This is a genomic window from Psychromonas sp. MME1, assembly GCF_041080865.1.
Classification (GTDB): Bacteria; Pseudomonadota; Gammaproteobacteria; order Enterobacterales; family Psychromonadaceae; genus Psychromonas.
Genome location: NZ_CP160906.1, coordinates 2,941,246 through 3,056,588 on the forward strand (window position 1 = coordinate 2,941,246; position 115,343 = coordinate 3,056,588).

General features: G+C 39.6%; 104 protein-coding genes and 5 pseudogenes (2 of these 109 only partly in view). 58 read left to right on the forward strand and 51 right to left on the reverse strand.

The window, feature by feature from the left end; all coding sequences use genetic code 11:
* The 4 genes from glyS to AB2N10_RS13585 all read left to right on the forward strand — a co-directional run.
* Window positions 1–927 carry the final stretch of a glycine--tRNA ligase subunit beta gene (glyS, locus tag AB2N10_RS13570; RefSeq protein WP_354622894.1) on the forward strand. The gene continues 1,140 nt to the left of window position 1, outside the view, so only the last 927 of its 2,067 coding nucleotides appear in the window; the start codon falls outside the window, past its left edge; it ends in the stop codon at window positions 925–927.
* Window positions 928–1,029: 102 nt separating this feature from the next.
* Window positions 1,030–2,289, forward strand: a complete 1,260-nt coding sequence (locus AB2N10_RS13575) for a valine--pyruvate transaminase (RefSeq protein WP_369433966.1) — start codon at window positions 1,030–1,032, stop codon at window positions 2,287–2,289.
* A 33-nt stretch (window positions 2,290–2,322) separates the two neighbouring features.
* On the forward strand, window positions 2,323–3,030 hold the full coding sequence (locus AB2N10_RS13580) for an AzlC family ABC transporter permease (RefSeq protein WP_354622895.1): 708 nt from the start codon (window positions 2,323–2,325) through the stop codon (window positions 3,028–3,030).
* A complete protein-coding gene (locus AB2N10_RS13585) occupies window positions 3,031–3,366 on the forward strand; it encodes an AzlD domain-containing protein (protein WP_354622896.1) in 336 nt (111 codons plus the stop codon). It begins immediately after the preceding gene.
* Between the two features lie 234 nt (window positions 3,367–3,600).
* Here the strand turns inward: AB2N10_RS13585 and gyrB are convergent, their stop codons facing one another.
* The 4 genes from gyrB to dnaA are packed head-to-tail and all read right to left on the reverse strand — an operon-like array spanning window position 3,601 to window position 9,662.
* Window positions 3,601–6,030: a DNA topoisomerase (ATP-hydrolyzing) subunit B gene (gene gyrB / locus AB2N10_RS13590; protein ID WP_369433967.1), complete on the reverse strand. Its 2,430-nt coding sequence runs from the start codon at window positions 6,028–6,030 to the stop codon at window positions 3,601–3,603.
* 11 nt (window positions 6,031–6,041) lie between these two features.
* Entirely contained in the window at window positions 6,042–7,124 is a 1,083-nt protein-coding gene (gene recF / locus AB2N10_RS13595; RefSeq protein WP_369433968.1) for a DNA replication/repair protein RecF, read from the reverse strand.
* Window positions 7,125–7,168: 44 nt separating this feature from the next.
* Window positions 7,169–8,272 carry a DNA polymerase III subunit beta gene (dnaN, locus tag AB2N10_RS13600; RefSeq protein WP_354622898.1) on the reverse strand — a complete coding sequence of 368 codons (1,104 nt, stop codon included), beginning with the start codon at window positions 8,270–8,272 and terminating at the stop codon, window positions 7,169–7,171.
* 22 nt (window positions 8,273–8,294) lie between these two features.
* The gene (gene dnaA / locus AB2N10_RS13605) at window positions 8,295–9,662 is read right to left on the reverse strand and encodes a chromosomal replication initiator protein DnaA (protein WP_354622899.1); all 1,368 of its coding nucleotides are present in this window, start codon (window positions 9,660–9,662) and stop codon (window positions 8,295–8,297) included.
* 519 nt (window positions 9,663–10,181) lie between these two features.
* Between dnaA and rpmH the strand changes: the two genes are divergently transcribed.
* The 5 genes and pseudogenes from rpmH (at window position 10,182) to mnmE (ending at window position 14,036) form a co-directional block, all read left to right on the forward strand.
* Window positions 10,182–10,316 carry a 50S ribosomal protein L34 gene (rpmH, locus tag AB2N10_RS13610; RefSeq protein ID WP_015466401.1) on the forward strand — a complete coding sequence of 45 codons (135 nt, stop codon included), beginning with the start codon at window positions 10,182–10,184 and terminating at the stop codon, window positions 10,314–10,316.
* Between the two features lie 10 nt (window positions 10,317–10,326).
* A complete protein-coding gene (gene rnpA, locus AB2N10_RS13615) occupies window positions 10,327–10,683 on the forward strand; it encodes a ribonuclease P protein component (protein WP_354622900.1) in 357 nt (118 codons plus the stop codon).
* Window positions 10,650–10,910, forward strand: a complete 261-nt coding sequence (yidD, locus tag AB2N10_RS13620) for a membrane protein insertion efficiency factor YidD (protein WP_354622902.1) — start codon at window positions 10,650–10,652, stop codon at window positions 10,908–10,910. The genes rnpA and yidD overlap by 34 nt, the downstream gene beginning before the upstream one ends.
* Before the next feature lie 18 nt (window positions 10,911–10,928).
* Window positions 10,929–12,589, forward strand: a pseudogene (gene yidC, locus AB2N10_RS13625) (membrane protein insertase YidC).
* A 79-nt stretch (window positions 12,590–12,668) separates the two neighbouring features.
* Window positions 12,669–14,036 carry a tRNA uridine-5-carboxymethylaminomethyl(34) synthesis GTPase MnmE gene (gene mnmE / locus AB2N10_RS13630; RefSeq protein ID WP_354622904.1) on the forward strand — a complete coding sequence of 456 codons (1,368 nt, stop codon included), beginning with the start codon at window positions 12,669–12,671 and terminating at the stop codon, window positions 14,034–14,036.
* A gap of 2,126 nt (window positions 14,037–16,162) precedes the next feature.
* Here mnmE and AB2N10_RS13635 read toward each other — a convergent pair.
* The 7 genes from AB2N10_RS13635 to AB2N10_RS13665 form a co-directional block, all read right to left on the reverse strand.
* Window positions 16,163–16,693 (reverse strand): outer membrane beta-barrel protein, encoded by a 531-nt coding sequence (locus AB2N10_RS13635; protein WP_354622906.1) that lies wholly within the window; start codon window positions 16,691–16,693, stop codon window positions 16,163–16,165.
* Between the two features lie 1,127 nt (window positions 16,694–17,820).
* A complete protein-coding gene (locus tag AB2N10_RS13640; protein ID WP_369433969.1) occupies window positions 17,821–18,720 on the reverse strand; it encodes a TIGR01777 family oxidoreductase in 900 nt (299 codons plus the stop codon).
* A gap of 429 nt (window positions 18,721–19,149) precedes the next feature.
* Window positions 19,150–21,168, reverse strand: a complete 2,019-nt coding sequence (locus tag AB2N10_RS13645) for a pyridoxamine 5'-phosphate oxidase family protein (RefSeq protein ID WP_354622908.1) — start codon at window positions 21,166–21,168, stop codon at window positions 19,150–19,152.
* A gap of 38 nt (window positions 21,169–21,206) precedes the next feature.
* Complete coding sequence (locus AB2N10_RS13650; protein ID WP_369433970.1) at window positions 21,207–21,722, reverse strand: glutathione S-transferase; 516 nt, start codon at window positions 21,720–21,722, stop codon at window positions 21,207–21,209.
* Between the two features lie 2 nt (window positions 21,723–21,724).
* On the reverse strand, window positions 21,725–21,850 hold the full coding sequence (locus AB2N10_RS13655; protein ID WP_369433971.1) for a hypothetical protein: 126 nt from the start codon (window positions 21,848–21,850) through the stop codon (window positions 21,725–21,727).
* A gap of 54 nt (window positions 21,851–21,904) precedes the next feature.
* Complete coding sequence (locus AB2N10_RS13660; RefSeq protein WP_354622910.1) at window positions 21,905–22,369, reverse strand: nuclear transport factor 2 family protein; 465 nt, start codon at window positions 22,367–22,369, stop codon at window positions 21,905–21,907.
* Between the two features lie 455 nt (window positions 22,370–22,824).
* Window positions 22,825–23,469, reverse strand: a complete 645-nt coding sequence (locus AB2N10_RS13665) for a peroxiredoxin-like family protein (RefSeq protein WP_354622912.1) — start codon at window positions 23,467–23,469, stop codon at window positions 22,825–22,827.
* A 148-nt stretch (window positions 23,470–23,617) separates the two neighbouring features.
* Between AB2N10_RS13665 and AB2N10_RS13670 the strand changes: the two genes are divergently transcribed.
* The 5 genes from AB2N10_RS13670 to glpX all read left to right on the forward strand — a co-directional run bounded on the left by AB2N10_RS13670 (window position 23,618) and on the right by glpX (window position 28,503).
* Window positions 23,618–24,193 carry a TetR/AcrR family transcriptional regulator gene (locus AB2N10_RS13670; RefSeq protein ID WP_354622913.1) on the forward strand — a complete coding sequence of 192 codons (576 nt, stop codon included), beginning with the start codon at window positions 23,618–23,620 and terminating at the stop codon, window positions 24,191–24,193.
* Between the two features lie 233 nt (window positions 24,194–24,426).
* Window positions 24,427–25,323: a LysR family transcriptional regulator gene (locus tag AB2N10_RS13675; RefSeq protein ID WP_354622915.1), complete on the forward strand. Its 897-nt coding sequence runs from the start codon at window positions 24,427–24,429 to the stop codon at window positions 25,321–25,323.
* A 122-nt stretch (window positions 25,324–25,445) separates the two neighbouring features.
* Window positions 25,446–26,030, forward strand: a complete 585-nt coding sequence (locus AB2N10_RS13680; protein ID WP_354622916.1) for an aminodeoxychorismate/anthranilate synthase component II — start codon at window positions 25,446–25,448, stop codon at window positions 26,028–26,030.
* Window positions 26,031–26,101: 71 nt separating this feature from the next.
* Window positions 26,102–27,319 (forward strand): aspartate aminotransferase family protein, encoded by a 1,218-nt coding sequence (locus AB2N10_RS13685; RefSeq protein WP_354622917.1) that lies wholly within the window; start codon window positions 26,102–26,104, stop codon window positions 27,317–27,319.
* A 173-nt stretch (window positions 27,320–27,492) separates the two neighbouring features.
* Window positions 27,493–28,503, forward strand: coding sequence for a class II fructose-bisphosphatase (gene glpX, locus AB2N10_RS13690; protein WP_354622918.1), 1,011 nt, complete (start codon window positions 27,493–27,495; stop codon window positions 28,501–28,503).
* 43 nt (window positions 28,504–28,546) lie between these two features.
* Here glpX and coaA read toward each other — a convergent pair.
* From coaA to AB2N10_RS13760, 14 genes and pseudogenes are all read right to left on the reverse strand, one after another.
* A pseudogene (gene coaA, locus AB2N10_RS13695) lies at window positions 28,547–29,508 on the reverse strand (type I pantothenate kinase).
* Window positions 29,495–30,148, reverse strand: a complete 654-nt coding sequence (locus tag AB2N10_RS13700) for a uridine kinase (RefSeq protein WP_354623464.1) — start codon at window positions 30,146–30,148, stop codon at window positions 29,495–29,497. Before AB2N10_RS13700 ends, coaA begins: the two are co-directional and overlap by 14 nt.
* 101 nt (window positions 30,149–30,249) lie before the next feature.
* A complete protein-coding gene (locus tag AB2N10_RS13705; protein ID WP_354622920.1) occupies window positions 30,250–30,858 on the reverse strand; it encodes a thiol:disulfide interchange protein DsbA/DsbL in 609 nt (202 codons plus the stop codon).
* Between the two features lie 214 nt (window positions 30,859–31,072).
* Window positions 31,073–32,065, reverse strand: a complete 993-nt coding sequence (locus tag AB2N10_RS13710; RefSeq protein WP_354622921.1) for a serine/threonine protein kinase — start codon at window positions 32,063–32,065, stop codon at window positions 31,073–31,075.
* A 58-nt stretch (window positions 32,066–32,123) separates the two neighbouring features.
* Window positions 32,124–33,524 (reverse strand): cytochrome c oxidase accessory protein CcoG, encoded by a 1,401-nt coding sequence (gene ccoG / locus AB2N10_RS13715; RefSeq protein WP_354622922.1) that lies wholly within the window; start codon window positions 33,522–33,524, stop codon window positions 32,124–32,126.
* Window positions 33,525–33,631: 107 nt separating this feature from the next.
* Window positions 33,632–34,903 carry a hypothetical protein gene (locus tag AB2N10_RS13720; RefSeq protein WP_354622923.1) on the reverse strand — a complete coding sequence of 424 codons (1,272 nt, stop codon included), beginning with the start codon at window positions 34,901–34,903 and terminating at the stop codon, window positions 33,632–33,634.
* 124 nt (window positions 34,904–35,027) lie between these two features.
* Window positions 35,028–35,291: a YihD family protein gene (locus tag AB2N10_RS13725; RefSeq protein ID WP_354622924.1), complete on the reverse strand. Its 264-nt coding sequence runs from the start codon at window positions 35,289–35,291 to the stop codon at window positions 35,028–35,030.
* 20 nt (window positions 35,292–35,311) lie between these two features.
* Complete coding sequence (gene aroE, locus AB2N10_RS13730; RefSeq protein WP_369433972.1) at window positions 35,312–36,130, reverse strand: shikimate dehydrogenase; 819 nt, start codon at window positions 36,128–36,130, stop codon at window positions 35,312–35,314.
* An 87-nt stretch (window positions 36,131–36,217) separates the two neighbouring features.
* Window positions 36,218–36,781: a Sua5/YciO/YrdC/YwlC family protein gene (locus tag AB2N10_RS13735; RefSeq protein WP_354622925.1), complete on the reverse strand. Its 564-nt coding sequence runs from the start codon at window positions 36,779–36,781 to the stop codon at window positions 36,218–36,220.
* A 13-nt stretch (window positions 36,782–36,794) separates the two neighbouring features.
* Window positions 36,795–37,304, reverse strand: a complete 510-nt coding sequence (gene purE, locus AB2N10_RS13740; RefSeq protein ID WP_354622926.1) for a 5-(carboxyamino)imidazole ribonucleotide mutase — start codon at window positions 37,302–37,304, stop codon at window positions 36,795–36,797.
* Window positions 37,305–37,360: 56 nt separating this feature from the next.
* Entirely contained in the window at window positions 37,361–37,924 is a 564-nt protein-coding gene (locus AB2N10_RS13745; protein WP_354622927.1) for a topoisomerase DNA-binding C4 zinc finger domain-containing protein, read from the reverse strand.
* Window positions 37,925–38,398: a DUF494 domain-containing protein gene (locus AB2N10_RS13750; RefSeq protein ID WP_354622928.1), complete on the reverse strand. Its 474-nt coding sequence runs from the start codon at window positions 38,396–38,398 to the stop codon at window positions 37,925–37,927.
* A gap of 34 nt (window positions 38,399–38,432) precedes the next feature.
* Window positions 38,433–39,557: a DNA-processing protein DprA gene (gene dprA, locus AB2N10_RS13755; protein WP_354622929.1), complete on the reverse strand. Its 1,125-nt coding sequence runs from the start codon at window positions 39,555–39,557 to the stop codon at window positions 38,433–38,435.
* Window positions 39,558–39,606: 49 nt separating this feature from the next.
* Window positions 39,607–40,689, reverse strand: coding sequence for a LysM peptidoglycan-binding domain-containing protein (locus tag AB2N10_RS13760; RefSeq protein ID WP_354622930.1), 1,083 nt, complete (start codon window positions 40,687–40,689; stop codon window positions 39,607–39,609).
* A gap of 110 nt (window positions 40,690–40,799) precedes the next feature.
* Here AB2N10_RS13760 and def point away from each other — a divergent pair, with 110 nt between their 5' ends.
* From def to AB2N10_RS13785, 5 genes are read left to right on the forward strand one after another with little or no spacing between them, the layout of a single operon-like run.
* On the forward strand, window positions 40,800–41,312 hold the full coding sequence (gene def, locus AB2N10_RS13765) for a peptide deformylase (RefSeq protein ID WP_354622931.1): 513 nt from the start codon (window positions 40,800–40,802) through the stop codon (window positions 41,310–41,312).
* 39 nt (window positions 41,313–41,351) lie between these two features.
* On the forward strand, window positions 41,352–42,311 hold the full coding sequence (gene fmt, locus AB2N10_RS13770) for a methionyl-tRNA formyltransferase (RefSeq protein ID WP_354622932.1): 960 nt from the start codon (window positions 41,352–41,354) through the stop codon (window positions 42,309–42,311).
* Window positions 42,312–42,316: 5 nt separating this feature from the next.
* Complete coding sequence (rsmB, locus tag AB2N10_RS13775; RefSeq protein WP_354622933.1) at window positions 42,317–43,621, forward strand: 16S rRNA (cytosine(967)-C(5))-methyltransferase RsmB; 1,305 nt, start codon at window positions 42,317–42,319, stop codon at window positions 43,619–43,621.
* Window positions 43,622–43,659: 38 nt separating this feature from the next.
* Window positions 43,660–45,036 (forward strand): Trk system potassium transporter TrkA, encoded by a 1,377-nt coding sequence (trkA, locus tag AB2N10_RS13780; protein ID WP_354622934.1) that lies wholly within the window; start codon window positions 43,660–43,662, stop codon window positions 45,034–45,036.
* 15 nt (window positions 45,037–45,051) lie between these two features.
* The gene (locus tag AB2N10_RS13785; protein WP_369433973.1) at window positions 45,052–46,497 is read left to right on the forward strand and encodes a TrkH family potassium uptake protein; all 1,446 of its coding nucleotides are present in this window, start codon (window positions 45,052–45,054) and stop codon (window positions 46,495–46,497) included.
* Here AB2N10_RS13785 and rmuC read toward each other — a convergent pair.
* Both rmuC and AB2N10_RS13795 read right to left on the reverse strand, forming a co-directional pair.
* The gene (gene rmuC, locus AB2N10_RS13790; protein WP_354622935.1) at window positions 46,472–47,833 is read right to left on the reverse strand and encodes a DNA recombination protein RmuC; all 1,362 of its coding nucleotides are present in this window, start codon (window positions 47,831–47,833) and stop codon (window positions 46,472–46,474) included. The genes AB2N10_RS13785 and rmuC overlap by 26 nt on opposite strands.
* On the reverse strand, window positions 47,833–48,087 hold the full coding sequence (locus tag AB2N10_RS13795) for a hypothetical protein (RefSeq protein WP_354622936.1): 255 nt from the start codon (window positions 48,085–48,087) through the stop codon (window positions 47,833–47,835). The genes rmuC and AB2N10_RS13795 overlap by 1 nt, the downstream gene beginning before the upstream one ends.
* A 209-nt stretch (window positions 48,088–48,296) precedes the next feature.
* On the opposite strand from AB2N10_RS13795, the pseudogene AB2N10_RS13800 reads away from it, so the two are divergent.
* The 9 genes and pseudogenes from AB2N10_RS13800 to AB2N10_RS13840 all read left to right on the forward strand — a co-directional run bounded on the left by AB2N10_RS13800 (window position 48,297) and on the right by AB2N10_RS13840 (window position 55,683).
* Window positions 48,297–49,066: pseudogene (locus AB2N10_RS13800) on the forward strand (DeoR/GlpR family DNA-binding transcription regulator).
* Between the two features lie 21 nt (window positions 49,067–49,087).
* Complete coding sequence (gene glmS, locus AB2N10_RS13805; RefSeq protein ID WP_354622937.1) at window positions 49,088–50,920, forward strand: glutamine--fructose-6-phosphate transaminase (isomerizing); 1,833 nt, start codon at window positions 49,088–49,090, stop codon at window positions 50,918–50,920.
* A gap of 282 nt (window positions 50,921–51,202) precedes the next feature.
* Window positions 51,203–51,376 (forward strand): annotated as a pseudogene (locus AB2N10_RS13810) (type I restriction-modification system subunit M N-terminal domain-containing protein); the annotation flags it as partial.
* A 113-nt stretch (window positions 51,377–51,489) separates the two neighbouring features.
* A complete protein-coding gene (locus AB2N10_RS13815) occupies window positions 51,490–51,702 on the forward strand; it encodes a hypothetical protein (RefSeq protein ID WP_354622938.1) in 213 nt (70 codons plus the stop codon).
* A gap of 104 nt (window positions 51,703–51,806) precedes the next feature.
* A complete protein-coding gene (locus AB2N10_RS13820; RefSeq protein ID WP_354622939.1) occupies window positions 51,807–52,559 on the forward strand; it encodes a hypothetical protein in 753 nt (250 codons plus the stop codon).
* Complete coding sequence (locus AB2N10_RS13825; protein ID WP_354622940.1) at window positions 52,552–52,968, forward strand: hypothetical protein; 417 nt, start codon at window positions 52,552–52,554, stop codon at window positions 52,966–52,968. The genes AB2N10_RS13820 and AB2N10_RS13825 overlap by 8 nt, the downstream gene beginning before the upstream one ends.
* Window positions 52,958–53,629: a hypothetical protein gene (locus AB2N10_RS13830; protein ID WP_354622941.1), complete on the forward strand. Its 672-nt coding sequence runs from the start codon at window positions 52,958–52,960 to the stop codon at window positions 53,627–53,629. The genes AB2N10_RS13825 and AB2N10_RS13830 overlap by 11 nt, the downstream gene beginning before the upstream one ends.
* A 93-nt stretch (window positions 53,630–53,722) precedes the next feature.
* A complete protein-coding gene (locus AB2N10_RS13835; protein ID WP_354622942.1) occupies window positions 53,723–54,328 on the forward strand; it encodes a deoxynucleoside kinase in 606 nt (201 codons plus the stop codon).
* Window positions 54,329–54,711: 383 nt separating this feature from the next.
* Window positions 54,712–55,683, forward strand: coding sequence for a viperin family antiviral radical SAM protein (locus AB2N10_RS13840; RefSeq protein WP_369433974.1), 972 nt, complete (start codon window positions 54,712–54,714; stop codon window positions 55,681–55,683).
* 56 nt (window positions 55,684–55,739) lie between these two features.
* On the opposite strand, the pseudogene AB2N10_RS13845 reads toward AB2N10_RS13840, so the two are convergent.
* Window positions 55,740–55,928 (reverse strand): annotated as a pseudogene (locus AB2N10_RS13845) (IS3 family transposase); the annotation flags it as partial.
* Between the two features lie 190 nt (window positions 55,929–56,118).
* Here AB2N10_RS13845 and AB2N10_RS13850 point away from each other — a divergent pair.
* Complete coding sequence (locus AB2N10_RS13850) at window positions 56,119–56,724, forward strand: deoxynucleoside kinase (protein ID WP_354622944.1); 606 nt, start codon at window positions 56,119–56,121, stop codon at window positions 56,722–56,724.
* Between the two features lie 194 nt (window positions 56,725–56,918).
* On the opposite strand, the gene AB2N10_RS13855 is transcribed toward AB2N10_RS13850, so the two are convergent.
* Complete coding sequence (locus tag AB2N10_RS13855) at window positions 56,919–57,965, reverse strand: HD domain-containing phosphohydrolase (RefSeq protein ID WP_354622945.1); 1,047 nt, start codon at window positions 57,963–57,965, stop codon at window positions 56,919–56,921.
* 202 nt (window positions 57,966–58,167) lie between these two features.
* Between AB2N10_RS13855 and AB2N10_RS13860 the strand changes: the two genes are divergently transcribed.
* A complete protein-coding gene (locus AB2N10_RS13860) occupies window positions 58,168–63,120 on the forward strand; it encodes a transporter substrate-binding domain-containing protein (protein ID WP_354622946.1) in 4,953 nt (1,650 codons plus the stop codon).
* A 53-nt stretch (window positions 63,121–63,173) separates the two neighbouring features.
* Here the strand turns inward: AB2N10_RS13860 and AB2N10_RS13865 are convergent, their stop codons facing one another.
* Together AB2N10_RS13865 and AB2N10_RS13870 are read right to left on the reverse strand one after the other, a co-directional pair.
* A complete protein-coding gene (locus tag AB2N10_RS13865; RefSeq protein ID WP_354622947.1) occupies window positions 63,174–64,145 on the reverse strand; it encodes a magnesium transporter CorA family protein in 972 nt (323 codons plus the stop codon).
* A 230-nt stretch (window positions 64,146–64,375) separates the two neighbouring features.
* Complete coding sequence (locus AB2N10_RS13870; RefSeq protein ID WP_369433975.1) at window positions 64,376–67,060, reverse strand: molybdopterin-dependent oxidoreductase; 2,685 nt, start codon at window positions 67,058–67,060, stop codon at window positions 64,376–64,378.
* 406 nt (window positions 67,061–67,466) lie between these two features.
* Between AB2N10_RS13870 and cobA the strand changes: the two genes are divergently transcribed.
* The 4 genes from cobA (at window position 67,467) to AB2N10_RS13890 (ending at window position 71,953) form a co-directional block, all read left to right on the forward strand.
* On the forward strand, window positions 67,467–68,327 hold the full coding sequence (cobA, locus tag AB2N10_RS13875; RefSeq protein WP_369433976.1) for a uroporphyrinogen-III C-methyltransferase: 861 nt from the start codon (window positions 67,467–67,469) through the stop codon (window positions 68,325–68,327).
* Between the two features lie 29 nt (window positions 68,328–68,356).
* Window positions 68,357–70,897 (forward strand): nitrite reductase large subunit NirB, encoded by a 2,541-nt coding sequence (gene nirB, locus AB2N10_RS13880; protein ID WP_369433977.1) that lies wholly within the window; start codon window positions 68,357–68,359, stop codon window positions 70,895–70,897.
* A gap of 12 nt (window positions 70,898–70,909) precedes the next feature.
* On the forward strand, window positions 70,910–71,257 hold the full coding sequence (gene nirD, locus AB2N10_RS13885) for a nitrite reductase small subunit NirD (RefSeq protein WP_354622951.1): 348 nt from the start codon (window positions 70,910–70,912) through the stop codon (window positions 71,255–71,257).
* 108 nt (window positions 71,258–71,365) lie between these two features.
* Window positions 71,366–71,953, forward strand: coding sequence for an ACP phosphodiesterase (locus tag AB2N10_RS13890; RefSeq protein WP_354622952.1), 588 nt, complete (start codon window positions 71,366–71,368; stop codon window positions 71,951–71,953).
* Here AB2N10_RS13890 and AB2N10_RS13895 read toward each other — a convergent pair.
* Complete coding sequence (locus AB2N10_RS13895; RefSeq protein ID WP_354622953.1) at window positions 71,950–74,511, reverse strand: PBP1A family penicillin-binding protein; 2,562 nt, start codon at window positions 74,509–74,511, stop codon at window positions 71,950–71,952. The two genes, AB2N10_RS13890 and AB2N10_RS13895, sit on opposite strands and share 4 nt — an antisense overlap.
* A 196-nt stretch (window positions 74,512–74,707) precedes the next feature.
* Between AB2N10_RS13895 and pilM the strand changes: the two genes are divergently transcribed.
* The 13 genes from pilM (at window position 74,708) to trpS (ending at window position 86,206) form a co-directional block, all read left to right on the forward strand.
* Window positions 74,708–75,766 (forward strand): type IV pilus assembly protein PilM, encoded by a 1,059-nt coding sequence (pilM, locus tag AB2N10_RS13900; RefSeq protein WP_369433978.1) that lies wholly within the window; start codon window positions 74,708–74,710, stop codon window positions 75,764–75,766.
* Entirely contained in the window at window positions 75,766–76,326 is a 561-nt protein-coding gene (locus AB2N10_RS13905; RefSeq protein WP_354622955.1) for a PilN domain-containing protein, read from the forward strand. The genes pilM and AB2N10_RS13905 overlap by 1 nt, the downstream gene beginning before the upstream one ends.
* Window positions 76,323–76,613 carry a type 4a pilus biogenesis protein PilO gene (locus AB2N10_RS13910; protein WP_369433979.1) on the forward strand — a complete coding sequence of 97 codons (291 nt, stop codon included), beginning with the start codon at window positions 76,323–76,325 and terminating at the stop codon, window positions 76,611–76,613. Before AB2N10_RS13905 ends, AB2N10_RS13910 begins: the two co-directional genes overlap by 4 nt.
* Before the next feature lie 44 nt (window positions 76,614–76,657).
* Window positions 76,658–76,897, forward strand: a complete 240-nt coding sequence (locus AB2N10_RS13915; protein WP_369433980.1) for a type 4a pilus biogenesis protein PilO — start codon at window positions 76,658–76,660, stop codon at window positions 76,895–76,897.
* Window positions 76,894–77,412, forward strand: coding sequence for a pilus assembly protein PilP (locus AB2N10_RS13920; protein WP_354622957.1), 519 nt, complete (start codon window positions 76,894–76,896; stop codon window positions 77,410–77,412). Before AB2N10_RS13915 ends, AB2N10_RS13920 begins: the two co-directional genes overlap by 4 nt.
* A 27-nt stretch (window positions 77,413–77,439) precedes the next feature.
* Entirely contained in the window at window positions 77,440–79,563 is a 2,124-nt protein-coding gene (locus AB2N10_RS13925) for a type IV pilus secretin PilQ family protein (RefSeq protein ID WP_354622958.1), read from the forward strand.
* Between the two features lie 156 nt (window positions 79,564–79,719).
* Window positions 79,720–80,235, forward strand: a complete 516-nt coding sequence (gene aroK / locus AB2N10_RS13930) for a shikimate kinase AroK (RefSeq protein ID WP_354622959.1) — start codon at window positions 79,720–79,722, stop codon at window positions 80,233–80,235.
* On the forward strand, window positions 80,235–81,305 hold the full coding sequence (aroB, locus tag AB2N10_RS13935; protein ID WP_369433981.1) for a 3-dehydroquinate synthase: 1,071 nt from the start codon (window positions 80,235–80,237) through the stop codon (window positions 81,303–81,305). The genes aroK and aroB overlap by 1 nt, the downstream gene beginning before the upstream one ends.
* Before the next feature lie 17 nt (window positions 81,306–81,322).
* Window positions 81,323–82,948: an AAA family ATPase gene (locus tag AB2N10_RS13940; protein ID WP_369433982.1), complete on the forward strand. Its 1,626-nt coding sequence runs from the start codon at window positions 81,323–81,325 to the stop codon at window positions 82,946–82,948.
* Window positions 82,941–83,762 (forward strand): Dam family site-specific DNA-(adenine-N6)-methyltransferase, encoded by an 822-nt coding sequence (locus AB2N10_RS13945; protein WP_354622961.1) that lies wholly within the window; start codon window positions 82,941–82,943, stop codon window positions 83,760–83,762. The genes AB2N10_RS13940 and AB2N10_RS13945 overlap by 8 nt, the downstream gene beginning before the upstream one ends.
* A 72-nt stretch (window positions 83,763–83,834) precedes the next feature.
* Window positions 83,835–84,509: a ribulose-phosphate 3-epimerase gene (gene rpe / locus AB2N10_RS13950; RefSeq protein ID WP_354622962.1), complete on the forward strand. Its 675-nt coding sequence runs from the start codon at window positions 83,835–83,837 to the stop codon at window positions 84,507–84,509.
* Window positions 84,510–84,514: 5 nt separating this feature from the next.
* Window positions 84,515–85,186: a phosphoglycolate phosphatase gene (locus AB2N10_RS13955; protein ID WP_354622963.1), complete on the forward strand. Its 672-nt coding sequence runs from the start codon at window positions 84,515–84,517 to the stop codon at window positions 85,184–85,186.
* 18 nt (window positions 85,187–85,204) lie between these two features.
* Window positions 85,205–86,206: a tryptophan--tRNA ligase gene (gene trpS / locus AB2N10_RS13960; protein ID WP_354622964.1), complete on the forward strand. Its 1,002-nt coding sequence runs from the start codon at window positions 85,205–85,207 to the stop codon at window positions 86,204–86,206.
* A gap of 107 nt (window positions 86,207–86,313) precedes the next feature.
* Here the strand turns inward: trpS and gloA are convergent, their stop codons facing one another.
* From gloA to plsY, 3 genes are all read right to left on the reverse strand, one after another.
* Entirely contained in the window at window positions 86,314–86,721 is a 408-nt protein-coding gene (gene gloA / locus AB2N10_RS13965; protein WP_369433983.1) for a lactoylglutathione lyase, read from the reverse strand.
* Between the two features lie 86 nt (window positions 86,722–86,807).
* Window positions 86,808–87,233, reverse strand: a complete 426-nt coding sequence (locus tag AB2N10_RS13970) for a c-type cytochrome (protein ID WP_354622966.1) — start codon at window positions 87,231–87,233, stop codon at window positions 86,808–86,810.
* Window positions 87,234–87,315: 82 nt separating this feature from the next.
* Window positions 87,316–87,912 carry a glycerol-3-phosphate 1-O-acyltransferase PlsY gene (gene plsY / locus AB2N10_RS13975; RefSeq protein ID WP_354622967.1) on the reverse strand — a complete coding sequence of 199 codons (597 nt, stop codon included), beginning with the start codon at window positions 87,910–87,912 and terminating at the stop codon, window positions 87,316–87,318.
* Between the two features lie 106 nt (window positions 87,913–88,018).
* Here plsY and folB point away from each other — a divergent pair, with 106 nt between their 5' ends.
* The 3 genes from folB to AB2N10_RS13990 are packed head-to-tail and all read left to right on the forward strand — an operon-like array spanning window position 88,019 to window position 89,692.
* Window positions 88,019–88,372 (forward strand): dihydroneopterin aldolase, encoded by a 354-nt coding sequence (gene folB, locus AB2N10_RS13980; protein WP_369433984.1) that lies wholly within the window; start codon window positions 88,019–88,021, stop codon window positions 88,370–88,372.
* Window positions 88,372–88,854 (forward strand): 2-amino-4-hydroxy-6-hydroxymethyldihydropteridine diphosphokinase, encoded by a 483-nt coding sequence (gene folK / locus AB2N10_RS13985; protein ID WP_354622968.1) that lies wholly within the window; start codon window positions 88,372–88,374, stop codon window positions 88,852–88,854. Before folB ends, folK begins: the two co-directional genes overlap by 1 nt.
* A 34-nt stretch (window positions 88,855–88,888) precedes the next feature.
* Window positions 88,889–89,692, forward strand: coding sequence for an undecaprenyl-diphosphate phosphatase (locus tag AB2N10_RS13990; RefSeq protein WP_369433985.1), 804 nt, complete (start codon window positions 88,889–88,891; stop codon window positions 89,690–89,692).
* Here the strand turns inward: AB2N10_RS13990 and AB2N10_RS13995 are convergent.
* On the reverse strand, window positions 89,682–90,398 hold the full coding sequence (locus tag AB2N10_RS13995; RefSeq protein ID WP_354622969.1) for an ABC transporter permease: 717 nt from the start codon (window positions 90,396–90,398) through the stop codon (window positions 89,682–89,684). The two genes, AB2N10_RS13990 and AB2N10_RS13995, sit on opposite strands and share 11 nt — an antisense overlap.
* Window positions 90,395–91,630: a multifunctional CCA addition/repair protein gene (locus tag AB2N10_RS14000; RefSeq protein ID WP_369433986.1), complete on the reverse strand. Its 1,236-nt coding sequence runs from the start codon at window positions 91,628–91,630 to the stop codon at window positions 90,395–90,397. The genes AB2N10_RS13995 and AB2N10_RS14000 overlap by 4 nt, the downstream gene beginning before the upstream one ends.
* 211 nt (window positions 91,631–91,841) lie before the next feature.
* Between AB2N10_RS14000 and AB2N10_RS14005 the strand changes: the two genes are divergently transcribed.
* The 3 genes from AB2N10_RS14005 to AB2N10_RS14015 all read left to right on the forward strand — a co-directional run bounded on the left by AB2N10_RS14005 (window position 91,842) and on the right by AB2N10_RS14015 (window position 95,045).
* Window positions 91,842–93,491: an AAA family ATPase gene (locus AB2N10_RS14005; protein WP_369433987.1), complete on the forward strand. Its 1,650-nt coding sequence runs from the start codon at window positions 91,842–91,844 to the stop codon at window positions 93,489–93,491.
* Window positions 93,491–94,288: a general secretion pathway protein GspB gene (locus AB2N10_RS14010; protein WP_354622971.1), complete on the forward strand. Its 798-nt coding sequence runs from the start codon at window positions 93,491–93,493 to the stop codon at window positions 94,286–94,288. The genes AB2N10_RS14005 and AB2N10_RS14010 overlap by 1 nt, the downstream gene beginning before the upstream one ends.
* A gap of 199 nt (window positions 94,289–94,487) precedes the next feature.
* Window positions 94,488–95,045: a flavodoxin family protein gene (locus tag AB2N10_RS14015; protein WP_354622972.1), complete on the forward strand. Its 558-nt coding sequence runs from the start codon at window positions 94,488–94,490 to the stop codon at window positions 95,043–95,045.
* Window positions 95,046–95,287: 242 nt separating this feature from the next.
* Here the strand turns inward: AB2N10_RS14015 and AB2N10_RS14020 are convergent, their stop codons facing one another.
* From AB2N10_RS14020 to AB2N10_RS14030, 3 genes are all read right to left on the reverse strand, one after another.
* Entirely contained in the window at window positions 95,288–95,896 is a 609-nt protein-coding gene (locus AB2N10_RS14020; RefSeq protein WP_354622973.1) for a TIGR04211 family SH3 domain-containing protein, read from the reverse strand.
* Between the two features lie 164 nt (window positions 95,897–96,060).
* On the reverse strand, window positions 96,061–97,326 hold the full coding sequence (locus AB2N10_RS14025) for an inorganic phosphate transporter (RefSeq protein ID WP_369433988.1): 1,266 nt from the start codon (window positions 97,324–97,326) through the stop codon (window positions 96,061–96,063).
* A gap of 18 nt (window positions 97,327–97,344) precedes the next feature.
* Window positions 97,345–98,022: a TIGR00153 family protein gene (locus tag AB2N10_RS14030; protein ID WP_354622975.1), complete on the reverse strand. Its 678-nt coding sequence runs from the start codon at window positions 98,020–98,022 to the stop codon at window positions 97,345–97,347.
* A gap of 186 nt (window positions 98,023–98,208) precedes the next feature.
* Here AB2N10_RS14030 and AB2N10_RS14035 point away from each other — a divergent pair, with 186 nt between their 5' ends.
* The 3 genes from AB2N10_RS14035 to AB2N10_RS14045 all read left to right on the forward strand — a co-directional run bounded on the left by AB2N10_RS14035 (window position 98,209) and on the right by AB2N10_RS14045 (window position 101,231).
* The gene (locus AB2N10_RS14035; RefSeq protein ID WP_369433989.1) at window positions 98,209–99,108 is read left to right on the forward strand and encodes an inorganic triphosphatase; all 900 of its coding nucleotides are present in this window, start codon (window positions 98,209–98,211) and stop codon (window positions 99,106–99,108) included.
* A gap of 94 nt (window positions 99,109–99,202) precedes the next feature.
* Window positions 99,203–99,715 (forward strand): hypothetical protein, encoded by a 513-nt coding sequence (locus AB2N10_RS14040; protein ID WP_369433990.1) that lies wholly within the window; start codon window positions 99,203–99,205, stop codon window positions 99,713–99,715.
* Window positions 99,716–100,025: 310 nt separating this feature from the next.
* Entirely contained in the window at window positions 100,026–101,231 is a 1,206-nt protein-coding gene (locus AB2N10_RS14045; RefSeq protein ID WP_354622977.1) for a methyl-accepting chemotaxis protein, read from the forward strand.
* Window positions 101,232–101,294: 63 nt separating this feature from the next.
* Here AB2N10_RS14045 and AB2N10_RS14050 read toward each other — a convergent pair whose 3' ends face one another.
* The 4 genes from AB2N10_RS14050 to AB2N10_RS14065 form a co-directional block, all read right to left on the reverse strand.
* The gene (locus AB2N10_RS14050; protein WP_354622979.1) at window positions 101,295–101,633 is read right to left on the reverse strand and encodes a hypothetical protein; all 339 of its coding nucleotides are present in this window, start codon (window positions 101,631–101,633) and stop codon (window positions 101,295–101,297) included.
* Between the two features lie 4 nt (window positions 101,634–101,637).
* Complete coding sequence (locus AB2N10_RS14055; RefSeq protein ID WP_369433991.1) at window positions 101,638–102,285, reverse strand: hypothetical protein; 648 nt, start codon at window positions 102,283–102,285, stop codon at window positions 101,638–101,640.
* A 79-nt stretch (window positions 102,286–102,364) separates the two neighbouring features.
* Window positions 102,365–103,048 carry a PspA/IM30 family protein gene (locus tag AB2N10_RS14060; protein WP_369433992.1) on the reverse strand — a complete coding sequence of 228 codons (684 nt, stop codon included), beginning with the start codon at window positions 103,046–103,048 and terminating at the stop codon, window positions 102,365–102,367.
* 14 nt (window positions 103,049–103,062) lie between these two features.
* Window positions 103,063–103,476 carry a DUF2170 family protein gene (locus AB2N10_RS14065; RefSeq protein WP_354622983.1) on the reverse strand — a complete coding sequence of 138 codons (414 nt, stop codon included), beginning with the start codon at window positions 103,474–103,476 and terminating at the stop codon, window positions 103,063–103,065.
* Window positions 103,477–103,705: 229 nt separating this feature from the next.
* Here AB2N10_RS14065 and glnE point away from each other — a divergent pair, with 229 nt between their 5' ends.
* Complete coding sequence (gene glnE, locus AB2N10_RS14070; RefSeq protein ID WP_354622984.1) at window positions 103,706–106,540, forward strand: bifunctional [glutamate--ammonia ligase]-adenylyl-L-tyrosine phosphorylase/[glutamate--ammonia-ligase] adenylyltransferase; 2,835 nt, start codon at window positions 103,706–103,708, stop codon at window positions 106,538–106,540.
* Between the two features lie 252 nt (window positions 106,541–106,792).
* Here the strand turns inward: glnE and lpxL are convergent, their stop codons facing one another.
* From lpxL to AB2N10_RS14105, 7 genes are all read right to left on the reverse strand, one after another.
* Complete coding sequence (gene lpxL / locus AB2N10_RS14075; protein ID WP_369433993.1) at window positions 106,793–107,716, reverse strand: LpxL/LpxP family Kdo(2)-lipid IV(A) lauroyl/palmitoleoyl acyltransferase; 924 nt, start codon at window positions 107,714–107,716, stop codon at window positions 106,793–106,795.
* A 69-nt stretch (window positions 107,717–107,785) separates the two neighbouring features.
* On the reverse strand, window positions 107,786–109,186 hold the full coding sequence (locus AB2N10_RS14080; protein ID WP_369433994.1) for an AMP-binding protein: 1,401 nt from the start codon (window positions 109,184–109,186) through the stop codon (window positions 107,786–107,788).
* Window positions 109,171–110,139, reverse strand: coding sequence for an o-succinylbenzoate synthase (gene menC / locus AB2N10_RS14085; protein ID WP_354622990.1), 969 nt, complete (start codon window positions 110,137–110,139; stop codon window positions 109,171–109,173). Before menC ends, AB2N10_RS14080 begins: the two co-directional genes overlap by 16 nt.
* Before the next feature lie 12 nt (window positions 110,140–110,151).
* On the reverse strand, window positions 110,152–111,240 hold the full coding sequence (alr, locus tag AB2N10_RS14090; RefSeq protein WP_354622991.1) for an alanine racemase: 1,089 nt from the start codon (window positions 111,238–111,240) through the stop codon (window positions 110,152–110,154).
* Window positions 111,241–111,270: 30 nt separating this feature from the next.
* Window positions 111,271–112,671, reverse strand: coding sequence for a replicative DNA helicase (dnaB, locus tag AB2N10_RS14095; protein WP_354622993.1), 1,401 nt, complete (start codon window positions 112,669–112,671; stop codon window positions 111,271–111,273).
* 28 nt (window positions 112,672–112,699) lie between these two features.
* Window positions 112,700–113,059 (reverse strand): diacylglycerol kinase, encoded by a 360-nt coding sequence (locus tag AB2N10_RS14100; RefSeq protein ID WP_354622994.1) that lies wholly within the window; start codon window positions 113,057–113,059, stop codon window positions 112,700–112,702.
* Between the two features lie 128 nt (window positions 113,060–113,187).
* On the reverse strand, window positions 113,188–114,507 hold the full coding sequence (locus tag AB2N10_RS14105) for a ferric reductase-like transmembrane domain-containing protein (RefSeq protein ID WP_369433995.1): 1,320 nt from the start codon (window positions 114,505–114,507) through the stop codon (window positions 113,188–113,190).
* A 216-nt stretch (window positions 114,508–114,723) separates the two neighbouring features.
* Here AB2N10_RS14105 and plsB point away from each other — a divergent pair, with 216 nt between their 5' ends.
* A protein-coding gene (plsB, locus tag AB2N10_RS14110; protein WP_369433996.1) for a glycerol-3-phosphate 1-O-acyltransferase PlsB crosses the window boundary here: on the forward strand, window positions 114,724–115,343 show its 5' portion. Its footprint extends 1,777 nt past the window's final position; the window shows 620 of its 2,397 coding nt (coding positions 1–620); the start codon lies at window positions 114,724–114,726; its stop codon lies off the right edge, out of view.

The following is a 115,343-nucleotide window of genomic DNA, read 5'->3' on the forward strand; positions in this document are numbered from 1 at the left end:
GCGGACACTAAACATGCGCAACGCGCGGGGTTATTATCTAAAACCGATTTAATGACTGAAATGGTGATGGAATTCCCCGATGTCCAAGGCGTGATGGGAATGTATTATGCCCGACATGATTGTGAAGACGATGAAGTTGCTATTGCTTTAAATGAACAATATTTACCACGTTTTTCTGGTGATGAATTACCAACCTCTTTAGTTGCTTGCGCAGTATCTTTGGCTGATAAGCTCGATACGCTAGTAGGTATATTCGGCATTGGCCAAGCACCTAAGGGTGATAAAGACCCATTTGCACTTCGTCGCGCAGCTATCGGATTATTACGTATCATTACGGATAAAAATTTAGATTTGGATATGGTTGAATTGGTTGAAATTGCCAAAGCACAATATGGCTCAAAACTCACAAACAATAATGTTTCTAATGATGTTGTTGATTTCTTATTTGCACGCCTCCCTTCTATTTATCAAGCAAGTGGTTATTCACTTGAGTTGATTCAATCAGTATTGGATCGTCGTCCGACTAAGCCTGTTGATTTTGAAAAACGTATTCAAGCAGTTGCTAAATTCCAAGAGCTACCTGAAGCATCTCCTATCGCAGCCGCCAATAAACGTATTGGTAATATTTTAGCGAAAGTGACTGGTGTTATCAGTAGTGATATTGATAAGTCTTTGCTTGAAGCTGATGCAGAAAAAGCGTTGTACGCGATTTTAACCGCCCTAGAAAGCAAATTAAGCCCTCTTTTTGCATCAGGAGACTACGAGTCAGCATTGTTTGAACTTGCATCTCTACAAGCGCCTGTAGACCTGTTCTTCGACAATGTCATGGTGATGGATGAAAATGAGTCAGTTAAACAAAATCGTTTAGCGCTATTAGCCCGTTTACGTCAATTATTTTTAAATGTAGCTGATGTCTCTGTTTTATAGAGATGATTAACTAACAATATTATTTGTATTGCTAATTTCAAAGCTCAGTAATTACTGAGCTTTTTTGTTTCACGTGAAACATATAAATTTATAGAGGAAAAAATGCCCTATTCTATTTTTGGAAATAAATTTACTCGTCATTCTGGTATTACAGAATTAATGGATGATCTTAACCAAGGTGTTCAAGGTGGTGATGACTTGTTAATGTTGGGAGGAGGAAACCCAGCCACTATTCCTGAAATAGAAATAACAATACAAGGTCTATTACAAAAATTACTTGATCAAGGTAAGTTGTTAAAAACACTGGCAAATTATGATGGACCACAGGGGAAAAATAGTTTTATTGATGCCCTCGTTGAACTTTTCAATGAGCTGTATGATTGGGGCTTAACCGCAGACAATATTATGTTGACGAATGGGAGTCAAAGTGCATTTTTCTACCTGTTTAATTTATTAGCTGGTGATTTTAAAGCAGGAAAAAAACGTAAAATTTTATTTCCACTTGCACCAGAATATATAGGCTATGCAGATGCCTGTGTCAGTGAAGATGTTTTTGTTGCTGTTAAACCGAAAATATCAGAACTTGAAAATAGACACTTTAAATACCATGTTGATTTTGATGCATTAAAAATTGACGATGATATCGCTGCCATTTGTGTTTCTCGCCCCACTAATCCAACGGGGAACGTTTTAACGGATGATGAAATTGAAAAATTAGATAAATTAGCGCATGAAAATAATATTCCCCTGATTATTGATAATGCCTATGGTGTGCCATTTCCTAATATGATTTTTGCGGATGTAACCCCTTTTTGGAATGAAAACACAATCATTTGTTTGAGTTTATCTAAATTTGGTTTACCTGGTGCTCGTTGTGGTATTGTTATCGCAAACCCTAAAATAGTTAAGGCAATGTCTAACTTGTCGGGAATAATGGCTTTATCACCCGGTTCTATTGGGCCTGAGATTGCATTGCCATTAGTTAAAAGCAGAGATATTTTAAAATTAAGTGATCAGGTCATTAAACCCTTTTATCAAAATAAATCGCAACGCGCCATACAACTATTACAAGATAAAATTAAAAGCCCTAATTTTAGAATCCATGAAGCAGAAGGTGCACTCTTCTTGTGGTTATGGTTTAAAGATTTGCCAATCAGCTCTGATTCATTATATAAAATACTCAAAAAGAAAGGCGTCATCGTTGTCTCTGGTCATTATTTTTTTCCTGGTTTATCTCAACAATGGCCGCATACGAATGAATGTATTCGTTTAAACTATGCACAATCTGAAACGGTATTAGTGCGAGCTATTGATATTATTGCTGATACAATTAATGCTTTGTATGAAACTGGGAGCGTTTAATCTGTTCCACGTGAAACAAATTAAATGATATTAATGAATAAATCACTCCTATTAGAAGCGTTAAAAAACACATTCCCCGTATTGTGTGGTTATATTCCGATGGGCATGGCATTTGGTATACTCTTTAATGAACTTGGCTTTCATTGGATATATGCCACATTGATGGCGACTATTATTTACGCTGGTGCAGCACAATTTATTGCTGTTGGTTTGTTAGCAAATCATGCTAATTTGATTGAAGTCGCTATTGCTACATTGCTTTTAAATTCCCGCCATATGTTTTATGGTATCACACTACTTAATAAATTTAAGACCAGTTGGCTACGAAAAATGTATCTAATTTTTGGACTTACCGATGAGACCTATTCTTTGTTAACGGGTACGCGTCCTGTGGAAGAACAAGGGAAAACTAATTTATACCTATTAATTACGTTTCTGAATCATAGTTATTGGATAATCGGTTGTACTTTTGGTGCTATTATCGGCGCGAATATCAATGTAAATACTTCCGGATTAGAGTTTACCCTTCCTGCATTATTTATGGTATTAGTGATCGAGCAATATAAATCGATTCGAGAGCCATGGCCATTTTTGATGGCTGCAGTTATCGCATTTATATCAATCTGGCTTTTTAGCCGCGATAATATGTTACTAATGTCTATTTTAGTTTCCATTATAGCCTTGCTAATTTCACAGCGAAAACAAATCGCAAATGATGAGATCGAGCAGAGGAACCTATAAATGCAAGATAGCTATTACCTTTTATTATTTGTTAGCGTTATGGCTATTGTTACTTTTATTACCCGTGCATTACCGTTTGTTGTACTTTATAAAGTAAGTGAACACCCTGTATTGATTTATTTAGGGCGTTACTTACCACCGGTTGTGATGGTTTTATTATTGATTTATTGTTTTCGCGATCTACGTTTTAATGAATTTACAGATGGTCCAGCAGAAATATTAGCACTACTTTTAGTTATCACTCTGCATTTATGGCGTGGTAATGCTCTGTTTAGCATTATGGGAGGTACTGCTCTTTATATGTATATCTGTCAGAATTCAATACTATTTAGTTAACAAAATCAGTTCGAATAAAATGAAAAAATCAGTTTAGTTTCACGTGGAACATGTGGTGTTAAATTGTTATTTTAGATAGTCGGTTCTTTGTTAGGGTATTATTACTAAATAGTTAGTAGCGGCAACAGCTTTCTATATTTTCATAGCATTCAATTATGCATATTTCCTAAAAGATAATAAAAAAGCCAGCTTGAGAAGCTGGCTTTTTATTAGTATAAACTTACTTTAAAGTTATTAAATATCTAAATTTTCTACACGTAGTGCATTTTCTTCGATAAATTGACGACGCGGCTCTACATTATCACCCATTAGAGTCGAGAATAGTTGATCTGCACCCACAGCATCTTCTATTGTCACTTGTAACATATGGCGTGTATTTGGATCCATCGTTGTATCACATAGCTGGTCTGGATTCATTTCACCTAGTCCTTTATATCGTTGGATGTATAAACCACGCTTAGACTCATTCATGAGCCAGTTAACAGCATCAATAAAATTACTAACTTCTTTTGTACGCTCGCCACGCTTGATATAAGCGCCCTCTTCAAGAACATCTGTTATTTCATTCCCGATAGAGACTAAAGAGCTATAACCGTCTGAGCCAAAATATTCTTCATCAAAGGTAAATTTAGTATCTACACCATGTTTACGTACAGTGATGATCACTTTATTTGTTAATTCATCTTCAGAAAGAACAACATCAGCACTATAAATAGTCCCTTGTAAATCTTCACTATTTAACGTTTCAATTAAGTCATTAGCCCAATTAGTTGTATGGGTCTTATCGGAAAGATTATCTACCGTTAATTCTGGTTTATAGATAAGTTTATCTAGAATTTGTACCGGGAAACGACGTTTTAAACGTTCAATCGTATCTTGTACCGCACGGTAACGTTGTATTAAACCTTCAAGTGCGATCCCTGATATTCCTGGTGCTTCAGCATTTACGTGTAAAGAAGAGTTTTCCATTGCTAATGTGGTTAAATATTTTTGTAACTCAAATTCATCTTTAACGTAAGTTTCTTGCTTACCTCTTTTGACTTTATAGAGAGGCGGTTGTGCAATATAGATATAACCATGTTCGATAAGTTCTGGCATTTGACGATAAAAGAAAGTCAGTAGCAATGTACGAATATGCGAACCATCAACATCGGCATCGGTCATAATTATTATGCGATGGTAACGTGTTTTTTCTGGATTATATTCGTCACGGCCAATTCCACAACCTAGCGCAGTAATTAGCGTTGCAACTTCCTGTGAAGATAGCATCTTATCAAAGCGCGCTTTTTCTACATTTAGAATTTTACCTTTAAGCGGTAAAATAGCTTGGTTTTTACGATTTCTTCCCTGCTTAGCGCTGCCGCCAGCAGAATCCCCTTCCACTATGTATAGTTCAGAAAGCGCTGGATCTTTTTCCTGACAATCTGCTAGTTTACCTGGTAAACCAGCTAAATCGAGAGCACCTTTACGACGTGTCATATCACGCGCTTTACGAGCGGCTTCTCGTGCTCTAGCTGCATCAATAATTTTAGCTGTAATTATTTTTGCTTCAGCAGGATTTTCTAGTAAGAATTCTTGTAATTTCTCACTCATTGTACTTTCAACTATCGGACGTACTTCCGATGAAACTAAGCGATCTTTCGTTTGTGATGAGAATTTTGGGTCGGGCACTTTAACAGATATTACTGCTGTTAGGCCTTCGCGTGAGTCACCGCCTTCCGTTGATGTTTTGTTTTTGTTGTTTTTTACTTTAGCAAACTCATTTTCCATGTAATTATTTAGAGTACGAGTTAAGCCTCCACGGAAACCTGTTAAATGAGAACCACCATCACGCTGGGGAATATTATTAGTAAAGCAGTAGATGTTTTCTTGGAAACCATCATTCCACTGCATTGCTACTTCAACGCTTATATTGTCTTCACCTTCAACGGCAAAGTGAAATATTTTTTGGTGAACAGGGGTTTTATTTTTATTTAAAAATTCGATGAAAGATTTAATACCACCTTCGTAACAAAAGTGATCCGATTTATCTTCTTCGCGTTTATCAATTAATTTAATTGAAACTCCCGAGTTTAAAAAAGAGAGTTCGCGCAATTTTTTAGCTAGAATATCATAGTGAAAAAGAACATCTGAAAAAGTCTCTTTACTTGGCCAAAAACGAATTTCAGTCCCCGTTTGTTCAGAGTCACCAATGATGGCCAATGGTGCTTCTGGTACGCCATTGTTATATGTTTGTTGATGTATTTTGCCACTTCGTTTTACTGTCAAACGTAGTTTGCTAGAAAGTGCGTTTACAACAGAGACACCAACACCATGTAAACCACCCGATACTTTATAAGAATTATCGTCAAACTTACCGCCAGCATGCAATACCGTCATGATCACTTCGGCTGCAGAAACCCCCTCTTCTTTATGGATATCTACTGGTATTCCACGACCATTATCACGCACAGAAACACTGCCGTCAGTATGGATAGTTGTAATGATGTCACTACAATGGCCAGCTAACGCTTCATCTATAGAGTTATCCAGTATTTCAAATACCATGTGGTGTAAACCAGTACCATCATCAGTATCGCCAATATACATACCAGGACGCTTTCGTACCGCATCTAACCCTTTTAGTACTTTTATATTTGACGAATCATAACTATTTTCAGCCATAATACTTTCACCTATTTTACTGTAATCTTGCCATGTTCCACGTGAAACATGGTGCGTTGATGTCCAAACAAAGTCTCAATGTTATCTTTTTCTATAACAGAAACAAAGAGTTGAGCATCGGAATTGCTAATGTGTTTTGCTAATATAGATTGTTTGGCCTGATCTAACTCAGAACTAAAATCATCGATTAAAAAAACACACTGTTTATTATTCATTGAGTTTAAAAATAATCCTTGTGCAAGGCGCAAGGCGTAAACAAATAGTTTTAGCTGCCCTCTTGATAAAACATCACTAACGGGTAGCTTATTTATTTTAAATCTTAAATCAGCCTTTTGCGGACCAGCTGTTGTATAGCCAAGCTGTTTGTCGCGCATAAAATTATCTGCTAAATAATTTTGCAGTGACTTATTGTTTTTATCCCACCCACAAAAGAATTGGCTGCTAATAGTAAAGTCAGGCAAAAAGTCTTTAAGGGTTGTTTCCACTAGTGGCATCAACAGATTAAAATAAGCTTCTCTCTGTACTGTCAGCAGCTCACTTAAATGACAAAGCTCATTATCCCATACTTGTAGCTCTTTGTAAGTCTTACATTGCTTTAAAGCGGCATTACGCTGCTTTAATAGTCGCTTTATGCGAGCCCAGTTATGGTAAAAGTGCTGATCATGATAAAAAACGCCCCAGTCTAAGTAAGCTCGTCTATTTTTGGGACTTCCCGATAACAAAGTATGACTTTCTGGTGTGATTAATTGTATGGGTAAATATTGCGTTAACATGGCTAAATTCTTAGCATATATACCATTTATTTTAACGATACTATCGCCATTATGTGATTTTTTTAGCCCTATCGGGGTTAATATATTTTGTTGCTGATTAATTTCACCATATAGGGTAAATTCAGTGGACTCATAATTAATAACACGGTTATTAAGATGAGTGCGAAAAGAACGCCCAAGGCCAAGAAAGTAGATTGCTTCAAGTAGTGATGTTTTACCACTACCATTAGCACCAACAATAATATTAATTTTGTGATTAAAAGTCAGGTTAGCTGAGTGAATATTACGAAACTGATTTATTATCAATTTGTCTAAAGGCATTAACCAAGACTCTTAATTAGTAAATAATATAGGATATTAATAGACTATAAACGCATTGGCATTAGAACATAGAGAGAGTCTTCACTATCAATAGATTCAATTAATGCGCTATGATCAGATGAGCTAAAAGTTATTTTTACCTGATCACTTTTAATTGTATTTAAAACATCCAATACATAACTTACATTAAAGCCAATTTCTAGTTCTGCAGAGTGGTAATTCACATCAATATACTCTTCAGCTTCTTCGCGCTCTGGATTATTTGCGGTTATCTGTAAAAGATTTTCTGAGAGTGTTAAGCGCACGCCTCTAAACTTTTCATTGGACAAAATAGCAGCGCGTGAAAAAGCTTGTTTAAGTGTTTCTCTGCTCGAAATTAACTCTTTATCACCGTTGCGTGGAATAACGCGACGATAATCAGGAAAGCGACCATCTACTAATTTAGTCGTAAAAATAAAGCCATCAATAATTGCACGTAGGTTATTGTGACCAATTTGAATGGTCACATTTGCTTGTTCATCATCCAGCAGCTTAACTAATTCAATCACCCCTTTTCTAGGTACTATTACCGATTGCTCACTAATGGCTTCAGAGAGTGAAATTGAACACGAGGCGAGTCGATGTCCATCCGTTGCAACACTACGTAAAGCTTGACCAGAAGCCTCAAAATACATGCCATTTAGGTAATAACGAACATCTTGGCTAGCCATGGCAAATTGGGTTAGTTCTATCAGTTTTTTAAATTCCGCCTGTGCAACGGTAAACTCTAGCAAACTTTGCCATGATTCTATATTTGGAAAATCGGCTGCAGGTAATGATGATAGTAAGTAACGACTACGTCCAGAGCGTATGGTTACTTTGTTTTCTTTTACTTCAAACGTTATTTCACAAGGGCCTGATAATCCTCTGCAAATATCTAACAATTTACGTGCAGGGACAGTTATTTCACCTTCTTTAGATGGGTGCTCTAGGGGGATTTGTGTAATTAGCTCTACTTCAAGGTCAGTACCCGTAAGACTTAATATATTGTCTTTTACAACAATAAGTATATTACCCATTATAGGTAAAGCCGGACGCCCTCCTGCAACTGAACTAACGACTAACTGTAATGGGCGGAGAAATGCGTCTCTAGAAATGGTAAACAGCATAATATAAATAACCTTGTAGCAATTACATTGAAAGTGTACGGATCAGGATTTTATAATCTTCTTGAATATCATTATTTTCACGGCGTAATTCAGCTACCTTACGACAAGCATGTAAAACCGTAGTGTGATCACGTCCACCAAATGCTTCGCCAATTTCAGGCAAGCTATGTTGGGTTAATTCTTTAGCTAAAGCCATCGCTATTTGTCTAGGACGAGCAACGGTTCGAGTGCGTCTTTTTGATGACATATCTGAGGTTTTTATGCGGTAATGTTCTGCGACGACCTTTTGAATATTATCAATAGTTGTCTGTTTGGTGTGTACCGCTAACATATCACGCAGCGCATCCTGTACTAAAGATATCGTAATATCTTGTCCTGTAAATTGTGCTTTTGCTGAAATATTTGCAATCGCCCCTTCTAATACGCGAACATCGGTAATGGTTAGACGTTTGGCAATAAAGAAAGCAACATCATCGGGTAATTTTAAGCCGCGCTCTTCTGCTTTAGTTATTAATATCGCAACACGGGTTTCTAATTCCGGTGGATCGATGGGGATAGATAATCCCCAACCAAAACGAGTACGCAGTCGTTCATCAATGCCTTCAATCTCTTTTGGAAAACGGTCACTGGTTAATATAACTTGCTGATGTGCATCGAGCATCGAATTGAAAGTTTGAAATAGTACTTCTTGAGAACGATCTTTACCGGCAAAAAAATGAATATCATCAATTAATAGTGCATCAAGTGATGCGTAGTATTCTTTGAACTGTTCGATAGTATTGTTGCGGATTGCATTGATCATATCCTGCACAAAACGTTCTGAGCGAATATAGACCACTTTGCTTTCTGGATTTTCTGCCAGAATCGCATTACCTACAGCATGTAAAAGATGGGTTTTCCCTAATCCTGGATGGGCATATAAGAACAGAGGATTGTAAACATCACCGGGATTTTCTGCTATTTGCTTTGTTGTTGCGAGGGCAAAGTTATTCGATTTACCCTCAACAAAATTTTCAAAAGTATATTTTTTAATTAAATTACTTTTGTGCGCGACACTGTTCGCTTTACTTTCACCTTCCCACGGCTGGTTGTCATTATTGACAACGGCGCTACTTTTTTGTGGTTCATCTGCATTTGCTGTACCGACCAGTAAGCGAATTTTAATTGTTTGCTTTGGATTTTCTTGATGAGCAAGTTGTTGAACTTTGCTTTCAATAATATCCATGTATTTATTACGTACCCATTCACTTGTGTATTTGTTGGGAGAGTAGAGAGAAAGCGTTGAATCTTTGAAATTTGCTTGTAACGGTCGCAACCAAGTACTGAAGTCACCCATTGACAGTTCGTCTTTTAATTGTGCTAAGCACTCTTGCCAAATTTCGAGGGACATCGTTCACTCCAGTAATTTATTTTCGGGCGCATAATTCTACCGATAAGATCGCTTTTTCGCCACAAGATCTAGTAATAAATAAATAAAAAAGATCCTTGTATTTATACTCGTTAGGTGCAACTAAATTCAATTTAGCAATATTAAGCCTAGATGAGAGAAGGATATAGGTATTAAGTCGTTCATGATCCCAGGCACAATAAATAAAATAAGCAAAGATCATTGATAGATCCTTGCTTATTAATCACGCTTCTATATAATCCCCACACCCTGACTTTTGAGTCTGGATCACAGTTTAAATTAATCGATATTAAGCTAACGCTTTTATGGAAAACGATTTAATCTGCTTGAAAGAAGCATCTCTGATTGACTTTTGGTCGATCAATACATAGAATTCGCTCTCTTTTTAATCGGCTAACTCTTTTTCTTTATTATTTATGATTTGCTCATTGAGCGATTTACCAATAATAAGCTAAAAATAGTGGCTACTGTACAGTACTTAACTAATAAGTGGAAAAGAGCATGAAACGTACTTTTCAACCTAGCAACATTAAGCGTAAGCGTTCACACGGCTTCAGAACTCGTATGGCGACTAAAAATGGTCGTAACGTACTAGCTCGTCGTCGTGCTAAAGGCCGCGCAAGCTTAAGCGCATAATCTACCAGACGTGGTAAATTATTCGTTTTCTCGGGAGTTACGTCTGTTAACTCCCGATGATTTTCAACCTGTATTTAAAAATGCTATCCCAGCAGTTTCACCGCACCTCACTCTTCTTGCCCGAAAAAATACATTAGATCACCCTCGTATAGGAATGGCTATTCCTAAAAAGCATATTAAACGTGCTGTAGGCCGTAATCGTATTCGTCGCATTATAAGAGAACAATTCCGTCATCAACAACAGCAACTGCCTGCAATTGATATTGTGGTTATTGCTAAAGCGGGTATTGCTGATTTATCAAATCAAGAAATTAATAAAATTTTGGATAAATTATGGCGAAAATTAGTACAGCGTTGCAGTGGATAATTATTAAATTTATTCGATTTTATCAAATAGCAATCAGTCCGATGATTGGGCCCCGTTGCCGTTTTACGCCAAGTTGCTCTCATTATGCGATCGAAGCGATAAAATTGCATGGAATAATAAAAGGATGTTGGCTAGCTGCTTCGCGTCTTATAAAATGTCAGCCTTTAAGTGAAGGTGGTTACGATCCTGTGCCTACTTGTTGTGTTAATAAAAATAAACCTAAATAAAAGAGATTAATAAACGTTATGGAATCCCAACGCAATTTACTTTTACTCGCTTTGCTATTCGTGAGCTTTTTGCTTTATCAGGCATGGGAAATTAAAAGAACCCACCTGTTGCACAAACTCAAACAGTAGAACAGGCAAATAATAACGCCTCTTCAGTGCCATCAAGTAATAATTTTAGCGCAGATGTTCCAGCATCGGCTCAATTATCAACTGATAGCGAAGTGCCTAGCGAAGATATGAGCAGCCAAACGGTCGTTATCGAAAATGATACGTTACGTTTAGATATCTCTCTACGTGGGGGGGATATTACCTCTGCAGATTTGTTAGATTATAATGCACAACTTCATTCGATTGAGCCGTTTCGTTTACTTGAAGATAGCAATGATTTCACCTACATTGCACAAAGTGGGTTGATTGGGCAAGGTCCCGATGCAAGCAAAAAAGGGCGACCAGTTTATCGAGCTGAAAAGCCTCAAGCTACCCTTGCTGATGGTGCGGATAGCGTATCGACAGCATTAAGCTTTGTCGATGAAAATGGTAACAAGTTTACTAAAATATTCACGCTAAAACGTGGCGAATATGTGGTTAATGTTACCTACAAAATAGAAAACAATACTGCTGAGCCATTAAATGTTCAATTATATGGACAATTAAAAGAGAGCCTTCACGATTCAGGTACCAATTTAATGATGCCTGTGTACCGAGGTGGCGCTTATTCGACAGCAGAAACACGTTATAAAAAATATAGTTTTGATGACATGAAAGACGTCGCGCTTAGTCAAACTACACAAGGTGGTTGGGTTGGCATGTTACAACACTATTTTGTAGCGGCTTGGATCCCCTCTCCGACAGATAGCAACCAACTATACAGTGCCATTATTCAGAATAAAGATGCAGCAATCGGTTTTAAAGCGCCACTGAAAACGATTGATGCAAATAGTGTTGCTGAGATTAAAGCAAACCTATGGGTTGGTCCAAAATTACAAAAAGAGATGGCTAAAACAGCAGAAAATCTTGATTTAAGTGTTGATTATGGTTGGTTATGGTTTATTGCCCAACCGTTATTTAAACTGCTACTTTTCTTCCAAAGCATTGTTGGTAACTGGGGTATTGCCATTATATTAATTACCTTTACGGTAAAAGGCGCACTTTATCCACTAACTAAAGCGCAATATACTTCAATGGCTAAAATGCGTCTTTTACAACCAAAGATTCAAGCCTTACGTGATCGCTATGGAGAAGACCGCCAGAAAGTATCTAAAGCGATGATGGAACTTTATAAGGAAGAGAAGGTTAACCCGCTTGGTGGTTGTTTCCCTATCCTATTACAGATGCCTATTTTCATCGCGTTATACTGGTCATTAATGGAGTCTGTAGAGCTTCGTCATGCACCATTTATGTTGTGGATTCAGGATTTATCAGTACAAGACCCATACTATGTATTACCTATTTTAATGGGAGTTAGTATGTTCTTTATCCAGAAAATGTCACCGAACAGCGTGCAAGATCCTATGCAGCAGAAGATTATGAGATATATGCCTCTGGTATTTACCTTCTTCTTCCTTTGGTTCCCAGCAGGTTTGGTACTTTACTGGTTAGTGAGCAATATTGTCACCTTGATTCAACAAACAATTATCTATCGCAGCTTTGAGAAAAAAGGGCTTAACGAGAAGAAATAGCTTTGTTAATGAGCTAAGGCTAAAATAAAAGGCGACTATTAGAGTCGCCTTTTTTATCTTTATTTTTTGAGGAAAAATCATGATCCAAAATAGTGATACTATTGTTGCTCAAGCGACCGCACCCGGTCGAGGAGGCGTTGGCATTATTCGTATTTCAGGGCCTGATGTCGAAGTGGTTGCTGAAGCTATTTTGGGCAAAATCCCCCGCATTCGATATGCAGAGTATCTTCCTTTTAAAAATCAAAATAATGAGGTTTTGGATGAAGGGATTGCTTTGTTGTTTAAAGCGCCTAACTCATTTACTGGCGAAGATGTTTTAGAGTTACAGGGGCATGGTGGTCCAGTTGTGATGGATATGCTAATCAAGGCTATTTTAACCATCGAAAACATTCGCAGTGCCAAGCCTGGAGAGTTTTCCGAACGAGCCTTCATGAACGATAAGCTCGATTTAGCGCAAGCTGAAGCTATTGCTGACCTGATTGAAGCCACTTCTGAGCAGGCTGCTAAAAGCGCCCTACACTCTCTACAGGGAGAGTTTTCCGAAAAAATTCATCACTTAGTAGAAAGCCTGATTCATCTGCGTATTTATGTTGAAGCCTCCATTGATTTCCCTGAGGAAGAGGTTGATTTTTTAAGCGATGGTAAAATTGCTGCAGATTTACAACAAATAATGGCGAATTTAGATGCTGTACAAGCGCAAGCGAAACAAGGAGCCATTTTACGCGAAGGGATGAAAGTGGTTATTGCTGGGCGACCTAACGCAGGTAAATCAAGCTTACTGAATAATCTAGTGGGCAAAGAGAGCGCAATCGTAACAGATATAGCGGGTACGACTCGTGATGTGATGCGTGAACATATTCATATCGATGGTATGCCATTGCATATTATTGATACGGCAGGTTTGCGTGAAGGTGTGGATGAAGTTGAAAAAATTGGTATTGAACGCGCATGGGATGAGATAAAGAGTGCTGATAGAGTCTTATTTATGCTTGATGCAACGACCACCGATGCCGAAGATCCCCATGAAATATGGCCTGATTTTATTGATAAACTGCCTAAAAATATCGGCTTAACCGTTGTTCGTAATAAAGCCGATTTAACTGGTGAGAGCTTATCTGTAACAGAACATCAGCATCATCCTGTTTATCGAATATCAGCGAAAACCGGCCTTGGCGTTACAGAGCTAAAGGAGCATCTTAAAGAGATTATGGGTTATCAAAGTAATACCGAAGGTGGTTTTATGGCAAGACGCCGTCATTTAGAAGCGATTGATAATGCACAATCCCACTTGCTTGAAGGCAAAGTTCAACTAGAAGAGTATAAAGCCGGTGAGTTATTAGCTGAAGAGCTGCGTTTAGCGCAACAATATTTGAGTGAAATAACCGGCGAATTTACCTCTGATGACTTACTCGGGCGCATCTTTTCAAGCTTTTGTATCGGCAAATAACCACTCTACTTATTGTTATTAGTGCCACTGCTTGTGGTTAAAACTGTATGCATCGTATATTGGCACTTTTTTTCGGATTTTGTATCTTGAAATAGCATGGGTATGGCTGTGAGATATCGACTATAGGCCAATGCGGATATCGTGCTTTTTAACAAGAGATTTAAGATAGAAAGTGGCGAGAAAAAACAATTAACAAATTGAAAATAAAAGGATATTTTGTTTTTATTTGTTTGTTGTCACGAATGATTGTTATTTTTTCCAATTATTTTATTGGAAAAAGGCATATTATTTATTCCGAAGCAGAGATAAAGTTTACGGGATGTAAATAAGTTATCTCAATGCTAAGGATAGTAACAGGATGTTATAACGGATAAATAGGGATTATTTATCTAATCAGGAAGATATAAGGATCAACTACAGGATGTAGTTAGGGAACACCTTCTAGGATTGAAGGTTGATAATAACTGGATTGTTATTATTAGTCAGGATGACAAAGGACACCTCCTTGGATTGGAGATGTAGGGTAAACAGGATTGTTTATCGCATGGATGTATACGGATATCGGCCAAAGGATGGGAAGTGGACGCCTAGATGGGCATAGTCAAAAGGATGTAATGCAAGGAGCATCTACTATCAAGGATTAGATAGGGAGACTAAACTAGGGCAGCTTAGGCTGCCCTTCCTCTTTTTATAAAATAAAAATTTTCACTTTATTATTCATTATACCCATCTTATCTGAGCATGTTTGCCAGCTGCTTACTCGGTACAAATAGCCGAAATTTTTGCTTTTTAAAATCAATTATTTATTCGTTATAAATTTCGTGAAGCGAATAGACCTTTGCATTTCTAATTTTCTCTGTGCCATTTTTTAATCCCCTTTATTCGTGTAAGAGATTGACCATTGCTATTTGCAGATATAGTAAGAATAAAAGAGGTTTAAATGCTAATAAAAACACGAGAATAAAAATAACATATTGATTTTTAATGTTTTTTGTTTTTATTTATTCTTTTAATAGAAATAATCTTATTTTCATTGCAGATACCCTTGCATAATAACGTATTATTTATCCCGCAGCAGAGATAAGGTTTACAGGATGTAAATAATTCATCTCTACAGCAAGGATAATAACGGGATGTTATTCATGATAAATAGGGATTATTTGTCTAGTCAGGAAGACGTAATGGATCAGCTACAGGATGTAGTTAGGGAACACCTTCTAAGGATTGAAGGTCAATAATAACGGGATTGTTGTTATTGAGTCAGGATGACAAAAAAGGATACCTCCTAGGATTGGAGTATAGAAGACAAACAGGATTGTTTGTCTGGTCAGGAAGACGCAATGGAGCTGCTACAGGATGTAGTTAGGGAACACCTTCTAAGGATTGAAGGTCGATAATAACGGGATTGTTATTATTGAGTCAGGATGACAAAAAAGGATAGCTCCTAGGATTGGAGATAGATGACAAACAGGATTGTTTGTCTGGTCAGGAATAGACAAAGGATCAGCTACAGGATGTAGTTAGGGACCCCCTTCTTGGATTGAAGGTCGATAATAACGGGATTGTTATTGTTGAGTCAGGATGACAAAAAAGGATGTCTCCTAGGATTGGGAGAGGGATGCCTAGTTTGGCGCAATTAAATGGATGTTCTGCAAGGAGCACTTACTATCAAGGATTTGATGGCAAGATTAAATTAGGGCAGCTTAGGCTGCCCTTCCTCTTTTTATAACTCTGCATTTTCTCTATTTTATTCCCATTAATTGACTTCCACCGATCACAGCTAGTTATCCTTGTAAGAGATCGATTATTGCTATTTACAGATATCCATACTATTTTAATCTATGTATTTGATACCATAAAATTAAGTTATTGAATAATAAACTTTTTTTGAAGTATATTATTATTTGTTTACATTGTTAATTGGGCGCGAGAAACCTTTAATATTCATTTTGCAGCAAAGATTAGGCTTACAGGATGTAAACAATTCATCGCTACAGCAATAATAATCACAGGATGTTATTAAGGATAAATAAAGGTTTATTTATCTAGTCAGGAACACCCTCTTGGTTGAAAGATCTGATCACAAAGAGGGTGATAAATTCAATTTTTATCCCGAGTAGATGTGATTAAAACCTGTACAATACACCGACGGAAAACAGATCAACGTCTTCATCGATATCATACCACTCCCACTCACCGACAATACTGAACTGGTCAGTGAACATGTATTCAGCGCCGAGGCCATACAAAAGGTCGCTGCCATCGTCGTCAATACCAGAAGCAGCATCGCCTCCATCTGCATCCCACATGATCATGCCGAACTTGCCGAACAGGGCAAACTGCTCGCTGAGCGGCAGCGTGCCCTTCGCTGCGACTGTCCACCCGTCTATTTCGGCGCTGACTTTCGAACCGTCTATGTAACCATCGATCTCACCAAAATCCACCCTGGAGGCCTCAAAGGCGAGGTACGAATTCACCCCCCAACCGCCGAAGATCTTCCAGCCGATGTCCTCGTCATCGCAACTGGTGAGACCGCTGCACGCATCGATGGTAGATTGCCCGATGCTCGCACCTGCATAGAAGCCATTCTCTGCGAGGGCATTACCCGTTATGCCCAAAGTCAACAATATTGCGCTTATAAGTTTCGATTGTTTCATTACCTTTTCCTTATGGTGTATAGAAAGCATAAATTTTATCCCCAAGTACATTTGTCCTTACCTGGCCAGTTGCAATACCAATCGGAATAAATAGCTGATATATTTTACTGGTTAAAATAACTTACTTTTTTGTTGTAAGTTTCGCAAAGGGAACAACCATTTGCGTCAACTTACGCCTCAAATTAAGCCATTTTTCCTGCGCAAAATTTAGATCACATACTTAATCCGATTGGTATAACATGCCCATTACTTTGTAAAATTGTTTTCCTATAAATGCTTGTCTCATTAGTAATTAGTGATTAATTGTAATAGGGCACTTTTAATAGCTTAGTCGCGATTTTTTACGATTCAAATAAGTTTTAAAGCGAACAGGCAAGTCGTTAAAATACAATTTCGTACTATTGTGAATATAAACAACGACATTATCGTTTATTTTAATCAGCAATATTGATCAGATATTTATGTGGATTGGTATAATCACGATTGAGGTTAAATATAATCGATATTGACTAGTTTATCCTTGTAAGAGATCGACCATTGTTGTTTGCAGATATCTACACAAATTGCAGTCGTATATGAGATTAAAAAAAGCAAAAAAACAGTTAAAACCTTGAATTTTAAGTTAATTTGTTTTTTGTGTTCATTTCCATGTTGATTATTGTTATTTGTTTCTTCCTATTTTATTAAATAAAGCTTTATTATTCCTTCCGCAGTAGAGACAAGGTTTACAGGATGTAAATAATTCATCACTACCGCAAGGACAATAACAGGATGTTATTAAAGATAAATAAGGATTATTTATCTAATCAGGAAGATTTAAAGGATTGGCTACAGGATGTAGTTAAGGAACACCTTCTAAGGATTGAAGGTTCGATAATAACGGGATAGTTATTATTGAGTCAGGATGACAAAATGGACAACTCCTAGGATTGGAGATGAATGATAGACAGGATTGTTTATCTAAATGGATGTAAAGGGATGAGCCCAAAGGATTGGGGAGTGGATGCCTAGATGGGCAATAGTCAATGGATGCGTCGCTTGGAGCACGGTCTATCACGGAATAGATAGAATGGCTAAATTGGGCAGCTTAGGCTGCCCACCTCTTTTGTCATATATATCTGTAAAATTTACCCGCCTAATTGTGCTTTTAAACTCTCTTCTAATTTTTCATATTTAAACTTAAATCCAGCTTCGATTAATTTTTTAGGTACGACATTGGTGCTTGAAAGTAGTAATTCTTTGCCCATTTCTGCAAACAGTAATCGAACCATAAAGCTAGGTAGTGGGAAACAGTTGGGACGTTTTAATTGTTTTGCTAGCAGATGACTAAATATACTATTGCTAATCGGGTTTGGTGAAACAAAATTAACGGGTCCGTTTAGTGATTCATTATCTATTGTGAATGATATCGCCCTAACCATGTCATGAATATCAATCCAGCTCATTATTTGTTGGCCATTGCCTATTTTCCCACCTAATCCAAATTTAAATACAGGCAGCATTTTCGCTAATGCCCCACCATCTTTACTTATCACTAAACCTGTGCGTAAATTAATGAGACGTGTACCGACACGCTTAATCGCATTGCTACTTTCCTCCCATTGTTGTGCTAATTGGCTAACAAAGTCACCACCCACTGGACTCTCTTCATCTAGCTCTTGCTCTCCTCTGTTGCCATAAAAGCCTATTGCAGAGGCATTAATCCATAACTTAGGGGCAGGTGAACTAATCATGAAATGTTTGACAAGTTTCTCGGTGGTTATAATTCTGCTATCTAATAGTTGTTGTTTTCTTTTTTCTGACCAACGCCCATTGGCAATATTCTCACCCGCTAAGTTAATCACGATATCGGGATGGTTAAATTCATTTAAGCAAAAAGTATCACTTTCTCTATCCCAGTATGGGTGTTCGTTTTGAGCGTGTCGCATCAAACGTCCGACGTTAATCCCCTGCGCTTGTAAAAACGGGACTAAGGCTGAACCAATTAAACCAGATGATCCAGCGATAAGTATTTTCTTGGTAGACATATATCACCTATAAAAAAAAATTAGTTTAGGTAGACATCGGGTGTTAAAACAATCCCTTTGTGTTCTAGCTAAATTAGAGCATAGCACTTTGCCTTGAACTCCATAAAATTAGTTATACCAATCAGAATAAATAGCTGATCTATTTTACGGGTTAAAATGACTTACTTTTTTGTTGTAAGTTTCGCAAAGGGAACAACCATTTGCGTTAACTTACACCTCAACTTACGCCTCAAATTAAGCGATTATTTCTGCGCAAAATTTAGATCACATACTTAATTCGATTGGTATTACACAGCATGCTGTGAAACTTGAATTTTGCAACATTAACATTTTTTACGCTTTCATTATCACTAATGAGTTTATATATATGTAAACGATACAAGGGATGATAACGATCACTGTTGAGAGTCATTTATGCGGTAATTGGTATTATAAATCTAGTGTTATTGAGGGGAGGGTGTCTGCTGGGCGAGCACAGCAAAGTAAAACTTGCCCCTCTTCTGGTATATAGCCGAGTGTTTTTGTATAGCTCACTTTACCTTTTTCGATATGACAACGACAAGCCCCGCAGTTACCGGTTCGGCAACTATACATCGGTTTTATCCCTTGTTTTTCAGCAAATTCTAAAAGTGAGCCTTCTTCGGGTGTCCAGATAGCGGTTATATTGCTGCTAGAGAAGTGAATTTCAGACTTTTTTGCTATTGGTAAAGTGGGGGTATTATTCTCTTCTATTGAGCCTTCTCCAAAAAACTCATAAAAAATGTTGGATTTATTGACGCCTGTGATCCTTAAGCCTGTATAAAGAGAACGCATAAATGACTCTGAACCACATAGGTAAAAATCAAACAGGTCAAATGGCAGAATTCTTTTTAGTAGCTCGATGTTTATTCGGCCAGTAGTCGAGTCATTACCAGCTGCTGCATCAGTGCTTTTGGGTTGAGAATACACGCTATGAATATGCAACCAGTGATGCTGTTTAGTGAGTGTTGTTAATTCATTAGTAAAAGCATGAGTTTCAGGGTTTTTAGTGCCGTGTATAAACCAGACGCTGCGTGGTGTAGCTCCATTTTTAATATCGCGAATGAGCCCTTGTAGCATGGCTATCATTGGCGTAATGCCGACACCCATTGAGAGTAAGACGATAGGATTATCATTGGCGTTTAGGGTAAACTTCCCTGCAGGTTGACCAGCATAAATTATGTCTCCCGTATTGAGCTGATCGTGCAATATCCTTGAAACTAGTCCGTTTGATTCACGTTTAACAGAAATTCTATAGGTGTCATTAGCTGGGGCTCTTGATAAAGTATAACTGCGAAAAATGGGGGCGTTAGCGTCATTTGGTTTAATACTAATGGGTAAGAATTGACCTGGTTGATATGCTTTTAATACAGAGTTATCAACGGGAGTGAGGTAAAAGGAGGTTATGTCGAGGCTTTCTTTTATTTTTTGCGTAATTATAAATGCTTTTTGATCGAGGCATACATCTCGGTTTTCTTGCCAGATACCGGTGTGAAATAAAGATGGAGACAATTCTTTTAACACACCCTGTATTGGCAAAAAGTTGTCAAGGTAAATACTATTGCGAATTTTGACTGAAACAATCCGCTCAGCACCTTCAAATTCGATTGCCGCACTTTCATCCCAAATGATTGTGGCTTCACCGGTAAGGAATACAGTTTCACCAGTTGAATAGTTAGGAATAAATAGGCCAACGCGGCCATCGGATTCTATATTACCCAGTGTGTTAAAGAAGCGATTCCCGCTAAAATCAGGAAAGTATAGTGTGTCGCCCTCTACTTTTATAAAACCAGGTTTGCCCCCACGATGGGACGCGTCGATGCCATCTCTTTTATCGGTTGAAAAAAAACGAGTGCGCGAGGCAATAAAAAACGTATCGGCAGATTCAAGCAATGCAAGGGAAGTGGGGGATAGTGTTTTTTCAAGTGTTAGGGTAGAGATATTTAAATGCCGTAAATGGCTTTTAGTCCAACTTAATTCTCGCTTTTGAATGTATTGAGGGCAGTTACCAAAGCTTTGTTCTACTACAATTGAAAAGCCCGTTGGGTTAATGTTTTTAATTACCCCATTCATGCGGTTACGGCGGCGAGTATGCGAGTCTATACCCACAAGGCCTATTTTCTGATTGTTTGTAAAATTAAGTTTAAAAAGATCCGTAAGCGCAGGGAGTGTTGCTATATTAAGTGTTTTTTTATCTGGTGATTGGATAAAACCAGGTTTATCGAATAATGGCATAGCCCATGGATAACCATCATGATCTACGAGTCCAATGATCACCATCGGTAAGTTAGTAAAAAACTCTCTGTGTTGATCTGGCATAGCTGCACGTATAAAACCCTCACTAGATCGAGAAACCATTTCGGCAATGCCCAGCTTCTCTTGGATTGCAATTTCAGCGTCGTGAAACTGAGATTTTTTTGTGCTAGGCATAGTTGGCTCCATTTTTTATACGGGTATCTTGAGTAAGTTTATGCTTTTGGAAGCGCTGAGCGAGCCATGGCGACAAAACGTGGATGCGCTTCAACACGTTCAAGCCATGCTTGAATTGCATGGTAGGGAGCCAGTGAGACGCCCCCCTCTGGGACGTGTGAAATATAGCTGTAACACGCAACATCAGCCAAAGTGATCGCTTCACCAGCTAGATAATTGCGAGTTTTCAATATAGCTTCAATTACTGAAAAAAGTCCCCCCGTAATTTCTTTGGCTTTGTTGTAATCTAAATCCGCTGCGAAGACTTTAACTAAACGAACAGCACAAGGCCCGTAAGCTATTTCACCGGCTGCTACAGACAACCAGCGCTGTACTTCCGCTGCTTTAATCGGCTCTTCTGGATACCATTCATAACCCTCATTATATTTTTTATATAAGTAAATCATTATTGCATTTGAATCAGATAGTGTGACACCGTTGTCATCAATAGCGGGTACTTGTCCAAAAGGGCTTATTTTTAAATACTCGGGTGTTTTGTGTGCACCGTTAGCCATATCTAATCAATCGTTTCGTATGGAATATCCAACAGTGCTAGCATTAATTCTGCGCGGTGACAGTGACCGGAAATAGGGTTACGATACAATTTTATTGGGCTACTATTTGTAGGGAATTTTATGTTCATAATATTAACCTCTCGCTAAGTTATTAAAATATAATGTTTTCTAAAGTTCAGTGGTTATAATCCCAAGTCGCTTAGGCTTTGGTGGTTATTAGGTCGATGTTCGGTTTCCCAGTGAAGTAAGCGTTCACTGTTTGCGATAGGGTGTTCATTAATGCTGGCGATGCGACGGTGCATTAAGCCATCCTCTGCAAATTCCCAGTTTTCATTGCCATACGCTCTAAACCATTGTCCGGAATCATCATGGAATTCATAAGCAAATCGCACGGCAATACGATTTTCAGTAAATGCCCAAAGTTCTTTTATTAAGCGGTAATCAAGTTCTCGAGTCCATTTTCGGGTTAGCAAAGCCTCTATTTCTTCACGTCCCTGAATAAATTCGGCGCGATTACGCCAAAGACAATCTTCGGTATAGGCTAATGCGACCTTTTTAGGATCACGGCTATTCCAGCCATCTTCTGCTAATCGAATTTTCTGAGTGGCAGTTTCTAGGTTAAAAGGTGGAATTGGTGGTCTTGACATTGTGTATTCCTCTTTTTTCAATGTTTGGGTGGTAATGCATGGTCATTGATATACGAGATATAAATATTTACTATTTCGTAATTCTACATAGGAATTTTAGTTTGTTATCAAAGAGAAATAATTACATAAAATAGGAAAACACTATTTCATTTTATGGAATAAAAATAAGAGTGTTATTTGGGATAGCAAAATATTCCGATATCTTTTCAGGGGCACGGACAAAATAAAATTATGTTCGATAGTTTTTCGATTCATGCGCAGTAGCGGCTTACTTAGCGGTGCGATAGGAGTATATTAGGCAACAATTAGCTTGCATTTATTTTGCTATTAGAAGAGTTAGTCACTGTAATCAATGGCTTTTAATATTCTATTTTCCTAAAAAAGGATAAAGACTATGTCCATGTTACTTCAACATACAAAGTTAGGAGGGCATCTTGAGGTAACATGGGTATATATTATGCGTTATCTAATGCGCTAATTGCTGCTAAAGGTTCTGCTCGATGGGTGTAGTCTGCATTTATATCAGCAAATACGACTTTACCCGTTTTTTCGATAACGTAAGTTGCCGCGAGTGGTAGTTCAAACACACCATTGCCGTTGTGTGCTTCCAGATCAATACCAAAACTTTTGTAAATTGGTCTTAGTGATTCAGGTAAAGTAAATACCAAATCCAGTGTTTTAGCAAAAGCCGATTTAGGATCGGATAATACGGAAAATTTCAGTGAGTTTTTTTCTATTGTTGTAAGTGATGCATCGGGTAGTTCAGGGGTAATGGCCAATAGATTGGCTCCTCGTGCTTTTATTTCATCCAATATTTGTTGGTATGCTCGTAGCTCTAAGTTGCAGTAGGGGCACCAGCCACCTCGATAAAAGGTTAGCACTACAGCCCCTTGAGATAATTTATCAGACAAACTTACCGCATTACCGAGTTGATCTGTTAGTGTGAAGTTAGGAAATTGATCGCCAACTTTTGGGGCGTATTGTGCTACTGATGAAGCCTTCAATTTTTCTGTTTCTGCTAACATAATATGCAGCTTTTCAGTCGGAATATTTTTAGCATATGCTGTGCGTATTTCGTTTAGTTGTTTTTCCAAGCTCATAGTAACTCCTTAGTGGTATCAAGTTATTAATGTTTTTGAACGATCATTCAAAATACTAATGGCTTGAAATGCATGAGTCAATAGTTAATTTTGAATAGTTGTTCAAAATAGTATTAAATAGCACTAAATTACTCAGAGGTTTAACGTAATGGCGAATAAAAAATTTGATGCAGATATTGTACTAGAACAGGCTCTAGCTACTTTTTGGCGATATGGTTTTTATGGCACGACTATACCTCAATTGGTTAAAGCGACGACTCTGCGTCCAGGGAGCCTTTATCGTGAGTTTGGAAATAAAGAGGCTCTGTATAAGCGAGCTTTGAGTCGATATACCGAAAAGACGATTGATAATATCAACCAAGTTATCAGTGAAAGTAGTGATGTACTTGAGGGGGTGTTGAAAATTTTAAAGGGGTTGCAAACGAGTGCTAACTCTGACTCCTATTGCGGATGTTTTTTAATTAAAAGCCAACTTGAATTATCAGCGCACAATCCGAAAGTTTCTGCTTATGTATCAACTGAGTTAGCGCGCATAGAAGAAAATTATAAGTGTCAGCTGATGCATTTTTTCACTTCAGCGCAAAGTAAGCTGTATGCCAAGCAATTGATGATCGTAATCTTTGGATTAAGGGTTGATGGCTATCAAAAAAATCAATTGGAAAATAGTGAGGAGTTATTGCTGGGATTATTACCTTGGCTGGGTAATGAATATCAATGCTATTAATACCAACTCCTATAATTATCTATCCATTAATATTTGTTAATTAGCATAAATAGTTACTCCACTTGATACCTTGCTATTATCCATTTTTTCTCTGCCTAAATAGATAATATAATTACAGGTTTTCCTATAAGTTGCGTGGGGGATAAGGTTGTATTTTATGGCCTTTAGTATGGTCATCATAATGCGATTATTAAGTATTTCATATTTTTAAACGGATAAGGGTTGTGAAGTAAATGGATAAATTACAATCAATAAAGGTCTTTATAGAAGTCGCTAAATGCCAGAGTTTTTCTGAGGCGGCATTAACTTTAAATATGTCTGCGCCCGCAGTAACAAGGGCGGTAGCTGCCTTGGAAGATAGGTTACGTGTTAAGCTTCTGAATCGCACCACAAGACTTGTTAGGTTAACCGCGCCAGGTCTGCGTTTTTTACATGATGCAGAAAATATATTAGAATCCCTTAATGAGGCAGAGTGTGCTGCATCTGGCGTTTACTCAAAACCAGCGGGAACATTAACGGTTACTGCACCGGTGTTGTTTGGCCAAAAATATATAATGCCAATAATACAAGAGTACTTGGATACTTACCCCGATGTACGAGTAAAGGCCGTTTTTTTTGACCGTGTTACCAGTTTATTAGAAGAGGAGTTGGATGTTGCAATCCGCATTGGTTATCTAAAAGATTCAAGTCTTTATGCTACACAAGTGGGGCAGGTAAGGAGAGTTGTTTGTGCATCGCCTAGATATTTTATACATAAAGGTGTTCCCATGCACCCAAGTGATCTTGCTGACCATGATATTATTTATCCAGAGACTTATGAAAGCAGGCCAGAGTGGAAATTTCAACATCAAGGTGTGATCGAGACGGTTAAGTTAGAGCCTCGTCTATCTTGCAATCAAAATGCGGCTGCATTAAAGGCTGCGTTAGATGGTTATGGTATAACTCGGTTAATGTCTTATCAAGTTGCACAAGAGCTGGCAAACGGCACTTTACAAGATGTACTAACAAGCTATGAAGGTGAGCCTCTTCCCGTAAGCATTTTACACATAGAAGGTCGTCGAACGAATGCAAAGATAAGAACTTTCATTGATTTAGCTGCTGCGCGTTTGAAAAAGTCGTTAATATTTTAAACTTACCCACTTTAAATAGGTCGCTTTCATATACTGAATATAAAAATTTTATTTGTAGAATGCGGGTATGGTAACCATCACTGTGATAAAATTTACAATTAAAACAATGAGGTAATGCCTGTATGCTACTTATGATTGATAATTACGATTCATTTACATATAACTTGGTGCAATACTTTGGTGAATTACAACAAGAAGTTATTGTTAAAAGAAATGATCAAATTAGTATCCAAGAAATTGCCGATTTAAACCCCGACCACATTGTCATCTCCCCGGGCCCTTGCACCCCTAATGAAGCGGGTATTTCTTTGCCTGTTATAGAACGTTTTGCTGGGAAAATTCCTTTACTAGGCGTCTGTTTAGGGCATCAAAGTATTGCTCAAGTGTTTGGTGCGCAAGTCGTGCGTGCGCAGAAGGTTATGCATGGTAAAAATTCATTAATTAACCACGATGGAAAGGGGGTCTTTACTGGATTAAGTTCACCCTTAAATATAACGCGTTATCATAGTTTAATTGTTGAACCTAGTACCTTACCAAGCTGTTTTGATGTTTCAGCGCATGTTATTGGTAGCAATGAAATAATGGCTATTCGTCATAAATATTTAGCTCTTGAGGGGGTGCAATTTCACCCTGAAAGCATCATGTCTGAACAAGGTTTACAGTTACTGAATAATTTTATTAAACAGGGTATTGGTTTCAAAAAATAAGTGCGTATATTATACGCCTATAAACAGTTGATTATTTATCTTTCATCCCTATACAGTTAAAAGGCTCCATTATGTCAAACACAGAAACCACTCGTGCACTTTTCGATCAAGTAATGGTGCCCAATTATGCGCCTTTGAATATGATCCCTGTACGAGGTGAAGGCTCTCGAGTTTGGGATCAAGAGGATAAAGAATACTTAGATTTAACCAGCGGTATCGCGGTAAATGCGCTCGGACATGCTCACCCTGAATTGGTTAGTGCATTAACTGAACAAGCGAAAAAAATATGGCATGTGAGTAATATTTATACCAATGAACCTGCATTATCATTGGCACAAAATTTAGTCGAAAATACCTTTGCTGAAAAAGTGTTTTTCGCAAATTCAGGCGCAGAAGCGAATGAGGCTGCATTAAAACTGGCACGTCGCTTTGCTTGTGATAACTATTGCGCGGATAAAACAGAAATTATTGCTTTCTATCAAGGCTTTCATGGGCGAACTTTTTTCACCGTCACTGTTGGTGGACAAGCCAGTTATTCCGACGGTTTTGGCCCCAAACCAGCTGATATAACACATTTACAATATAATGATTTAGCAGCTTTAGAAAAGGCTATTTCAGATAAAACCTGTGCGGTTATTTTAGAACCCTTACAAGGGGAAGGTGGGGTTTTACCCATCGACAAGAAATTTGCGCAAGGGGTACGTGATTTATGCGATAAATACCATGCCTTAATGATTTTTGATGAAGTGCAGACGGGGATGGGGCGTACGGGTGAGTTATTTGCCTATATGGGCTTGGGGGTAACGCCAGATATATTAACCTCGGCAAAATCATTAGGTTCAGGCTTTCCTATCTCTGCAATGTTGACCTTAACGAAGTATGCGCAGAGCTTAACACCGGGTACTCATGGCACCACCTTTGGTGGTAACCCATTGGCCTGTGCGGTAGCAAACAAAGCCTTTGAATTAATTAATACGCCACAAATGTTACAAGGCGTAAAAGAGAAAGGGGTGTTAATACGCCAACTATTAGCTGAAATTAATGATGAATTTTCCGTTTTTCAGGAAATTCGTGGTGCGGGATTATTAATAGGTGCGGTATTGAATGAATCCTATCAAGGGCGTGCTAAGGAATTTTTAACCGTGAGTGCCGAAAATGGGTTGTTGGTGCTGATTGCGGGTGCGAATGTGATCCGTTTTGCTCCTGCATTGAATATAAGTAATGATGAAATTAAAGAAGCGCTGCTTAAATTCAAGCAAGCGGTAAAAGCGGTTGTTGTAAATAAATAAAAAAAGCAATGTTACAGCATAGGCTTTATACTCTTAGGGTAGAGTAAGAAAAGAATAATTCACCCCTTTAATAATGCTAAAATAACTCTTATTAAAGACTGGTGGTGATAATAAATAAGTGCAGGTCATTAGCGCCTGACTTAAATACAGTATTATGAATTGGGAGCTCAAAAATGAGACGCGAATTAGCAATTGAATTTTCTCGAGTAACAGAGGCAGCAGCCTTAGCGGCTTATAAATGGTTAGGAAGAGGCGATAAAAATACAGCAGATGGCGCAGCGGTAGAAGCTATGCGTTTAATATTCAATCAAATTGATATTGATGGTGAAATCGTTATTGGTGAAGGTGAGATAGATGAAGCGCCAATGCTTTATATTGGCGAACATGTTGGAACGGGTAAAGGGGATGCTGTTGATATAGCAGTAGATCCTATTGAAGGCACTCGTATGACGGCGATGGGACAATCGAATGCCTTAGCTGTATTAGCTGTTGGTGAAAAGGGTAGCTTTTTACGTGCTCCCGATATGTATATGGAAAAACTCATTGTTGGGCCAAATGCAAAAGAAGCGATTAACTTGGAGTTATCTTTAGAGCAAAATTTAAAATCAATCGCATTTGCTTTGGGTAAATCGCTAACTGAGTTAACCGTTGCTACCTTAGCAAAACCTCGCCATGATCGTATTATTAAAGATATGCAAGGATTAGGTGTACGCGTATTTGCTATTCCCGATGGCGATGTCGCTATCTCTGTTTTAGCCTGTATGCCAGATAATCAGGTTGATGTATTGTATTGTATTGGTGGCGCTCCTGAAGGCGTTATTTCTGCTGCGGTAGTGCGTGCCTTAGATGGTAATATGCAAGCGCGTTTAATCCCAAGACCGATGGTTAAGGGGCCTACAGAAGAAAATATTCGTATTGGTAAAGAAGAGGTTGAGCGCTGCAAAGCAGTGGGTATTGAAGTTAATAAGGTATTGAAATTAGAAGATTTAGTTAAAAATGATAATGTTATCTTTTCGGCAACGGGGATCACTAAAGGCGATTTAGTTGAGGGAGTTGAAAAAATGGGTCGTTTAGCGACGACTGAGACACTATTAGTTCGCGGTAAATCTCGAACCGTTCGCCGTATTCGCTCAACCCATTATTTAGACCGTAAAGATCCTAAATTAAAAGAGATAATTCTTTAAGCTAATGGCACATGATCAAAAAAGGCACTTTTAAGTGCCTTTTTTATTTACGTAGTTTGACGCTTTCAACTTGATGATCGGCTCCTTTGGTGAGTATCAAGTTCGCTCTATCACGTGTTGGACGAATGTTTTTATCAAGATTAATACCATTGATTTCATCCCATATTTTGCTCGCAATCCCTATCGCTTCTTGTTCCGACATTTGTGAATAACTATGGAAATAAGCTTTTGGGTCGGTAAAAGCACCTTCTCTTAACTTTAGAACCGCTGGATATACCATTGTTTAAGTAGATTGCTGTCAGCATCAACAAAAATTGAAAAATCGACAAAGTCAGAGACAAAAACGCGATGTGAATGTTCGGGGTAGTTAATTGCACTTTGTAATACGTTTAACCCCTCTAAAATAACAATATCGGGTTTTTCAATACAGACCTTTTTATTGGGTAATATATCGTAACTCAAATGTGAGTAAATCGGGGCTGTAATTGAATCCTGACCAGACTTTATTGCTGCAACAAATTCAATCAAGGCCTTAATGTCAAAGCTTTCTGGGAAGCCTTTTTTATGCATAATATTACGTGTAACGAGATACTTATTCGGACGTAAAAAGCCATCTGTGGTGACTAATGCTACTTTGGGGTGTTCAGGCCAACGTGATAATAGTGCTTGTAATATACGTGCCGTTGTACTTTTCCCAACCGCAACACTCCCCGCTATACCGATAATATAAGGAACACTATCATAGCCAGCATTTAAAAATTTATCGCGCACCGTATGACGATATTGTTGCGCTTCGACATAAAGATTGAGTAAACGAGAAAGGGGCAGGTAAATATCGATGACTTCTTGCATCGATAAGGATTCATTAATCCCTTGTAACTGTAATATTTCTTCCGCTGAGAGGGGGAGCTCGACGTTATCGCGTAAGTTTGCCCATTGTGAACGTTGAAAATGCAGATAGGCACTGTGATTGTCGAGTTGGTCTAGCGACTTAGCTGAGCTCATTCGTCGATTTCTCTGCTTCTTGTTCTATGTAAATTGAATCTGCATTGCCTTTCGGATCATCACTGTAAATATGATATTGGCTCGCAGGTTTTATCAATTGTTCGAAAAGATTGACTAATGCTTCTTGGGATTCTTCTATATTGGCTTGATTTACTAACCGAGTGAAGGCTGCATCAAAGTCACTTTCCACCCAACAGGTATAATCATAGAGTTCTAAATAAGCTTCCTGTAGAAGGTAAACGCCTTCAATAAGGACAATTTCAATATCAGTAAAATCATACTCAACGGTGCGAGGATGGTTCACATCGTCAAGCGTTACAGATGTTGTTACGCTAGAGAATAGCTTTAATGGCAAAATCAGTTGTTCAATCATCTCATCATAACGATAGGCGTTGAGATAATATTCTTCTGGGCTGTTCATTACATTAAAACGTATGTTTTCAGCGGCTTCCCAATCATCACCATGGACGATGGCAACATTAATACCTTCAAGGCGCAGAGCTTGTGCTATTTTTTCTGTTAATGCGCGCTTGCCGCCGCCTTCAATACCACTAATCGCGATAATTTGCGCTTTGCTTGAGGCTTTTTTGTTGTGTAGATCGCGTAAAACAGATTTTATTTGTGCTGCGTTATTAAACACGGTTTTCAAGGGGCAGACTCCTTATGTAATAGGCTGCCATTATGCCACAAAACTAAGGTTGTACAAAAAGGCCACCACTGTGGCCTAGGGGATAAACAACATTAATCTGTTTTTTTAGTTAAGAAGCTAACTAAAGCAATAAATTCCTCATTGCTTCTAACAGAACCAGTATTGACTTTGTATTTACCATTAACAATAACGGTTGGTACGCCTCGGATTTGAAACTCTTCCGTATTGCGTTTCATTTGTGATGCGAGTCCACTAACCGGGAAGCTTGCTAATGCCGCTTTTGCTTCTTCTTTAGAAACACCCGCTTTTTCAAAGGCACTTAGTACATCATTTTCGCCATTGATCGCTTTACGTTGCGTATGAAGTTGATCAAAGAATATTTCTGCTACTTTATCTTCGACCTGAAGCATTTCTGCGGCTGCATAGGCACGAGTTAGTAGTGGCCCCATCTCTTTACCAAGGAAATCAACATGGTTCTTTTTAACTTCGACGTTAGCGGGCAAATCTTTTTTAAGCATCGTTATTAATGGTTCAAATTGAAAACAGTGTGGGCAATAAAAAGAGAAAAATTCCATCACTTCAGGCTTTTCTGTCGTCGTTTGTTTAATGACTTCGTAGTGAGTGCCTTCTTTGAACTCCGCTGCCTGTGCTGTCAGCGGTAGTAAAATTAAAGCGAGAAAAAATGCAAAAATATGTTTCATTATTTATTCCTTTAGTAATTATCTGGATACGATATACATTATATTCACTTATTATACCAATCGGATTAAGTATGTGATCTAAATTTTGCGCAGGAAAAATGGCTTAATTTGAGGCGTAAGTTGACGCAAATGGTTGTTCCATTTGCGAAACTTACAACAAAAAAGTAAGTTATTTTAACCAGTAAAATAGATCAGCTATTTATTCTGATTGGTATTAATAGTCAGGCTGCAGAGAAAGAGGCTCCTGTGCAAGCAATGAAATTTGTTGTTGTAGTGATTGTAACAACTCTTTCCAATATTGTTCAGTTATAAACCATGGAAAACTAACTGGAAAGGCTGGGTCTGTCCAGCGTTTATTGATCCAACACAGATAATTTATAATACGCATACCGCGTAAGGATTCGATCAACCGCAGCTCTTTAGGATCAAAATCGAACTCTTCTTGGTAACCTTCTAGCAGCATTGATAGCTGTAATTGCTGCTCTTGTCTATCGCCATGTAATAACATCCAGATATCTTGAATAGCTGGGCCCATTTTACAATCATCAAAATCGACCAAATAAGGTTGCTCATTGTTCATTAGAATATTACTGGGGTGGCAATCCCCGTGTAATCGAATCTGCTTAGCTTGATAGCTTGATAGGGATGTTTTGATTCGCTCTGCGAGTAAATCTAATGCAGTGAATAAAGGTTGCCGTAAATATTTCGGGATCAGCTCACTCGTTCGCAATTCAAGTAACGGGGTTGATACCATGTTTTCTATAGTAAGAGTCTGGCGATAGATAAAATCCTTTTGCGCACCGATACGATGGACTTTTCCTAATGTGCGGCCAACCTCATAGAGCTGATCAATATTTTCAATATCCAGACTCCGTGCCGATAGGCTTTTGAATAGCGCAAAATAGTAGTGCTTAAATTGAAAGACTGTTTGTTGGTTAATGGCCACTGGTGCTGCAATATTACACCCTTGTTGCTGTAGTTCCTGACAAAATTGATGTTCTTCGAGCAACTGTTGGTCAGACCAACGCTGTGGTCGATAGAATTTTACTACATAACGAATCTTATTCTCATCGGTAAATAAAGAGACCCTATTTTCGTAGGAGTTGAGTGCGACTAACCCCGTTTCGGGGTAAATGCCGATACTCGCTAACGCATCAAGTTGTATTTCTGGTGTTAAAGATTGATAACTAAATAGCTTGCTTGTCATGGCTAACCTTAAAGAAAAGGTGCACTAATGGCACCTTGAATTGAGTCGATCTGTTATGTTAACGGAGCCCCAAAAAGAATGGGCTATCCTGTTGAATTGTTTCGCCACTATCACTGGTTAATATGAGACTAACCATCAATTTTTTCGCTTTTATACCATAGGGATCAACGGCAATGGCTATTGGTTGGGTGAGGATTTCACCCGATTGTATATGAATTTCCGTTGGCCCGAGCAATTTAGCATTTTCTAACCCTGAAAAAGTTAAGCGGTAGGTTTGTGCTTGCATGGTTTTATTGACGATTTTCAGGGTATAGGTGTTTTCGATTAATCCTTCGCTATTTTCTCGAGATAGTGCCGTTCTATCTCGTACAACTTCTAGCTCAAAACTACTTAAGTTAGCAATATTGATGATGAAGACAGCAATCATAATAAGTAAAACAGAGCCGTAGGCTATAATTTTAGGCCGTAATACATGCTCTTTTTTACCCTCAAGAATTTGCTCAGAAGTATAGGAGATTAAACCGCGTGGATAACCCATTTTATCCATGGTTTGATCGCAGGCATCGACGCAAGCACCACAGTTAATGCATTCGTACTGAAGCCCTTCGCGAATATCAATGCCTGTTGGGCATACTTGCACACAAAGGTCGCAATCGACACAATCACCAAGCCCTAGTGCTTGCGGGTTGTCTTTACGGCGGCGCGGGCCTCGTTGCTCACCACGTTTGCTATCGTAGCCAACGATGTAGGTGTTTTTATCAAACATTGCCGATTGAAAACGGGCGTAAGGGCACATATGTGTGCACACAATTGATCGCATCCACCCGGCATTAACATAGGTGATCAAGGTAAAAAATAGGATAGTACCGACGGTTGCTGCACTCGCGTTAAGGGTAAAGAAATCATAGTAAAGTGTATTTACAGGCAGAAAGTAGGAAGCAAATGCAAGCGCGGTGAATAGTGAGACGATAATCCATCCGGTGTGCTTTGCTGTTTTACGCCATATTTTATTAAAATCCCAAGGCGTTTGATCTAAACGCTTACGTTTATTGGCAGATCCTTCAAAGCGTTCTTCAAACCAAATAAAAATAAAGGTCCAAACGGTCTGTGGACAGGTATAGCCACACCAAACGCGGCCTAAATAGGTAGTAAAAAAGAACAGCGCAAAGGCGGCGATAATAAAAATCCAAGCGAGAATGGTTAAATCCTGTGGAAAAAGCGTTAAGCCAAAAATATGAAACTGCTGTTTAGTTACATCGAGTAAAACGGCTTGATTACCATTCCAACGCATAATGGGTAATGCGAGAAAGAGTAGTATTAATCCCCAACCAGTATAACGACGTAGGCGTTGAAAAAATCCATAAGTGGCGCGAACATAAATGCGTTTACTCGGATTAAAGCGATCCACACTGGTTGTTTGCGAACTTTTGATTTCTTTAATTTTAATAGGTTGTGTCATTTATCATTACCTATAATGAATTTTAATTATAAAAAGAGAATTCACTAAACATTATTGCATTGCAACTTAATTAATTAAAAGTTGTGAATATTATGCATGTTACAGTCTTAGTAGATGGTGATCCCATGCAGATGGCTCTCTATTAATATTGCGCTTTTATTTTGATAACTTTTTTTACTCATTGTGTTTAAGTTTGTGCTACACCAATCTGTTAATACTGGGAAGGTGGCTGGATTTTCTAAATTATCGAAGAATGTAGAAAAATCACTGTTGGGTAGTATGTTCTGTGCAACGAAAAGTGCTCTAGGTTGAGTTATTTCATCAGCAATTCGATTACGGACTCCCCAAGCAATCAGATAATCAGCACAAGTTAAGTTAGCTCCTTCGGGTTTTACAACAAAGGCACTATCCATATCTATGTCGAATATTTTTTTCAACATGGTTGCTTGAAATAACATCGCGACATCTTCTGCTTTAGTAGAATAAGCATAAAGATGATTTGCCCCTTCTTGCTGCATTAATTCGCCGAGATACTCAGCACTATCCTGCTGCTGTTGTTCGTTGGGCTTATTACCTCTATACATAATTTTTGCGTGGGCGTTAAGTTCTTCATTTTGTAGAGGATAGGCATTAGCTAATAATATGTTTACTCGTTGAGAAGCAAGGTTATTAATTACTGTATTAGTGGTTTGCTTAATATCAATGTAAGGGAGTAAATTTTGTGGCATGTAATCATTAGCATGCGCTAATTCATGAAATAGTAAACTGGCCATCGGAAAGATGATATCGTCAATTGTGCGCTCACTTGGGCTGTCTAAAGGAATGGTCGTGTAGGCGTATTGATTGTCTTTGATGAAGCGATGAAAAAAATAATAGGATAAGTTTTCACCGTAGTTACTGCGATAATCTCCTTGTTGTGAAATGGTCTTTTTTTCTTCATTACTTAGCCATAAATCATAGGGGTCGATATAGATTGCTGCGCTACCAGTCCAATAAAAAGAAGGACGGATATTGTCTGCTATGACAATCGCGGTGACGGAACCCAATAAGGTGATTATTTCTGGTGGTAATTGTGTCAATAAAGTTTCAAATCGCGCCCCCATCCAATCGTGGGATACAACTACGCGTGACATAATATCGTTAATAGTTGGAGTGGGATAACTCAGCGCAATAAATGGAAGTTCAGCAATGGTGCAGGTACGTGAATAGTTCACACAGGAAGCGGGATCGACTTGTTCGTCAGGCAGCGGTTGTTGATAAGTATAAATATGGTCTAAATTATCGGCATTGTTATTAGGCTTTGATGAACTATTACAGCTTACTAATAATGTGCTGATAGCGAGGTAATAAAAGGGCCGCGCCAGCGTTAACAAATCCATGAGTATTCCTTTATATTACAAGCCATTAACTTTAAATTTATAATTGCACGATCGGTACTGATAGTTGCAATATAAAAATATTATAGGTTAAGATAATGGCATTATTACGCTAATAATCGTCCTTTTATAGGAGCCCTCTTGCCTTTAATAGTGCGGTTTGAAAATCGTCTTCACAATCTTTCGCGATACCTGGGATCATTTCATCTTTAGCTGTTTGATCCATTTTCAAATGATATATGATCACCTCATCCGTTAATTCCGTTAATGGCTTATCAAATCCAGATTGTTTGGATATTAAGGCTAATATCTCTAGTAGGCTTAATTCTTTGTTTTTTAACCAGTATGGTTTTAATAATTCTAATATTTCATTAATTCTATGGTTATCCATTATTGCATCCTCAACGATCTTTAGTTTGATAAATTATGACGTAATTCATTTAATACTTGTTTGGCGCCAGGTTTTATTGCTCGCCACATTGCAAAACTTTCTGCCGCCTGACCGACTAACATACCGAGCCCATCAATCACTAACCGAGCACCATTCTGTTTTGCCCAATTATTAAAAGGGGTTAATTGTGCGCTATACATCATATCGTAAAAAACAGTTTCTGGGCGGACTAAATTCGCTGATATAGGGACAATTTGTCCCTGTAAACTGGCTGATGTTGAATTGATTATTAAGTCAAAATCACCACTTAATTCACTAAATTCACTGGCTGTAATATTGCCGAAGGAGGTGAATATTTGTGACAACAGTTGTGCTTTAGAAAGGGTGCGATTGGCTATGACTAATTGCTGTGGTTGTTCAGCTAATAAAGGGCCACAAACACCACGAGCCGCACCACCTGCACCGAGTAATAAAATACGTGCGCCTTTTAGGGGGACATGGTTATTCTTAAGGTCTAAGACCAATCCAGCGCCATCGGTATTATCCCCAATAATAATACCGTCATCGGTCAATTTTAGAGTATTAACGGCACCCGCTAAAGTTGCGCGAGGGGTCAGTTGTTGTGCGTAAGCGAACGCTTGCTCTTTAAATGGTGCAGTTATATTACAGCCCTTGCCATTGCTAGAGAAAAAATTATCTAAGGTTGTTTTAAAATTATCAAGTGCAGGCTCAATCGCATTGTATTGCATTTGTTGTGCGGTTTGATGTGCAAAAAGAGTGTGTATAAAGGGCGATTTACTTTGTTTGATCGGGTTGCCAAAAACAGCGTATTGATCCATGAAAACTCCAACGTTGAAACAACTTATATATAGAAGTAATTTATCATTTATATGTGCTTAGGGGAAATATCGATTGTTAACTGGTTTTTAACGAAATTGTTTACCCGTTAATGCATCAAATATTTTTGATGGTGAGGATAACCCTGAGACTGGCGCATCAATTACAGCAGAAAGAAGTGGCGCATTACTAAACATCAATTTGACCTGTTCACTATCAATACAAGGCTCACATCCTGATAAGTTCGCGCTGGTGGATATTATAGGTTTGCTGAATTGTAAGCACAAATCTTGTACGACAGGGTGTGCACTCACTCGCACTGCAACACTATCAAAATCACCTGTTATTAGCTTAGAAAGCGATTTTTGTGCAGGGACGACCCAAGTTACAGGGCCTGGCCAACTCGCTTTGATCTGTTGTAGTTGTTGTTCGTTTAATGCGGAAAAATCTGCATATTTAGTAAGTTGGTCGATGTTTGCTGCGATTAATATCAACCCCTTATGTGCTGGTCGATCCTTTAAAGTGAGTATTTTTTCAATTGCAGCATCACTATCAGGATCGCAACCGAGCCCAAAGACAGCTTCCGTCGGATAAGCAATAATGCCCTCTGTTTTTAAAACATGGAGGGCATTAGATAATTGAAGATCTATCATTATTAGTGAAGGCTTACATTTCTGCTAGTTTAAGTTGCAATGCGGCATCTTTAGCGATAACTGCTTTGGCATTTTCTGCACGATCTTCTTTAACGCGTAGTGCTAATTCATCATCAGCAACAGCAAGAATCTGTGCCGCAAGGTATGCTGCATTTTTAGCACCAGCACTACCAATAGCGACGGTAGCAACAGGCACACCCGCTGGCATCATCACTGTTGAAAGCAAGGCATCGTGACCTTGTAGAGGGCCGCAATCTACTGGTACGCCTATAATAGGGCGGGTAGTGATGCCTGCCACTGCACCGGCTAAGTGAGCTGCAAGTCCTGCTGCACAGATAAACACTTTACAACCACGCGCTTCAGCATCCGTAACGTAAGCATGGGTCGCCGCTGGGGTACGGTGGGCTGAAGTAACTTTGACTTCATAACCAATAGAGAATGATTTTAGGATGTTAATTGTATTTTGCATAACAGGCAGATCTGAATCAGATCCCATTAAAATAGCAACAAATGGTTTAGACATATGTATTCCTTACAAAGTATTTAAGCAAATTGATTGCGTATCGACAAGAGAGGTAATTATATAGGCTTACTGCGGTAACCACACCCTTTTTTTGGACATATTATGCGGAACGTACTGGCCGTTTTGCGCTCAACGAGTATTGGCCAGTGGCAATCAGGACAGAACTCATTAACGGGTTTGTCATTTAGCGCATATTTGCAAGCAGGATAATTATCACAGGCGTAAAAGGTTTTTCCATAACGTGAATGACGTTGGATTAAATGACCTTTTTTACATGAAGGACAGGTAACATTGTTTTCTGTTTCTGCTTTTTCATTACTTTCTGATAATTGTGTTGTATATAAGCACTCAGGGTAAGAGCTACAGCCGATAAATAGGCCATAGCGCCCTTGTTTTAGGACTAACTCTTGATTGCACAAGGGGCAGCGTGTGCCACTAAGCACTTTTTTTATCTCACTCTTTTCGTGCAATGGGCGTAGATATGAACATTTCGGATAGCTTGAACAGCCAAAAAATGGGCCTTGTTTTCCATTACGAATTTGCAATGGCTCGCCACATTGCGGGCACTTTTCTGCAATATGTTGGTGGTGAGTTGGCAAGACGCTTGGATTATCACTCATTTAATGGATTAATCCATCTTCAAAATCAATGAGCATTGATTCAAGTTGCAAAAAAGCATCTTCATTATTGGGGTCATTATATAACACCATTAAGGTTAACCATTTTAGGTCATCCAGTTGTAATGTGTTGATATCTAATGACATGGCACAATCTATAACAACTTCACGCGTATGTGTATTTAATATATCTGCTTGCTCAAGGTAAGAGATGTAGCCCTGAACCTCATGTGATAATTTCTGCTGTTCAATAGCACTATAGACTCGATGCGATGTCTCTTTGGCTAGTTGAGTTTTACTTTGTGGATTTTTTTCATGTAAATGGGTGAGGTTGTCTAACCAAGCTAAAGCTTTAACGATGTCATTTTTTTGAAAGCCTTCTTCCAATAATTCATCGGTGATCTCTTGGGCGTTGATCTCAATGCTTTGATCAATTTGTATATAACTTTCAAAAAGATAAACTATAATTTCAAACATAATTCGCCTTAAAATTTAATAATTCTATATTATTTCAGCTTTGTAACTTGATGTAGCCTTCTGCTGTAACGGTAATACTACCAGTTATCTCAAGTTCTATTAACTGATTTTGTAAGCTAATTATATCTAATCCACTTCGATGCATGATTTGTTCGAGTGGCGTGATATGGAAATCAATATGTTTTAATAATGGATGTGCTGCTTTCTGAGATGTCGTGGAGGAGTTGGAAGAAGAGGGGATCAGCGTTAAACATTCTTTGTATTCATTACAGATATCTTCACAATTAATCACTAATTTTGCCCCCTGCTGAATTAGGTGATGGCAACCAGACGCTTCTGGATTGTCTATTGAACCCGGTAGAGCATAAACATCTCTATTTTGTTCTAGCGCATAACGAGCGGTAATAAGCGATCCGCTACGCAGCGAAGCTTCAATGACAAATGTGCCAAGGCTTAATCCTGAGATGATTCGGTTACGCCGTGGAAAATTACTTGGAAAAGCGGCGGCCGTTGGCCAAAATTCCGAAACAAGTAATCCTTTATCAATGATTTCTTTGGCAAGTTTTATATGTCGTTTGGGATAAATGTTATCTAATCCCGTTCCCAATACTGCAATGGTTTTACCCTGTTGACTCAATGCACCTTGGTGTGCAAAACCATCGACGCCGAGTGCCAACCCACTGGTTATTGTAAAGCCGCAACGGCTTAAATCTGCACCAAATTGGTAAGCTTTTTGTTGCCCATAGGGGGTGCATTTACGACTGCCAACCAGTGCGATTTGTGGTTCTTTTAGGAGTGTAATATCGCCTTGTAAATAGAGTAATAATGGGGGATTGTTAATCTCTTTTAATTGCTCAGGATAGTCATTGCTATTAAGGCTGATAATGTGTCTATCTGAGTTGTTGCTTAGCCAGTGTAAACTCTCATCAATGCGTTTCATGTCTGGATTTAATAAGGCGTTGATCTCTGTATCTTGTAGTTTATAGCTCTGTAATGTCGCGCGATTAAGTTGTAATAGTTCACCGATGGAGTGTCGTGAAAGTAATTTTAAGAGGGTGCGTTTAGGGAGGCCTGGTACTGCATCTAAAATCAGCCAGCGTGTTATTTCTTGTTCATTATCTAAGGTATTATCGGTTTTATGAAATAAGTCGATGGCCATCTCCACAGTTTAAGCAAATGAGCCAGTCATTAACTGGCTCATGGTTAAATTAAAACTCTAGCCCTTGTATTTTATATTTTGCGCCCATGATGTCAGTACTGCGCATGATTAAAGCAATACTCACTTTTTCATATACTTTAAACACCATCAGTTCGCCAACGCGTTCAGCAGGGATAACCAAATCTGGTGCACCCATTTGCCCAAAGGCGTTAGCGTCTTCTTGATACTCAATCGCTTTTTTATCGACTAAAACATTGGGCCCGGATTGCAAAATAGAGAACATCGAGCCAATTTTTATATTTTCTCGCTTGCCTTTATTAATGACGACAACATCCCATTTGCCAATGGCACTTGAATTATTAAGAGCAGCAAGTATTTGCCCTTTCAGTGTCATTGGAACAGGCTTAGGTTGAAAGTAAGCAGGTAAGCTATCATGCTCTGGAATGGGTAAAATAAGATCCCCTTGGCGAGCTTCACGAGAGCTTTTTAAGAAATCCAGTGGCGTCATTTCGTTCGTGGAGGTTACATTTGGATTTTTAGATGACTGAGAAAGCCCAATGTAATTGAGTTCTGTCCCTAGAAATTCCTCGGTTTCAGGGTCGATATAATCCTCACCCATACGGTACACACCGTATAGTTTATATTTGTCATACTGACCCTGTGCATAGAAAACATCACCTTCAAAAAAACGTGGCGTGGCAATGGCATCGCCGAGTAAACGAGGAGCTGATTTTATTAAATCAGGATTTATCACATGATCTCTTGATAAAAATGCAGAGATAGAGGCAAGAGGTATGGTTGGAATTGCGGCTCTTTTCTCTTCTATGCGAGTAGTCGGTGATAATTTTTTCAATTGTTTACGTGTGATTTGTGGTTCACCATTTACCCAAATGAGTGTTAACACATCACCCGGATAGATTAAATGAGGGTTATCTATTTGGTTATTGGCTTGCCATAATCGCGGCCATAACCAGGGGGAATTTAAAAAATGTGCGGAGATATCCCATAATGTGTCACCCTTTTCAACGGTGTAAGTTTCTGGGTGTCCTTCCTTTAGCGTTAACACGTCAGCGAAAGCTGACATCGAAAACACAGCACCTATTAAGAGTGAGCTAATTAGCTTTAATTTCATAACAATCCCTGTTTGGTAATTAATAAAACTGTTTTTTGCCTTAGGAAATGACTAGAATTACTATTAATAAATATAAATTTAAACATTAACCTATAGAGCATTATAATATCATGGCTTTACTAGACGTATTACATTTTCCTGATAAACGATTAAGAACTGTGGCAAAAGCTGTAGCTCAGATCACACCTGAGCATAAAAAAATAGCTACAGATATGCTTGAAACGATGTATGAAGAGAACGGAGTCGGTCTTGCGGCCACACAAGTTAACATACATCAATGCATTGTTGTTATTGACGTTTCTGAAACACGTGACACACCAATGGTGTTAATCAACCCGATTATTATTGATAAATCCGGTGAAGAAGGTTCACAGGAAGGGTGCCTTTCTGTTCCTGATATCAACGCAGAAGTTAAACGAGCTGAGTTTGTGACGGTTGAGTACTTAAATCTTGACGGCGAAATGCAAACATTACAAGCCGATGGTCTATTAGCTATTTGTATTCAACATGAGCTGGATCACCTTAGCGGTAAATTGTTTATTGATTATCTGTCGCCCTTTAAGCAAAAGCGAATCAAAACAAAACTTGAAAAGTTAAAACATCAAAATGAAAAATTTGCATAAATTTTAACACCTCAATTTATTATATCGATAAGGTTAACCGTGGATAAATTAAAGATCGTTTTTGCTGGCACGCCTGATTTTGCTGCAAAGCATTTGCATGCATTACTACTTGAGTCAGAGTTTGATGTTGTTGCGGTTTATACGCAACCAGATCGTCCTGCTGGGCGAGGTAAAAAATTAACCGCCAGTGCAGTCAAAGAGCTTGCTGTGGCGAACAATATTACCGTCTATCAACCTGATAATTTTAAAGAGGCTGCAAGCGTTGAACAACTACGCGCTTTAAATGCGGATATCATGGTCGTCGTTGCTTATGGTCTGATTCTGCCAAAGGTTGTTTTAGAAACGCCGCGTTTAGGCTGCCTTAATGTGCATGGTTCATTGCTGCCTCGCTGGCGTGGCGCAGCACCTATACAGCGTGCGATTTGGGCTGGTGATGCTGAAACGGGCGTCACTATCATGCAGATGAATGAGGGGCTCGATACGGGGGATATGCTCAGTAAAGTGAGTTGCACTATCGGTGCGGTTGAAACGAGTGCGTCTCTTTATGAGAAGCTCGCTGAACAGGCGCCTTTACTCTTAGTTGATACGATCAAGCAATTAGTTCAGGGGCAGCTAACAGCACAAGTGCAAGATGAGCAGTTTGCCAACTATGCAAAAAAATTATCTAAGGATGAAGCGCTAATCGATTGGTCCTGTGATGGTGCTTTTATTGAACGCTCTATTCGTGCCTTTAATCCTTGGCCAATGAGTTATTTTATGCTTTCAGGGCAAGCCATTAAAGTGCATCGAGCGAGTTGCATTAATCAGCTTAGTGATAAGGCTGTTGGGACAATCATTGCTGCTGATAAAAAGGGTATCCAAGTTGTGACGGGGAAGGGAGTCTTGAACCTAGAGGTTATTCAGCTTGCTGGTAAAAAAGCGATGCCAGTACAAGATATTTTAAATTCTCGCCGTGAGTTATTTGCGTTGGGTACGAATTTACATCAACAGCAGGATTAAGTTAAATGAATATTAGAGCGCTTGCTGCCAAAGTGTTAAACCAAGTCGTTGAACAGGGCGTCTCATTATCTCAAGCATTACCTGCCGTGCAACAGGATCTCTCTGCTAAGGATAAAGCCCTGCTGCAAATGATCTGTTATGGGGTTTTGCGCACTTTACCTCGACTAGACTTCTTCTGTCGTTCATTAATGAATAAGAGCTTAAAAGGTAAGCAGCGTCCACTGCATTTTTTGATTCTCGTTGGTCTTTATCAGCTCCTTTATACACGCATTCCAAGCCATGCAGCGGTTGGTGAAACGGTTAATGGTGCTAAAGCACTAAAACAACCCGCATTAAAAGGGGTGGTAAATGGTGTTTTACGCAGTTTTTTACGCGAACAAGCTGATTTAATTGCCAAAGCAGATCAACAAGAAGCACTCATTTATTGTCATCCAAGTTGGTTGGTGAAGCGGTTGCAAAATGCTTATGGCAATGAAGTTGCCGCCGACATAATGAATAATAACAATCAGCAAGCGCCGATGTGGTTACGTGTTAATGGTCGCCACCATACGCGAGAAGCGTACCAAATATTATTGAATGAGGCTGAATTAGAAAACAGTCCTGCCGAGGATGCGGAAAATAACAATGCATTACGTTTAATTAAAGCGACCGACGTATATAAGCTTCCTGGATTTGAAAATGGTTGGGTCTCTGTACAAGATGGTGCTGCACAATTGGCGGCACACTATTTGGATGCTCAAGCGGGAGATTTGATCCTCGATGCCTGCGCCGCACCAGGTGGTAAAACGGTACATATGCTAGAATTGCAAGCTGGTATTAAACAAATGGTTGCCGTTGATGCCGATGAAAAACGTTTATTAAGGGTAGATGAAAACCTACAACGTCTTAATTTATCTGCAACGGTTATTCATGGTGATGCCTCGCAACCCGATAATTGGTGGAAAGGTGAGTTATTTGATCGCATTCTTTGTGATGCTCCCTGTAGTGCAACAGGGGTGATTCGTCGCCATCCAGATATTCGTTGGCTACGTCGAGATAGTGATATCGCTGAATTGGTTTCATTACAAAGGCAAATATTACATGCGCTGTGGGAAAAATTGAAACCGGGTGGTATTTTACTTTATGCAACCTGCTCTATTTTACCCGATGAAAATGCGTTACAAATTAAAGAATTTTTAGAAAGTCGCAGTGATGCAACAGCAATTGCGCTTTCGCAGCAATATAATAACGGACAAACTGAGCGTCAATTATTGCCAAATGAAGCAGGTATGGATGGCTTTTATTATGCTAAATTACAAAAATCGTTATAACGATTAGTTGTACAATCACATAGGAATAGTGGTGATAGATGAAAATTATTATTTTAGGTGCAGGTCAAGTCGGTGCATCACTGGCAGAAAATCTCGTTGGTGAAAATAACGATATAACCGTGATTGATGAATCGTCCGAACGCTTACAGGATTTACAGGATCGTTTTGATCTTCGCGTCGTGCAAGGTAGTGCATCTAGCCCCACTATTTTAAGTGAAGCTGGTGCCGATGATGCAGATATGTTAATTGCGGTCACCAATTCCGATGAAGTTAATATGGTTGCTTGTCAAATAGCGTTTACGCTCTTTAATGTACCTAAAAAAATAGCCCGCATTCGCTCACAGAGTGTTGTCATGCACGAAAAGGAGCTGTTTAATAGCGATGCTTTTCCGATTGACCATATTATCGCCCCAGAAAAGTTAGTAAGTGACTACATTATGCAGTTGATTGAGCATCCTGGCGCATTGCAGGTTGCTAATTTTGCCGATGGTAAAGTCGGGTTGGTGGCTATTAAAGCGTACTATGGTGGATCTTTGGTGGGTAATGCAATATCCACCCTGAAAGAGCACATGCCCAATATAGAGGCGCGAGTTGCTGCCATTTTCAGACGTGGAACTGCAATTAGACCACAGGGGACGACGATCATTGAGGCTGATGACGAGGTGTTCTTTATCACCGCTAGCCAGCATATTCGTGCCATCATGAGTGAAATGCAAAAGTTAGAGCAGCCCTATAAACGTATTATGATTATGGGTGGTGGTTATATTGGCGAAAGATTGGCTATACGCCTTGAAAAAGAAAACTCAGTTAAGTTAATTGAGAAAAATTTAAAACGTGCAGAATACCTATCTGAAACACTCTCTAATACGATCGTTTTTTGTGGCGATTCTTCAGACCAAGAGTTACTCGCCGAAGAGCATATTGAGCAGATCGACCTTTTCATTAGTGTTTCTAATGACGATGAGGCTAATATTATGTCTGCAATGTTGGCAAAACGTATGGGGGCACGAAAAGCAATGGTATTAATTCAGCGTGCTGCCTATGTTGAATTAGTACAAGGTGGTGTGCTTGATATTGCAATATCGCCACAGCAAGCAACTCTTTCTGCACTATTAACTCATGTCAGAAAAGCGGATTTAAAACATGTTTACTCTTTAAAAGAGGGGCAGGCTGAGGCGATTGAGATTGTTGCCCGAGGAGATAACATGACATCTAAAGTAGTTGGTAAAGCGCTGTCACAACTTAAACTACCACGGGGAACGACGATTGGTGCCATTGTTAGAGATAATAACGTTCTGATTGCACATAACAAAACCATAGTCGAAAGCGATGATCATGTAATCCTTTTTTTAGCTAATAAAAAATACATTAGTGACATCGAAAAACTATTCCAACCTAGTCCGTTTTTCCTCTAAATAGGGCCTAATAAGATGGTATTTCGACCACTCTTTTTCATCACTGGTTTAGTGTTATCTAAAATGGCTTTTTTCATGTATTTTCCGATGATTTTGGCTTTTTATTACGGCAGCCTTGGTGGGATGGAATTCTTAATGGCGATTGTACTAACCCACTTTGCCTCTTTCCTATTCCTCTATGTGGGTAAAGAGAAAGAAAGTTCTCGTTTAGGTGTGCGAGAGATGTTTTTGTTAACCACAAGTGTTTGGGTCTTAGCGAGTCTATTTGCCGCATTACCCTTTGTTTTTATTGAGCATATTAGCTATAGCGATGCTTTTTTCGAAACCATGTCGGGCATAACAACAACGGGGAGTACTGTATTACATGACTTAGATACTATGCATCATAGTGTCTTATTGTGGCGCTCGATACTACAATGGCTTGGTGGTGTCGGCTTTATTGTCATGGGGGTGGCCATTTTACCCTTTCTGAATGTTGGTGGTATGCGCCTTTTCCAAACCGAATCCTCCGATTGGTCCGATAAAAGTTCGGCTAAAACACGCACGGTTGCGTTAGATATTCTGGTTGTTTACCTGATTTTAACCGTGTTATGTATTCTAGGCTATTATTTTGCTGGCATGAGTGGTTTTGAGGCGGTTAATCATGCCATGACAACGATCTCAACGGGGGGGTATTCTACATCCGATAGTTCAATGGGGCATTTTTCTATTCTCGCTCAATGGAATGCGATTATTTTTATGTTCTTGGGTGGCTTGCCTTTTCTGCTTTTTGTTCGTGCCGTTAAAAACAGTAACGTATTTAATCTTTTTCATGATGCGCAAGTCGTGGGTTTTTTAAAGCTTATTATTTTTTCCTCTGTTAGTTTGACCATTTACCTTGTTTACACGGGGCAATTTTTCGGTGAAGAGGCACTTCGATTAAGTCTATTTAATGTTGTCTCTGTACTTACTACAACTGGGTTTGGTTTGGATGATTTCCTTACTTGGGGGGATTTCAGTGTGATGATTTTCTTTGCCTTATTATTTTGTGGAGCCTGTTCAGGATCAACAACGGGAGGGATTAAGATATTTCGTTTTCAAATTGCCTTAACACTATTTAAACGTCAGCTTATGTTATTAATGCACCCGCATGCAATTCTTCCACAGAAATACAATAATCGCCCAGTTAGTGATGATATTTTACGCTCCTTAATTGCTTTTGTTTTGGCATATTTAGGAACGATTATCATTGCAGCACTGTTATTAACATTGCTAGGTTCATCGGCAATGGAAGCAATAAGTGCATCGATCACCGCTGTTTCTAATGTTGGTCCGGGGCTAACCGCTGAAATTGGCCCGTCGGGTAACTTTGCTCATTTTTCTGATTTAGCTAAATGGATATTATCGCTTTGTATGTTACTTGGACGGTTAGAAATATTAACCGTAGCGGTATTGTTTACAACTCATTTTTGGCATCGTTAATACTCACTACACGTTGCGCCCTTTCAACTAGCCTTTCTGGTAAAGGCTGTTTGATTGGTACCCCCATATCTCTAAGCGCCTCTGTTTGTGAGATGACATTTCCACGCCCTTCACTTAACTGCTTTAGGGCGTGGTCATAGCTGCTTTGTGCTTTACCCAATTGCGCACCTAAATCCAACATGTTTTGACTAAATAGGCGCAATTTGTCATAGAGTTTGCCCGCTTGATTTGCAATTAAGCGACCATTTTTCTCTTGTTGATCAAAACGCCATAGGTTTTCAATGGTGCGTAAAGCGATCATTAAATTAGTTGGGCTTGCCAGTAATATATTATTATCTAAGGCTAATTTAACTAATTCTGGGTCGTGCTCAATGGCGCTAATAAAAGCGGGTTCAACGGCAACAAAAAGTAGTACATAGTCTAGGCTGTTGGTCGATATTAACTTTTGATAATCTTTTTTACCTAAGCCTTTGATATGCTGGCGCATAGAGATAATATGTGCCTGTAATGCTTGTTTTTGTTGATCGCTATTTTCGGCATTAAAGAAGCGCTCGTAGGCGACCAAGGAGACTTTAGAGTCAATAATAATAGTTCTATCGCCAGGCAAATTGACGATAACATCGGGCTGTAGGCGTTGTCCATGCTCATTTTTAAGGCTGACTTGGGTGTGATATTCATGTCCTTCCCTTAGCCCTGATGATTGTAAAATCCGCTGCAAAACCACTTCCCCCCAATTACCCTGCTGTTTATTATCCCCCTTTAAGGCATTGGTTAGGTTGATCGTTTCCTGTTGCATTTTTTCATTTAAAGTTGCTAGTTTAGAAACCTCATTTTGTAACTGATAGCGTTCTTTGCTTTCTGACAAATAACAATCGCTAACCTGTTTTTTAAACTCATCTAATTGTGTTTTAAAGGGATTTAATAACTGATTGAGGCTCTCTTGATTGATGGCTTTAAACTGTGCAGATTTATCATTAAAAATACGCTGTGACAGGAGTTCAAATTGTTGACTTAACTTTTCTTCACTAAATTGATGGTCGCGCAGTCTTTGCTCGCCACTTTGTAGGCGAATTTCCGTTTCTCTTAATCTTGTGGTGAGTTTATTGGTTTGCAATTGTAGTGAATCAATAAAAAGCTGCTTCTCTTGTAGCTGTTCTGTTTGTTGCTGGTTAAGTTCACTTTGAAATTGTAACGCTTGATTGCTTAATTCTAATTTAACATTAAGTGCGTTATTGGCTTTTTTTAAAGATGAAATAAACCACAGTAAGCAAAGCAGTGAGCAGCCAAGGGTGATCGATAGGATAATAACAACGGAATCTGCAGAAAAATTTAGCATTATGAGTACTCAAAACGTTGCAGGTAGTTAATGATCTTTTTATTGCTGATTTTCCAAAATAAAAGGTAGATAAGATAAATCGCAAAAACTAACCATTTATGTTTGTTTTGCCCTTGATCAAGTTGCTCAAAGCTAAATGGGCCAAAGTAAGTATTCATTACATAAACATACAATAAGATGATAATTGGAATAATGAACACCGATGATAGCTTCCAAAGTAGCAGTAGTAATTGACCTAGACGAGCTCGTAGCATGAGAGGTTCCTAGTGAGCGAACAGATAAAAAATAATCACGATAACTTTAAACAGTTACAACTAAGAAGTGAATATTTAATTATTACAAATCTGCTCTGTTCGTAAATTTTTAATTTATTTCGCTAAGTGAAACAATTAACTTACACTTTGTTGCTGTTTTGTTTTGTTGTGCTATATTTGTGTTTTGATCGAAACTTAAGTGAAACTTAATGGTTAAGCGCAACAGTAAACAACGGCGTCATATTATTCTCCGCTTATTGGCCGAGCAGGGGGAAGTGAGCGTTGAACATTTGGCATCCCATTTCGCCACCTCTGAAGTGACTATTCGTAAAGACCTCTCTGCATTAGAAAAAAATGGTTTACTACTGCGCCGTTATGGCGGTGCTATAACCGTACCTGAAGAGCTAATACAATCAACCATGGAGCATTCATCTCCAAATAAGCAAAGAATGGCGCAAGCTGCTGCCAACCTGATTCGAGACAATAACCGTATCATTATCGATAGTGGTAGTACAACGTCCGCGCTCATTGAAAAATTGAATGACAAACGCGGTTTGTTGGTGATGACTAACTCATTGTCCTTAGCCAATGCGATTCATGAGCTTGAGCATGAACCGACATTACTCATGACCGGTGGAACTGGGATCCCCACTCCGAATCCTTTCAAGGGCAAGTCGCGGAGCAGGTGTTACGCTTATATGATTTTGATCAGTTATTTATCGGTGCCGATGGGATTGACCTTGCGCGTGGCACAACAACCTTTAATGAATTGACTGGATTGAGCAAGGTGATGGCAGAGGTTTCTCGCGAGGTTATTGTGATGGTTGAGGCCGATAAATTTGGTCGTCGCATTCCTAATTTAGAGCTTCCTTGGCAACAAATTTCAATACTAATTAGCGATGATAGATTACCTGCATCGGATTTACAAAAAATAACAGAGCAAGGGGTGCAGGTGATACTGACCCCTTATAGTAATTAATTAAACTCTAAAGGCAATATTATGTGTGGAATAGTGGGCGCGGTAGCGCAAAGGGATGTAGCGGATATTTTACTTGAAGGATTAAAACGTCTTGAATACCGAGGTTATGATTCAGCGGGATTGGCTATCATTTCTGAAACAGGGGAATTACAACGTTTACGTCGTGTAGGTAAGGTGAAATCATTGGCTGATGCAGTGGCCGATCACCCTGTTTCTGGTGGGACGGGGATAGCACATACCCGTTGGGCAACGCACGGTGAACCAAATGAAGCTAATGCGCATCCACATACCTCTAATGACAGAATTGCAGTTGTGCATAATGGTATCATTGAAAACCACGCAACATTACGTGACCAGTTACAACAGCAGGGTTACCAATTTACCTCCGATACCGATACCGAAGTAATTACTCACCTCGTTCATCTACACCTACAAACTGAGTCGTCACTACTCAAAGCGGTGCAAAAAACCGTCAAACAGTTGGAAGGAGCCTATGGCACCGTAGTGATCGATAAAAATGATCCGCAACGTATAATCGTTGCTCGCTCTGGCAGCCCATTAGTCGTTGGTTATGGGCTTGGCGAGCACTTTGTTGCCTCCGATCAATTGGCATTGCTACCTGTAACTCGTCGTTTTTCCTTTTTAGAAGAGGGAGATGTTGCTGAAATTACCCGTAAAAGCGTCAATATCTATGATTTAGATGGAAATAGTGTTGAAAGAGAGGTAACAGAGTCAGCCGTTAGCCATGATGCGGGTGACAAAGGGCAGTATAAACATTACATGCTTAAAGAGATTTATGAGCAACCCGTCGCGCTACAACGTACTATTGAAGGGCGAATTAGCAATGGGAAAGTCGTTGATAATACCTTTGGTGAAGGGGCTGAAAAGTTACTCAAAGATGTTAAGCATGTACAAATTATCGCCTGTGGTACAAGTTATCATTCAGCTATGACTGCGCGTTACTGGTTTGAAGCTATTGCCGGCGTTTCCTGTAATGTTGAAATTGCCTCCGAATTTCGTTATCGCAAATCGATGGTCATGCCTAACAGCCTGTTGGTTACGATTTCCCAATCGGGTGAAACGGCTGATACCTTAGCGGCATTGCGTCTTGCTAAAGAAATTGGTTATATGACTAGTTTAACCATTTGTAACGTTCCCGGTTCATCGCTGGTACGCGAATCGGATATGGCTTATATGATGAAAGCGGGTGCGGAGATTGGCGTGGCATCAACCAAGGCATTTACCGTACAACTGGCTGGATTAATGATGTTAGTCGCAGCAATCGGTCGCCATAATGCGTTAACTGTACAAGGGGAAGCGGATATCGTCGCTGCGCTACAAAGCTTACCCGCAAAAATCGAGCAGGCATTAGGGATGGATAAAGCGATTCAGGAATTGGCCGAAGATTTTGCCGATAAACACCATAGCCTATTTTTAGGGCGTGGCGATCAATACCCAATCGCGATGGAAGGAGCGCTTAAACTTAAAGAGATCTCCTATATTCACGCCGAAGCCTATGCCGCTGGTGAATTAAAACATGGTCCTTTGGCATTGGTGGATGCTGATATGCCAGTTATCGTCGTTGCGCCAAATAATGAGCTCGTTGAAAAATTAAAATCAAATGTCGAAGAGGTACGTGCCCGTGGCGGTTTGATGTATGTTTTTGCCGATAAAAATGCCCATTTTAAAAGCGATAAAACAATGAAGGTATTAGAAGTACCAACCTGTGATCCTTTACTGGCACCGATCATCTACACCATTCCCTTACAACTGTTGAGTTATTATGTGGCACTCATAAAAGGTACGGATGTTGACCAACCAAGAAATTTAGCCAAAAGCGTGACAGTGGAATAATTATTTATCGCTTTTACTATACAATTGTAGGTCGACAATAAAGTTTGGTCACTTGAAACCTTCGATGAGATTTAATCTATCGAAGGTTTTTTTATGTCTGATATAAATACCTATTTCATAATATTCTAAAAGTAGTTGATTTGATGTAGAGTTATTTGTGATGCGTTTGTTGTTATTGAAATTATTAAAGAGCAAAGTCATACATTAACAATGACTTAGGTTTGAGGTGGTGGTAAAATACCAGGTTAAAACAACAAAAAAAAATCACAAGTTGGTTTCGGAGAAGCGTTATGGGATAGCGCCAATAAGTTACGTGGCAGTGTTGAATCCTCGGAATACAAGCACATTGTCTTATGCCTTATTTTCCTTAAATTTATCGTTACCATCTTGCAGGGAAGAAACAAAATGACTATTGGAAAGCACGGGTTTATTTTGCGGTTAGTTGTAGTTTATTAATTAAATATGGATTTAAACCCATAGGAAAAACAGTAGATGAAAAGTGGCTTGTTTCAATCAACAAAGGTACAAGATTAATTGATTATAATTTTGACGAAGGCTAGCAATATTTTGTGCTTGCAAATGGTAAAATCTGGTATGTCGATGAATTTCTAGAGCCCCCAGAAAAATATTTAAGTGGTGTTGATCCTGAAATAGATAATTTTGGATATATATCTGTACTAGAAATGTGGCTACATTTTAAAGACTTTATGAAAATAGGTGACGAAAACTCATTTAATAAAGCACAAGTGGCATTTAAAAATAAATTAAAAGAACTCGTATAATGAGATGTAAAAATCGAAAGTTATACATCATAAAGTAATTTGAAAAAGGAAAGGTTTAGAACGACATGAATCGCACATCAGAGCCTACTCAGGCAAAATCCCAATTGGAATTAATTCAGCAGTGGCGCAGTACTTTAGAATGTTTAAAAGGTGATGTCGGTTTTCCTGCATGTATGGCTAATGTGACAGGTGAAGAAAAAAGCAAACTTGATTCTGTTATAGAAGCCTTTAGTTATTTAGAGCAAAAAAATACTTTGTTAGATGAAAATGAAGACTTTTTATTCTCAGAATCTGGGTTTATTAAGTACAAGGCTCTGCATATGCTTGTGTTTGATTATTTATCCAAGTTAACAAAGACGACAAACTCAGATGAAAAATCGACGTTTTACTTTGTTTCTAGGAAAAAACATATCGCACAGCAAAAAAGGAGTAGTAATGGGACTCATTCTTTAATTCACTTTTTGCTTACCCTTGTTGCTCTCTTTATATTAGGTAGTGCTAGTTTGATGATGGTGGTGAAAACACAAAATAATTTGATTGTTATTCTGATTTTATTTTGGTTGTGTTTTTTGCACTTTAAAACGGCTCTTAGGCTAGTAAAACCATTTAAAAAATCACCAATTAGTCCATTCAAGTTCCGAGTTAGTCTCTTAGGAATACACTCGTTAAATACACTATTGAAAGTGAGTTTGTTATGTCTTGTACCCATTGCTTTAACAGCTAATTTTAAACCCTATTGGGTTGATGATGTGATTATTATCAGCTTGTCTATTCTATGTTTATTTCATTATAAGGCGAATAATCTTGTTGATGAAACCCCTATCACTTCAGCAGCAAAAGAGTCAGCTAATGTTTAAATGGGTTTCGATATTAATAAGTATTTTATTTAGTGCAAGCACGGTTGCATCTATAAATTTAAATCTTGCTTGTAAAGAAAAGAAAGAGCAGCAAATGTCTCTATTAACAGAAATGTCTACCTCTGTCAGTGAGGCTCACTTAGCAGGACAATGTACAGGATATTGGTCTTTTGAAATAGTTCCTATAAAAGAATCATGTTCAGAATTTGTAGAACAAAAAAATGCACTTTTACCCGCTTTCAGCACATCTGTTTCAGAAGCGCATTATGCAGGTATTTGTGTTGGGGTTATTTATCGAATTGCACAGAACTGTGGCACCCATGTGCGTCAGAATGAATATTTAAGAATTGCTGAAAATGCGAGTTCTTTAGAGGCAATTAGAGAGAGACTTTCTTGTTATGGCGGGTAAAAACACAAGTATTGCCGCCATTGCCTGCGAAGCATTAGGTATTCAAAGAAATCTTTTACCAGAGCGTTTAAGAGGTCGTCTGAATTATTACGTTAAAGATAAAAAGCTTAAAGCTAAATTGCTTGATCAGAAAGATGCCAATTCAGAATCTGTTGATTATGTGCCTAAACCTATTAAGCCGGGCAATCATACTTTTATCCGTAATCTTGTTATTTTAGATACTTTATTTGAAGATAAAAAATTAGTGATTAACTGGTTGAGTGGCGAAGCAATGGAGGCCGCTAGTTTTGACCAATTTGCCAATGAGTGGAGGGCAAAGAAAATATTATTTCAGGCGCTTGATAAACGTGTGACTGATTTGCGCGCTTTTTTATTAAGTGGTGAAAAAGATTGGTCGCAGGATGAAATCCCTTATCCTTTTAATGAAGGCAAATATAGTTCGATGGAGATGATTGCTGCTTCAATTGAATTTGATGAAAACTCAAGCGCATACGATTTAGCGTTAAAAGCGGTTATTCAAGGTCAGTTTGGTGTGCTTGGTAAGCTAATAGAAAACAATCCTCAGGCTTTTATTAGCGAACATGGTGAATGGTTGGTACAGCTTTATCATAGTAAAGAAGCTGAATATGAAGAGTACAGCCAATTACTTAATAAGTATTAAATAACTGCTTATTTTCCCTTTTTTGTGAATTTCACAGTTTGATACTTGCTCCTGAAGTCACCGCACAGTGCGGTGATATAAGGATAAAGAAAAATGAATAAATTTATTGTTTTTGAAGGTCTTGATGCTTGTGGAAAAACAACGCTGAGCTCACTTTATGCAAAACAGAGAAATTCCGTTGTTTATTCCGCAGTGGTGGAAGAATCACAGGAACTGAGAAAAGTTATTGACTGTTATCAGTCAAAGGAAAGCGCTTTGTTATTTTTTTTGTTGAATAACTTTTTAAAGAGTCATGAGGTCTCTGGTGCTTTACAGTCGGGGGATGTCATACTAGACAGATACATATTTTCAACCTTGGCATACCAGAGCATTATGCTTGGAGAAAATACAGTTAGGAGCCTCTTTGATACCCTTAATATTGCTGAAAGACTTATTCTTCCTGACGTCATCGTTTTTGTTAAGGCTGATGCGGAAACGATAAAGAGCAGGATAAAAGCCAGAGTTGGTAATGGCCAATGGTACGGTGATGAAATAACACAAAATAACTGTGTAGAGAGTCCCTACAAAAAGATTTTTAAGTGGTTTGATATTCCCATTGTAGAGATTGATACATCAGAAAAGCATGGTCGCTCGATAGCTGAAAATTATCAGCTGATGCAAGAAAAGATTGATCGTGTTCTTTCTGCTGGAAAAAATTAATACAAAATAGGAAACGTTTTTGGTTATCCGATCCAAATGGTTATAAAGCCCATTATCAGTTCTCTGGTAATGGGCTTTTATGTCACTGAAAGATGATAAGCATGATAAACCTGCACAACTAATCCCAATTGAGTTAGATGTAGAAGACCGCTATGAAGAGTATAAATAACTGCAAAATAAATATTGAATAATTTTTATTTTCTCTTTTTTGTGAATTTAACAGTTTGATACTTGCTCCTGAAGTCACCGCATAGTGTGGTGATATTAGGAGTACAATATGTATCATTTAATTCTTTTTTCGTTACTCAATACGACTGATCAACTTTCCCCATCTGACACTGTTATTAAAACAGACCTTCTTGCACTTGTACTAGGAGGTTCTCATGAGTAATTCATTTGACGAATTAGTAATTAATTATCACGTTACAGAGATCTGTAATTATTCATGTAAGTTTTGTTATGCAAAGTGGGATCGTCCAAACGAAATTCATACTCAAGGTTACAACGCCGAATTGATGCTAGAAAAGCTTGCTCGCTATTTTTTCAATGAAGCTGGTAATAAAGTTAAATCGGTCTTTCCTTATAAAAGTGTTCGCATTAATTTTGCAGGTGGTGAGCCACTAATCCTTAAAAACCGTTTTTCACAACTCATTATAAAAGCTAAGGAGCTTGGTTTTAACTTATCGCTTATAACTAATGGGCATTATCTAACCAAAGAGTTTGTCGATAATTATGGTGCTTTATTCTCGATGATTGGTATTAGTTTTGATAGTCAATCTGCTGATGTGAGGAAAAATATTGGAAGAATAGATCGTAAGGGTAATTCATTTGATGAAGTTGATTTAATTAATACCGTTGAACGCCTTCGCAAGATCAATCCATCTATTTCGATAAAGGTAAATACGGTTGTTAATAGTTTAAATTATCAAGAGTCATTTGTAGGGTTAATTACACAGTTGCAGCCTGATAAATGGAAGGTCTTTCAGGTTCTTCCTGTATTAAATAATCATCTGCTAGTGACTGATAAACAGTTTACTGAGTTTGGTGAACATCATGCTCAATTAGAGGGTGTGATGGTCATTGAGGATAACGATGCGATGACTAATTCATATTTAATGATCAATCCCCAAGGTCGATTTTATCAGAATAGTTCAACACAAGTAGGTTATCAATATGGCGAATTGATTCTGGATGTTAGCGTTGATCAAGCATTAAGTGTCTGCGAGATTAATTGGGAAACATTCACTAGTCGTTATCAGAAGCCTTCTACTGATAACGCAATTAAGCTTATTAGTAACAATGAATATATATTCAAACAAAACGAACAGTTAGCCTCTTTAAGTCAAGGAGAATAGCATGAATACCACTTCTGATGACAAACAATTTGTGGCTCTGAATCGACACTATTTTACTAGGCACTTTCTAGCCTTTCTTGATAGCGCTTTTCATAGTCTACTGGCGACAATAAATTATTGGAACCATGTTTGCGTTTGTTGTTATAAAAAATTTCAATATAATCGAATATTTCGCTTCGCGCATCTTCCCTTGTAGAGTAGATCTTCTTCTTAATACGCTCTCGTTTTAATAATTGAAAAAAGCTTAAGCCCAAACCTCATCGGAGATAAGCAAGCACAGGATAAATTTAAAAGCGTTATACCAGCTAAGATGATTAAAAAAGTAAATAGAGGGCGTTCAAATTTTTGTGTATGGGTAATGCATTAGGTATCCTGCATGAGGTCTAAGCGCCCTTCAAAAAAGCGACTATTACATTATAAAAAATGAGAATAAAAATGAATAAATTTATTGTTTTTGAAGGACTGGATGCCTGCGGAAAAACAACGTTAAGCTCACTTTATGCAAAAGATAGAAGCTCAGTTGTTCATTCTGCTGTAGTGAAAGAAGCAAAGGCATTACGAAAGGTCATTGACTCCTACCAGTCAAAGGAGAGCGCTTTACTGTTTTTTTTGTTGAACAACTTATTAAAGAGTCATGAAGTCTCGGGTGCATTAGAATCTGGAGATGTGGTACTGGACAGGTATATCTTTTCAACCTTGGCATACCAGACAATTATACTTGAAGAAGATATAGTCAAGCAGATCTTTGATACGCTTAAAATTACCCAAAATATTCTTCTTCCTGAAGTAATTGTCTTTGTTAAGGCTGATGCTGAAACTATAAACAGTAGGATAGAGACCAGAGGAGGCACACTTCAGTGGTACGGCGATGCTATAACGCAAAATAATTGTGTAGAAACAGCCTACAAAAAAATATTTCAGTGGTTTGATATTCCCATTGTAGAGATTGACACATCAGAAAAACATGGTCGGTCTGTGGAAGAAAATTATCAGCTAATGAAAGACCAGATTGATCTCGTTCTCTCTGGAGGGAGTAATTAAAACTAGGTTCAGTTCAGTATTTATAATGGGCATGCTTAAACATTATTGTTGTGGCTTTAGAATTCAGACATACAGATCATGGCCCATATTAGCTCCTTGTTAATAAGTTATTAGATGTTAGGCGTCAACTAGCTTGGCCGTTATGGTCTTGGGCGGGGATTTGCTGCTTACATTTGTAAGCAGGCTAAGTGCCTTTACTCTGCTACTCTTAACTCTGAGCTTGTATCACTATAAATCGATTTAATCTTATCAATGCATTCAAAAAAGGCGCTGACTAATTGTGGGTCAAACATTGTGCCGCTGCCTTTGCCAATAAAGTCTATCGCATCCTCTAATGGCCAACCCTGTTTATAGGGCCTTGTGGTGGTTAGGGCATCAAACACATCGGCAATGGAAACAATTCGAGCTGATAAGGGAATTTCCTCGCCTGCTAACTTATAGGGGTAACCAGTGCCATCCCAACGCTCATGGTGGCTTAATGCAATTTCATGTGCCATTACCAACAAGGGAGAATCATCTCCACTTAAAATTTCACCGCCAAAAATAGGGTGTTGCTCTATGACTAAGCGCTCATCGGGAGTGAGTCGCCCTGGTTTTAGTAGCACGGCATCAGGCACGCCGATTTTACCTATATCATGCATGGGGGCTGCATCCACTAATAATTTGCACCATGGTTTAGTCATGCCGATATGTTCAGCTAATGTTTTGCTGTAGTGGCTGACGCGTACCAAATGAAAACTTGTTTCGTTATCGCGAAATTCTGCGGCTTTGCCAAGTCGATAGATAAGGTTGCAACGACTTTGCTCTAGCTCCTGCGTGCGTTTTTTCACCATTTCTTCGAGGTGGCGTTCGCGATTTGCCAATTTAAGTTGGGTTTCAACGCGTAATTTAAGGACGATTGGACTAATAGGTTTGGAGATATAATCCACTGCACCGAGTGTAAAACCTTTCGTTTCATCTACTGTTTCTGTTTTGGCAGTGACAAACATAATTGGAATGTTTGAGGTTATGGTGTTCATTTTGAGCTGTTTGCAGGTTTCAAAGCCATCCATTTCTGGCATCATCACATCAAGTAAAATCAAATCCGGTAGGGGGTGCTTCTCGGCAAGTTGCAGTGCTCTTTTACCTGATGTCGCGGCACGAATGGTATAATCTTTTGATAATGTATTATGGATAAGTTGGATGTTTTCAGGGACATCATCAACGACCAAAATAGTTATGTTCTGTTGCTTTGATTCCATTTTCTTGCCTTGGGGATATATTAAGTAAAAAACCCTCTGTAATATGTTAATACAAAGTAAAGTGAGTTAGATAAATAATTGCAAATTGTTGATGCAAAGTAAATGGACATGAAGTGTTATAATAACGGATTACTTCTCATTATTCCATATCCATCCCTTAAGGGTAGTCGATATCTCTTTTAAATGTCATTGTGGGCCAAAAGTGAAAGAAACAATTCAAAATAATAACCTTAAGATAAAAAATCTGTTTTCTGGCTGTTTTATTGCCGCAAAGAGACTCTTTTTGTTAGTTGTCATCTGTTTTTGCGTCATAAAACCAACTTTTGCAGACCATGCCGATGTAAAAAACATAAGCCAGATTCAACCTTTTAGCCAATATTTAAAGCGTCCTAAAGTAACCATGATTTTAGATACAAAGCGCAGCTATTGGCAGCAAGTTGCTAAGTTTTCCAATATTGCAGCGGAGGACCTAAATATTGAATTGAATATCGTTTATGGTGATGGAACGGTTAATACCCTGCTTGATTTAGGTAAGCAAGCGATTAAAGAGCAAGTTCAAGGGCTTATTTTTGTGCCTATTTTAGGCCAAGGGGATGAGTTGCTCGATGCGGCTAATCAGCATGATATTCCTGTGATCACCTTACAATCAGACTTTAGGCAATCATCAACTTTATTAAGGGGGCTTTTCTCGAATTGGATAGGGCGTGTTCATGGCGACGACTTCGTGACGGGCAGAAAAATTATTCAGCAATTGTTACCTCCGAGCAATATTGAGGATGATGAAACGCTGCTGATTATTGCCGGGTTGGAGAGTAGTGAGGAGGTGCAGAAGCGTATAAAGGGGATTGAAAAATATGTTAAAGAGCGTAATCCCAACACACAGCTCACTGTTGCTTATACTGATTGGAGTGCCGAGCAAGCCTTAGCTGCTTATCAAAATGCAGGGCCACAACAAAGCGTTATTGTGATGAATGCGGAAATGGCTTTAGCCGTTGCGGAGGCGGCAAAAAACGACCCAAGTGATGTAAAGCCTAAAATTGCGGCGATGAATTGGTTGCCTGGGATTGCTGATGCAATACAGGATAAAAGTATATATGCCGCCGTTGCAAATACCGAGTTTTATGGTGCCTTCGCCGTGGTGCTCATGTTTGATTATTTTCATGGTAAGGAAGCACAGCTACAAAACTTTGATTTTTCTATTTCGCCTTTGCTTGTGGCACAAAATAGTTATATGGAATATCAAAAGCTATTAAGTTTTGATGATTTGCGGCCTGATTTTTTTCAGGTTTCACGGGCTTTAAATGATGATTTACTGGTGGCTGATTTTCGCGTTGAAAGCTTACTCCCTAACTCTCAAACGCAGTTATTTATAGCGACCTTATCACCACAGGAAAAAGCGTTTATTTTAAATCACCGTCTTATTCGGGTGGGGGTCGACCCAAAGGGGGGGCCATTAGATTTTATTGATGGTAACTCACATCATCAAGGGGTAATGGCCGATCTTATCAGAGAGGTTGTCCCCATCTTGCCGCTTAAATTTATCTTTGAAAATAAAGGATCCTGGAAAAATGCGCGGCAGGGGGTATTAAATGGACAGTTAGAGATGCTCTCTATTGTTGCCAATCACCCCTTGCGTCAAGAGGATATGTTACTGACTAATGAGTTATATCGAGTACCTCCGGCTATTATTACCCTCGATAGTACATACGGGATAGATAGCCTTAGCGATTTAAGCGGTAAACGGGTGAGTGTGGTTGATGGCAATATTACTCAATTGCAGCTGTTGGAGGATTATCCTGATATTCAATTGGTGCCATTTAAAAGTGTCGAGCTAGCCTTGCAGGCCGTGGTCGATAAAAAAACCACAGCGGCATTTGTGATTGCTCCCTCGGCAACGCCATTTCTTAACGCGGTTAAGTTTAATAATTTGCAAATTGTTGCCTTTTCCGATTATCGTTTTGGTCTCTCCATTGGAGTCCGTAATGACTTGCCCGAGCTTCAGAGTATATTAAATAAAGCTTTTTTAACGCTTCCTGAGAATAGAATTAAAGAAATTGAAAGTCGCTGGATACGTGACCAATACACTGTTGGTTTTAATAAACAGCAGGTGTGGGAGTGGGTGCAGCAGGCTGCATTTTCGGTTGTATTGATTCTTGTTTTTTTTAGTATATGGGCAAGTCGCTTAAAGCAAGAGGTTTCTCACCGAAAATTGACCGAAGCGCAATTAATAGCCAGTGCCAAAAAGTTCCAAGTGTTGTTTGAATCGGCGATTGAGCCTTGCGTTATATTGGATGAAAAAGAGAATATTTTTCAAATAAACTCATCATTTGCTGAGTTGTTCGGGCTAACAGAAGTTAAGGCGATAGAAGGGAAAAGTCTTGCAGCTATTCACGCTGGCAACCCTAAGGTAAATGATATACATGAGCAATTTGCTCATGCCTTTAAGTTTGGCAGCTGTGCATTTGAAGTTGAAATGACAATATTAAATGGTGCGACTATTCCGATAGAAGTGCGTTTAAAGAAAATAGAGCTGGATGGGGAATTCTATATTCTCGCTTCTTTTCAAGATTTGAGCGAGCGGCGTCTGGTTAGTCAATTAATAGAAAGTGAGCGAGATACCTTAAAGCAAGTGTTGGGTAATAGCCCCGTTGGGGTGTGGATGTGTCGCGATAAAACATGCCTGTATGTTAATCGCACTATGCTGAAAATGACAGGATTAAGGGTGGGTAATTCTTTATTAGATATTTTTGCTAATCACGAAGACTATATGAAAAATATCCATAGTATTGATTCTACATCAACGGATGTTGTCTTCGAAACGATCATATTAGATGTCGATGGTAATAAACGTAATATGCTGATCACCACTTATCATGCTCAATATGATAATGGGTATGCTAATCTCTGCTGGGCGCAGGACATTACCGAAAGTAAGCAAGCTCAATTAGAGCTCGCTACCGCTAAAGAGGGGGCTGAAGCAGCGAATGAAGCTAAGTCAAACTTCTTAGCCAATATGTCCCATGAAATACGCACCCCGATGAATGCGATTTTGGGTATGTCTTACTTGGCTCTACAAACAGACCTTTCTAGTAAGCAGCGTGATTATGTCTCGAAAGTGCATCAAGCCGCTTCTTCGTTGCTCGGTATCGTTAATGATATTTTAGATTTTTCAAAAATTGAAGCACATAAATTAGATATTGATAATATTGACTTCGACTTGTCCGATTTATTGAGTAATCTGCTCAATGTTTTAAGCCATAAACTCGATGAAAAGCAGATTGAATTTATTATCAATTTATCCAAAGATACGCCGCGTTATTTACACGGTGATCCACTTCGCTTAAATCAAATTTTGATTAATTTTTGTAATAATGCCATTAAATTTTCACCAAATAATAGCGATGTATTGTTGAGTTGCACCGTCAATAGCATAGGAAAAAATGCCGAACTGACTTTTTGCGTGGAAGATTTCGGAATTGGTATCTCGGAAAATCAGCAACGTCGATTATTCCGCTCCTTTGAGCAAGGAGATGCTTCGACATCTCGTAAGTTTGGTGGTACTGGGCTAGGGTTGGCTATCAGTAAGCGGTTGGCGGAGTTATTAGGGGGAGAAGTTTGGTGTGAAAGTGAATTAGGTCAAGGTAGCCGTTTTTATGTCAAGGTTCGCCTTGCCGTTGTTTCACATTTTGAATCAGAGGTTATATTTCAAGCGCTCGCGCAGCAGACGCTTATTTTAGCAGGCCTACCAGCGCGGGTAAGTTATATGCTGGCATCCTATGCGAAAATGGTCAATATGGATGCGATTGCATGTGACCATGAAAATTTAAAGGCAACCCTTGCGCAGGCAACTGATCGCGCTGTTGTTATGTGTGAAATTAGCGCTGTTAATGAATCGTTACTACAGACTTTATCCTTATACCCGGAGACCAAACTACTGACCATTGGGCGTGTTAGTGAAGAGGAACTCGTCGATGATATTATTGCGCGTTATCCACAGACTCGTTTTCAAAGTAAACCTTTAACTCCGGTTGCCGTTGGCAACACGTTAATTGCCCTGTTAACTGATGACTCCGCTTTGACCAAACCCAAGGAGGACCATTCATTAGGCGCACTGAAAAAGAAGCTTGCAGGTGCGAATGTCTTACTGGTTGAGGACAATTTACTTAACCAACAGTTGGCAAAAGAGTACCTTGAACAAGCGAATATAAACGTCACCATCGCCAATAACGGGCAGGAGGCGGTAAATCTAACGACACAACATCACTACGATTGCGTGTTAATGGACGGGCAAATGCCGGTGATGGATGGTTATCAGGCGACAAAAAAAATCCGCGAGCGCTACTCGGCAGATCAATTACCCATTATCGCGATGACAGCTAATGCACTGAATGAAGATGTTGATCGCGCACTCAATTGTGGGATGAACAGCCAAATAAACAAACCGGTGCATATAAAAAATCTCTATCTTGAAATGGCGAAGTGGATCACAGTAACCGAAGTTAAGCCTTTGTTGCTGTTGGATAGCAAAGAAAATCGGTCATCGGAGGCGTTGACGTTACCGAAGATTGCGGGACTTAATTGTGAACATTTAAAAATGATGGTTAATGATGACATCCCTTTTGCGATCAAATTACTGGAGTTATTTGTCAGCTCTACGCGAAAATTATCTGCAGAAATTGAAGAGAGTATTCAGCAACGAGATGTAACTTGGCTGCTACGTTCTTTACATACATTAAAAGGTATCTCTGCAAATATCGGTGCAGAGCAGCTTAGTAAGATTGCTTTACGGCATGAAAATGAGTTAAAAGCACAACAGGAAATTGATTTTAGCGACTGCTCTGAAAAGCTATTAAATCTACAATTAGAGCTGAATCAGCTAGTTGATGGCCTTGCACTATGGTTGTCAAGTAGACAGCAGCACGTTCAGCTAATAGAGATGGATGATCTGCAACTGAGACAATTACTTAATGACCTTCAACAGAGTTTAGAAGAAAGCAGTACAGACGCTTTAGATTGGACCGAACAATTATCACAGGTGCCACAGTTACAATCGTATCGAAAAACATTAAATCAATTAAAAAAAGATGTAGAACAGTTTAATTTTGATCAAGCGTTGAATAAATTAAGTGAGTTACGCACGAAAATGAATAGTTAATTCCCTAAAGAAAGCCGCTACTATCGCTAGCGGCATTTCTATAGGGCATTAAATTATAGCCAACGTTTTTTCTTGAAAAATATCACCAAGCCTAATGCGATGATTGCCATTATGCCAAGTAGGTAGAAATAGCCATATTGCGCTTTTAGTTCTGGCATATACGAAAAATTCATTCCGTATATACCTGCCAAAAAACTTAACGGTACGAAGATAGCAGTGATCACCGTTAATGCCTGCATAGTCTCATTGAGTTGATGCGATGTTATTGATATATAAGCATTAATGATGTCACCGCAGATGTCATAATACATCTGAGACAAACTCAGGAGGCGCTGTAACCGTTCTTGCATATCGGTGAGATAATGAGATTCAGCCTTACCGATGATCGTCGTGCCATCTCCGATCAGCGATTTAAGCTCAGAACCAATATTAAGGTGGTAGTTAAAGGTGCGTTTTAGCTTAGTTAAACGCGAGCTATATAGAGTGAGTTTCTGCATCATTTGGTCTGAACCCTGAATTTGAAAGGCATCTTCAATCGCTTCTAAGGTATCTTCAAATTGTAATAACGCTTCAATATAGGCACCACTACTGTAATGAAAAATGCGTAAAGCGAGGGTCATCGGACTCGTTTTTAATAGTTTCTCCCCTTCGTTATTAAAAAGATTATTGATTGTCTCTGATTTTTTATCATGGCGTGTAATTAAAATTCGTTTTCCAACAAATAGGCCTATCGGTAATAATTCAAATTCAAGCTGCGACTTGGTGGAAAATATCTCTCGATAAATCATAAAAATATAGTTATCGAATAATTCAATTTTTGGAGGGTGGCGGTTATCCCTGACTGCATCTTCTATCGCTAATGGATGGCAACCGAGTTGCTCTAATATCAGGTGTTCTTGATCGCTATCGTGTTCATTAATATCAAGCCAGAGCAAGCCATTATCATCTTTTTGCCATTCTTTGATGAGCTCACTTCCACCGTATTTGGCATCTAAATTTTTGGCGATAAATATACATTGAATCATAACGTTAACCTTTGCCCATAGCAGTAATGAGGGTGATAGTGTTAAATCGTAAATATATACCCATGTTACCTCAAGATGCCAGACAAAGTATCTTGAGGTAACTTGGATATAAAGTGTTTAGACTAACGATTAATAATAATTAAGCAAGGTGATCATGGTTTGATTTGCGAGCTGCGCCCTGCCGGGCAAGGAAGTTGCCCTTAGCATTTCGGCGGGCTTTCCAAAATAGCTTATGCGCTGTAACTAAGAGAGTAATCTGCAACGAGTTGTTGAATGTCTGGCAGGCAACTACCGCAACCCGTCCCCGCTCCTGTGCAGTCGCTGATGGCTTGCACTGTTTTTAATTGTTTGTCTTTAATTGCCGACTTAATCGTATTTTCCCCCACCTGTTTACAGGCGCAGATAATTTTTCCTGCGGCTAATTTTCCTTTAACAACACCGGATACGAACGATAGCTCAACGTCGTGATCTGCGCGAATATCTAGTAAATTTTGCATCCACTCTAACGGCTGATTTTGCAAATTGTTGGACGCGATATAGGCACCGAGAATTTGTTTGTTATGTATATGAGCATAGCGATAAAGGGGAGTGTTATGGTCATCTGAGCGGCTATAATTTAAGGTTTTTCCACTTTTTTTGGCTAATAAATTATGTAATTTTACGCACAGTTGTTGTGCCGGTAGTTGTGCAGCAATACGGTATAAGTAACCGTTACTGACCTTTTGTTTAATCCAATAAGCAAAGGCATCGACATTTAACGGTTCGTCGCTTAACAGTAAGGCTTCACTCTGATATGGCCATTTTTGAATAGCAACAGGGGTTGTTTTAAATTCTGGTTGTCCCGAATAGCTATCTTTGTGGGCTGGTATTAAGGCGCAGACACTACTTAGTTTTGCGTTACTTTGATTCCAATGTATCGGCATGAACAATTGTTGTGGTTGTATTCGAGTGGATATTACTACGCGTGCTAAGGCCTTACCATAGTGATTACTTAGCATGGCGATATCACCATTGTTGAGTTGCTGTTGTTGTGCATCAGAAGGATGGATATTGACAAATGGTTCTGCAATATGTGCACTCAAACGACTCGATAAACCTGTTCGTGTCATGGTATGCCATTGGTCACGGATACGTCCACTATTGAGTAGGAAGGGGTGGTTGTTATCGCAAACCCCCTTGGGTTTTTGATGTGTCACCGCGATAAATTGCGCTTTTTTGGAGGGAGTAAAAAAAACATTATCACTAAACATGCGTTGGTGAATGATCTTTTTTTGCAACTTGGTGACGGGCCACTGTTGTGGTGTCAGTTGGCTATATCCTTGCGCATCTAAGTGTGTTAAACCGATTAGGTTTAGGTCTCTATTTTTACCATTTTCATTACCAAGGGTCGTCATGCGTGCATATTCATTAAATATCTCTCCTTCATGAAGGTAGCTAAAATGTCGAGAAAATCCCATCCGTTTGGCGACTTCACTAATGATCCACCAATCAGGCTTACCTTCCCCTGGTGTTGGTAAAAGGCGTCGCTGCCTTGAAATACGACGTTCGGAATTGGTCACCGTACCTGATTTTTCACTCCATCCCTGGGCGGGAAGTAATACGCTGGCATATTTGCTGGTGGCCGTCTCTTTAATGCAATCGGAGACAACAACGAGTGGGCATTTTTGTAATGCGGCAATAATTTTATTGCTATTGGGTAGACTCACCACGGGATTGGTTGCCATGATCCACACCGCTTTAATCTTGCCATCATACATGGCATCGAAAAGATCAATGGCCTGTAACCCAGGGGCTTTTGCTACTGTATTGCTTTGCCAAAAGTCACTAATTAAACGATGCTCTTCTGGGTTGTTGAACTCCATGTGTGCAGCCAGTGTATTCGCTAATCCACCCACTTCACGTCCGCCCATTGCATTAGGTTGCCCCGTCACTGAAAATGGTCCCATGCCTGCTTTACCAATGCGGCCAGTTGCTAAGTGGCAGTTTAAAATGCTATTGACCTTATCACTGCCCTGTGAAGATTGGTTAACTCCTTGAGAATAGATGGTGATGACCTTTTCGGTATTTGCAAATTGCTTATAGAAGCGGGTTAGTAATGTTTTGGAAATCGTTAATCTATCAAGAAAGTCACGTTCATCTTGGCAATCTTGTTGTGCATTTTTTAGGGCGTCTTGAAAGCCTTCGCAGTAGCTATCAATGTAATTTGGGTTGATTTTTTGCTCGGCGACTAAATGACAAAGCAGACCATTAAATAAAGCGACATCGCTGCCTGGTTGTATTGCGAGATGTAGGTCTGCAATTGCACTGCTATCCGTTTTACGGGGGTCAATAACGACAATAAATAGCTCAGGTCGTAGCTTTTTTGCTGCTTTTAAGCGTTGAAATAGAACAGGATGACACCAAGCTAAATTTGAACCGGTGATCACGACCATATCGGCATGATCAAGGTCTTCGTAGCATATTGGGACGGTATCACTTCCAAAAGCGCGTTTATGTCCAACGACGGAAGATGACATGCACAGGCGCGAGTTTGTATCTATATTGGCGCTACCAATAAATCCTTTCATTAATTTATTAGCGACATAATAATCTTCTGTTAAGAGTTGTCCTGAAACATAAAAGGCTACAGCATCAGGGCCGTGCTCGGCAATGATATCGGAAAATTGTTGTGCGACATGATCTAGCGCAGTTGACCAATTTGTCTCTTGACCCTCTAGGCTTGGGTGTAATAAGCGTCCTTCATGACTAACCGTTTCACCTAGTGCCAATCCTTTTGAGCATAGTTTTCCATAATTAGCAGGGTGTGCAATATCTCCACGTATATCTACTCCACCCTGTGCATTACTTTTTGCTTCGATACCACAGCCAACACCACAATATGCGCAGGTTGTTTTTGTCCAGCTGTTATTTTCCATGGCCATAGAATCCCTATCTATTGATATAAATTAAATGATATAGAGCAAAGAGCAGACCAAGTCGTCTTTTTTTTATCTATTCGCCTACCTAAAACTTATTTCTTCTTTATTATCAATAACTAAAAACCCTAAAATGAACTGTCTTTAAATGGACATGTTGTTAATTAAATGTAAATGAATTGTTTTCGCTATATCTTGGTGCAGCCTCCATTTTAAAAACACCATGATTGAACATTGTCTCAGTTAAAGGGATGTGTTGAGCAATTTTAAAACTTTTGTTAGTTATGTAATTAATTGAATAATATATCTTTGTTTGTTTTTTTAGGTTTTTTTTTTAGGTTGGCACTTAGCTTGCTGTTAATGAATAAATGGATGTTAATTATTTGTTAAATAACAAGGGGCGGTGATGAGCAGTTTAAATGATAGTAATGATGTTATTCCATTGTCACCAAGTAAAAGAGTTAGCTCGCTTAAACTTACTCAGAAAGCGCAGTGGGGCACCGTTTCATTAGTGGGTGCAGGTCCTGGTGATCCTGATTTACTGACCATCAAAGCATTGCGAGTAATTGAAAGGGCTGATGTGATTGTATATGACAATCTCGTTAGCGATCAAATACGGGCGCTTTTTCCATCTGCGACAGAAAAATTATATGTGGGAAAAAAGAAAGGTCAGCACAGTTTTACACAAATACAAATTAATCAACTGCTAATCGATAAAGCACAGCAAGGTTTGAATATTTGTCGTTTGAAGGGAGGAGATGCCTTTGTTTTTGGTCGTGGCGGTGAAGAGATGTTGCAATTGAAAGCAATGGATATAGCCGTTGACCTCGTACCTGGTATTACCGCTGCTGCAGGTTGTAGCAGTTATGCCGGCATTCCGCTTACTCATCGTGGGCTTGCTCAAGGGTGTACTTTTATCACAGCGCATGCGGAAAAAGAGTTGGCAGTACAATGGTCTGCTCTAACAGGCTTACAGCATACATTAGTTTTTTATATGGGCTTAAGTAAGGCTGCTCTTATTGAATGTGAACTATTAAAAGCGGGGATGCCGAGCAGTACACCTGTTGCCTTTATAGAAAATGGTTGCTGCCCTGAGCAGCGTGTTATTACCAGCACCTTAGATCAATTAGCAAGCTTAGTTAGTCTGCATCAAATTCAATCCCCTGCACTTATTGTGGTTGGCAAAGTTGTCGCTCTTGCAGAACAGTTGCAGTGGGTTGGTCAGCAAAGCAGTATCGATAGCGTAATAAATCAATTATCAGCTTAATAAAGAACAAGACAAAGGAAATGACGATTATGAGTAAAGCAAAAATTGTAGTGGTAGGAAACGGAATGGTTGGCCACAAATTTATTGATTCAATTATCACTGACGCGAGCGCAGACTATGAAGTGATCACTTTTTCTGAAGAGTCGCGGCTAGCTTACGATCGCGTGCAACTCAGTTATTTTTTTTCGGGTAAAAGTGCCGCTGACTTAGCGTTAACTGACGCTAATTATTATCATGAAAACGGCATTAACTTTGTTCTTAATGATAAAGTCGTTGAGTTAGATTTCGCCAATAAAGAGGTCATTACAGCAAGCGGTCGGGTTGAAGGTTATGACAAGTTAGTGGTCGCGACAGGCTCATATCCCTTTGTTCCTCCTATTCCTGGTAATGACCAAGAACATTGCCACGTGTATCGTACCATCGATGATTTAGAAGCGATTTTACGTTCAGGTAAAAGTAGTAAAGTAGGCGTGGTGGTTGGCGGTGGATTATTGGGTCTTGAAGCGGGTAATGCCTTGGTGAATTTGGGATTAGAAACTCATATTGTGGAATTTGCGCCACGCTTAATGGCCGTGCAACTAGATGAAGGTGGCGGAGCTTTATTGCGTCGCAAGATAGAAGATTTAGGGGTGCAAGTACACACCGAAAAAGCGACAACGGAGATTGTCGCTGGTGATACCTGCCGTTATCGCATGAACTTTGCTGATGGTAGCTTTTTAGAGACAGATACTATTATATTCTCGGCAGGTATTCGCCCTCAGGATGAATTGGCGCGTTCAGCCGGTCTTGAAATTGGTGAGCGTGGCGGCATTGTGATTGATAATAATTGCCAAACTAGTGTGCAAGATGTTTACGCCATTGGTGAATGTGCACTGTGGAATAATTTTATTTTTGGCTTGGTTGCACCGGGTTACCAGATGGCCAAAGTGGCGGCAGCACATATAAAAGGAGATAGCGAACAACAGTTTAACGGTGCAGATATGAGTACCAAGCTAAAATTACTGGGCGTGGATGTGGCAAGTATTGGTGAAGTACACGGTAAAACGGTCGGCGCTCAGTCATACACTTACAATGATGAAATTGAGCAGATCTATAAGCGCTTAATTGTTTCTGCCGATGGTAAAAAAATTGTTGGTGCGGTATTAGTCGGTGATGTTGATGCCTATGGTTCATTATTGCAGTTAAAGCTTAATAATATGGATTTACCTGAGAATCCAGCGGTATTGATTTTACCAAGTGCAGGCGAAGGTCAGTCCGCAGGTTTAGGTGTTGATGCATTACCCGATAGTGCCGTTATCTGCTCCTGTTTTGATGTCACTAAAGCTTCCATTAAAGAGGCGGTGGCTGCAGGATGCACCTCTATGTCGGCATTGAAAGAGTCAACCAAAGCCTCTACGGGATGTGGAGGCTGTTCAGCACTCGCTAAACAGGTGTTGGATTCAGAGCTGGCGCTGTTAGGTTTTGAAGTTAAAAATGATATTTGTGAACATTTTGCTTATTCACGCCAAGAGCTGGTGGATATTATTCGCATTAAGAAAATCAAAACCTTTGATCAGGTACTGGAAACCTGTGGAAAAGGGCTCGGTTGCGAGGTCTGTAAACCTGCCGTGGGATCTATTTTGGCCTCCTATTGGAATGATTATGTTCTCAAAGATGAGTTAATTGAGTTGCAAGATACCAATGATATTTATCTTGGTAATATGCAAAAAGATGGGACTTATTCCGTTGTGCCTCGTGTGGCCGGTGGTGAAATCACCCCCGAAAAATTAATTGTGCTTGGTGAAGTCGCGAAAGAGTTCGATCTTTATACCAAATTAACGGGCGGGCAACGAATCGACCTATTTGGTGCGCAATTACATGAATTACCTCTTATCTGGAGAAAGCTGATCGATGCTGGATTTGAAACTGGGCACGCTTACGGTAAGTCATTGCGTACCGTTAAATCTTGTATTGGCAGTACTTGGTGTCGTTTTGGCGTGGGCGATAGTGTTGGCTTCGCGATTAAATTAGAAAATCGCTACAAAGGCGTGCGTTCCCCTCATAAAATTAAGTTTGGTGTCTCTGGCTGTACCCGTGAATGTGCCGAAGCACAAAGCAAAGACGTCGGCATTATCGCAACGGATAAAGGTTGGAATATGTATGTTTGTGGTAATGGTGGGATGCGTCCACGTCATGCAGACCTGCTGGCCTCCGATCTCAGTGAAGATGAATTACAGCGATATACAGACCGTTTCTTAATGTTTTATATTCGTACGGCAGATTGTCTACAACGTACCTCGGTGTGGTTAGAAAATATGGAGGGGGGGATAGATTATCTTAAGGAGGTGATTATTAATGACAAGCTTAATATTGCCGATGAGCTTGAAACTGAAATGGCTAATAACATCAAGAACTATCAGTGTGAGTGGAAAACGACCATTGAAGATGCTGAAAAAGTGAAACGTTTCAAACATTTCGTTAATAGTAGTGATGTTGATAATCGACTTTCATATATCAAGGAGCGCGCACAACGTTTCCCTGCACCGCGTGCACAGGCAGAAGAGATTAACATTGTCGAACTAACACAATAGGAGCAAGGTATCATGCAAACACAATTACATAATCAATGGACAACCATTTGTAAAAAAGAGGATTTAACTGCCAATGCGGGTATTTGTGCGCAGTTTAATGATGAGCAAGTCGCTATCTTTTTCGATAAACGTAATAACGCCCTTTATGCGTTAGCTAACTTTGACCCATTTGGTCAGGCAAATGTTATCTCTCGGGGTATTATTGGCTCAACAGAAGATATTGTTTATGTTGCTTCTCCCCTCTATAAACAACGATTTAACCTTCAGACTGGTGAATGTTTAGAGTCACCAGTACACGCATTAAAAATATATCCTATTAGATTTGAAAATGATGAGGTGCAATTAAAAAGAGCCAGTTAGTAAGAAAATCAAGTTGGCGTGTCTGTTTTATCTATTTGAGCTCCCAAGTGGGAGCTTTTATTTTTATTTTGTTAGACTGGTATAAATCATAGTTGAAAAGGTCTAACGATGAATTATCTTGCCCATTTACATATAGCTGACCATACGAACAGCAGTTTACTGGGCAATTTTTTAGGGGATTTTGTAAAAGGTTCACCAGAGGGTAAATATAGCGTTCCGGTTGTACAAGGCATTCGTTTACATCGCTTTGTTGATAGTTTCACGGATCAGCACGCAATCGTTAAGTCATTAAAACAATATTTTCCAACTGAGTTGCGTCGTTTCGCGCCAATCACCTTGGATATGTTTTGGGATCATTGTTTGGCAAAAAATTGGCCTGTTTACCATCAAAGTGCTTTAATGGATTTTTGTCAGCAGGCTGAAAGGCAAATCGCAATAGAAATGCAGCAGGAGAATTATTCGTTACCCGAACGATTTTTAAGCACATCTGAGGCAATGTGGCAAGGAAGGTGGTTAGAGCATTATGCCGATATCGATAACATCATTTTTAGTTTGCAGCGCATTGCCCGTCGGGGGAAAAGGATGGCACCTTTAGCATCAACGGGGGATACACTGCTCAATCACTATGACATTTTTGCTGAGCAGTTTTTGCAACTGTATCCTGAATTATTGCAGCAAGCCCAAATACTCAGTTAAAAAAGCTCTTCATGTTTCGATGTTGCAGTGCCTTTTGTGCCGCCCTGTTTAAATAGTTCCTCTTCACTATTACGCGACTTATCGACATAATTTTTCGGAACGGTTCCATTTTTGAAATATTCAAAGCGTGTAGTGTAATCCGTTGCATAGGATAATAAACCGCTACTAAGGTCAATACGTGCCGTTGATATACCCTTAGGAATCGGTGCTGTAAATACCGGGGTTGATGATGCCGTCTCCTGCATGAATTCAATCCATGCGGGAAGTGCTGTTCTTGCACCAAATTCCCCTCCATAAATCTGTTCTTTATCTAAATTGTTATTATAGGATGCTTTACCTAGGTCGCGACTGAAATTATCAAACCCAACCCAAGAGGTTGCCACTGTTTTACCAACGAACCCGGAAAACCAAGCATCTTTAGAATCATTTGTTGTCCCAGTTTTTCCACCGATATCTCGACGTTGTAAAGCTTGGGCTGCGCGCCATCCTGTGCCATTCCAACCAGTTTTATGCTGCCAACTACCCCCCCCAAAAACCGCGCTATTCAATAATTCGCGAGTTAAAAAAGCAGTCTCTTCACTAATCACGGAAGGGGCTATTTGCGCCTCACTGATATAGGCAATTTCGCAGGTTTTGCTGATATCTCCCTTTTCTGCGAGTACTTTAGTTAGATACTCTGGAGAGCGTTGTTTTTCATATAGTTCGTTACACTCTTGGCAGACTGTATGTGGTGCGGCTTGATATAAGACATTACCGTAACCATCTTCTATCCGTTCAATAATATAGGGATCAACCTTATATCCACCATTAGCGATAATCGCATAGCCAGTGGCTAGCTCTAATGGGCTAATTGATGCAGAACCTAATGCTAGCGTTAGGTTTCGGGGTAGTTCTTCACCGTTAAAGCCAAATTTTTCGAGTTGATTGATGATTGTTGGTAAGCCGAGGTCTTCAACTAAACGTACAGAGACCACATTTTTAGATTGACCTAACGCACGACGTAAACGAATTGGACCCTCATAGACTTCGGGGGAGTTTCTTGGGCGCCATGCGCTGCTACCTGTCCATTGATTAATCGGCGCATCGTTAACCAGAGTAGCTAATGTATAACCATTATCTAAGGCTGCTGAATATATAAATGGTTTAATATTCGAACCGACCTGACGTTTTGCTTGTGTTGCACGATTAAATTTACTCTGCACAAAACTAAAACCACCCACTAATGAGGTAATTGCCCCATTCATTGGGTTAAGTGACACAAAGGCTGCACTTGCATCAGGGTATTGTGCTAGCTCTAAGCCTTGCGCGCTTTGACGGACCCAAATCTGTTCACCAACGGCAACGATATCCGATGCTTTTTGTGGTGCCTTTCCTTGCGCGGTATCGCTGATATAACGCCTCGCCCATTTTAATCCATGCCAATTTATAGATGATGTTTCCGCACCTTTGTCTTTGCTTAAGACTTTTACATCATTATCGCCTACTTCAATAACAACGGCGGGTTGCAAACCGCTAAAGTCAGGCTCTGATTTTAGTTTTGCTATAATTTTTTCATGCGGCCAAGGTGTTGCTGTGGCGTCCCATAGGACATTCACCGCACCGCGGTAACCGTGGCGTTTATCGTAATCGAGCAGGTTATTTATCAAGGCGTTATTTGCCGCTTCTTGGGATGTTTTATCGATTGTCGTGTAAACATTTAAGCCATTGTTGTAACTCTGCTCTGCACCATACATCTCGATAAGTTTATTGTGCGCCATCTCGGCCACGTAATGTGCCGATAAGGTGATTTCAGCGCCGTGAAGCTTTCCGGTTATTGGGCTATTGACTGCTTCATTATATTCGAATTGAGTGATATATGATTCTTCTAACATCCGTTTTAATACGATATTACGGCGTTGGCGGGCATTTTCTGGTGAATAAATGGGATTTAAACGCGATGGTGCTTTGGGTAATCCTGCTAACACCGCCATTTCCGGTAATGTTAACTCTGCGACGTTTTTTCCGTAATAGACTTGTGCTGCTGCACCCACACCATAGGAACGGTGACCTAATGAAATTTTATTGAGGTAGAGCATTAAAATTTCGTCTTTAGTTAATATTTGTTCAATTTGGATTGCAATAAAAATTTCTTTAATTTTACGGATAAAGGTTTTTTCTCGTGTCAAAAAGAAATTTCGTGCTACTTGTTGAGTGATTGTGCTAGCGCCTTGTTTTGCTGAACCACTTGTAGCATAAACGATGGCTGCTCTTAATATTCCGATCGGATCAATGCCAAAATGTTGATAATAGCGATTATCTTCAGTGGCGAGAAATGCATTAATTAATTGCGCTGGTACTTCATCACGGGTCAGTGGGATGCGGCGCTTTTCACCAAATTGAGAAAGCAGCTCACCATCAATGCTAAACACTTTCATCGGAACTTGTAATTGAATATCTTGAATGGTAGCGACATCAGGTAAATCTGCTTTAACCATATAATAAATGGTCGTAATCGTACCAATAGCAGCTAGGATGCTAAAAATAATAAGCCAGAGAAGTCGTTTAACCCATCTATTCATTTTTATTTACCTTGAAAATGTTACAAAATGTTTTCATATTAGTTAGTTTTTTGGGATTAGTTGCACAGTATATAGTGATATTGTGCGAGTTACAGCGTAAATATCACTTTACATTATTGAACTTGCTGATTTTAGATATATTATGGGCAATGGTAGATATCAAATATGTATAATCAAATAATATGGCAAGGATGTTATGTTTGAAGCAATGAAAAGGGTAAAGTCAAATGCACTAATAGGCATCGATTTTGGATCCAACTCCATCAAAGCGATTGCGTTGTCTAAAGTGGGGGGGACATTTCAAGTTGATGCTGTCGCAGAAGCGCCGCTTGCTAAAGGGTTAATTGTTGATAATCGCTTTGAAGATTTAACTAAAATTACGCAAATTATTGATCAACTGCGTAAAAACTTCCCCAGTTCATATAAAAATGCAGCGATTGCTGTCACGGGTACTGATGTAATTACAAAAGTGGTTACGATGAATGCGAACATGAACGAACTCGAGTTAGAAACTCAGGTAGAGCTTGAAGCTGAAAATAGTATTCCCTTTCCTATTGATGAAGTCTTTTTAGATTTTGAGGTGTTATCGGAAAATGTCGATAATAGCGAATTTAATGATGTTTTATTAAGTGCCGCTCGTAAAGAAACGGTTTTATCTCAAGTTGATTGTGTTGAAGCGGCTCATTTAACTGTAAAAGTTGTCGATGTGGCCAGCCATGCTCTAGCTCGTGCCTGTGAGCTTTTATTTTCTCGTGATGATCATGACAAAGGAATTGCTATTGTTGATATCGGTGCAGCACAGATGACGCTTAATATAATGCATAAAGGCCGAATGGTGTTCTCTCGTTCTAAAAATCACGGTGGGGCCATTTGCACACAAATGATGATGGAACATTATGGTTATAAATTTGAAGAAGCTGAAAAAATAAAAGTTAGCCATGAATGGAATGCGGACTGTGAACTCGATATTGTCGCCCCTTTTATTAACATGACTATCAATCATTTACGTTATGATTTGCGTATGTTTACCAATGCCCCCAATAATATTCAATTAGAAAAAGTGATATTAACGGGAGGTTGTCAGTTACTGCCTGAGTTAGTGACGCAACTTGCTGAGCAGCTTGAGTTAAATGTTGAAGTGGCAGATCCTTTCCTTGGTTTTGAATATAAAAACGCCGCAGATAAAGCTTTGCTTAGAGACGTTGGTGTTAAATATATGACAGCGTTAGGGCTAGCTTTAAGGGGGGTGCAATAATGTCAAATATTAACCTGCTGCCATGGCGTGCAGAATATAAAAAGAAAAAGAAAAAAGATTTTTTTGGTGTGTTAGTGCTTTTTGCTATTGTTGTGTTAGGAATTTCTTATAGCGGAAAAATGTATGTTGATACATTGATATCAGCCCAACAGCAGCGCAACACTTTTCTACAAAATGAAACGCTTATTTTAGATCGCCGCATTGCTGAAGTCCGCAAAATAAAGGCAGAAAAAGCAGAGCTTGAGCGTCGTATAAATCTAATAAAAGAGTTAGAGAAAAAACGTAATTACACGATTCAGTTATTAAATATGCTGGTGGATGTCGTTCCTGGCGGTATCTATCTTGATCGTGTTAATTTTGTTAATGAGCAAGTTGATGTTATTGGGATGAGTGAATCAAATAATCGTCTTGCTAAAATGATGCGTAATATTGATAGTTCTGGCTGGCTTGGGGACTCCTACCTGAGCTCAATTGTTGCAGGTCCTACTAAACCGATAAAACTGAGCAAATTCGTAATGAAATTTAGTGTCGTTCCTGAAACGAAAGGGGAGCAAAAATGAATTTAAATGAATTAGAGCTTGAAAATGTCGGTAGTTGGCCTGCTCTTTATCGAGCGGTATTTATTGGGATTGTTTGTGTCCTGCTTAGTGGTGCCTTTTTTTACTATGTCATTACTCCACAGTTAGAGCAGCTTGAAAGAGTCAAACAAGAAGAGATCACACTTAAAGATCAATTTAAAACCAAGGCCGCATTATCTGCTAACTTGGAAGCGTATCGTGAGCAAATGAAAGAGATTAAAGTGATTTTTGAGGGATTATTACAAAAACTACCCAGTACCCTGAAATAGCCAGTCTACTCGATGATATTACTTTCATTGGGTCTAATAATGGCTTGCAGTTTAGAAGTATTAATTGGGGGGTCGTTAAGGATGAAGAGCTCTCAGTAGAGGTGCCTATTAGTATACGGGTTGTTGGAAGTTATAAGGCAATAGGTAATTTTGCCGCCGACATCGCAGCATTACCACGTATTGTTATTTTGGATGACGCGAAATTAGCAAAGGAGAAGGGTGATGAGTTACTAATGCTAACCGTTGTTGCCAAAACCTACCGTTATAAGGAGGTTAAAAAATGAGATTGTTGATCGTTTTATTAATCCCCGTTGCTTTATTCGGTTGTGTCGAAGCAAATGTTGAAGATTTAAATGATTTTGTGGTCAAGACTAAAGCACAAATTTACCCTATTAATGATAAAGTGCCTGCGTTAGAAAAAATTGATGCAGTACCTTTTACTCAAAATGAAGGGCGTAACCCTTTTTCTGAGCCAAAACCAGAAGTGGTTGCACCTGTACAAGATGCACCTAAAAGTTGTCCTCAGCCAAACTTTGAGCGTAAAAAACAGCCTCTTGAGATGTATTCTCTTGATAATATTTATATGCGCGGTACATTGTTGTTTGATGATGAGCTGTGGGCGCTTATACAGATTTCTAGTGGCGAATTATATAGGGTAAAACCAGGTAATTATATTGGTTTAAATCACGGGAAAATATTAAAAATAACAAAAGAGATGGTAGAAATACTGGAATTGGCTTCAGATAAAGATGGATGTTGGCAAGAGCGTATAACTCAAATAACGCTAAAGTCTGAATAATATTAAAGCAGGGATGGAATAAACTTCATGAAAATTATAAAGCTAAAGCAACTGGTAAGTTATTTGTACGTACTGGGGGTAATGTTTTCATCAGCGGTGTTAGCCGAATCACAGCTTCTCAAATTAAATGTTAATCCACTCGTGGATAGTAAGTCTGAATTAACATTTGAATTTAGTGAAGCGGTCGGCGAATACAGTGATAAGCTTCATTATCGCCCCAATAAACTGGTTATAGACCTTGATAATGCTAGTTCAGTATTAGAACTCAACCCGATGACTATTAATGCAAATGGTGTAGAGACTGTAGAAACTGAGCGTACTTCGGATGGTTTGCGTATAACCCTTGCTTTGAAAACATTGATGCCATATCGAATTGTGCGTGAAGATAAACTACTTTTTGTACGTTTCGGTGAAATTACCCCGGAAGCGGCGGAGGTCGATCCAACGGAAGTTGCATTGGCAGCTGCGTTAAAGCAGGATGGTAACGAAACAATGTCTGTCGCTGCTGCGTTAAACAATGATAAGGCACCTAGCACACAAACTCCGCCACCTAAAGGCTATGTTAATAGTGTCAAATCGATTGACTTTAAACGTGGCTCAGAAGGTCAGGGAAAACTGCTTGTTTACTTAGATAACTCAAGTGTTGCTGTTGATATTCGCCGTCGTGATCAACAGTTAATTGCAGAGTTTCAAAGTACATTTATCCCCGATGACTTTTTATACATCATGGATGTTTTTGACTTTGCAACGGTTGTTGAAAAAGTTGAAACCTTTAAAGAAGATGGTAAAGCTCGTTTTGTCTTCAATATAAGCGATGAATATAACTACCGTTATGATCAACTTGATACCTTGTTTATGATTGAAGTATCAGAAAAACCGAAGGATCAAAAAACCAGTGTTTATCAAGGGAAAGCTATTTCGTTAAATTTCCAAGATATTCCTGTCCGTACTGTATTGCAATTAATCGCTGATTTTAATGCTTTCAATTTGGTTATTACCGACTCTGTGAGTGGCAATATTACCTTGCGTTTAGATGATGTGCCATGGGAGCAAGCTCTGGATATTATCCTTAAAGTAAAAGGGCTTGGTAAACGCATGGATGGCAATGTATTAATGATTGCACCTGCGGCAGAATTGGCAGCAAAAGAGCGTGAACAATTACAAACTGAAAAAGAGGTTGCAGAGTTGGCACCACTTTACAGTGAGTTCATTCAAATTAATTATGCTAAAGCATCAGATATTGCGACTTTGTTATCAACGGGTACTACGAGCTTATTATCTGAACGCGGTTCAGTTAGTACCGATGTTAGAACGAATACCTTGTTATTAAAAGATACTGCTGCTGTTATTGATGCCGTTAAAGAGATGGTTGAAATTCTCGATATCCCTGTGCGTCAAGTTGTGATTGAAGCACGTATGGTTACCGTAAATGAAAGTGTTGGTGAAGAGCTGGGTATTCGCTGGGGTGTTACAGGTGTAGGTGGTGATACTGGAACATCGGGTACCATCGAGGGTGTAACAGATGCCAATAATGGTACGGTGCCAAGCATTGAAGATCGACTAAATGTTAATTTACCCGTCGCTGGTGCTGCAGGTACAATTGCTTTCCAAGTTGCTAAATTGGCAAATGGTGAGATATTGGATTTAGAATTATCAGCATTGGAGAAAGAGAACAAGGCTGAAATCATAGCTAGCCCGCGTATTACAACGGCAAATCAACAAACAGCTTATATCGAACAGGGTACGGAGATCCCCTATACTGAATCGGCTTCTTCAGGTGCAACTTCGGTCAGCTTTAAAAAAGCGGTATTGAGCTTGCAGGTAACGCCGCAAATTACACCCGATGATAAAGTTATTTTAGACTTGGTTATTACGCAAGACTCGAAGGGTGAAGTTATTCCAACAGGGTTAGGTCAAGCTGTTTCGATTAATACGCAAGAAATTGGTACGCAGGTACTCGTTGAAAATGGTGAAACACTGGTTCTGGGTGGTATTTATCAACAACGTATAACTAATTCTGTATCTAAAGTACCGGTATTAGGGGATATTCCTTACTTAGGTTATTTATTTAGAACAACCGTTGAAGAGAATGCCAAATCAGAGTTATTAATCTTTGTAACCCCGCGCATTGTGATGCAAACGAAGTACTAGTTTGCACAATTCAATAGCGTAATAGCGATAAGCCTGAATAATATTCAGGCTTATTTGTTTCTGGGCTTGCAATAAGTTATTAACAATTGCGATAATGTAGCGCACATTTATTTATAAAGGTTTTCCTGTAATTAATCACTTGAGTAATAATTTAACATGGCTGAACAACGTAATATTTTCTTAATCGGTCCAATGGGTGCAGGTAAAAGCACGATTGGTCGCCATTTAGCACAAATGCTCCACCTTAATTTTCATGACTCAGATGCTGAGATAGAGAAAAAGACTGGTGCGGATATCGCATGGGTTTTTGATGTTGAAGGCGAACAAGGTTTCCGTACTCGTGAGCACGACATGATTGACCAATTAACACAAAAACATGGCATTGTTTTAGCGACGGGAGGGGGGGCTGTTATTGACCCTGAGAACCGAACTCATTTATCTGCTCGAGGTATCGTTGTCTATTTAAAGACCAGCGTTAATAAACAACTGGCTCGAACCCTAAAAGATAAACGTCGTCCACTATTGCAGTCTGGCGACCCTCGTGCAGTACTTGAGGAGTTAGCGGAAAAGCGTAACGCTTTATACGATGAAATTGCTGATTACACTATTGAGACGGATGATCAAAGTGCTAAAGTTGTGGCAAGTCAAATTGCGGTATTATTGGATTTTTAATGGATAAATTAATCGTTGAGTTAGGTGACCGTAGCTATCCCATTTCAATTGGTGAAGAGTTACTTAGTCAAGCTGCGCTTTTTAGCGGTGCGATCGCCGGTAAAAATGTCATGATTGTTACTAATGATGTTGTTGCCCCCCTCTATTTGCAAGCATGTAAAGAGACCTTATGTGAATATAAAGTTGATGAGGTTATTTTACCGGATGGTGAAAAATATAAAACGCTAGCGACATTTGAGACTATTTTAGCGGCATTGCTAGCAAAAAAACATGCACGAGATACGACCATCGTAGCGTTAGGTGGCGGTGTTATTGGCGATATGGCAGGCTTTGCTGCGGCCTGTTATCAACGAGGAATTGCGTTTATACAGGTGCCGACGACATTACTTTCTCAAGTAGACTCTTCAGTCGGTGGGAAAACGGCGGTTAATCATGCACTCGGTAAGAATATGATTGGTGCTTTTTACCAGCCTCAGGCCGTTATAATTGATATTAATTGTCTTAAAACATTACCAGCCCGCGAATTTGCCGCTGGAATGGCTGAAGTGATTAAATACGGTATTATTTATGATAATGGCTTTTTTACTTGGTTAGAGAATAACGTTGATAAGATAAAGTCTCTACAAGCATCGGCAATAACTTACATGATAAAACGTTGTTGCGAGATTAAAGCTGAAGTTGTTTCATTAGATGAAAAAGAGAGTGGTATTCGTGCGTTGCTGAATTTGGGGCACACCTTTGGGCATGCGATTGAAGCTGAACAGGGTTATGGTAATTGGCTACACGGTGAAGCTGTCGCTGTCGGTATGGTGTTAGCAGCGCAAACGTCGTTACATTTATCGCTTCTTAAGCAACCACAAGTAGAAAAAATAATGGCTTTAATTGAACGCTTCGATTTGCCCGTTGTATCACCTCAGGATATGGGCTACGACCAATATGCGGAGCATATGCAATTAGATAAGAAAGTATTAAATGGCAAGTTACGTTTAGTTTTGCCGACCGCAATTGGTCATTGTGAATTATTTGATAATGTTAGCGAAGCAACATTGCGTCGCGTTATTGAACAGTAATTCATATGGTTGAAAGAGTGTTAATAGCGCTTCCATCCCAGTTGCAGTTGATCGATCGGCTGCAGCATCTCATTTATCTCTCCTCTTCACTTATTTTTATTGCAGGAAGAAATGGCTCGGGTAAAACGGCATTGATGGAGCAACTTTCCAATCAATTGCCTTCTAATGTTCAAGAAGCGTTTATTAACCTTAATGAGACAGTGCCAGATGAGCAGATTCGTCAACAAATTATAACCCAGTTATTCGAACATCCCTTATTTGATGCAAATGACACTTTATTCACCACTTTTGTGCAGTTGCAAGAAAAATTTAATGTCGATATTCCTCAGGTTATTATCATCGACAACAGCGACTATTTATCCAATCAGTTACTCTCAGAATTAGCCCAGTTAATGACCTTAAAAACGCAGGTGAGTGAGAGTGAAATTAACGTTTTGTTGCTAGGTAATGATGAAATTATCAACAAGCAACTTGCATATATTAGCGACTCAATGCCGAAGCACGATCCTAATTGCACTTGCTTGGAATTTAAAATTGAGCCGTTAAATGGTGAAGAAACAAGCGCACTTTTAGACCATATGTTTAGTCAAAATGGCTATCAATCAGAGGTTCAGCATCAAGATGCGCTTAGTCAAAAATTGAATGGTTGTGCGGGTAACCCTAAAAAAATAATCGTATTAGCAGAAGAAATTATTGCAGGTAAATTAGAAAATACCGAAGTCTCTAAATTTCGAGCCCGTCTACCGGCATTTTTATTTATGTGTTTGCTATTATTGATTGTGATTGTCATTGCAATTCAGCTTAAGGATAAGTTTTTTGAGGAACCACAAAGCGAACAAGTAACTGAGACGCTTTTAGTGCCACAACCATTTGCTATAGAAGAGATTGCAGCGACTAATTTAGTGGCGGATAGTCAAATTTCTCAGGGTGAGCCTACATTTGCAGGTGAAGCATTGGCAGGAAACTGGAAAGATCAACACCATGATCAGATTGCTGAGAATAAATTAATGGTTGGTATCAGTGATGATAGTGTTACGCGTGTTGTTATTTCTGAACAGGAAATCGCTAATAGCATAGGCGGTAGTGAGCTCGCTATTGTTGAGCTTGAAATGCAAGTTTCTCCTTCTGAAACTGAGTTAAAAGAGCAATTTGAATCACCTAGTGGTGCTCTGCAAACAACGCCTTTAGCGGTGCTAATAGAAGATGAGAAAATAGAGGTGATAGAAGAGCCTGACGCTAGCTTTGATAAAGTCTCCGATGCAGAGGGGCTAACTCAGGTTGAAGTGCTGGTCAAGGAAGTCCAAGAAAGTGTACGTAAGAACAGTGCCGATCCTATTTTTACAGCAAGGGAAAAGTTATTAGCAATCAATCCTGACCACTATACCCTACAACTATTGGCGATGGACTCTAAGGATTCATTGCAACGATTTATTCGTGTGCATAATTTACCGCAAAAGAATGTTTTTGTATATCAAACCAAACATAATAATAAACCCCGTTATATGGTAATTTTTGGCGATTATGCGACGCGCAAATTAGCCCAGCAAGGCGCTAAAAAGTTGCCGGGTTCACTAGCTAAAATGGATGGATGGATCAAAAAATACAGGTTAGTTCATCAGGATTTACAACAAAATAATGATTAAAAAAAATAGAGCATTCCTGAAATGGGCAGGTGGTAAATACACTCTTACTGAACAAATTAATCAACGTTTACCGAAGGGGCGGAGATTAATTGAGCCCTTTGTTGGTGCTGGTTCAGTGTTTTTAAATAGTGACTTTGATGAATACCTACTCAATGATATTAACCCTGATTTAATTGAGATGTATAAAATTATTAAGCGCAAACCGAAGCAGTTTGTGATTGATGCGAAACATTATTTTCAAGATAAATTTAATAATGAAACTGTTTATTATCAACTGCGCAATGAGTTCAATTGTAGTAGTGATAGTTATCAGCGTTCATTACTTTTTCTTTATATGAATCGCCATGGTTATAATGGGCTTTGTCGTTATAATCAAAGTGGTGGTTTTAATGTCCCCTTTGGGCGTTATAAAAAGCCCTATTTCCCTGAAAAAGAGATCCTTTTTTTTGCTAAAAAAGCAAAAAAAGCGACCTTTACCTGTAAGCCATATCACAAGCTATTCCAGTATTTACGCGATGATGATGTGCTCTACTGCGATCCACCCTATGTGCCATTGAGTAAAAGTGCATCATTTACCTGTTATGCAAGTGATGGCTTTAATTTAGATGATCAAGCAAATTTAGCTAAGTTAGCCAGAGAATCGAAGTGCAGCGTCTTGCTGAGTAACCACGATACAACGTTAACACAAGAGCTTTATCGTGATGCGATATGCGATAAGGTGCAAGTGGCGCGAACCATCAGCAGTAAGTCATCAACACGTCTGCCTGTTGGTGAGCTTTTTGCTCTGTTTGCAGGTTGTAAAACCTCACAATAGATGCAATAAAAAATGGTCTGTTGCGCTTTGCTTCGGTAGAATAAGCGCTCAATTTAACACTGGAAGCTGACCATGACCGACTATTTAATTGCCCCTTCAATCCTTTCTGCTGATTTTGCCCGTTTAGGTGAAGACGTTGAAAAAGTGCTTAACGATGGTGCCGATGTAGTACATTTTGATGTAATGGATAACCATTATGTACCCAACCTAACGATTGGGCCGATGGTCTGTAAAGCACTGCGTGACTATGGCATCACTGCGCCGATTGATGTCCATTTAATGGTCAAACCTGTCGATACGATGATTGTTGAGTTTGCTAAAGCGGGGGCATCCATTATTACTTTTCATCCAGAAGCCTCCGACCATGTGGATCGCTCTCTACAATTAATTAAAGATCATGGTTGTAAAGCGGGATTAGTTTTAAATCCGGCAACCTCTTTAGAGGTGTTAACCCATGTCATGGATAAGTTAGATGTTATTTTATTAATGTCTGTTAATCCCGGATTTGGTGGGCAATCCTTTATTCCTCATACCTTAGAAAAGTTACGTCAAGTGCGTGCGTTAATTACAGCCAGTGGTCGAGATATTCGCTTACAGGTTGATGGGGGAGTGAAAGTTGATAACATCAAAGAGATTGCTGAAGCGGGGGCAGATATGTTTGTTGCAGGCTCGGCCATTTTTAATGAACCTGATTATAAAGCTGTGATTGATCAGATGCGTGCAGAATTAGCAGCTGTTCAAGGGTAGACGCCATGGCAAAAATAGCGAATATTAAACTCATCTGTTTTGATTTAGATGGCACGCTGGTCAATAGCGTGCCTGATTTGCGTTTAGCACTTAATGCAATGATGGATGATTTACAGCTTCCCCATTGCCATGATCAAGATATTAGAAACTGGGTGGGCAATGGTATTCCTAAAATGGTTGAACGCGCATTAATTCATGTCGGTAAAAATGATATTGATAGCGCTTTTTTTGACCATGCAGTCAGTTTATTTGAAAAGTATTATGCGCAGTTTATAAATAGCGCTTCTGGATTATACGATGGGGTTGCGCAAACCTTATGCGACTTAAAAAGTCGTGGCTATCAAATCGCTTTGATCACCAATAAAGGAGAAAAATTTTTACCACCTTTACTGAGTCACTTTGCGATATTGGATTACTTTGATTTGCTATTGGGGGGCGATAGCCTTAGTAAAAATAAACCTGATCCAATGCAAGTTGATTTTGCCCGTGAGAAATTACAAGCTACAAAACAACAAACCGTGATGGTCGGTGACTCGCGTAACGATATTCTGGCGGGACAAAATGCAGATGTGCAGACAATCGCATTAACATATGGGTATAACTATGGTGAACCCGTTGACCGATTGAATCCCGATTATATTATTGATCAATTTAATGAATTATTAGATCTGCTCTAAGCAGTGCAAGGAAAGAAGATGACTAAACCAATTGTACTAAGTGGCTGCCAACCCTCTGGCGCATTAACTATAGGTAATTACATGGGGGCGCTGCGTCAATGGGTAGCGATGCAAGAGAGCCATGATTGCCTTTTCTGTTTGGTTGATCTTCATGCGATTACAGTACGTCAAGATCCCTCTGCTCTGCGCCGTGCAATTTATGATGGTTTAGCGATGTATCAAGCGGTTGGTATTGATGCCAATAAAAGCACCATGTTCATTCAATCACAAGTGCCTGAGCATGCCGAGCTAGCATGGATTTTAAATTGTCATACACAAATGGGTGAATTAAATCGTATGACTCAATTTAAAGATAAATCGCAAAAAAACGTGACTAATATTAATGCCGGGTTATTTAGCTATCCCGTATTGATGGCAGCAGATATTTTGCTTTATAACCCGATTAGTATTCCCGTTGGTAGCGATCAAAAACAGCATTTAGAATTAGCCCGCGATATCGCGATCCGTTTTAATAACGCCTATGGTGATACCTTTGTGGTGCCAGAGCCAGCGATTCCAAAGTTTGGTGCGCGCATTATGAGTTTGCAAGAACCGACCAAGAAAATGTCTAAATCCGATGATAATGTGAAAAACATTATCCAATTATTAGAAGATCCAAAGCAGATAGCGAAAAAAATAAAAAGTGCGGCAACCGATTCTGATGAACAAGCACGCATCTACTTTGACACAGAAGAAAAAGCTGGTGTATCGAATTTATTAACCCTATTGTCATGCTCTACGGGTAAATCGATTGAACAGCTTGTTCCTGAATATGAAGATAAAATGTATGGTCACCTTAAAAAGGATACCGCAGAGGCGGTTGTTGAGTTATTAACTCCGATACAAGCGCGTTTTAAAGAGTTAAGAGCCGATGAACAAGCGCTACAGTCAATTGCTCGGATTGGGGCTGAAAAAGCACGTGAGCGTGCCGCAGAGACGTTAGCTAAGGTATATGACCGGGTTGGTTTCTTACCAAAATAAAATAGAAAATCTTTATCTGAAAAAGCAAAAAGCCTAACATTGAACTCGTTAGGCTTTTTGCTTTGTGGGCTAGGCTTCTTTACTTATAGCCATTGTTAAAGAAATTGCTATAAACCTAGCCCCTTACCCGCATCTTTTTTATTAATTAGTTCGATCATATAGCCATCGGGATCTTTGACAAAGGCAATGACGGTTGTGCCGCCTTTAACCGGGCCCGGTTCGCGGGTAACTTGCCCGCCCATTGCTTTGATTTTTTCGCAGGTTGCATAGATATCATCGCTTTCTATGGCAATGTGTCCATAGGCATTGCCCAGGTCATACTCTGTTGTGCCCCAGTTATAGGTTAACTCAAGTACCGTGTTATCAGTTTCATCGCCATAACCTAAAAAGGCGAGGGTGTATTTGTATTCATTGTTTTCAGATTGACGTAGTAATTTCATTTCTAAAATAGTGGTATAAAAGTCGATCGACTTTTGTAAATCACCGACACGTAACATGGTGTGTAATAAACGCATAATGACCTCATAGATTGTTGAAAAAAAGGATATAAAAAAACCACCTATCGGTGGTTTTGTAAATCGTCACAGATATTGTTAGATCATTACAGACCTTTGGTTAAGAATGCAACCGCTGAGGCCATTTCTTGATCGCTACAATTAGCACATGTGCCCCTTGGTGGCATGGCATTTAAGCCATTTATTGCATGTTTTAGTAATGTCTCTTGACCCTGTGCTATACGTGGACTCCATGCTTTTGCATCGCCTGTAATTGGGGCGCCTGCCGCTCCTGTGGCATGACAGGCGACACAATAGGTATTATAGATTTTTTCGCCGGAGCGCGGTTCTGCTGGCTCACTTGACGCTGTACTTTGTTCAGCTGTTGCTATATCACCCTGTAAATAAACATCGCCGACAGGTGCTATTCGCGCGGCTATTTCACCTTCAGATTGATTTTGTGCCAAACTTGAGAGGCTAACCAAGCTAATTGCTACAGTTAGTAGTAATGGGATGCGTCTAATTAGCTGCACAGTAAACTCCAGATTAATGTATATGTTGTAAAAATGTTAATTATAACGAGCTTACCAATAACAACCAATGTCTTTATCCACATTATTGCCTCCAGTTCACTATTTTTTTCTCTTTACCCTGTAATAAGCGTTTTATATTTCCACTATGGCGCAGAATAATTAATATTGAGAGCATGATAACCGGGATGGTGTATTCTGGTTTTATTTGCGAAACGAAAATCGGTGCTGCAATGACGGTGATGATAGCAGCTAATGAAGCATATCCTGTCACGGCAACAGATAGTAACCAAGTTAATAGTACTAAACCTGTCATATCCATACCTAAAGGTAACAAAGTACCAAGGCCGGTGGCCACCGCTTTACCCCCTTTAAATTGGAAGAAAGGAGGGAAAATGTGTCCGAGGCAAGCTGCGATGCCAATAAAGCCTATTAGTACAGGGGGGTAACCTAAAAAATAAGCAAGATAAACGGGGATGCAGCCCTTTATTAGGTCGAATAACAGCACACTAATTGCAGCTTGCGGATGGTGTAGTCGCAACATGTTGGTTGCACCTGGATTTTTTGACCCCTGTGAGCGAGGGTCGGCCCAGCCTTTAAGGCGGCAAAGTAATATTGCGCCGTTCAATCCACCTAAGAGGTAGGAGCAAAACATAAAAAATGCGGTTGTCAGGATAATCATTTGTATTTATTTCTTCTTATCAGGTAAAATACTTAGTATCCAATACTAATTAGTGACTAATAGTACGTGGATTTTTTGATTAGCGATAGCATTTTAAAGGGTGTAAATGGATATTATTTTTATTAAACAGTTAGAGGTTATTACAACAATCGGTGTGTATGACTGGGAAAAAGAGGTTCAGCAAAAGCTCTATTTTGATCTCGAAATGGCTTTTGATAATAAACCCGCCGCGGCTAGTGATGATATTAATTTAGCCCTTAATTATTTTAGTGTTTCCGAAAAGGTCAATCAGTTTGCACAAATTCACCGATTTGAATTATTAGAAACCATGGCCGAACGTGTGGCAGCACTTATCATGGCCGATTTTTCCGTGCCTTGGATTAAGTTGACTCTGCATAAACCCGGCGCTTTGCCAAAAGCACAAAGTTTAGGTGTACAAATCGAGCGTGGTATACGTTAGTGGCTGAGGTTTTTGTTGGTATTGGTTCAAGTATTAATCGAAGTGAAAATGTTCAGTTAGGCGTTGCTGCGTTACAGGCTTTATTTTCAGATGTACAGATATCTCCGGTCTATGAAAGTGAAGCCGTCGGATTTAGCGGTGCTAATTTTTATAACTTAGTCGCAAAATTTACCACTAACCTAGCTATCGTAGATGTTATAAAGCAGTTAAAAAAGATTGAATTAGCAAATGGTCGCCCTGAGTTTGCGATTAAATTTGCACCAAGAACAATAGATTTAGATTTGCTTTTATATGATCAAGAAATAGCGCCGGAATTTGATTTGCCTCGCGCAGAAATTACAAAAAATGCCTTTGTATTAAAGCCATTAGCAGATTTGGCTCCACGTCTAACAGACCCTCTCTCAGGTGAAACATACCAAAATTTATGGGCTAAGTACCCTAAAGAAAAACAAAACTTATGGAAGATTGAAGCTGGGCTTTAACTTCATTTTTTAATTTATATGGACTATCAATACTATGTCGTTACTTGAAATTGTTGTGTTGGCTTTGATTCAGGGATTAACTGAATTTTTACCTATTTCTAGCTCTGCACATCTTATCTTGCCATCACAACTGTTAGGTTGGCAAGATCAAGGGTTAGCTTTTGATTTGATCTTAAATATAGGTACCTTAGCCGCTGTTTTTATCTACTTCCGCAGTGAAGTGGTGAACATGAGTCGCGCTTGGGTTGGTTCATTGCGTGGGCAACCCAAAACCGCAGATAGTCGCCTTGCTTGGTGGATTATTTATGCCACTATTCCTGCTGCATTGGTTGGCTTTTTCGGTAAATCCTTGGTAGAAACATACCTACGCAGTGGCTATGTGATTGCTATAACGACCATCGTTTTTGGCCTGTTGCTATGGTGGGCGGACTCCCATGCTAAGCAACTTAAAGACGAGTATCAAACCGGGCTAAAGGGGGCGATTATATTTGGTCTCGCTCAAACGCTTGCTTTAATCCCGGGTACTTCTCGTTCCGGTATTACGATTACGGCGGGATTAATGCTGGGGTTAACGCGCAATGGGGCAGCCCGTTTTTCATTCTTAATGTCAATTCCCATTATCTCTATGGCTTCAGGCTATGACTTACTAAAATTTATATTATCCGATGAATATGTAGATTGGGGGGCGTTATTTTTAGGCGCCGGTATCTCTTTTATGAGTGCTATTTTATGTATTCATGCCTTTCTTATACTGCTCAATAAAGTTGGCATGCTGCCCTTTGTTATTTATCGTTTGTTACTTGGTGTGGCACTTTTTTATGTGTTATCTATGGGCTAGATATTACTCGCCTTTGTAAGAGCAGGAAGCAGGCTGATGCCATTCCTGCCGAGGCGAAAATCATACACATCACCATTATTTGGTATCTTGCAGCGATGAAAGGTGAGATACCCGATAAAATTTGCCCGGTCATCATGCCTGGTAATGACACCACTCCCACGGCAAAAAGCGCATTTACATTGGGGATAATCGACGCTTGAAAGGCCATTTTCCGTGCCTTTAAATAATCATTATCGCGTTCAAATTCAGCATAAAAGCGTTCACCGCAGAGGCTGACACTGTTCATACAGTTCGCAAAAATCATTCCGCCGAGTGGGATAATCGTTTGCGCATGATACCAAGGTTGTACCTCTAACACGCCCTGTGTGATAAGCCATAGGGTGAAACTACCCGGTAATGCAATCGATATGATGGTTGATTTTAATAGTGGTAAGCGGCGATCTTTAATGTTGCTTAATGCAATCCAACTAGAAAAAAAGACCATCATGAGTAGAATCGAAACAATCATTAAACTGTTGTTATCTGCAAAAATATAATTGAGCACATAGCCAATTAAAAGTAGCTGAACGAGCATCCGTACTAGTGCATGTATCGCTCGGCGGATATCTAATGACCATTTAAAGAGAATAAATAACACTACCGCCACGGGAATAAATGCAAAGGCAAGATTGCTCAGTGAAATAGTCTGTATTGGCTGTGTAATCATAGTGATTCGCTATGTTGTTGCTTATACTCGCTAACTGCATCAATGCGTGCTTGTCGCAATGCATTTTTGATTTCGCCACCACTTATACCCTGTTGAATGATTGCTTGCACATCGACTTTTGCTGCAACTAAAAAAGCTTGCCAAATATAGTCTGCACTTGGATAGGGTTTATCTTCGAATCCTGTTCTGCCCTTAGAGTCGGCTACGCAGCACTGTAGCATTTGTTGAAAACGATCAGCTTTACGCCACGCATCGCATTGATCCATTAGCTTGACTAAAGTTGCTGAGCGAAGCTCAAAAGCGCTATGTACTAGCGTGTGGTGTTCACTCACTAATAGCGCTAAATCACGACACTCATTGGGAACTTTTAGGCGTAAACAGAGTGCTTTTATCGTTTTCAGGCCTAGAGTGCCATGCCCTTTGTGACTCGGCCAAAGTGCTTTTGGAGTTAATGCCTTGCCAAGATCATGAACCAGGCAAGCAAAGCGAAATGGGAGGGAGTCAGATAGTTTGGCTGCTTGTTCAACGACCATTAAGGTGTGGATTCCGGTATCTATTTCAGGATGCCAACGTTTAGGGCCGGGAATACCAAATAGGCGGTCTATTTCAGGAAACAAAATTGCTAGCGCACCGCATTCACGCAGAACGTGAAAATAAATATGTGGGCTATCTGTTTGCAAAGCTTGTGCTGTCTCTAACCATACCCGTTCTGCGGTTAAGTGGCTTAATTCACCACTTTCACTGAGCTGTTGCATCAATATTAATGTTTCTTGAGCAATGCCAAAACCCAGTTTGTGAAAGCGAGCTGCAAAACGGGCAACGCGTAACACGCGCAGGGGATCTTCAGAAAATGCGGGAGATATATGGCGTAAGAGTTTATTTTTTATATCCTCGCGGCCATGGTAGGGGTCAATATATTGGCCTTGTTCAGAGAGTGCAATCGCATTAATGGTTAAATCGCGGCGTAATAAATCCTCTTCTAAGGTGACATCTTTACCCGCATAGCATTCAAATCCATTGTAACCACTTGCTACTTTGCGTTCGCTACGTGCTAAGGCGTACTCTTCTTTGCTCTTGGGGTCTAAAAAAACGGGAAAATCTTTACCTACCTGCTGATATCCTAACTGTAAAAGTTGTTCAGGGGTGCTGCCAACGACGACATAGTCACGATCTTTGATTTTAAGTTGTAATAGTTGATCTCTAACGGCTCCACCGACTAAATATACCTGCATTGTTTTTCCTCTTTACCTTTTATTTAGTTATTATACGCTCTACTACTAAAAATGGTTAATCTCCGTAGGGCAAGAAAAATAGCACCAATCTGCTTTGTTATAAAATATCGATGTAGAATCACTATACTTCTATTTTATGGCTCGCATCTCGGTACTCTTTTTCTTGCTGACTTTGCGTATATAAGCTTAATTATATTGTTTGGATTGTCTCATGTATCAAGATTTTTTTTCTTTAAACAAACAGCCTTTCTCTATCTCTCCAGATCCTGATTTCATTTTTTTAAGTGAACGTCATAAAGAGGCATTGGCGCATTTAACCTACGGGTTACAGGATAACGGTGGTTTTGTTTTACTAACGGGGGAAGTGGGGACGGGGAAAACCACGGTATGTCGAGCATTACTGCAGGATATTTCTGAAGAGACCGATATTGCCTATATTTTAAATCCTGCCTTATCGGAAATTGAACTCCTAGCGACCATTTGTGATGAATTTAAGATTGCCTATGAACTAAATCTAAAATCGTTATTTGATGCCATCAAAGCCTGGATGATGGATAATTTACGTGCAGGCCGCAGTGCCATTGTCTTAATTGATGAAGCGCAACATTTAAGTTTTTCATCCTTAGAGCAGCTACGCTTATTGACCAATATCGAGTCGAATAATAAAAAACCATTACAGGTAATTTTAATTGGACAAACTGAATTACAACAAAAATTAAAACAGACTGAATTTCGTCAATTAGCACAGAGGATAACGGCTCGTTACCACTTATTGCCACTGAATCGCCTAGAAAGTGAATATTATATTCAGCATCGTTTACATGTAGCAGGCGCACGCTCTCCTCTTTTTGATCGCAATACCATCGCTTTAATTTTTAAAATAAGCCAAGGTATCCCACGTATCATTAATTTATTATGTGATAGAAGTTTACTCTGTGCTTATAGTGAGCATGCCGCTAAGGTAACACCGAAAATGGTACGCCTTGCCGCTCATGAGATTGGGGTTGATGGGCGTCATAAATCATCATCGTTCCTATCGCAATGGGGGCGGTTTGCATTATTAACAATATTTGTCGTCATTATAATGATTCAGGGGGCCAAGCTTTATAGTGATAACCTATTTGTAGAAACTAAAAAAGTGACAATCGAGCCACTATTAGCCACTCAAGCAATTCAAGTTATAGAGGTAAGTGAGCCGCCTGCGCAAAAAACAAGCGAAGCAAAGGAGGACAGGCATGTTGCAGAGGACGGAAACTGGTTTGATAATTATCCAACACTGGACTTAACAGACAATGAATTCGCCGATGCATTAGTGACACTCTATGCTCTGTGGGGGTATCAAACCGAAGCGCAAACGGTAAATTGTGAGCTCGGGGGAAGTATCCTATTAAGCTGTTTTAGTGAATATATGTCCCTTGAACAGGTTAAACAAGCCAATTACCCAGCGATTATTAAATTAGAAAATGAAGATCAATATGCTTACGTTGTCCTCTATAAAGTTAACGACAATTACCAACTATTAATTGCAGATCAAGTCATTAACGTTTCTGCCTCTTGGTTAAGTAAATATTGGCAAGGCGAGGTGACATTGCTTTGGCAAGCGCCCTTTATACTAGAAAGTGCCTTACAGTTTGGGCAAAAAAACGCGAAGGTTGCTTGGTTGTCCTCCCAGTTAAATAGCATTGCGGGATTACCCACCCAGAATAAAGATCGCTTTGATTTATCATTGTTACAACAAGTTGTTGATTTTCAGAGGGAGCAGGGTCTCGAAGATGACGGTATCGTCGGCTCGCGAACACTGATGGCATTAATGCGATTAAATCATCCCGATTTACCTAATTTAGTAGAAGAGCGAAATTAATGTCCACTATTTCACGAGCATTACAAAAGAGCAGAGCACATCAACTACCCTATGGTACTGAATTATATAATAAAGATAATAGGCATACGAAATTAAAAAGAGCGCTTGTTGTCTCCCTACTCGTTGTACTTTGTTTACTCATCACGGTCCTTTTTTTATTAATTAAGCCACGGGATGCAAGAGTTGATGCTATACAAATTAGCCCTGAAATAGTTATTGAAAAAACAGAATCTCAGCCAGAAGTAGCAAAGAGTGTGCCGCCAAAAGATCGCAATCGAGTCGAAAAAATTACCTTTTCAGTGAAGCCGTTACCGGTAATAAAGAAAGAGCCGGAGGTGAAAGTGGTTACGGCACCATTACTGCCAGCGGTGACAGCGCCAGTCGCAGCAGCAGAGAAGGGAAGTGATCTGTTAGCTGATGATACAACACAAGAAATTGATTATGGAGATACCCCTTCAGATTTGCAGAAGCGCTTTCAAACAGCGCTGCTTATGGTCGATGAGTTGGGTAAAGTCGAGTCCAGTAACACTCCGCCTATTAATAATGATGGTAGAGATATTCACCAAATGGATAGCGAATTGCAAAGGAAAATACCACCTTTACAGTACGATTCTCATATGTATTCATCAAAGCAGCAAGATCGCTGGGTGCGTATTAATGGGGAAGATTTAAAAGAGGGGCAATTTAGCCATTCAACCAATATAGAGGTTGTGGAGATCCAACCCAATCGTACTATCTTTCGTTTTGGGCCGCGTAGTTTTAGCCTTGAATCTTTAGAAAACTGGGATGGTTTTTGAACATAGGGTTGATCTATTTTAGCGTGACCGCTGTGTTACGCTAAACAGCAGATTGTTCGATTTAAATAATACATCGCCATGTGTAAACTCATCATGCGCCATATTTTTCCTCAACAAGCTATGACCATAATATTTCAGAGCTATACTGAAAATGGTTGAATTTAACAGTTGTATCTTTTTATTTAAACAGGGGGAGTTTATGAGTAATACCGTGGTTATTTATTATTCTGGATATGGTCATACACGTCGAGTTGCAGAATATGTCGCTAAAGGTGCACAAGCACATTGCATTGAAGTTGATGCGACGGGGGAAATTACAGAGAGTGATTGGGATACTCTGAGTGATGCTGATGCCATCATCTTTGGGGCGCCTACCTATATGGGGTCGGTGCCTTGGCAATTTAAAAAATTTGCCGATAGTACATCGAAAGTATGGTTTACTCAGGGGTGGAAGGACAAAGTATTTGGTGGATTTACCAATAGTGCGAGCTTGAATGGTGATAAGCAAATTAGCTTAATTTACTTACAAACGCTCGCTTCTCAACATGGTGGTATTTGGGTGAGTTTAGGGTTGCTTCCAAGCAACAAACTAGCATCAACACGTAATGATATCAATGCGATGGGAGGATCTGCGGGGGTGTTAGTACAATCGCCATCAGACGCTGCTGAAGATGCGATACCAGAAGGCGATTTAGAGACGGCTCGTTTGTATGGTGAGCGAGTTGCAAAGGTCGCTGTAATGCTTAAAGGCAAGTAGTCTGGTGAATTCGGGTGTTTGATAAGTAATACCAATTCCGGTAAGTATGTGATCTAGATTTTGCGCAGGAAAAACAGCTTAATTCAAGGCGTAATTTGACGTAAATGGTTATTCCCTTTGCGAAAATTACAACGCAGCAGTAAGTTGTTTTAACCAGTAAAATAGATCAGCTATTTATCGGAATTGGTATAATTATTATATTACGGCAGGCGCTGTTAATTAGACAACGCCTGACGCCATTATTACCAATTATTGTTGCGTTTTTTACGACGAGGTAAAAACGGAATAATTAAGCCGATTAATAAGCCGAAAAAGAGTACGCTGCCACCATACATCATCCACTCCATCTTAATGCGCTCATCTTTAGTGTCTTGTAGTAAATCAAGTTCTAAGTTACGCGCTTTTAACTCATCGATAGTTTGTAAGAGAGTTTGTTTCTCATCCATTAAGTTAGCAATTAATTCCTCTTTTTCGTTAAGAGATTGCACCGTATTTTGCATTTCTTGCTCATTTTCTTGCGCGATATTGGCTAATTTCTGCTGCGCTTGTTGTAGCTCAAGTTGCACTTTAGGCAATAAAACCTTTGCTGGTTGTGTTTCTTGTAACTCTCGATTTTGTACCCAAGAGGTCTTGCCATTTGCCTTTTTTATCTGCATAAATTTGGTTTTTTCATCATACTGCAGCGTTTCAACGGGGGTGCCAACATTAAGCGTGCCAATAATGCGATATTGTAAACTAGGGCCTGAGTGTTCGTAGATAGAAACATCGTCACTAACATAGCGGGTTGCCGCAAATAGGTTCATGGATAGGGAGAGCGGGAGTATTACAGTGAGATATTTAAATATTTTCAAGGCGGTACCTATTAGCTAAATGAGCAGAAACCTTATTCTAAAAGTAATTGTGTCCGAGGAGAAGCCTTAGATGTAAAAAAGAGAGCGAATGCTCTCTTTTATTTTTATGTAACGTGATTTTTAGTTAAAAATCGCTTTTCTCATCTCGCCGAGTTAGGTGATTTTTAGTTAAAAATCGCCTGTATCATATAGAAGAATACAATAGATAAAGCCGCCCCAATAGGTAGGGTAACAATCCATGAGATAACGATATTACGTACGACACCTAGATTAAGTGCAGCAATACCACGAGCCATACCTACGCCTAATACCGCTCCAACCAAGGTTTGCGTGGTGGAAATTGGTAGTCCTGTACCAGAGGCAATAACAACGGTTGATGCAGCAGCAAGCTCAGCAGCAAAACCACGGCTTGGTGTAAGGTGGGTGATACCTTGACCAATGGTTGCCATTACGCGTTTACCGAAGATTGCTAAGCCTAACACGATACCGATACCGCCTAATGGTAGGATCCATGGTGCTAAGACAGCCTTACCCACGATTATGCCATCCTGTTGAACAATGCTTGCTACTGCCGCTAGAGGACCTATTGCATTGGCCACGTCATTAGAACCATGTGCAAATGCCATTGCACAGGCTGTTACTATCATTAATACAGCAAAGATTTTTTCAACATTTGCAAAGTGCATGTCTTTATCTGCATTGGGATCTATTTTTACACGATTAACAAAGTATTTTCCGATCACAGCCACTGCGCATCCCATGCCTAATGCCAGTAGGAAGCCTTGGCCATTTGAAAGGTGTAAGCCAACATGCTTAAGTCCTTTCATGATAGTAACTAATGAAAGGATGAACCCTGCTAAAAACATATAAAGCGGTACATAACGTTTAGCATTTTTAATAGGATCACTGGTATCAAAGATCAATCGTTGTGAGCTCATAAAAATAAAGTAGGCAATAAGCCCAGATATTAAAGGGGTAATAATCCAGCTACCGACAATACCTGTTACTTTACTCCAAGTCACACTATCAACACCTACACCAACGGCTGAGAAGCCGATGATAGCACCGATGATAGAATGTGTTGTTGAGACAGGCCAACCAAAGTAAGAGGCGATAACTAGCCATAAGCCGGCCGCTAATAAGGCTGCGATCATACCAAAGACTAATAGTTCAGGGCTGTCGGTATAGAAGCCTGCATCAATGATACCATTACGGATCGTTGATGTTACTTCTCCTCCCGCCAAATAGGCGCCAGCAAATTCAAAAATCATTGCAATAATGATTGCTTGTTTAATAGTTAATGCTTTTGAACCAACAGAAGTTCCCATTGCATTAGCGACATCATTGGCGCCAATGCCCCAGGCCATCAAAAAACCAACAACTGCTGCAAATATAACCAGTATGCTGCCGTAAGACGATATAATTTCCATGGTGAATCCTTAAATTTTCTAGCGAATCAGGATAAGTTCAAGTTGTGTGCCAATTAATTCTGAATGATCTGCTAGTTGTCCTACCCATTCTAGAATTTGATAAAGAAACATAATATCAACGGCATTGTGGTGCTGCTCTACGACTAATAACCCTTTACGAAGTTTTATTTGTAAGGTATCAGTATCATCTTCAATTGCTGCTAGCTCAGAGATCATTTTTGTTACTACATCAACTTCGCGTCCTCTGAAACCTGTTTCCAGCAATTCATCGAGTTCATTGATGGCTTTATTGGCTTGTAGGACGGCATCGATACAGCGTTGTACATAGGCGATAAAGTCTACTTTTATTTCAGCCGGCAATTGTAATTGACGACCAACGACTCGGCCTGCAATATCTTTTGCTGTATTGGCTATTTTATCTTGGCGATTAACAAGCTCAATAAAATCAGCACGCGAGATAGGCATAAATAAGCCCTTCGGTAGTGTTAAACGTAACTCACGTTTTAGCACATCTGCTTCTTTTTCCAACTTGGAAATTTCTTTTCTAATTTTTTCAGCTTCAACCCAATCTTGTTGATGGCTGGCTTTAAAGAAAGGAATTAGCAACTGGCTACATTCTGCTACTTTATCGATATGCAGCTGAATAGGCTTGATTGGAGATTTTGCAAATACCCCAAATATAGAGTTAACTGGCATAATTGATCCTATTTTTAAGTTTGACGATCATTTTTATAAATACATAGCATAGTAAATATCCGGCGCATGTTAACGTTCTTTTCCATACAATTGAACTTGAATTTTGTATAATTGCTAATTTTTTACGATATTATTACTATATTCAGTATCCCGCATCTTCGATTAAAAGGTAATTTGGTAAATATTATGGAAACAGAAATAGAGATAAAATTTCTTTTTAGTGCTGATTTTGAACAGGAATTGTTTAATACCATCAAATCACAGCAGGTTATCTCCACAAAAGAGCAGCTTTTGCATAATGTTTATTTTGATACAAGTGATCGTTCTTTGAGAAAGATGGATATGGGGTTGCGTGTACGGAGTTGTGATAATCGCTCAGTACAAACTATCAAAACCTCTGGGCGTGTTATTGGCGGGCTACATCAACGGCCAGAATATAATGAGCCAATTGAAGGTGGACGCCCTGAATTGGCGCGCTTTAATAGTAAGATATGGCCAGATGAGTGCGACATTAAAGCACTTGAAAATGAGTTGGTGCCTATTTTCAGCACGGACTTTACACGACAAACATGGTTACTCGAGATGAGTGAAGCGACCTTAATCGAAGTGGCCTATGATCGTGGTTTTATCGAAGCGAAACAAGATAAAAAAGATATTTGTGAAATAGAACTTGAACTTATCAAGGGCGATGAAAAACAACTATTTATACTCGCAGAGCAAATTGCACTATTGCCACAGGTACGTTTAAGTAACGTTAGCAAGGCGCAGCGTGGCTATATGCTTGGTGATCAAACGGAATTTGTTGTAAAACCGTTGCTTGAGTCTCCGCTTTTACCATCAATGTCTATCGCACAAGCGTTGATGACGAACATACAACATGGCCTACGACACATCCAATACCATGAAAATTGCTACTTAGAATCATACCAAGATGCGGCATTAAATGAATTGGTCGTGGGGATTAAATTTGTGCATCAAAATTTATCTTTATTCAAAGACCATTCGCCAATGCTTTTAAAAGCGCCATGGATTGAAGGATTACATTGGCTAGCGCGTTCATTCTCTTGGCTTGAAACTCCACTCTGACAATCAAAATTTATTAAATAATAAAGGATACTATTTACGTAAAATAACCAAGTATAAAAAATTACTTAAGCAGATAGAGCAGCAGGATAACAGCTTGCCAAGTCAAGAGAGTATTTGTGCACTGTTGCACTCTTCTCGTTACTGCCAGTTTGTTTTATCGCTCACCCAATGGCTTATACAGCTCGAGAAAAATACCTTTGCGAGCGAAAAAAGCCACGAAATAAAGGAGTTTGCCTGTCAGCGGTTAAGTGAAGTATGGCAATCATTTCGAGAAGTTTTGCAGAATCATGGAGATAACCAATTGCTTGCCTATCAAGGCTTGCTTGAAGGTAATCTATTAATGGGATTAAGTGTCGCTAATTTGTTTTCTCACGATGACTATTTTAATTTTTATGCGCCGTGGTTAGATATTAAACAAGGGTTAAAAGAGTTATCCATGATTAAAATTGTCGATGATTTTGCCGAGATAGAAACAGATAAAGCACGTCAGCTAGACTATTTTAGGTGGATAAAACGCAAGCAAGAGTCATTATCCCACGCGCTTGAGCAATCAAAACAACAAGCCTTATTAAAAGAGAGTTTTTGGAATGAAAAACTGAGTGATTAAAATAATTAGTATCTTTATTTTATCAATACAGAGAAAGCTTTCATTTTTAGATCACAGTTTGTTATTAATTATCTGTGTATAGCAGTAGCTGAGTCGTTATACTCGATGGTTACTGTTAGCCTATTTATTACTTCAGGTGCAAAGTTAGCAAGAAAAAGAGTGCTGAAATGCTAGGCATAAAATAGAAGTATAGATAATTGAACTCCCCCTACTTAACTAACGCCAGGCAACATAGCTTGAGATAAGATGGGGATCTCCTATGGTCTTAATGGTGAAAATATCCGGTCCCTCTTATAATATAGGTAGCTACATGTCGCGATTAAAATGCAATAAATTCGATGAAAAATTAGTTAGTTTATCAATGAATAAAAAATGGGCGTTTATCGCTGGCATAGGCCTTTTGTTATTTCTTGCTAAGCTAGTTATCGTCAACCTTTTTTCATCTGATATCGCATCAGCGCAAAGTAATCAATACTATTTATTTGCAGACTTCATCTCTGTCGCACTTTTTTTGGCTTTCATCTATTGGTTTATGTTAGCCACGAAAAAAAACATACTGTCTGTCAGGGATGGTCTTGAGCAAGCTTTTGTGCAGGGTGATGTTGTTGAATATTGCGCATCGACCAGAAAAGACGAGTTAGGGCTGTTGCTTAATGTGGTTGGAGACAAAGCGGGCAATATGCAGAAACACGCGCACTCACAAAAGAAAAGCACCCAAGAATTGATCGCGATTACGGAAAGTTTGTCGACTTGTATGGAAATTATTACCGATTCAATGGACGAGGAATTTGCTCAAATTGCGCAGTTGGCAACCGCCATGAATGAAATGACCGCGACAGTCACTGAAGTGGCGAATAATACCGATAGCGCATCCTCATCGACAGCAGAGGCTTCCGAAGTGGCCCAAGAGGGAAGCCAGTTTGTTGATGCGACAATTGCGACGATCAATTCCTTATCAAATAATATTGGTGCATCAGCGGATGCCGTTAACAATGTTGAGCTAAAAGTCGATGGCATTGGTAGTGTCGTAGACACTATCCGCAGTATTTCTGAGCAAACTAATTTACTTGCTTTAAATGCGGCAATCGAGGCTGCTCGCGCAGGGGAAGCTGGACGTGGTTTTGCCGTTGTTGCCGATGAAGTGAGAAATCTGGCAAAACGTACTCAAGATGCAACGGTGCAAATTCAAGGGATGATCGAACAGCTACAAAATAGTGCTCAAGATGCCGTTGGGCTGATGGGTAAAAGTGTTCATGAAGCGGATGTCGGTGTTGATCAAGTGACTAAAGCGGGTCAGAAATTGGCCGGGATTGTTGAAAAAATTGCCCATATTTCTGATATGAATTATCAAATATCATCGGCAGCAGCTGAACAAACCGTCGTTGCGGGCGATATCAATAAAAATCTAGATGAAGTTAAAGAGATTGTTGAAGGCTCTGTGACTGTGCTAAAAGAGGTCTCTGAATTAGCGGAGATGATCGGTAAAAATATCGTTGATTTAAATGCTAACCAGTAGATAGTTAATTTATTATTCCCGTCACCAAGCATGATAAAACTTGAGTGGTGACGGTTTTTTCAATTAACCTTTATGTAAATTGCTGCTTAAGGCAAATTGTGTTAATTCATCAATAACATGTTTTTTTATTTCTAATTGTTGATCGGCTGCAATGTTATAACGTTCGCCAAGCTGTTGATAATCTTCATTACTCAGGCTAACGGTTAAACGTGGGCGTTTAGGCTTTGTATGAGTCGGCAAATCTAACAAGTAACGTATCTGTTCCGATGGGCTAATGCCTTTATCAAGCGCACTGCGTCGTATGCTGTATTGGAGCTTTGCATCCATATCAAAGGCTATCTGTACCGCTTTAACTACTTTTGCAGATTGTTGCCACTTTTTCGGTAATTCTTTTTTATTCATTGAATTACTCTCCTTTTATCCATAATTCAGCAATGTCATTTGCTGGCCTTAAAAACGATAGATAAACATCGGTATCGCCATTTTCAAAGATATATATCTCGACCATGCGTTTCCCATGTGCGCCTTCTAATGAATAGTACTCAAATTCGCGCCCATGCTCCTCTTCGTTATGCTGAGGTGGTTTTTGACCGCGGTAATCTTTTCTATGCTTGTAGCCAGTGATCATAAAGTTTTGTTGGATATAGTTATCTGCAACCATATCGGCATAGTGATGATCATTTGTTAGTGGCATCAGGTTGACATTGCCAGGCTCTTCAAATATCTCAGCAAAGGTTTCGAGATCGAATAAGTTTTGGACTTCGTCACGGGTGAGTAATAAGCTTACTTTTATTAATTTTTGCGGATTATCAGGAAAGCTGACATAGACCAACTCTTCAGCACTGCCTTGCGCTATTATCTGTGCATAATGATCATATTTAAACTCGATGGTATGACAGTCGATAACTTGAAATTGTTGTTTGCGCATTATTTGTGGGAGTGCGAAGCTGTCACCAAAGGTAAATATATCATGGGTTTGCAGTTCATTCGGGACTGTTAACGTGCGTGTTGGTAGCGGCTGTTTTTTGGCGAATAAAGATTTAAAAAAACTCATTATTATTCCCTATTTATAAAAAATGAAAACACGGTAGAAAAGTAATTCTACCGTGTTTTTGTTATGCAACTATCATTTTTTATTTCGCTTTTAGGCGATCTAGAATCGATTGTGCATTCGATTGTTGTGCACCGATACCGGCTTCTTTTAATTTATTTTGTAGTGATGTATCGGTGTTTTCACTAGCAAGTTGCTCTGCCGCTTTTAATTTATCATCATAAAGCGCTTGTTTTTCTTTAATGCGCTCTAAGGAATCCTTTGCACTGAGCAGTTTCGAGTTGCTCGCTGTAAAGTTATCGGTAATGGCTGATGTTGCTTTTTGAACGCTCTCAGTGGTTTTAACCATGCTCAGTTGGCGTTTATAATCCGCTAGTTGGCGCTCACTTTTTCTAATTAACTCTTTTAATCTATCTGCATTTTTAAGATAACTTTCATTGGCCTGATGCTGTTCAGCGACACGATTTTCGAGTTCGGCAATTTTTTCGGCTACTTCAATGGCTAACGCTTCATTGCCTTTATTAAGTGCTTGTACTGCATAGCCTTCATGCTCTTTAACGCTTGCTTCTAACTGAGTTAGTTCACGTGCTGCTTGCATCTGTTTAGCCATTACTTCAGTTAAATCACGTTTAGCAATGGTGATATGTTTTTCAGAATCACGGATCTCTTGTTCAAAAATACGTGTTGAGTTGGCATCAATAATTGCTTCGCCCGCTTCACGTGCTCCACCACGTACGGCGGTGATGATTTTTTTAAATATACTCATAATAAACTCCAATATTAAACTAAGTAATTACCCATTTCGGCAATGACTTCAAGGCTGTTATCACTTAACGTGATTATCTCTAACTCAATATCTTCTATGCTTGAGTTTATTGATAGGGCACCAAATACCACATATTTATCTTCGACCTTGGCAAATGCTGAAAGTGGCATAGGAATGTTCATTTCTAACATCGTTTCCATCATTTCGGCCTTAAGGCCTTGCTTGACCTCTTCTTCGCCCCATAGGTAAGCGATGCAGAGGATCTGGTTATCACTGATGGAGATAAAAATTGGGATCTCTTCACGACCTACGATTTCAACTTGTAGTACATCAATTTCACCATTTATCGGTGTGCAATCAAAACAGAAACCTGTTTCAGTATTACCTTCTAGTTGATTCAAGTAGGTAGCTATTTTGTGAATATTCATAATACTCCTTAATTGCAATAGACATTTAATGTCATCGTCTTAGTTAATTTAGTTGTCTTGTCATTATATGTCAAGGTTTATTGTGTTTATTTTTTATCCATATTTTACTATTCGTAATATTGTAGATAAGGCTCTACTATTCAAGCAATAAATTCCAATTTTAGATGACCATTTTTCGTACAACTGATAAATTATTTCTTTTATCTTAATAATCAATAGGTAACTCTATATGTCTTTGTTAAATGATCATGCTTTACGACAGTTTGAAAACCTCCAACAACAGGTTGATTTATCATTTATCACGGCATCACAAAAGAGTGAATTAATAGCTGTATTGGGTTTAAGTGATTTTATTAGTGATGCTTTATGTAAGCAGCCCTTGCTAATCTCATCGCTATTTTCTAGTGATATATTGCAATCATCTCAGCGTACTCAAATAATCCTTCAGGATCTACAGCAACAGTTATTAAGCGTTACCGATGAAATGGAATTACATCGTGTATTACGTCTATTTCGCCGTAAACATATGCTTATTATTGCTTGGCGAGAGTTGCTTGGTAAAGCGAGTTTAGAGGAAAGTTTTGAGCATCTATCGTTTTTGGCTGATCAATTGATTCTGCAAACGATGCAGTGGTTATACGTAAAGCAGTGTAATGAGTTGGGCACACCGAAGAGTAAAGCGGGTGTTTCTCAACCGTTATATATTTTCGCAATGGGTAAATTAGGCGGCCAGGAGTTAAATTTTTCTTCCGATATAGACCTGATTTTTGCTTATCCTGAGCGTGGTCAAACAGAGGGGGGGCGTCGACATATTGATAACCAAACCTTCTTTATCAAATTATCACAGCGCATTATTGCCGCTTTGCATCAAATTACCGTGGATGGCTTTGTCTATCGCGTTGATATGCGTTTACGTCCGTTTGGTGACTCTGGCCCGATAGTGAGCCACTTTGCTGCACTTGAAGATTATTACCAAAGCCATGGACGTGAATGGGAGCGTTATGCAATGGTTAAAGCTCGTATTTTGGGGGAGTCTGGGCATTATAAAGATGAGTTAGAAGCGATGCTGAAACCTTTTGTTTATCGCCGATATATCGATTTTAGTGCGATTGAATCTCTGCGTAAAATGAAAGCGATGATTAGCGCAGAAGTTCGGCGCAAAGGGTTAAAGGATAATATTAAGTTAGGCATGGGGGGGATCCGAGAGGTAGAGTTTGTTGCACAGGCTTTTCAGCTAATCCGAGGTGGAAGAGTGCTGCAATTACAGTGCAAAGGGTTACAGCAAACGCTAATTACTTTATCTGCAATTGGTGAGCTGCCTAAACAGAGGGCGCAAAATTTATTAGTGTCATACCAATTTTTACGACGTGTGGAAAATATATTACAGCAGATTGCGGATAAGCAGACGCAAACATTGCCCGATAATGCGTTGGATAAATTACGCTTAATGTCGGTGTTAGGCTTTGCTAGTTGGGATGATTTTAAGCTGCATTTGCAACGTATGATGGACAATGTTCACGAGGAGTTCAATTGGATCATTGGTGACAACGAAAAGAAAGAGAGCGATGACCATGGCGCTGCGCTGTGGGATCTTACTTTTAGCTTACAAGATACCCTTAATTTATTACAAGAAAAAGGGTTGCAAGCCCCATTACTTGGTGATTATGCACTGCAATTGATGAGCTTTAAAGAGGAGATACATAAGCGACCAATTGGCACTCGCGGTCAAGAAACCTTAGAGAAACTGCTGCCTAAAATAGTGGACAAAGTGGCCACATTTGCCGACCCCGTTGCGTTAATTGAGCGTCTGCGTGTACTACTTTTGCAAATCATGCGTCGTACAGCCTATTTGGAGCTCTTAAATGAGAATGAAGGGGCGTTGAATCAATTACTTAAATTATGCAGTGCCAGCCCGCTTTTGAGTGAGCAGTTGGCACGTTACCCTATCTTATTAGATGAGTTATTAGATCCTGCTGAGCTTTATAACCCAACACCGCTGACTGATTATAAACGTGATTTACAGCAATTTATGCTACGTATTCCTGAGGAGGATATGGAGCAACAGATGGAGGCGCTGCGTCAGTTTAAACAGATCCAGCTACTGTATATCACCGCTGCTGATATAGTCGGTGCCATTGAATTACCTCAAGTTAGCGACCATCTTACCTATTTAAGCGAGGCCTTGTTAGATCATGTCGTCCGCTTAGCGTGGACGCAGTTGGTGGAAAAATATGGTCTACCAAGTAATGTGCAAGGGTCTCAGAGAAGGGGATTTGCCGTTATCGGCTATGGCAAGATGGGCGGATATGAATTGGGGTATGGCTCTGATTTAGATCTGATTTTTTTACATGAAAATAATATTGCAGGCCACACAATGGGGCCACGTTGTATTGATAACCAACTATTTTATTTACGTTTCGGACAGCGCATTATTCATTTATTCAGCACCCGTACTAACTCGGGTATTTTATATGAAATAGATATGCGCTTACGCCCGTCAGGTGAATCTGGGCCATTAGTGGTCAGCATCGATGCTTACAAAAAATATTTAGAAAATGATGCTTGGACATGGGAGCATCAAGCGTTAGTTCGCTCACGGGCTGTTTTTGGTGATGACGATATTGTGCAAGAGTTTAAGCTGATCCGAGAAGCGATATTAATATTGCCGCGGCAAAGTCAACAGTTGGCAAATGATATCACTGAGATGCGTGATAAAATGCGTAATCACTTACATCGCGCAAAGCAAGGGGAGTTTGATCTTAAACAGTCCCTTGGCGGGATGGTCGATATTGAATTTATTGCCCAATATTTAGTGTTGGTTAATGCCTACGCCCATCCGCAAGCCCTCTGTCAGTGGTCTGATAACTTACGAATTTTCGCTAGCTGTAAAGCGCTTGGGTTATTAAGCGCCGCAGATGAAAAGGCATTGATCACAGCCTACTGTGACATCCGTGATAGTGCTCATCGACTGACACTGAATAAACAAAGTCGTATCGTTAGTGATACGCTGTTTAAAGAGGATAGGCAGGCGGTTCAGCGAATCTGGAATAATTTATTTGATTAATATATCCATGTCACCTCAATATGCTTTGTCAGGCGCTAGCTTGGATACCAGAGCAAGGCGTAACATGAGGTAATTGTTATTCACTTTTTGAGTGTTACAAAGCAGGGCTGGTTTTCGAGCTAGCGCCCCGTAGGGCAAGAAAAATAGCACCTATCTGCTTTGTTATAAAATATCGATGTAGAATCACTATACTTCTATTTTATGCCTCGCATCTCGGTGCTCTTTTTCTTGCTGACTTTGCATCTTGAAGTATCATGGGTATAAAGAGGGTTCACCCTCTGGACGCGTTTTAAAACGGCGATGCATCCACATATATTGTTCATCGGCTTCACCAATCATCATCTCTATTTGTTGATTGGTTGTTTTGGCATCGGCCTGTAAATCTTTGCTTGGAAAGTTTTCAAGTGCAGGATAAAAAACCAACTCATAGCCAGCGGTTCCCGGTAAACGTCTTAAAAAAGCAGGAATAACACAGCTGTTTTTTACCCGAGCAAGGGTGCTTGTTCCGGCAACCGTGTTAGCGTTTTCTACGTTAAAAAAGGGTGCAAAAACACTGCTTTTATGGCGACCATAATCATGGTCTGGGGCATACCAGAGAGATTCACCTTCTTTAAGTATGCGTATCATTCCTTTTAAATCCTTGCGATCTACCATGCCTTTTTGATTGCGCATTCTCCCCCAATGAAAATAGTAATCTAAAACGGGGTTTGAGTGCTTACGATATACGGCAAAGGTAGGATTGGTTAGCCCTAAGCCACGCCCACCCATCTCTAAGGTTAAAAAATGTGCACCTAAAAATATAATGCCTTTGCCATTTTGTTTGGCTTGTTGTAGATGTTCTAGTCCGCGTACTTTGAGGATGCTGCGGATACGCCAGCTTGGCCAAAACCATGCCATTGCCATTTCAAATAGCGCAATGCCTGCATTTTCAAAGTTATGCATCACTTTCTGTTCAACTTCTAAGGTGGAAAGATCAGGAAAGCATAATTCGATGTTGCGATGGGCAATTCGGCGTCGGCTCTTGGCAATATAATAGCCACAACGACCCAGTAGCTTGCCCATCAGTAGTAAGAGAGAAAAAGGCAGTAACGAGCTTAAAAATAGTGCCAAAATACCCATCCAAGTTAACCAGTAACGAGGGTGGCAGTAGCGTATTTTTAGTTTATTTGCATTCATAATCACTTTATCTTTTCTATAAGAGTCAAATATTCTAACTAATTATAACTTAAATGCCTATTTTCTTTACTATGGTTCTTGCGTCGTGATGACCGTTTGCTGTGCAATTTGTTGTAACTGCTGATACGATATTTTCAAACCGCTCTGTTCTGGCATCGGAAAATAATATAGCGGGCGTTTGTAACGGCTTAATTTAGGCGTTAAATAATCGTTTAATTGTTGATGTGACGGAAGCCTTTGTGCAGCGATGAAGGCGACTGGTTGTTGTCCGAAACTGGGATGTTCAAGGCTTACGACATGGGCCTGATTGATAGCGGGATGCTCAATTAACAGACGTTCAATTTCTTCGGGTTGGATATTTTCACCCGCGCAGATAAATTGGCGATCTTTGCGCCCGACTATTTGTAATAAACCATTATCTAATCTCCCTAAGTCTTTTGTTGCAAACCAACTTTCTGCTGCGATCAGAGGGGCATCGACGGCGTTGTTAAAATAGCCCATAAAGCGTGTTTTGCCACGTAGATAAATTTCACCTTCGACAATTTTTATCTGCGCATATTTAAGTATTTGTAACTCACTTGTATTGGTTGATGTTGCCACTTGCGAGCTCATCTCGGTTAAGCCATAGCTTAAGTGGTAGCAAAAACCGCGTTCAGCAGTTTGCTGTAGTAAGGCCTGTGAAAAAGCGCTACCACCGAGTAGCAAATGTTTAATCGCTAACGCTTGGTGTTGAAATTGGTCATGTTGTAATAGCTCATATAACTGTTTCGCGACCAGAGAAAGGTGAGTTATTTGCTTTTCTTTTAATAAATTAACCGATAATTTTTGCGTGTCGATTAAAAGGGTTGCACCCGCCATAATGGTGCGTATAACGGTGGCATACCCACTAATATGAAATAATGGTAAGGAGAGTAAATTGATATCGCCACGATTTAGCGATATCCGCTCCTGTGAGGCGATGGCACTATAAAAGTGATTACTAAAGCAGTGCATGGCCGCTTTAGGTGTTCCGCTACTACCGGAAGTAAAGATAATATTAACAGCTTTGCTGGCATCTAGCAGGTAGGGGGAAAGGCCGCTTACTGGTTCGCATCGACGGCTGAAATCTAAAGGCAAACTAGGATAACCAAGTGCAGAGTCGGTTTGTTGATGCCAGATAAATTCGCTAGCTAATAGATTGATGCGCGTCTCTATCTCCTGTCTGCTGAAGTGTGGGTTAATTGGGCTGAAAATAATGGCATGACGCAGGCAAGTGAGTTGTAATAAGAGTAACTGCAGCGAGTTGGTCGCGATACAAATTAAGCGATCTCCCGAGGTTAACCCTAGTTTGAATAACTGTTCTGATAAGTCGCAGATTTGTTGATCAAGTTGTGCGAATGTTAACTGCTGCTTGTCGCTAGTAATCGCTATCGCATCCGGCTGCATTATCGCTTGCATACGCACGGGACAATCGTTCATCGACTGGTCCATAGACACTCCAATGTTTCTATATCTGTCACTATTTGATTGCTCTTGGTTAACTGCTGCGCTTGAAAATATTTTAATGTATCTAGACCAAGGTTGATATCGACTCCCCGATAACGGTCGGCAAGGTGCGTTATTTGGCTCAAACCAAGCACCGACTCAAAGCTTGAGCTGAAGCTTACTTGTAAATGATGTTGTTTGGCAATCGCGATAAAATAGTCAATTCTCTGCCGTGTGCCAATTAACATCGGTTTTAACACGAACGCCTTAATCGCCGGGTGGTGTTGATAGACAAAATCTTTATCTTGTAAACTTTCATCAAGTGCTAAGAAAAACCGATGGCGCTGCGCGAGTCTAATATTATGTAGGTGCGAGGCCGTAGGCTCTTCAATATAATCTAATTGTTCAATCTCTATTTGACTAAAAAAATCATCGGCTTGTTGAAAATCCCATGCCTGATTGGCATCGCAACGTATTTTTAAATGACGATTTAAACGGGCTAATTGATTAAAGAGTTGTACCTCGTCGCTAACCCTGTGGCGAGCGACCTTAAGTTTGATAAGGTTGGGTTTCTGTAATGCTAAATAGTGTTCGATCACTTGATCCGCACTACCCTGTATAAGCGGGATGCTCTCTGTGCAAGAGGCGACCCTTGAAAAAGGGGTGTAATTCAACGCATTTTCTAAGCCGAATTGCACACTGGGGTAACCATTTTGTAATTTATTTAAAGGGTGAGTTGCAGTGCTTAAATGCGCGATTATCTGATCCCTTGCCTCTACTAAGGTTTCCCTGCTAAAGCCTGCTAAAGGGGCTATTTCACCCAATCCGTAGCGCCCTTGTTCATCCTGCAGTTGCAGGATGAGACCACTTCGGTAGGTTAGCAGTTGCCCTTTAAAGTTAAGGGGGACTTTAAAGGGGAGTTGGTAAATAAATAGCTTCGCTTGGGCTATATGGTTCATAGAGATGGTTGGCTACTCTCGGTAATGCAGGGCAACGCGTGAGGTTAATTTAGTGATTAACTCATAGGCAATGGTACCAATATGTTGAGCCACCTCCGTTGCGGGTAAACCCTCTCCCCATAGTGTCACTTGATCGCCGACCTTATCCTTACAGGCTTGGCCTAAATCGACCGTCAGCATATCCATGGAGACGCGTCCGACAATCGGTACAATCCGGCCATTAATCAATACAGGAGTGCCTGCTGGTGCCATGCGTGGATAACCATCCCCATAGCCGATTGCAATAACGGCAATTGTGGTATCTTCTGCTGCCGTCCAATTTGCACCATAACCAACATGATCACCGGCCTTTAATTGTTTGAGCGCAATCACCCGTGATTTTAATGTCATGACGGGTTTTAATTGCTCTGTCTGTGCTGACTCTTCGGCAAAGGGAGAAACGCCATATAAAGCAATGCCGGGGCGAATAACCTCTGCATGGGCTTTTGGCCACGCCAGAATCGCAGCAGAATTTGCTAGTGATCGTAGGCCACCATTGCCTTCGATAAGTGTATTAGTTTGCCTATTAAAAAGGTCAATTTGTAGTTTGGTCATGGCATTATCTAGCTCATCGGAACAGCTAAAATGGGTCATGAGATTAATCGGTTTTTGCACATTGGGGCTGTTTTTTAACTGCTCATAGGCAAGGCTGAAAGCGTCCTTTGTGAAGCCTAATCTGTGCATTCCCGTATCGAGCTTTAACCAAGCGTGTATTGGTTTGTGTAAATTAGCTTTTAAGAGCGCTTGCACCTGTTCTGGCGAGTGGATGACGGTTTCTAAATTATGTTCGACAATCACCTCTAGATCATCATCTTCAAAAAAGCCTTCAAGCAATAAAATGGGTTTATCAATTCCAGCGTTACGCAATCTGATCGCCTCATTAAGGCGTGCAACACCAAAGGCATACACACCCGTTAAGGCTTGCGCTATTTTTACCATTCCATGACCATAGGCATCTGCTTTTATCACCGCCAGTATTTGGCTTTGCGGTGCTTTTTGCTGTAATACCTGTAAATTTGACCGTAAGGCCACAAGGTCAATGACTGCGTAGGTGCTATCCATTAATTTGCTCTATCTAAAAATGCTAATTGGTTATTCGTCATCATGGTAACTGGCTCCAGTATAATCATCAAAGCGCGAATAACGCCCTTGGAAGGTTAAACGCACTTTACCAATCGGTCCATTACGCTGTTTACCGATAATAATTTCAGCAATCCCTTTATCGTTACTGTCCTCGTGATAAACCTCATCGCGGTAGATGAACATAATTAAATCGGCGTCTTGCTCAATCGCCCCTGATTCACGTAAATCAGAGTTGATGGGGCGTTTATCGGCACGTTGTTCTAGACCACGGTTGAGCTGTGAAAGGGCGATAACGGGGCAGCGTAGCTCTTTTGCCAAGGCCTTTAGTGAGCGAGAAATTTCGGATATTTCTAATGTTCGGTTTTCACTTAATGAAGGAACGCGCATTAATTGTAGGTAATCGACCATGATCATACTGATGCCACCGTTATCCCGTGCAACGCGTCGCGCACGTGAACGTAATTCAGTTGGCGTTAGACCAGAACTATCATCGATAAACATTTTACCTTGGTTGAGCAGTATCGACATGGTCGATGAAAGCGATGCCCAATCATTTTCATCAAGTTGACCAGTACGAATTTTACCTTGGTCAATTCGACCTAAGGATGCCAACATACGATTCATGATTTGATCGGCGGGCATCTCTAAGGAAAAGATAAGTGTCGCTTTATCGGCATTGAGTGCAGAGTGCTCAGCTAAATTCATAGCAAAGGTTGTTTTACCCATAGATGGACGCGCCGCGACAATGATCAGATCGCCCGGTTGGAAACCTGTGGTCATTTTATCAAGGTCACTATAACCCGATGATAAACCAGTAATACCATCGCGAGGGTTTTTGCAGAGATCATCAATTTTAGCGACCGTTGCCTTTAAAATATCTTTTATGGCTTGCGGGCCTTCGCTTTTATCACTGCGCGCTTCGGCGATTTGAAAAATTTTTGTTTCCGCAAAGTCGAGTAGTTCGGAGCTATCTCGCCCCTCTGTTTCATAACCCGCTTCGGCAATCTCATTAGCGACACCAATTAACTCTCGAACGACGGCTCTTTCTCGGACAATGTCAGAGTAGTTATTGATATTGGCCGCACTGGGCGTGTTTTGTAATAGCTCGGCAAGATAGGCGATACCACCAACACCCTCTAACTCCTGTTTATTGTCAAGGTGCTCGGAAAGGGTTACTAAATCAACGGGAATATCTTCACTACTGAGTTTTTCAATAGTGGCAAAGATTTGGCGGTGAGCTCGATGATAAAAATCGCGCTCAACGACACGCTCTGCGACATCATTCCATGCTTCATTGTTAAGCAATAATCCACCGATAATTGCCTGCTCTGCTTCAAAGGAGTGCGGAACGCTTTTTATGGAGGAGGTGGTTTTATTTTTATTAGCGAAATCGCGTGGTTTATCTGCCATGGTTAGATCCTAGGTTTTTCAACAATATCTATAAAAAGAGGATTTCAATCCAAATGTAGGCACATAAAAAAAGTGCAATAAAGACCGTCGCGGAGGCCATATCTTTGGCTCGCCCAGACAGTTCATGGTGGTCAGTGCCAATTCGGTCAACGACAGCTTCTATGGCTGAATTGAAAATTTCAAAAATGACAATGATAACCACACTGGTGATCATCAACAGGCGTTCCATCTGTGTTACGTCCAAATAACAGGCAAGGGGAATTAAAATAGCGGCTAATAGTAACTCTTGGCGAAATGCAGCCTCATGTTTAAAGGCACTTTTTAACCCTTTTATTGAGTAGCCACTCGCTAGAATAATGCGTTTTAGCCCAGTATTTTTATGTTTCAAAATGGTAACCTGTTGATCATGTTATAAGGGCTGTTACTTTAGCAAAAGGTAGCACTAAGGTCACTTGTTGATTTACTCATGATGAAAGCAAATATTGTTGTGCTATCGGTTGGTTTCGCTTCTACTGATTAACGCATCTCAAACAACTCTTCATGAAAATGGTGAAGATCATAATTTAAGGTTTTTAGATCACATTTGAGTGCGTGGGAGAATTTAGTGGGCCCACAAAACCAAATTTTGTATTGAGTAATATTGCCCAACTCTTTATTTAATTGGGTAACAGTTAAAAATGGATCAAGTCTATTATTAATAACCTTTAGTGTGACGTTGGCTTGTGTCGCCTGTGCTTGCAGTGTGTGTAAAAAGTCGTTATCAGGTGTTTCAGTACAATAATAGAGTACCACTTTTTGATCGCTACTAATCTTTCCTCTCTCTTGTAAAATAGCCTTGAAAGCGGCGATACCAATGCCGCCTGCTATCCATAATTGCGGGCCAGCTTCTGCAAAATTAAAACAGCCGTAGGGGCCTTCGACCTTAACTTGTTGACCAACACTGACATGCTCTTTAAGTTTACTGGTGAAATCTCCCAATTCTTTAATTAAAAAAGAAAGTTTTCCCTGTTGATGGTCTGCCGATGCAATCGTAAAAGGGTGCGCCTCCTCACCGGGGAATTGAATAAATGCAAATTGTCCGCTTTTATGGCCATGCCAGTTGGGCGTCTGTAGTGTTAAATCCAGCACTTTATTGATGGCGTTATAAGTAGCGCTAACAATGGTGGCTGAATGTTGCTTACTTTTGCCTATTTGACCGAATAAACTCCAGAGAGCGGCGCATGACCCTAGAGTGATAAATGTCAATGCAATATAGGTGATAGGATAGGGCCAATAGGCATGTTTTATGAGGATCGCTGAATGAAAGGCAATCGCGAGAAAACAGATCGATATCAGACGGTGAGTTATTTTAAAGTTTTTGTATTTGATGGCGCTGAGTAGCGAGATTGCCACTAATATAACAAAGCCGTAGAAGCTATATTCACCGATTGATTCTGCGATCCCCCTAAGTGGTTTGATCAGGGAATATAAAGATTGCTCATTAAAAGGCCCATTGCCTTTTTCTGGCCGCGCTAATAGTTGCCATTGTACTAAATATTTGGGAATAATAGCTAATAACCAGTGCACGATGGCCATAGTGACTGAGGCTATACCAAGGTGTTTATGTAAGCGAAAAGATTTATCTAAACCATGGGTTTGACGTTCAATAAATCTTAAACGCATTGCTAGTAGCATAGCGATGCTCATTAAGGTGACAGAAATGAGCCCTGTGATTTGTATTAGTGCGCTGCGCAGTTGAAAGAAATTGTGATAGGGCAAGAAATCTGTTTCAGCTTGTAGCCAGAAACAAGTTAGAAAAATTAATAACAATACAAGAAAATAATAAAGCTTACGCATGTTCAATGTCCATTGTGGGTTTATATTAATTATAGCGCTGCAAACCACGCGTAGTGTCAAGCTATGTAAATATTGAGTAAAGATGCGTATCGGTTTGAGGTGGTCAACTATTCGCACATTGACTACATTATTGACCACTTTAATTACAACACCTTGTTACGCGGCTATGCTAAAGTGATGACAAATAATCGTTTTCTTAATTGTTAAGGTTAGGTTGTGTTTGCCAAAGGTTCATTTATTTCTCGTTTCATCAATAAATATTGGGTAACTAATCAGTATGTGCCGCTGCGGGTGGTCGATGAGTTGAAGTTGGATCTCAAGCGCCCCATTATTTATGTGCTCGCGCAGAATTGTGCCAATGATCTCTTGCGGCTACAGGCGAGTTGTTTACAAGCCGGGTTAGCAGACCCTTATCAATCTATTGATGTTAATGGGGAACGTATCAGTGCAATTGTCTTTATCGATGATTGGTATCTCTTTTCATCGCGCGCTGGACAGGCTAAAAATAGTGCGCAAGATGCTCCCTATTTAAGACAATATGAACAGCTATTAAGGCTTCATCAACAGGATCCTGACTTAGATATTCAATTAGTGCCAATCACGCTCTATTGGGGGCGGCATCCCGGTAAGCAGAACAAAAAATCTTGGCTAAATTCAGTCGATAAAGCGCACCTTGGTGCGTTGCATAAATCGCTAATTGTTTTAAAAAATGGCAAAGATCATTTCATACGTTTTAATCCGCCCATCTCAATGGCGGCACTTTGTCAGCGAGAAAAGTCTGCGCCACATTTTGCTGATAAATTAGCTAGAGTGGCAATGCGTTATTTTGCTCAGCA

Excerpts from the sequence above, each read along its gene's own strand:
- AB2N10_RS13575 (WP_369433966.1), top strand. The coding sequence starts at position 1,030 with ATGCCCTATTCTATTTTTGGAAATAAATTTACTCGTCATTCTGGTATT.
- AB2N10_RS13580 (WP_354622895.1), top strand. The coding sequence starts at position 2,323 with ATGAATAAATCACTCCTATTAGAAGCGTTAAAAAACACATTCCCCGTA.
- AB2N10_RS13585 (WP_354622896.1), top strand. The coding sequence starts at position 3,031 with ATGCAAGATAGCTATTACCTTTTATTATTTGTTAGCGTTATGGCTATT.
- gyrB (WP_369433967.1), bottom strand. The coding sequence starts at position 6,030 with ATGGCTGAAAATAGTTATGATTCGTCAAATATAAAAGTACTAAAAGGG.
- recF (WP_369433968.1), bottom strand. The coding sequence starts at position 7,124 with ATGCCTTTAGACAAATTGATAATAAATCAGTTTCGTAATATTCACTCA.
- dnaN (WP_354622898.1), bottom strand. The coding sequence starts at position 8,272 with ATGCTGTTTACCATTTCTAGAGACGCATTTCTCCGCCCATTACAGTTA.
- dnaA (WP_354622899.1), bottom strand. The coding sequence starts at position 9,662 with ATGTCCCTCGAAATTTGGCAAGAGTGCTTAGCACAATTAAAAGACGAA.
- rpmH (WP_015466401.1), top strand. The coding sequence starts at position 10,182 with ATGAAACGTACTTTTCAACCTAGCAACATTAAGCGTAAGCGTTCACAC.
- yidD (WP_354622902.1), top strand. The coding sequence starts at position 10,650 with ATGGCGAAAATTAGTACAGCGTTGCAGTGGATAATTATTAAATTTATT.
- mnmE (WP_354622904.1), top strand. The coding sequence starts at position 12,669 with ATGATCCAAAATAGTGATACTATTGTTGCTCAAGCGACCGCACCCGGT.
- AB2N10_RS13635 (WP_354622906.1), bottom strand. The coding sequence starts at position 16,693 with ATGAAACAATCGAAACTTATAAGCGCAATATTGTTGACTTTGGGCATA.
- AB2N10_RS13640 (WP_369433969.1), bottom strand. The coding sequence starts at position 18,720 with ATGTCTACCAAGAAAATACTTATCGCTGGATCATCTGGTTTAATTGGT.
- AB2N10_RS13645 (WP_354622908.1), bottom strand. The coding sequence starts at position 21,168 with ATGCCTAGCACAAAAAAATCTCAGTTTCACGACGCTGAAATTGCAATC.
- AB2N10_RS13650 (WP_369433970.1), bottom strand. The coding sequence starts at position 21,722 with ATGGCTAACGGTGCACACAAAACACCCGAGTATTTAAAAATAAGCCCT.
- AB2N10_RS13655 (WP_369433971.1), bottom strand. The coding sequence starts at position 21,850 with ATGAACATAAAATTCCCTACAAATAGTAGCCCAATAAAATTGTATCGT.
- AB2N10_RS13660 (WP_354622910.1), bottom strand. The coding sequence starts at position 22,369 with ATGTCAAGACCACCAATTCCACCTTTTAACCTAGAAACTGCCACTCAG.
- AB2N10_RS13665 (WP_354622912.1), bottom strand. The coding sequence starts at position 23,469 with ATGAGCTTGGAAAAACAACTAAACGAAATACGCACAGCATATGCTAAA.
- AB2N10_RS13670 (WP_354622913.1), top strand. The coding sequence starts at position 23,618 with ATGGCGAATAAAAAATTTGATGCAGATATTGTACTAGAACAGGCTCTA.
- AB2N10_RS13675 (WP_354622915.1), top strand. The coding sequence starts at position 24,427 with ATGGATAAATTACAATCAATAAAGGTCTTTATAGAAGTCGCTAAATGC.
- AB2N10_RS13680 (WP_354622916.1), top strand. The coding sequence starts at position 25,446 with ATGCTACTTATGATTGATAATTACGATTCATTTACATATAACTTGGTG.
- AB2N10_RS13685 (WP_354622917.1), top strand. The coding sequence starts at position 26,102 with ATGTCAAACACAGAAACCACTCGTGCACTTTTCGATCAAGTAATGGTG.
- glpX (WP_354622918.1), top strand. The coding sequence starts at position 27,493 with ATGAGACGCGAATTAGCAATTGAATTTTCTCGAGTAACAGAGGCAGCA.
- AB2N10_RS13705 (WP_354622920.1), bottom strand. The coding sequence starts at position 30,858 with ATGAAACATATTTTTGCATTTTTTCTCGCTTTAATTTTACTACCGCTG.
- AB2N10_RS13710 (WP_354622921.1), bottom strand. The coding sequence starts at position 32,065 with ATGACAAGCAAGCTATTTAGTTATCAATCTTTAACACCAGAAATACAA.
- ccoG (WP_354622922.1), bottom strand. The coding sequence starts at position 33,524 with ATGACACAACCTATTAAAATTAAAGAAATCAAAAGTTCGCAAACAACC.
- AB2N10_RS13720 (WP_354622923.1), bottom strand. The coding sequence starts at position 34,903 with ATGGATTTGTTAACGCTGGCGCGGCCCTTTTATTACCTCGCTATCAGC.
- AB2N10_RS13725 (WP_354622924.1), bottom strand. The coding sequence starts at position 35,291 with ATGGATAACCATAGAATTAATGAAATATTAGAATTATTAAAACCATAC.
- aroE (WP_369433972.1), bottom strand. The coding sequence starts at position 36,130 with ATGGATCAATACGCTGTTTTTGGCAACCCGATCAAACAAAGTAAATCG.
- AB2N10_RS13735 (WP_354622925.1), bottom strand. The coding sequence starts at position 36,781 with ATGATAGATCTTCAATTATCTAATGCCCTCCATGTTTTAAAAACAGAG.
- purE (WP_354622926.1), bottom strand. The coding sequence starts at position 37,304 with ATGTCTAAACCATTTGTTGCTATTTTAATGGGATCTGATTCAGATCTG.
- AB2N10_RS13745 (WP_354622927.1), bottom strand. The coding sequence starts at position 37,924 with ATGAGTGATAATCCAAGCGTCTTGCCAACTCACCACCAACATATTGCA.
- AB2N10_RS13750 (WP_354622928.1), bottom strand. The coding sequence starts at position 38,398 with ATGTTTGAAATTATAGTTTATCTTTTTGAAAGTTATATACAAATTGAT.
- dprA (WP_354622929.1), bottom strand. The coding sequence starts at position 39,557 with ATGGCCATCGACTTATTTCATAAAACCGATAATACCTTAGATAATGAA.
- AB2N10_RS13760 (WP_354622930.1), bottom strand. The coding sequence starts at position 40,689 with ATGAAATTAAAGCTAATTAGCTCACTCTTAATAGGTGCTGTGTTTTCG.
- def (WP_354622931.1), top strand. The coding sequence starts at position 40,800 with ATGGCTTTACTAGACGTATTACATTTTCCTGATAAACGATTAAGAACT.
- rsmB (WP_354622933.1), top strand. The coding sequence starts at position 42,317 with ATGAATATTAGAGCGCTTGCTGCCAAAGTGTTAAACCAAGTCGTTGAA.
- trkA (WP_354622934.1), top strand. The coding sequence starts at position 43,660 with ATGAAAATTATTATTTTAGGTGCAGGTCAAGTCGGTGCATCACTGGCA.
- AB2N10_RS13785 (WP_369433973.1), top strand. The coding sequence starts at position 45,052 with ATGGTATTTCGACCACTCTTTTTCATCACTGGTTTAGTGTTATCTAAA.
- rmuC (WP_354622935.1), bottom strand. The coding sequence starts at position 47,833 with ATGCTAAATTTTTCTGCAGATTCCGTTGTTATTATCCTATCGATCACC.
- AB2N10_RS13795 (WP_354622936.1), bottom strand. The coding sequence starts at position 48,087 with ATGCTACGAGCTCGTCTAGGTCAATTACTACTGCTACTTTGGAAGCTA.
- glmS (WP_354622937.1), top strand. The coding sequence starts at position 49,088 with ATGTGTGGAATAGTGGGCGCGGTAGCGCAAAGGGATGTAGCGGATATT.
- AB2N10_RS13825 (WP_354622940.1), top strand. The coding sequence starts at position 52,552 with ATGTTTAAATGGGTTTCGATATTAATAAGTATTTTATTTAGTGCAAGC.
- AB2N10_RS13830 (WP_354622941.1), top strand. The coding sequence starts at position 52,958 with ATGGCGGGTAAAAACACAAGTATTGCCGCCATTGCCTGCGAAGCATTA.
- AB2N10_RS13835 (WP_354622942.1), top strand. The coding sequence starts at position 53,723 with ATGAATAAATTTATTGTTTTTGAAGGTCTTGATGCTTGTGGAAAAACA.
- AB2N10_RS13840 (WP_369433974.1), top strand. The coding sequence starts at position 54,712 with ATGAGTAATTCATTTGACGAATTAGTAATTAATTATCACGTTACAGAG.
- AB2N10_RS13850 (WP_354622944.1), top strand. The coding sequence starts at position 56,119 with ATGAATAAATTTATTGTTTTTGAAGGACTGGATGCCTGCGGAAAAACA.
- AB2N10_RS13855 (WP_354622945.1), bottom strand. The coding sequence starts at position 57,965 with ATGGAATCAAAGCAACAGAACATAACTATTTTGGTCGTTGATGATGTC.
- AB2N10_RS13865 (WP_354622947.1), bottom strand. The coding sequence starts at position 64,145 with ATGATTCAATGTATATTTATCGCCAAAAATTTAGATGCCAAATACGGT.
- AB2N10_RS13870 (WP_369433975.1), bottom strand. The coding sequence starts at position 67,060 with ATGGAAAATAACAGCTGGACAAAAACAACCTGCGCATATTGTGGTGTT.
- cobA (WP_369433976.1), top strand. The coding sequence starts at position 67,467 with ATGAGCAGTTTAAATGATAGTAATGATGTTATTCCATTGTCACCAAGT.
- nirB (WP_369433977.1), top strand. The coding sequence starts at position 68,357 with ATGAGTAAAGCAAAAATTGTAGTGGTAGGAAACGGAATGGTTGGCCAC.
- nirD (WP_354622951.1), top strand. The coding sequence starts at position 70,910 with ATGCAAACACAATTACATAATCAATGGACAACCATTTGTAAAAAAGAG.
- AB2N10_RS13890 (WP_354622952.1), top strand. The coding sequence starts at position 71,366 with ATGAATTATCTTGCCCATTTACATATAGCTGACCATACGAACAGCAGT.
- AB2N10_RS13895 (WP_354622953.1), bottom strand. The coding sequence starts at position 74,511 with ATGAATAGATGGGTTAAACGACTTCTCTGGCTTATTATTTTTAGCATC.
- pilM (WP_369433978.1), top strand. The coding sequence starts at position 74,708 with ATGTTTGAAGCAATGAAAAGGGTAAAGTCAAATGCACTAATAGGCATC.
- AB2N10_RS13905 (WP_354622955.1), top strand. The coding sequence starts at position 75,766 with ATGTCAAATATTAACCTGCTGCCATGGCGTGCAGAATATAAAAAGAAA.
- AB2N10_RS13910 (WP_369433979.1), top strand. The coding sequence starts at position 76,323 with ATGAATTTAAATGAATTAGAGCTTGAAAATGTCGGTAGTTGGCCTGCT.
- AB2N10_RS13920 (WP_354622957.1), top strand. The coding sequence starts at position 76,894 with ATGAGATTGTTGATCGTTTTATTAATCCCCGTTGCTTTATTCGGTTGT.
- AB2N10_RS13925 (WP_354622958.1), top strand. The coding sequence starts at position 77,440 with ATGAAAATTATAAAGCTAAAGCAACTGGTAAGTTATTTGTACGTACTG.
- aroK (WP_354622959.1), top strand. The coding sequence starts at position 79,720 with ATGGCTGAACAACGTAATATTTTCTTAATCGGTCCAATGGGTGCAGGT.
- aroB (WP_369433981.1), top strand. The coding sequence starts at position 80,235 with ATGGATAAATTAATCGTTGAGTTAGGTGACCGTAGCTATCCCATTTCA.
- AB2N10_RS13945 (WP_354622961.1), top strand. The coding sequence starts at position 82,941 with ATGATTAAAAAAAATAGAGCATTCCTGAAATGGGCAGGTGGTAAATAC.
- rpe (WP_354622962.1), top strand. The coding sequence starts at position 83,835 with ATGACCGACTATTTAATTGCCCCTTCAATCCTTTCTGCTGATTTTGCC.
- AB2N10_RS13955 (WP_354622963.1), top strand. The coding sequence starts at position 84,515 with ATGGCAAAAATAGCGAATATTAAACTCATCTGTTTTGATTTAGATGGC.
- trpS (WP_354622964.1), top strand. The coding sequence starts at position 85,205 with ATGACTAAACCAATTGTACTAAGTGGCTGCCAACCCTCTGGCGCATTA.
- gloA (WP_369433983.1), bottom strand. The coding sequence starts at position 86,721 with ATGCGTTTATTACACACCATGTTACGTGTCGGTGATTTACAAAAGTCG.
- plsY (WP_354622967.1), bottom strand. The coding sequence starts at position 87,912 with ATGATTATCCTGACAACCGCATTTTTTATGTTTTGCTCCTACCTCTTA.
- folB (WP_369433984.1), top strand. The coding sequence starts at position 88,019 with ATGGATATTATTTTTATTAAACAGTTAGAGGTTATTACAACAATCGGT.
- AB2N10_RS13990 (WP_369433985.1), top strand. The coding sequence starts at position 88,889 with ATGTCGTTACTTGAAATTGTTGTGTTGGCTTTGATTCAGGGATTAACT.
- AB2N10_RS13995 (WP_354622969.1), bottom strand. The coding sequence starts at position 90,398 with ATGATTACACAGCCAATACAGACTATTTCACTGAGCAATCTTGCCTTT.
- AB2N10_RS14000 (WP_369433986.1), bottom strand. The coding sequence starts at position 91,630 with ATGCAGGTATATTTAGTCGGTGGAGCCGTTAGAGATCAACTATTACAA.
- AB2N10_RS14005 (WP_369433987.1), top strand. The coding sequence starts at position 91,842 with ATGTATCAAGATTTTTTTTCTTTAAACAAACAGCCTTTCTCTATCTCT.
- AB2N10_RS14010 (WP_354622971.1), top strand. The coding sequence starts at position 93,491 with ATGTCCACTATTTCACGAGCATTACAAAAGAGCAGAGCACATCAACTA.
- AB2N10_RS14015 (WP_354622972.1), top strand. The coding sequence starts at position 94,488 with ATGAGTAATACCGTGGTTATTTATTATTCTGGATATGGTCATACACGT.
- AB2N10_RS14025 (WP_369433988.1), bottom strand. The coding sequence starts at position 97,326 with ATGGAAATTATATCGTCTTACGGCAGCATACTGGTTATATTTGCAGCA.
- AB2N10_RS14030 (WP_354622975.1), bottom strand. The coding sequence starts at position 98,022 with ATGCCAGTTAACTCTATATTTGGGGTATTTGCAAAATCTCCAATCAAG.
- AB2N10_RS14035 (WP_369433989.1), top strand. The coding sequence starts at position 98,209 with ATGGAAACAGAAATAGAGATAAAATTTCTTTTTAGTGCTGATTTTGAA.
- AB2N10_RS14045 (WP_354622977.1), top strand. The coding sequence starts at position 100,026 with ATGTCGCGATTAAAATGCAATAAATTCGATGAAAAATTAGTTAGTTTA.
- AB2N10_RS14050 (WP_354622979.1), bottom strand. The coding sequence starts at position 101,633 with ATGAATAAAAAAGAATTACCGAAAAAGTGGCAACAATCTGCAAAAGTA.
- AB2N10_RS14055 (WP_369433991.1), bottom strand. The coding sequence starts at position 102,285 with ATGAGTTTTTTTAAATCTTTATTCGCCAAAAAACAGCCGCTACCAACA.
- AB2N10_RS14060 (WP_369433992.1), bottom strand. The coding sequence starts at position 103,048 with ATGAGTATATTTAAAAAAATCATCACCGCCGTACGTGGTGGAGCACGT.
- AB2N10_RS14065 (WP_354622983.1), bottom strand. The coding sequence starts at position 103,476 with ATGAATATTCACAAAATAGCTACCTACTTGAATCAACTAGAAGGTAAT.
- glnE (WP_354622984.1), top strand. The coding sequence starts at position 103,706 with ATGTCTTTGTTAAATGATCATGCTTTACGACAGTTTGAAAACCTCCAA.
- lpxL (WP_369433993.1), bottom strand. The coding sequence starts at position 107,716 with ATGAATGCAAATAAACTAAAAATACGCTACTGCCACCCTCGTTACTGG.
- AB2N10_RS14080 (WP_369433994.1), bottom strand. The coding sequence starts at position 109,186 with ATGGACCAGTCGATGAACGATTGTCCCGTGCGTATGCAAGCGATAATG.
- menC (WP_354622990.1), bottom strand. The coding sequence starts at position 110,139 with ATGAACCATATAGCCCAAGCGAAGCTATTTATTTACCAACTCCCCTTT.
- alr (WP_354622991.1), bottom strand. The coding sequence starts at position 111,240 with ATGGATAGCACCTACGCAGTCATTGACCTTGTGGCCTTACGGTCAAAT.
- dnaB (WP_354622993.1), bottom strand. The coding sequence starts at position 112,671 with ATGGCAGATAAACCACGCGATTTCGCTAATAAAAATAAAACCACCTCC.
- AB2N10_RS14105 (WP_369433995.1), bottom strand. The coding sequence starts at position 114,507 with ATGCGTAAGCTTTATTATTTTCTTGTATTGTTATTAATTTTTCTAACT.